The organism is Pseudarthrobacter sp. H2 (assembly GCF_050157045.1).
Classification (GTDB): Bacteria; Actinomycetota; Actinomycetes; order Actinomycetales; family Micrococcaceae; genus Arthrobacter.
Genome location: NZ_CP189594.1, coordinates 3,750,202 through 3,864,410, shown reverse-complemented (window position 1 = coordinate 3,864,410; position 114,209 = coordinate 3,750,202). Strand labels below are relative to the sequence as shown.

Annotated in this window: 93 protein-coding genes, 1 tRNA gene, 2 pseudogenes and 1 riboswitch (1 of these 97 running past the window's edge); of the genes and pseudogenes, 31 read left to right on the top strand and 65 right to left on the bottom strand. The window is 67.8% G+C overall.

All coding sequences use genetic code 11. The features are described from left to right. From ACQCSZ_RS17875 to ACQCSZ_RS17860, 4 genes are all read right to left on the bottom strand, one after another. A protein-coding gene (locus ACQCSZ_RS17875) for an ABC transporter ATP-binding protein (RefSeq protein WP_427005028.1) crosses the window boundary here: on the bottom strand, nt 1-1,084 show its 5' portion. 92 nt of this gene lie to the left of the window's left edge; only the first 1,084 of its 1,176 coding nucleotides appear in the window; it begins with the start codon at nt 1,082-1,084; the stop codon falls past the left edge of the window. Continuing rightward, the gene (locus tag ACQCSZ_RS17870; RefSeq protein WP_427005027.1) at nt 1,081-2,673 is read right to left on the bottom strand and encodes an ABC transporter permease; all 1,593 of its coding nucleotides are present in this window, start codon (nt 2,671-2,673) and stop codon (nt 1,081-1,083) included. Before ACQCSZ_RS17870 ends, ACQCSZ_RS17875 begins: the two co-directional genes overlap by 4 nt. Nucleotides 2,674-2,678: 5 nt before the next feature. Further along, nucleotides 2,679-3,734 carry an iron ABC transporter substrate-binding protein gene (locus tag ACQCSZ_RS17865; RefSeq protein ID WP_427005026.1) on the bottom strand — a complete coding sequence of 352 codons (1,056 nt, stop codon included), beginning with the start codon at nt 3,732-3,734 and terminating at the stop codon, nt 2,679-2,681. Nucleotides 3,735-3,901: 167 nt separating this feature from the next. Beyond that, nucleotides 3,902-5,143 (bottom strand): glycoside hydrolase family 76 protein, encoded by a 1,242-nt coding sequence (locus ACQCSZ_RS17860; protein ID WP_427005025.1) that lies wholly within the window; start codon nt 5,141-5,143, stop codon nt 3,902-3,904. Between the two features lie 171 nt (nt 5,144-5,314). On the opposite strand from ACQCSZ_RS17860, the gene ACQCSZ_RS17855 reads away from it, so the two are divergent. Further along, complete coding sequence (locus ACQCSZ_RS17855) at nt 5,315-6,184, top strand: SDR family NAD(P)-dependent oxidoreductase (RefSeq protein ID WP_427005024.1); 870 nt, start codon at nt 5,315-5,317, stop codon at nt 6,182-6,184. Between the two features lie 35 nt (nt 6,185-6,219). Further along, nucleotides 6,220-7,413, top strand: coding sequence for an acyl-CoA dehydrogenase family protein (locus tag ACQCSZ_RS17850; RefSeq protein WP_427005023.1), 1,194 nt, complete (start codon nt 6,220-6,222; stop codon nt 7,411-7,413). Nucleotides 7,414-7,588: 175 nt separating this feature from the next. Here ACQCSZ_RS17850 and ACQCSZ_RS17845 read toward each other — a convergent pair whose 3' ends face one another. After that, a complete protein-coding gene (locus tag ACQCSZ_RS17845) occupies nt 7,589-8,428 on the bottom strand; it encodes a DUF1684 domain-containing protein (protein ID WP_427005022.1) in 840 nt (279 codons plus the stop codon). A gap of 76 nt (nt 8,429-8,504) precedes the next feature. After that, nucleotides 8,505-9,164: a TetR/AcrR family transcriptional regulator gene (locus ACQCSZ_RS17840; protein WP_427005021.1), complete on the bottom strand. Its 660-nt coding sequence runs from the start codon at nt 9,162-9,164 to the stop codon at nt 8,505-8,507. Between the two features lie 209 nt (nt 9,165-9,373). Here ACQCSZ_RS17840 and ACQCSZ_RS17835 point away from each other — a divergent pair, with 209 nt between their 5' ends. The 3 genes from ACQCSZ_RS17835 to ACQCSZ_RS17825 all read left to right on the top strand — a co-directional run bounded on the left by ACQCSZ_RS17835 (nt 9,374) and on the right by ACQCSZ_RS17825 (nt 13,355). Further along, entirely contained in the window at nt 9,374-10,039 is a 666-nt protein-coding gene (locus ACQCSZ_RS17835; protein WP_427005020.1) for an NADPH-dependent F420 reductase, read from the top strand. A 161-nt stretch (nt 10,040-10,200) separates the two neighbouring features. Continuing rightward, nucleotides 10,201-13,014 carry a phosphoenolpyruvate carboxylase gene (gene ppc / locus ACQCSZ_RS17830; RefSeq protein ID WP_427005019.1) on the top strand — a complete coding sequence of 938 codons (2,814 nt, stop codon included), beginning with the start codon at nt 10,201-10,203 and terminating at the stop codon, nt 13,012-13,014. 35 nt (nt 13,015-13,049) lie between these two features. Beyond that, nucleotides 13,050-13,355, top strand: a complete 306-nt coding sequence (locus tag ACQCSZ_RS17825) for a hypothetical protein (protein WP_427005018.1) — start codon at nt 13,050-13,052, stop codon at nt 13,353-13,355. A 1-nt stretch (nt 13,356) separates the two neighbouring features. Here ACQCSZ_RS17825 and ACQCSZ_RS17820 read toward each other — a convergent pair whose 3' ends face one another. The 5 genes from ACQCSZ_RS17820 to ACQCSZ_RS17800 form a co-directional block, all read right to left on the bottom strand. After that, a complete protein-coding gene (locus ACQCSZ_RS17820) occupies nt 13,357-14,004 on the bottom strand; it encodes a DedA family protein (protein ID WP_427005017.1) in 648 nt (215 codons plus the stop codon). A gap of 55 nt (nt 14,005-14,059) precedes the next feature. Beyond that, on the bottom strand, nt 14,060-15,019 hold the full coding sequence (locus tag ACQCSZ_RS17815; protein ID WP_427008376.1) for an RluA family pseudouridine synthase: 960 nt from the start codon (nt 15,017-15,019) through the stop codon (nt 14,060-14,062). A gap of 111 nt (nt 15,020-15,130) precedes the next feature. Beyond that, nucleotides 15,131-16,093, bottom strand: coding sequence for an IS3 family transposase (locus ACQCSZ_RS17810; RefSeq protein WP_427005016.1), 963 nt, complete (start codon nt 16,091-16,093; stop codon nt 15,131-15,133). Between the two features lie 2 nt (nt 16,094-16,095). Further along, nucleotides 16,096-16,518: a hypothetical protein gene (locus ACQCSZ_RS17805; protein WP_427005015.1), complete on the bottom strand. Its 423-nt coding sequence runs from the start codon at nt 16,516-16,518 to the stop codon at nt 16,096-16,098. 132 nt (nt 16,519-16,650) lie between these two features. Beyond that, nucleotides 16,651-17,226: a TetR/AcrR family transcriptional regulator gene (locus ACQCSZ_RS17800; RefSeq protein ID WP_427005014.1), complete on the bottom strand. Its 576-nt coding sequence runs from the start codon at nt 17,224-17,226 to the stop codon at nt 16,651-16,653. A gap of 63 nt (nt 17,227-17,289) precedes the next feature. On the opposite strand from ACQCSZ_RS17800, the gene ACQCSZ_RS17795 reads away from it, so the two are divergent. Next, entirely contained in the window at nt 17,290-17,757 is a 468-nt protein-coding gene (locus tag ACQCSZ_RS17795; protein WP_427005013.1) for a DUF4188 domain-containing protein, read from the top strand. A gap of 78 nt (nt 17,758-17,835) precedes the next feature. Here ACQCSZ_RS17795 and ACQCSZ_RS17790 read toward each other — a convergent pair whose 3' ends face one another. After that, a complete protein-coding gene (locus tag ACQCSZ_RS17790) occupies nt 17,836-19,299 on the bottom strand; it encodes a PLP-dependent aminotransferase family protein (protein WP_427005012.1) in 1,464 nt (487 codons plus the stop codon). Nucleotides 19,300-19,360: 61 nt separating this feature from the next. Here ACQCSZ_RS17790 and ACQCSZ_RS17785 point away from each other — a divergent pair, with 61 nt between their 5' ends. After that, nucleotides 19,361-19,996 carry a YczE/YyaS/YitT family protein gene (locus ACQCSZ_RS17785; RefSeq protein ID WP_427005011.1) on the top strand — a complete coding sequence of 212 codons (636 nt, stop codon included), beginning with the start codon at nt 19,361-19,363 and terminating at the stop codon, nt 19,994-19,996. Nucleotides 19,997-20,202: 206 nt separating this feature from the next. Here the strand turns inward: ACQCSZ_RS17785 and ACQCSZ_RS17780 are convergent, their stop codons facing one another. Continuing rightward, nucleotides 20,203-21,225: an acetylxylan esterase gene (locus ACQCSZ_RS17780; protein WP_427008375.1), complete on the bottom strand. Its 1,023-nt coding sequence runs from the start codon at nt 21,223-21,225 to the stop codon at nt 20,203-20,205. A 234-nt stretch (nt 21,226-21,459) separates the two neighbouring features. On the opposite strand from ACQCSZ_RS17780, the gene ACQCSZ_RS17775 reads away from it, so the two are divergent. Both ACQCSZ_RS17775 and ACQCSZ_RS17770 read left to right on the top strand, forming a co-directional pair. Beyond that, nucleotides 21,460-22,191 carry a FadR/GntR family transcriptional regulator gene (locus tag ACQCSZ_RS17775; protein ID WP_427005010.1) on the top strand — a complete coding sequence of 244 codons (732 nt, stop codon included), beginning with the start codon at nt 21,460-21,462 and terminating at the stop codon, nt 22,189-22,191. A gap of 68 nt (nt 22,192-22,259) precedes the next feature. Then, entirely contained in the window at nt 22,260-23,036 is a 777-nt protein-coding gene (locus ACQCSZ_RS17770) for a glucosamine-6-phosphate deaminase (protein WP_427005009.1), read from the top strand. A gap of 1 nt (nt 23,037) precedes the next feature. Here ACQCSZ_RS17770 and ACQCSZ_RS17765 read toward each other — a convergent pair whose 3' ends face one another. The 8 genes from ACQCSZ_RS17765 to ACQCSZ_RS17730 form a co-directional block, all read right to left on the bottom strand. Continuing rightward, nucleotides 23,038-24,297 carry an N-acetylglucosamine-6-phosphate deacetylase gene (locus ACQCSZ_RS17765; RefSeq protein ID WP_427005008.1) on the bottom strand — a complete coding sequence of 420 codons (1,260 nt, stop codon included), beginning with the start codon at nt 24,295-24,297 and terminating at the stop codon, nt 23,038-23,040. 49 nt (nt 24,298-24,346) lie between these two features. Beyond that, nucleotides 24,347-25,033 (bottom strand): N-acetylmannosamine-6-phosphate 2-epimerase, encoded by a 687-nt coding sequence (locus ACQCSZ_RS17760; protein ID WP_427005007.1) that lies wholly within the window; start codon nt 25,031-25,033, stop codon nt 24,347-24,349. Between the two features lie 72 nt (nt 25,034-25,105). Next, nucleotides 25,106-26,044, bottom strand: a complete 939-nt coding sequence (locus tag ACQCSZ_RS17755; RefSeq protein WP_427005006.1) for an ROK family protein — start codon at nt 26,042-26,044, stop codon at nt 25,106-25,108. Nucleotides 26,045-26,582: 538 nt separating this feature from the next. Beyond that, entirely contained in the window at nt 26,583-27,500 is a 918-nt protein-coding gene (locus ACQCSZ_RS17750; protein ID WP_427005005.1) for a dihydrodipicolinate synthase family protein, read from the bottom strand. Nucleotides 27,501-27,550: 50 nt separating this feature from the next. Further along, nucleotides 27,551-28,357: an ATP-binding cassette domain-containing protein gene (locus ACQCSZ_RS17745; protein ID WP_427005004.1), complete on the bottom strand. Its 807-nt coding sequence runs from the start codon at nt 28,355-28,357 to the stop codon at nt 27,551-27,553. Further along, nucleotides 28,354-30,477: a dipeptide/oligopeptide/nickel ABC transporter permease/ATP-binding protein gene (locus ACQCSZ_RS17740; protein WP_427005003.1), complete on the bottom strand. Its 2,124-nt coding sequence runs from the start codon at nt 30,475-30,477 to the stop codon at nt 28,354-28,356. The genes ACQCSZ_RS17745 and ACQCSZ_RS17740 overlap by 4 nt, the downstream gene beginning before the upstream one ends. A 3-nt stretch (nt 30,478-30,480) precedes the next feature. After that, on the bottom strand, nt 30,481-31,437 hold the full coding sequence (locus ACQCSZ_RS17735) for an ABC transporter permease (RefSeq protein WP_427005002.1): 957 nt from the start codon (nt 31,435-31,437) through the stop codon (nt 30,481-30,483). Between the two features lie 24 nt (nt 31,438-31,461). After that, the gene (locus ACQCSZ_RS17730) at nt 31,462-33,105 is read right to left on the bottom strand and encodes an ABC transporter substrate-binding protein (protein WP_427005001.1); all 1,644 of its coding nucleotides are present in this window, start codon (nt 33,103-33,105) and stop codon (nt 31,462-31,464) included. Nucleotides 33,106-33,329: 224 nt separating this feature from the next. Between ACQCSZ_RS17730 and ACQCSZ_RS17725 the strand changes: the two genes are divergently transcribed. After that, nucleotides 33,330-34,271 carry a DUF4862 family protein gene (locus ACQCSZ_RS17725; protein WP_427005000.1) on the top strand — a complete coding sequence of 314 codons (942 nt, stop codon included), beginning with the start codon at nt 33,330-33,332 and terminating at the stop codon, nt 34,269-34,271. Here ACQCSZ_RS17725 and ACQCSZ_RS17720 read toward each other — a convergent pair. The 4 genes from ACQCSZ_RS17720 to ACQCSZ_RS17705 form a co-directional block, all read right to left on the bottom strand. Continuing rightward, nucleotides 34,244-35,956: a sialidase family protein gene (locus ACQCSZ_RS17720; RefSeq protein ID WP_427004999.1), complete on the bottom strand. Its 1,713-nt coding sequence runs from the start codon at nt 35,954-35,956 to the stop codon at nt 34,244-34,246. The genes ACQCSZ_RS17725 and ACQCSZ_RS17720 overlap by 28 nt on opposite strands. 98 nt (nt 35,957-36,054) lie before the next feature. Continuing rightward, nucleotides 36,055-36,966: a DNA-formamidopyrimidine glycosylase family protein gene (locus ACQCSZ_RS17715; RefSeq protein ID WP_427004998.1), complete on the bottom strand. Its 912-nt coding sequence runs from the start codon at nt 36,964-36,966 to the stop codon at nt 36,055-36,057. Then, the gene (locus ACQCSZ_RS17710; RefSeq protein WP_427004997.1) at nt 36,959-42,001 is read right to left on the bottom strand and encodes an ATP-dependent helicase; all 5,043 of its coding nucleotides are present in this window, start codon (nt 41,999-42,001) and stop codon (nt 36,959-36,961) included. The genes ACQCSZ_RS17715 and ACQCSZ_RS17710 overlap by 8 nt, the downstream gene beginning before the upstream one ends. A 136-nt stretch (nt 42,002-42,137) precedes the next feature. After that, entirely contained in the window at nt 42,138-42,791 is a 654-nt protein-coding gene (locus tag ACQCSZ_RS17705) for a DUF4232 domain-containing protein (protein ID WP_427004996.1), read from the bottom strand. A 212-nt stretch (nt 42,792-43,003) separates the two neighbouring features. Here ACQCSZ_RS17705 and ACQCSZ_RS17700 point away from each other — a divergent pair, with 212 nt between their 5' ends. Together ACQCSZ_RS17700 and ACQCSZ_RS17695 are read left to right on the top strand one after the other, a co-directional pair. Then, nucleotides 43,004-43,615, top strand: a complete 612-nt coding sequence (locus tag ACQCSZ_RS17700) for a hypothetical protein (protein WP_427004995.1) — start codon at nt 43,004-43,006, stop codon at nt 43,613-43,615. A gap of 115 nt (nt 43,616-43,730) precedes the next feature. Next, nucleotides 43,731-44,480 (top strand): YcnI family protein, encoded by a 750-nt coding sequence (locus ACQCSZ_RS17695; RefSeq protein ID WP_427004994.1) that lies wholly within the window; start codon nt 43,731-43,733, stop codon nt 44,478-44,480. A gap of 382 nt (nt 44,481-44,862) precedes the next feature. Here ACQCSZ_RS17695 and ACQCSZ_RS17690 read toward each other — a convergent pair whose 3' ends face one another. From ACQCSZ_RS17690 to ACQCSZ_RS17675, 4 genes are all read right to left on the bottom strand, one after another. Next, on the bottom strand, nt 44,863-45,984 hold the full coding sequence (locus ACQCSZ_RS17690) for an IS110 family transposase (RefSeq protein ID WP_427004993.1): 1,122 nt from the start codon (nt 45,982-45,984) through the stop codon (nt 44,863-44,865). 392 nt (nt 45,985-46,376) lie between these two features. After that, complete coding sequence (locus tag ACQCSZ_RS17685) at nt 46,377-46,514, bottom strand: hypothetical protein (RefSeq protein ID WP_427004992.1); 138 nt, start codon at nt 46,512-46,514, stop codon at nt 46,377-46,379. Further along, complete coding sequence (locus ACQCSZ_RS17680) at nt 46,511-46,744, bottom strand: hypothetical protein (protein ID WP_427004991.1); 234 nt, start codon at nt 46,742-46,744, stop codon at nt 46,511-46,513. Before ACQCSZ_RS17680 ends, ACQCSZ_RS17685 begins: the two co-directional genes overlap by 4 nt. Nucleotides 46,745-46,952: 208 nt before the next feature. Beyond that, nucleotides 46,953-47,165: a hypothetical protein gene (locus ACQCSZ_RS17675; RefSeq protein ID WP_427004990.1), complete on the bottom strand. Its 213-nt coding sequence runs from the start codon at nt 47,163-47,165 to the stop codon at nt 46,953-46,955. Nucleotides 47,166-47,337: 172 nt separating this feature from the next. On the opposite strand from ACQCSZ_RS17675, the gene ACQCSZ_RS17670 reads away from it, so the two are divergent. After that, complete coding sequence (locus tag ACQCSZ_RS17670; RefSeq protein WP_427004989.1) at nt 47,338-48,492, top strand: AI-2E family transporter; 1,155 nt, start codon at nt 47,338-47,340, stop codon at nt 48,490-48,492. 45 nt (nt 48,493-48,537) lie between these two features. On the opposite strand, the gene ACQCSZ_RS17665 is transcribed toward ACQCSZ_RS17670, so the two are convergent. From ACQCSZ_RS17665 to ACQCSZ_RS17655, 3 genes are all read right to left on the bottom strand, one after another. Continuing rightward, entirely contained in the window at nt 48,538-48,954 is a 417-nt protein-coding gene (locus tag ACQCSZ_RS17665; protein WP_427004988.1) for a DUF1003 domain-containing protein, read from the bottom strand. 58 nt (nt 48,955-49,012) lie between these two features. After that, the gene (ppsA, locus tag ACQCSZ_RS17660) at nt 49,013-51,400 is read right to left on the bottom strand and encodes a phosphoenolpyruvate synthase (protein ID WP_427004987.1); all 2,388 of its coding nucleotides are present in this window, start codon (nt 51,398-51,400) and stop codon (nt 49,013-49,015) included. A 152-nt stretch (nt 51,401-51,552) separates the two neighbouring features. Then, nucleotides 51,553-52,371 carry a pyruvate, water dikinase regulatory protein gene (locus ACQCSZ_RS17655; protein ID WP_427004986.1) on the bottom strand — a complete coding sequence of 273 codons (819 nt, stop codon included), beginning with the start codon at nt 52,369-52,371 and terminating at the stop codon, nt 51,553-51,555. Between the two features lie 164 nt (nt 52,372-52,535). On the opposite strand from ACQCSZ_RS17655, the gene ACQCSZ_RS17650 reads away from it, so the two are divergent. After that, a complete protein-coding gene (locus tag ACQCSZ_RS17650; RefSeq protein WP_427004985.1) occupies nt 52,536-52,796 on the top strand; it encodes a hypothetical protein in 261 nt (86 codons plus the stop codon). Nucleotides 52,797-53,550: 754 nt separating this feature from the next. Here the strand turns inward: ACQCSZ_RS17650 and ACQCSZ_RS17645 are convergent. The 6 genes from ACQCSZ_RS17645 to ACQCSZ_RS17620 form a co-directional block, all read right to left on the bottom strand. Next, entirely contained in the window at nt 53,551-55,128 is a 1,578-nt protein-coding gene (locus ACQCSZ_RS17645; protein ID WP_427004984.1) for an esterase/lipase family protein, read from the bottom strand. A 342-nt stretch (nt 55,129-55,470) separates the two neighbouring features. Beyond that, complete coding sequence (locus ACQCSZ_RS17640; RefSeq protein ID WP_427004983.1) at nt 55,471-57,183, bottom strand: amidohydrolase; 1,713 nt, start codon at nt 57,181-57,183, stop codon at nt 55,471-55,473. A gap of 33 nt (nt 57,184-57,216) precedes the next feature. Beyond that, on the bottom strand, nt 57,217-58,815 hold the full coding sequence (locus ACQCSZ_RS17635) for a 5-guanidino-2-oxopentanoate decarboxylase (RefSeq protein ID WP_427004982.1): 1,599 nt from the start codon (nt 58,813-58,815) through the stop codon (nt 57,217-57,219). 137 nt (nt 58,816-58,952) lie between these two features. Then, nucleotides 58,953-59,729 (bottom strand): amino acid ABC transporter ATP-binding protein, encoded by a 777-nt coding sequence (locus tag ACQCSZ_RS17630; protein WP_427004981.1) that lies wholly within the window; start codon nt 59,727-59,729, stop codon nt 58,953-58,955. Then, a complete protein-coding gene (locus ACQCSZ_RS17625) occupies nt 59,726-60,454 on the bottom strand; it encodes an amino acid ABC transporter permease (protein WP_427004980.1) in 729 nt (242 codons plus the stop codon). The genes ACQCSZ_RS17630 and ACQCSZ_RS17625 overlap by 4 nt, the downstream gene beginning before the upstream one ends. 30 nt (nt 60,455-60,484) lie before the next feature. Next, the gene (locus ACQCSZ_RS17620) at nt 60,485-61,339 is read right to left on the bottom strand and encodes a transporter substrate-binding domain-containing protein (RefSeq protein WP_427004979.1); all 855 of its coding nucleotides are present in this window, start codon (nt 61,337-61,339) and stop codon (nt 60,485-60,487) included. Nucleotides 61,340-61,586: 247 nt separating this feature from the next. On the opposite strand from ACQCSZ_RS17620, the gene ACQCSZ_RS17615 reads away from it, so the two are divergent. Continuing rightward, the gene (locus ACQCSZ_RS17615) at nt 61,587-62,528 is read left to right on the top strand and encodes an Lrp/AsnC family transcriptional regulator (protein WP_427004978.1); all 942 of its coding nucleotides are present in this window, start codon (nt 61,587-61,589) and stop codon (nt 62,526-62,528) included. 147 nt (nt 62,529-62,675) lie between these two features. Then, entirely contained in the window at nt 62,676-63,011 is a 336-nt protein-coding gene (locus ACQCSZ_RS17610) for a hypothetical protein (RefSeq protein ID WP_427004977.1), read from the top strand. A gap of 108 nt (nt 63,012-63,119) precedes the next feature. On the opposite strand, the gene ACQCSZ_RS17605 is transcribed toward ACQCSZ_RS17610, so the two are convergent. Beyond that, a tRNA-Ser gene (locus tag ACQCSZ_RS17605) sits at nt 63,120-63,206 on the bottom strand. Between the two features lie 151 nt (nt 63,207-63,357). On the opposite strand from ACQCSZ_RS17605, the gene ACQCSZ_RS17600 reads away from it, so the two are divergent. Genes ACQCSZ_RS17600 through ACQCSZ_RS17585 form a run of 4 tightly spaced genes read left to right on the top strand, consistent with a single transcriptional unit; the run spans nt 63,358 to nt 67,221 of the window. After that, nucleotides 63,358-64,380, top strand: a complete 1,023-nt coding sequence (locus ACQCSZ_RS17600; RefSeq protein ID WP_427008374.1) for a dehydrogenase — start codon at nt 63,358-63,360, stop codon at nt 64,378-64,380. Between the two features lie 4 nt (nt 64,381-64,384). Continuing rightward, on the top strand, nt 64,385-64,783 hold the full coding sequence (locus ACQCSZ_RS17595) for a 6-pyruvoyl trahydropterin synthase family protein (protein ID WP_211878867.1): 399 nt from the start codon (nt 64,385-64,387) through the stop codon (nt 64,781-64,783). 7 nt (nt 64,784-64,790) lie between these two features. After that, nucleotides 64,791-65,915 (top strand): glycosyltransferase, encoded by a 1,125-nt coding sequence (locus ACQCSZ_RS17590; RefSeq protein WP_427004976.1) that lies wholly within the window; start codon nt 64,791-64,793, stop codon nt 65,913-65,915. Between the two features lie 4 nt (nt 65,916-65,919). After that, nucleotides 65,920-67,221: a DNA glycosylase AlkZ-like family protein gene (locus tag ACQCSZ_RS17585; RefSeq protein ID WP_427004975.1), complete on the top strand. Its 1,302-nt coding sequence runs from the start codon at nt 65,920-65,922 to the stop codon at nt 67,219-67,221. 23 nt (nt 67,222-67,244) lie between these two features. Here ACQCSZ_RS17585 and ACQCSZ_RS17580 read toward each other — a convergent pair whose 3' ends face one another. Beyond that, nucleotides 67,245-67,763 carry a nucleoside deaminase gene (locus ACQCSZ_RS17580; protein ID WP_427004974.1) on the bottom strand — a complete coding sequence of 173 codons (519 nt, stop codon included), beginning with the start codon at nt 67,761-67,763 and terminating at the stop codon, nt 67,245-67,247. 61 nt (nt 67,764-67,824) lie between these two features. Between ACQCSZ_RS17580 and ACQCSZ_RS17575 the strand changes: the two genes are divergently transcribed. The 3 genes from ACQCSZ_RS17575 to ACQCSZ_RS17565 all read left to right on the top strand — a co-directional run bounded on the left by ACQCSZ_RS17575 (nt 67,825) and on the right by ACQCSZ_RS17565 (nt 69,853). Next, a complete protein-coding gene (locus ACQCSZ_RS17575) occupies nt 67,825-68,709 on the top strand; it encodes a phosphatase PAP2 family protein (RefSeq protein WP_427004973.1) in 885 nt (294 codons plus the stop codon). A 12-nt stretch (nt 68,710-68,721) separates the two neighbouring features. Next, nucleotides 68,722-69,357 (top strand): uracil phosphoribosyltransferase, encoded by a 636-nt coding sequence (gene upp / locus ACQCSZ_RS17570; protein WP_211878875.1) that lies wholly within the window; start codon nt 68,722-68,724, stop codon nt 69,355-69,357. A 118-nt stretch (nt 69,358-69,475) separates the two neighbouring features. Continuing rightward, the gene (locus ACQCSZ_RS17565) at nt 69,476-69,853 is read left to right on the top strand and encodes a glyoxalase superfamily protein (protein ID WP_427004972.1); all 378 of its coding nucleotides are present in this window, start codon (nt 69,476-69,478) and stop codon (nt 69,851-69,853) included. A 28-nt stretch (nt 69,854-69,881) separates the two neighbouring features. On the opposite strand, the gene ACQCSZ_RS17560 is transcribed toward ACQCSZ_RS17565, so the two are convergent. From ACQCSZ_RS17560 to ACQCSZ_RS17550, 3 genes are read right to left on the bottom strand one after another with little or no spacing between them, the layout of a single operon-like run. Further along, nucleotides 69,882-71,870, bottom strand: a complete 1,989-nt coding sequence (locus tag ACQCSZ_RS17560) for an ArnT family glycosyltransferase (RefSeq protein ID WP_427004971.1) — start codon at nt 71,868-71,870, stop codon at nt 69,882-69,884. Between the two features lie 6 nt (nt 71,871-71,876). Continuing rightward, on the bottom strand, nt 71,877-73,895 hold the full coding sequence (locus ACQCSZ_RS17555) for a glycosyltransferase family 39 protein (RefSeq protein WP_427004970.1): 2,019 nt from the start codon (nt 73,893-73,895) through the stop codon (nt 71,877-71,879). Further along, nucleotides 73,896-75,341 carry a glycosyltransferase gene (locus tag ACQCSZ_RS17550; RefSeq protein ID WP_427004969.1) on the bottom strand — a complete coding sequence of 482 codons (1,446 nt, stop codon included), beginning with the start codon at nt 75,339-75,341 and terminating at the stop codon, nt 73,896-73,898. Nucleotides 75,342-75,681: 340 nt separating this feature from the next. On the opposite strand from ACQCSZ_RS17550, the pseudogene ACQCSZ_RS17545 reads away from it, so the two are divergent. Next, nucleotides 75,682-77,411 (top strand): annotated as a pseudogene (locus ACQCSZ_RS17545) (IS1634 family transposase). Between the two features lie 77 nt (nt 77,412-77,488). Here ACQCSZ_RS17545 and ACQCSZ_RS17540 read toward each other — a convergent pair. The 5 genes from ACQCSZ_RS17540 to ACQCSZ_RS17520 all read right to left on the bottom strand — a co-directional run bounded on the left by ACQCSZ_RS17540 (nt 77,489) and on the right by ACQCSZ_RS17520 (nt 83,550). Next, the gene (locus ACQCSZ_RS17540) at nt 77,489-78,694 is read right to left on the bottom strand and encodes an IS30 family transposase (protein ID WP_427008246.1); all 1,206 of its coding nucleotides are present in this window, start codon (nt 78,692-78,694) and stop codon (nt 77,489-77,491) included. A 736-nt stretch (nt 78,695-79,430) separates the two neighbouring features. After that, nucleotides 79,431-79,901, bottom strand: coding sequence for a hypothetical protein (locus ACQCSZ_RS17535; RefSeq protein ID WP_427004968.1), 471 nt, complete (start codon nt 79,899-79,901; stop codon nt 79,431-79,433). Nucleotides 79,902-80,075: 174 nt separating this feature from the next. Continuing rightward, nucleotides 80,076-80,897: a hypothetical protein gene (locus tag ACQCSZ_RS17530; RefSeq protein ID WP_427004967.1), complete on the bottom strand. Its 822-nt coding sequence runs from the start codon at nt 80,895-80,897 to the stop codon at nt 80,076-80,078. Next, nucleotides 80,896-81,053: riboswitch (cyclic di-AMP (ydaO/yuaA leader) on the bottom strand. It overlaps the preceding gene by 2 nt. A 145-nt stretch (nt 81,054-81,198) precedes the next feature. Further along, nucleotides 81,199-82,806 (bottom strand): HAMP domain-containing sensor histidine kinase, encoded by a 1,608-nt coding sequence (locus ACQCSZ_RS17525; protein WP_427004966.1) that lies wholly within the window; start codon nt 82,804-82,806, stop codon nt 81,199-81,201. A 3-nt stretch (nt 82,807-82,809) separates the two neighbouring features. Beyond that, nucleotides 82,810-83,550, bottom strand: a complete 741-nt coding sequence (locus ACQCSZ_RS17520) for a response regulator transcription factor (RefSeq protein ID WP_427004965.1) — start codon at nt 83,548-83,550, stop codon at nt 82,810-82,812. A gap of 243 nt (nt 83,551-83,793) precedes the next feature. Here ACQCSZ_RS17520 and ACQCSZ_RS17515 point away from each other — a divergent pair, with 243 nt between their 5' ends. Together ACQCSZ_RS17515 and ACQCSZ_RS17510 are read left to right on the top strand one after the other, a co-directional pair. Further along, on the top strand, nt 83,794-84,585 hold the full coding sequence (locus ACQCSZ_RS17515; RefSeq protein WP_427004964.1) for a hypothetical protein: 792 nt from the start codon (nt 83,794-83,796) through the stop codon (nt 84,583-84,585). Between the two features lie 614 nt (nt 84,586-85,199). Then, nucleotides 85,200-86,060: a winged helix-turn-helix domain-containing protein gene (locus tag ACQCSZ_RS17510; protein WP_427004963.1), complete on the top strand. Its 861-nt coding sequence runs from the start codon at nt 85,200-85,202 to the stop codon at nt 86,058-86,060. A 182-nt stretch (nt 86,061-86,242) separates the two neighbouring features. On the opposite strand, the pseudogene ACQCSZ_RS17505 reads toward ACQCSZ_RS17510, so the two are convergent. From ACQCSZ_RS17505 to ACQCSZ_RS17460, 10 genes and pseudogenes are all read right to left on the bottom strand, one after another. Further along, a pseudogene (locus tag ACQCSZ_RS17505) lies at nt 86,243-87,630 on the bottom strand (IS1182 family transposase). 398 nt (nt 87,631-88,028) lie between these two features. Beyond that, entirely contained in the window at nt 88,029-89,513 is a 1,485-nt protein-coding gene (locus ACQCSZ_RS17500) for an NAD-dependent succinate-semialdehyde dehydrogenase (RefSeq protein ID WP_427004962.1), read from the bottom strand. Nucleotides 89,514-89,720: 207 nt separating this feature from the next. Further along, a complete protein-coding gene (locus ACQCSZ_RS17495) occupies nt 89,721-91,406 on the bottom strand; it encodes a thiamine pyrophosphate-dependent enzyme (protein WP_427004961.1) in 1,686 nt (561 codons plus the stop codon). Nucleotides 91,407-91,757: 351 nt separating this feature from the next. Next, complete coding sequence (locus ACQCSZ_RS17490) at nt 91,758-91,985, bottom strand: hypothetical protein (protein WP_427004960.1); 228 nt, start codon at nt 91,983-91,985, stop codon at nt 91,758-91,760. 124 nt (nt 91,986-92,109) lie between these two features. Beyond that, nucleotides 92,110-93,438: an MFS transporter gene (locus ACQCSZ_RS17485; protein WP_427004959.1), complete on the bottom strand. Its 1,329-nt coding sequence runs from the start codon at nt 93,436-93,438 to the stop codon at nt 92,110-92,112. Nucleotides 93,439-93,537: 99 nt separating this feature from the next. Then, entirely contained in the window at nt 93,538-93,918 is a 381-nt protein-coding gene (locus ACQCSZ_RS17480) for a RidA family protein (RefSeq protein ID WP_427004958.1), read from the bottom strand. Continuing rightward, nucleotides 93,915-94,655, bottom strand: coding sequence for a hypothetical protein (locus ACQCSZ_RS17475; protein WP_427004957.1), 741 nt, complete (start codon nt 94,653-94,655; stop codon nt 93,915-93,917). The genes ACQCSZ_RS17480 and ACQCSZ_RS17475 overlap by 4 nt, the downstream gene beginning before the upstream one ends. Then, on the bottom strand, nt 94,648-95,640 hold the full coding sequence (locus tag ACQCSZ_RS17470) for a membrane dipeptidase (protein WP_427004956.1): 993 nt from the start codon (nt 95,638-95,640) through the stop codon (nt 94,648-94,650). The genes ACQCSZ_RS17475 and ACQCSZ_RS17470 overlap by 8 nt, the downstream gene beginning before the upstream one ends. Next, on the bottom strand, nt 95,637-97,355 hold the full coding sequence (locus ACQCSZ_RS17465; RefSeq protein ID WP_427004955.1) for a hypothetical protein: 1,719 nt from the start codon (nt 97,353-97,355) through the stop codon (nt 95,637-95,639). The genes ACQCSZ_RS17470 and ACQCSZ_RS17465 overlap by 4 nt, the downstream gene beginning before the upstream one ends. A gap of 2 nt (nt 97,356-97,357) precedes the next feature. After that, nucleotides 97,358-98,809 (bottom strand): aldehyde dehydrogenase family protein, encoded by a 1,452-nt coding sequence (locus ACQCSZ_RS17460; protein ID WP_427004954.1) that lies wholly within the window; start codon nt 98,807-98,809, stop codon nt 97,358-97,360. Between the two features lie 128 nt (nt 98,810-98,937). On the opposite strand from ACQCSZ_RS17460, the gene ACQCSZ_RS17455 reads away from it, so the two are divergent. Further along, nucleotides 98,938-99,837 (top strand): LysR family transcriptional regulator, encoded by a 900-nt coding sequence (locus ACQCSZ_RS17455; protein ID WP_427004953.1) that lies wholly within the window; start codon nt 98,938-98,940, stop codon nt 99,835-99,837. 456 nt (nt 99,838-100,293) lie between these two features. Here ACQCSZ_RS17455 and ACQCSZ_RS17450 read toward each other — a convergent pair whose 3' ends face one another. Both ACQCSZ_RS17450 and ACQCSZ_RS17445 read right to left on the bottom strand, forming a co-directional pair. Beyond that, on the bottom strand, nt 100,294-101,598 hold the full coding sequence (locus ACQCSZ_RS17450) for a M24 family metallopeptidase (RefSeq protein ID WP_427004952.1): 1,305 nt from the start codon (nt 101,596-101,598) through the stop codon (nt 100,294-100,296). Continuing rightward, entirely contained in the window at nt 101,595-103,043 is a 1,449-nt protein-coding gene (locus tag ACQCSZ_RS17445; RefSeq protein ID WP_427008373.1) for an MFS transporter, read from the bottom strand. Before ACQCSZ_RS17445 ends, ACQCSZ_RS17450 begins: the two co-directional genes overlap by 4 nt. Nucleotides 103,044-103,385: 342 nt before the next feature. Between ACQCSZ_RS17445 and ACQCSZ_RS17440 the strand changes: the two genes are divergently transcribed. The 4 genes from ACQCSZ_RS17440 to ACQCSZ_RS17425 are packed head-to-tail and all read left to right on the top strand — an operon-like array spanning nt 103,386 to nt 107,195. Continuing rightward, nucleotides 103,386-104,522, top strand: coding sequence for a diaminopropionate ammonia-lyase (locus ACQCSZ_RS17440; RefSeq protein ID WP_427004951.1), 1,137 nt, complete (start codon nt 103,386-103,388; stop codon nt 104,520-104,522). Continuing rightward, on the top strand, nt 104,519-105,718 hold the full coding sequence (locus tag ACQCSZ_RS17435) for an ArgE/DapE family deacylase (RefSeq protein WP_427004950.1): 1,200 nt from the start codon (nt 104,519-104,521) through the stop codon (nt 105,716-105,718). Before ACQCSZ_RS17440 ends, ACQCSZ_RS17435 begins: the two co-directional genes overlap by 4 nt. 21 nt (nt 105,719-105,739) lie before the next feature. Then, complete coding sequence (locus ACQCSZ_RS17430; RefSeq protein ID WP_427004949.1) at nt 105,740-106,222, top strand: RidA family protein; 483 nt, start codon at nt 105,740-105,742, stop codon at nt 106,220-106,222. Between the two features lie 43 nt (nt 106,223-106,265). After that, on the top strand, nt 106,266-107,195 hold the full coding sequence (locus tag ACQCSZ_RS17425; RefSeq protein WP_427004948.1) for a LysR family transcriptional regulator: 930 nt from the start codon (nt 106,266-106,268) through the stop codon (nt 107,193-107,195). Nucleotides 107,196-108,090: 895 nt separating this feature from the next. On the opposite strand, the gene ACQCSZ_RS17420 is transcribed toward ACQCSZ_RS17425, so the two are convergent. The 5 genes from ACQCSZ_RS17420 to ACQCSZ_RS17400 all read right to left on the bottom strand — a co-directional run bounded on the left by ACQCSZ_RS17420 (nt 108,091) and on the right by ACQCSZ_RS17400 (nt 114,180). Then, entirely contained in the window at nt 108,091-108,258 is a 168-nt protein-coding gene (locus tag ACQCSZ_RS17420) for a hypothetical protein (protein ID WP_427004947.1), read from the bottom strand. A 640-nt stretch (nt 108,259-108,898) separates the two neighbouring features. Beyond that, a complete protein-coding gene (locus ACQCSZ_RS17415) occupies nt 108,899-110,407 on the bottom strand; it encodes an NAD-dependent succinate-semialdehyde dehydrogenase (protein WP_427004946.1) in 1,509 nt (502 codons plus the stop codon). Nucleotides 110,408-110,558: 151 nt separating this feature from the next. After that, a complete protein-coding gene (locus tag ACQCSZ_RS17410) occupies nt 110,559-111,458 on the bottom strand; it encodes an alpha/beta hydrolase (protein ID WP_427004945.1) in 900 nt (299 codons plus the stop codon). A gap of 50 nt (nt 111,459-111,508) precedes the next feature. Then, entirely contained in the window at nt 111,509-112,996 is a 1,488-nt protein-coding gene (locus tag ACQCSZ_RS17405) for a flavin-containing monooxygenase (RefSeq protein WP_427004944.1), read from the bottom strand. A gap of 32 nt (nt 112,997-113,028) precedes the next feature. Next, nucleotides 113,029-114,180: an alcohol dehydrogenase catalytic domain-containing protein gene (locus ACQCSZ_RS17400; protein WP_427004943.1), complete on the bottom strand. Its 1,152-nt coding sequence runs from the start codon at nt 114,178-114,180 to the stop codon at nt 113,029-113,031. Nucleotides 114,181-114,209: the final 29 nt, after the last annotated feature.

Genomic DNA, 114,209 nt, shown 5'->3' with positions numbered 1-114,209 from the left:
TCCAGTGCCGGATGGTGATGACCTCGCCGCCGCCGGGGTAGCGGTGGTCGGCCACGGCACCCTCGGCGAGGACCGGCGGAACGTTGAGCTTGAGCCGCACCGTGGTCTCCGGACCGAAGTAGTCGGTGTCCACGACCGTGCCGCGGATGGGTCCGTCCTCGGCGATCCGGATCTGCTCGGGACGCAGCATCAGCTGGACCCGGCCCTGGGAGGGTGGCCGGCGCACCGGGATGCCGCCCAGCGAGCAGGTGGCCAGGGAGCCTTCCATCCAGGCGTCGAGGATGACGGCGTCGCCCAGGAACTCCGCGGTGGCTCGGTCCGCCGGGCGCGTGTAGACGATGAAGGGGTTGCCGATCTGCGCGAGTTTCCCGTCCCGCATGACGGCGACCTGGTCGGCGAAGGACAAGGCCTCACCCTGGTCGTGCGTCACCAGGATCGTGGTCACGCCGGCGTCTTTCAGTACCTTGCCGACGGCCCGCCGGGTGGCCACGCGGAGGCCTGCGTCGAGGGCGGAGAAGGGTTCATCCAGCAGCATGAGTTCGGGCTCGCGGGCCAGGGCGCGGGCCAGGGCTACGCGCTGCTGCTGGCCGCCGGAGAGCTCATGCGGACGCCGTTTGGCCATGGCCGGGTCCAGGGAGACCATGTCCAGCAGTTCGCTGACGCGGGCCTTGATGCCCCGGTGCCTGCCCGGGAGGCTTGAGGCGTCGAGTCCGAAGGAGACGTTCTGGCCGACGGTCAGGTGCGGGAACAGGGCCCCGTCCTGCGCCACGTAGCCGACGTGGCGCTTGTGCGCGGGGACCCAGGCGCCGTCGCCCGCCACCTTGTTCCCGTTGAGGCAAATGCCGCCGGTGTCGGGGTGCTCGAAGCCGGCAATCAGCCGCAGCAGCGTGGTCTTGCCGGAGCCGGACGGTCCGACGATCGCCGTCGTTCCGCCCTGGGCCACCGAAAGGTTGACGCCCTTGAGCACGGCCTGGGAGCCGAAGTTCTTGGTGACCGCCTCGATCTCCAGGTGGTTGTTGGTGCTGGTGGCCACGGACGCGGCGATCCGGGGCTCCGGGAGCCGCGAAGGGGAATAATCGGTCACTGTCCCGCTGCTTTCTTGGACTGCTGGAAAAGGAGGTAGGTCATCGGTGCCGAGATCAGGATCATCAGCAGGGCGTACGGGGCGGCGCCGGCGTAGTCGATCGCGCTGCTCTTGCTCCAGAACTCGGTGGCGAGGGTCCGGGTCCCGTTGGGGGAGAGCAGCAGGGTCGCCGTGAGCTCGTTGACGATTCCGAGGAACACCAGCGCCGCCCCGCCCGCAGCGGCGGGGGCCGTGAGGCGCAGCGTCACCCGGATGAAGGACATCAGGGGAGGCTTGCCGAGCACCTGGGCGGCCTCATCGAGCTCCTTGGGCGCCTGGGACAGGCCGGAACGGATATTGACCAGCGCCCGCGGCAGGAACAGCAGCACGTAGGCCGCGATCAGGAGCCCGGAGGTCTGGTATATGCCGGGCACCAGCCGGATGCTCACGGTCACGAAGGCCAGGCCCACCACGATCCCCGGCATGGAGCTGGTGACATAGTTGGACAGTTCCAGGGCCTTGCTGAACCAGCTGGGATGCCGCACGGCCAGGTACGCCATCGGGAATGCGATCACGGTCGTGGCCGCGGCCCCGCCCAGGCCGTAGCCGAGGGTCTGCAGGAGTGCCGGCAGGAATTCATCCGCGGCCCAGATCCCCGGGCCGCCGGCAATGATCCAGCGCAGCACGAAGGACAGCGGAAGCCCGAAGGCCAGCGCGGTGAGGGCCAGCAGGAACAGCTGGGCGGGGAGCTGGTAGGCGTGCAGCGGCAGCCGCAGGGCGCGGCCCTGGGCGCCGGAGCCCACCCTGGCGTAGCGGGCGCTGCCGCGGCTGCGGACTTCCACGAGCAGCAGGATGAGGCAGATGAAGACGAGCACGCTGGCCAGCATGTTCCCGGCCGTCCCGTTAAAAGTGGACCGGTACTGCACCATGATCGCGGTGGTGAAGGTGTCGAAGCGGATCATCGCGAAGGCGCCGTACTCGGCCAGCAGGTGCAGGGATACCAGCAGGGCGCCGCCTGTCATGGCAATGCGCAGCTGGGGCAGCACCACGCGGAAGAAGGCACGCCAGGCACCGAGCCCGAGGGATGCGGCGGACTGCTCTATGGCCGGGTCCAGCCGGCTGAGCGTTGCGGCTGCCGGGATATACACGAGCGGGAAGTAGGACAGGGTGGCGATCAGGACGCCGGAGCCGAGACCCGCGAGGGAGGGCACCGCGGAAACCCAGGCGTAGCTGTTGACGAAGGCCGGGATGGCCAAGGGGGCGGCGAGGAGCACGGCCCACCATTTGTGGCCCTTGAGGTGGGTGCGCTCCACGAGCCAGGCGCCGCCCACGCCGAGCACGAGGCAGAGCGGTACGGTGACCACCACCAGCAGCACCGTGTTCAGCAGGAGTTCGCCGACGCGCGGCCGGAAGATCAGGGCGACGGCGGTGTCCCAGCCGGTGGCGGCCGTCATGACGCCGACGTAGCCCAGCGGGATCAGCGAGAACAAGGCGATCAGGACCGCCAGGATCGCGACAACAGAAACGCCGAAAGGCGGGCGGGGGCGCTTGCCCCTGCCCGCCGTCGTCGTGCCCCCTGAAGTTCCGGGAGACGCCAGCTTGGTTGTCACTATGGTTACAGCAGTCCTGCCTTGGTCATCAGCTCGGTGACCTTGGCGGAGTTGAGCTTGGCAGGATCGACGGTGGGCGCCTGAAGCTCCTTCAACGGTACGAGCTTGTCATTCGCCGGGACGTCGGAAGCGATGGCGTACTCGTAGGAGGTGCCCTTCTGGAGGACCTCCTGGCCCGTCTTGCCGGTAAGGAACTTAAGGAAGGCCTGGGCCGCCGCCGCGTTCTTGGAGGACTTCAGGACGCCGCCGCCGGAGAGGGACACGAAGGCGCCCGGATCCTGGTTCTTGAAGTAGAACTGACCGATGTTCTTGGAGTTCTCGCCGGTCTTCGCCTGGTCACCGAAGTAGTAGTAGTGGTAGATCAGTGCGGTGTCCACTTCACCGGCGTTGACGGCTTTCATCGCGGAGCTGTTGCCGTTGTAGGTCTTGGCGTTGTCTTTCATGCTCTTGAGCCACTCGTCGGTGGCGGCTTCGCCCTTGAGCTCGAGCAGCGCGGAAACGATGGCCTGGAAGTCGGCGCCTGTCGGGGCAGCAGCCCACTTGCCCTTCCACTCCGGCTTGGCCAGGTCCAGCAGGGATTTGGGCAGCTTGTCCTCAGTGAGCTTGGACTTGTTGTAGACCAACACCGTGGAGCGGGCGGCGATGCCGGTCCACTTGTTCGTGGAGGGACGGTAGGCGGCCGGGACCTGGTCAACCGTGGCCTTGTCGACGTCCGCGAAGAGCCCGGCGTTCTCGACCTGTGCCATGGCAGGGGAGTTCTCCGTGAGGAAGACGTCGGCCGGCGACGCGGCGCCTTCCTGGATGATCTGGTTCGCCATTTCGGGGTCTTCGCCGTTACGGACGGTGACCTTGATGCCGGTCTCCTTGGTGAAGGCATCAACCCAATCCTGGGTCAGTTCCTCGTGCTGGGCGTTGTAGACCGTGATTTCGCCGGATGCCTTGGAACCGGCGGAGGCGGAGCCGGTGGCTGCGGGGGTGGCGGAGGAGCCACAGGCTGCCAGGCCGAGTGCGGCGGTGGCGGCGAGGGCGATGCCGGCCAGCGCGTTGGTGCGGATCTTCATGGGGCTACTTTCTGCAAGGAAGAGGTCTCTGGTTCCCTAGCCCCCCGTGAGCGGGGAAGTTAGGGCATGCTCACTAGGCAAAACTGTAGGTTAGCCAAACCTAAGCAACCAAGCCGATCGCCTCTTAAGTGATCAGGATCACATCAATTACGAAACTATTGCGTGACCTAATTCCCCGCTGTGGTAGCGGCCACAGTCCCGGCAATGGCCGCGGCCGCCTCCAGCACCATCCAGGCCTGGAGCTGGGTGGACAGTTCGACGGCGGCGCCCGGCGGATAGCTGCGGCGCGCCGGCAGCTCGGGACGGCTGGAGAACACCACGCCGCCGCCAGCGCGGGCGCTACGGCGGCTGCCGGCGCGGGCGCCGCGGCGGGCGAGCGGATCCTTGGCCGGAAGGATGCGGCGGCCTTCCCAGAAGGCCTCTGCGGTGTCCGTCACGAGCCGGGCGGCCGCGGCCCGGGTCCCGGCCGGCAGCCGCTCGTCCACGGCCGCGAGCGCCAGATACCGGACGAGGATCCCGGTGAAGAGGCCGCCGTCGCCCGTTCCCTCACAGCGCAGCACCGTAGCGCAGTGCCCCGCCGGCGGGGCCGCCAGGGTGAGGCTGCGCGCCACCGCTGCGACGAGGGAGGAGGCCCGCTCGAGGTTTGCCGCGCCGCCGACTTCCAGCAGGGCGCCGAGGACGGGGCCCTGGTTGTAGGTGTAGATGGCGCTTTCCAGCAGCACCTCCCCGGTGCTGACGATCCGCAGCCCGTCCCGGTACATGCCCTGGTCCGGGTCAAAGAGCCGGGCATCGAGCCAGTCCAGCAGGGCCTGGGCCTTGGCCGCGTGGCCGGTCCGGGCGTAGTAGAGCGCGATGGGGGCGGTGGCGGGCGTGTTCTTGAAATCCCGCTTCTTGCTCCAGAATGTCCCGCCGCCCAGATCGTCGGTGGCGGCGGCGTCGAACTGCCGGGTCAGGCTCTGCAGGACCCGGGCGTTGCGTCGGCTGCCCGGCTGCCCGGCGTCCTCGGCAAGTTTCTCCAGCCGCAGGGTGGCGAGGGCCAGCCAGGCCATGTCGTCGTAGTAGCTGTTGACGACCGTCAGGAAGTTGCGCAGCCGGATGCCGGCGAGCAGCCGGGAAGCCAGCTTCCCGGCTCCCGGCCGGTTCTTCCCGTCGAATTTGGCTCCTGGGCGGACCTCGCCGCGACGCTCCCGCCGCGCGGCGTCGACGAGGCAGTCCAGGTAGTGCGCCTGCCACCAGTAGTGCCAGGGCCGGGCCAGGTTCTTCAACCGGCTGGAGGGCCGGGTGGTCGCGGCGATGTGGGTCCCCGGCAGGAAGAACAGCCGCTGCCCGAAAAGCCTGGTCACCGCGCGGGCTGCCTCGTCGGCGCGGAAGGACCAGTCCGGGTTGGTGGCGGCGTCCGCGGGCGTCATGGCTCCAGCCTAGTGGCGGGGCGCATCCGGAGCGGGATCTTTGGGAAGGTGCGGGACGCCCGCATTTCAGTTAACATTCACTAACTTATGTTCCCTGCCGCCGGGGCCTTCCGCCGTGTCTCACGGCGGGCATTCCACGGCAGGGTTCCGGTTCCACATCAAGGAGGATGCATGGACATCAAGGGTACTGTTGCGCTGGTTACCGGCGGGGCCTCGGGGCTGGGGGCGGCAACGGCGAGGCGGCTGTTCGACGCCGGCGCGTCCGTCGTGCTGCTGGACCTGCCGGGCTCGGCGGGGGAGGCGTTCGCCGCCGGGCTGAATGCCCGGGGGAAGGTGGGCATCGACGCCCCGGAAGCGGGAAACCCCCCGGAAGCCGGAAAACCGGCGAAAGCCGGGAACCCGGCGGAAACAGGCCGGCGGGCAGTCTTTGTCCCGGCCGACGTCACCGACGAGGCGCAGGTGCAGGCCGCCGTCGACGCCGCCGTCGCCCTGGGCCCGCTGCGGATCGTGGTGAACTGCGCCGGGATCGGCACCCCCGGCAAGGTGCTGGGCCGCGACGGCGTGCTGCCGCTGGAAAACTTCAACCGCGTCATCCAGATCAACCTCGTGGGCACCTTCAACGTGATCCGCCTGGCCGCCGCCGCCATGGCGGCCACCGAGCCTGCCGTGACGGAGCTGGGCGGTCCGGAGCGCGGCGTCATCATCAACACCGCCTCCGTCGCCGCCTTCGACGGCCAGATCGGCCAGCCCGCCTACGCCGCCTCCAAGGGCGCCGTGGCCGCCATGACGCTGCCGATCGCCCGTGAACTGGCGCGCTCGTTGATCCGGGTGGTCACCATCGCGCCGGGGATCTTCGAGACCCCGATGATGGCCGGCCTGCCGCAGGAGGCGCAGGACTCCCTCGGCCACCAGGTGCCGCACCCGTCCCGGCTCGGCCGCCCCGCAGAGTACGCGAACCTCGCGGCGCACATCGCCGACAACGCGATGCTCAACGGCGAGACCATCCGCCTCGACGGCGCCATCCGGATGGGCCCGAAGTGACCGTTCCGGCTGGCTCCCCGGCGGCTTCCACGGCCTTGACCGCTTCAGTGGCGGGGCTGCCCGCGGCCGACTTCTTCGACTTCGAATCCCTGCTCGGCGCGGCGGAGCGGGAGAAGCTGGCGGATCTTCGCCGGTTTCTGGCCCGCGAAGTCGCCCCGTACGCCGGGGACTGGTGGAACAAGGCCGAATTCCCGGCGCACATCCTGCCCAAGCTGGCGGCGCTCGAGCTGAGCGCCCCGGCCCGGCGCGGTTACACCGACCTGTTCGCCGGGCTCGTCATCGCCGAAATGACCCGCGTGGACACCTCGCTGGCCACGTTCTTCCTGGTCCACCACGGCCTTTTTGTGGAGTCGCTCCACGGTTTCGGCTCGGCGGAGCAGAAGGCGCGCCTGCTCGAGGACGCCGCGAGCCTCCGGACCACCGGCGCCTTCGCGCTCACCGAGCCGGAGCACGGCTCCGACGTCGCCGGCGGCATGGAAACCCGGGCCCGGCGGGTCTCCGGGGGAGCGGCCGACGGCGGGGACCACTGGGTGCTCAACGGCGCCAAGCGCTGGATCGGCAACGGGACGTTCTGCGACTACCTGCTGGTCTGGGCCCGGGACGAGGACGACGGCGGCATCCGCGGCTTCATCGTCGACGCGACCCTGCCCGGGGTAGGCCGGAGCAGGATCGAGAACAAGATCGCGCTGCGCACGGTGCAGAACGCGGACATCGTCTTCCGTGATGTCCGGGTGGCGGAGGCGGACCGCTTAGCCGGGATCAACAGCTTTGAGGACACCAACGAGCTGCTGCGCGGCTCCCGGATCATGGTCGCGTGGCAGGGGGTCGGCCAGCAGCTGGCCGCGTTCGACGTCGCCCGGCAGTACGCCGTCGAACGCCGGCAGTTCGGGCGGCCGCTGGCGAAGTTCCAGCTGGTCCAGCAGCAGCTCGTGACCATGCTCGGCAACGCCGTGGCGAGCATGGGGATGATGGTCCGGATCGCGCAGCTGCAGGAGCGGGGCACCGCGGACATGGCGCAGGTGTCCCTTGCGAAGTCCTATGTCAGCGCCAGGATGCGGGAAACCGTGGCGATGGGCCGGTCGCTGCTGGGCGGCAACGGGATTGTCACCGACTACCGGATGGCCAAGATCTTCGCCGACGCCGAGGCGATCTACACCTACGAGGGCTCGTACGAGATCAACACGCTGATCGTGGGCCGGGCGGTCACCGGGGTCTCCGCGATCGTGTAGCCGGCGGGCGGCCCGCCCCGCCCCCATCGCCGCCCTCGCCCCCATCCCGCCCCGCCCGAACCCCCCCGGCCGAACGGACACTTGGCGCCCCGAATCCACGGGATTGTGGGCCTCAAATGTCCGTTCGGGCTTCCGTTCCGGGCAGGCAGGCAGGCGGGCGCAGCCGGGGCAGGCCTCAGGGGAAGGGCCGCTTTTCGCCGGCCTCGATCCGGTAGTCCAGGCTGTTGTTCTTCACCGGCATGGGGCAGGTGCCGTAGGGGGTGAAGGCGCTGGGGTAGTTGATGGCCCGGTTGAAGTCCAGGACCACCGTGTTGTCCGGGCGTGGCCTGGTCGTGGACACCTTCCGCCACTCGTCGGTTGAATCGCCGTTGGTCTCGTCGTGGAACGTCACCGTCAGGGCGCCGAGCCTCTCCGCTTCGGCATGGAGGTGGAATTCGTGTTCCGTGCCCGGCAGCCGGAATACCAGCTCGCCGACGGAGCGGTGGATCCCGTCCACCAGCGGGTTGGCGGTGCCGATGGGGACGTCCACCGGCTCCGGATACGGCACGAACCTGGCCTCGACCGCCAGCTCCGGCCGGAAGCCGAAGGTGGGCACGCCGTCGAATCCGGTGAGCACGGGCGACTGCGAGTCCCGGGTGCGGATGGCGTACCGGTCGGCCCGCATGGCCAGCTCGACGACGACCTGCCGGCCGTCCCCGCCGCCGTACTGCACCCACATCAGCGATTCCTCATCCGCTAGCGCCGCACTGATGGTGCCGTCGACGGGTTCACCGGTCTCCATCAGCGTCAGCCCGTCGACCGCCGCGGCGGTGAGGAACGCCGTCGTGCCGTCCGTGGACCACAGCCCCGGTGCGGGCTCTGCGGCGGCCGGCCGGTCCTCCAGCCACTGGAACGACGTTAGGGTCAGCCAGCCGTGCTCCGCGGCCAGGGCGGTGTTGCGGCTGTCGCGGAAGCGCTGCCAGCGGGCCTGCTGGGCCTCGATTTGTGCGTCGGCGGCGGTTTTCACGGTGTCCATGGGTTCCTTCCTTGCGGTGGCCAAGTAACTCGCAGTTGTTGTCGTTCTGGCGCCGCAAAACGGCAACAACTGCGAGTTACTTGGGGGAGCGGCGCCCGTCTGCGTCGGGGCAGATTTCGGGTGTTTCGGCGGGGCGGCCGAGGCTGGCGGCCACCAGCTGGGCCGCGGTGGAGCGTGCGACGGCGGCCGCCGCCGGGTCGGCGTCGAGGACGCCGCTGGCGAGTCCGCCGTCGAGCAGCAGGGTCAGGCTGCGGGCCAGCCGGTCCGGATCGGGTGCGCCCGCCCGGGCCGCCAGGCCCCCGATCCACGCTAGGATGTGCTGTTTGTGGGTCACGGTCCGCCCGTGCACGCGGGTGCCGGACGCGGACTCGGCGGCGGCATTGATGAAGGCGCAGCCGCGGTAGCCGTCGCGCCGGCAGGCCGTTTCCAGGGCGTCGAACAGGCCCACCAGCTGGGCGGCGGGGTCCGTGCCGGCCGCTTCCGCGGCGGCATGGAGCTGTCCGGCCCAGACGCCGTCGACCTTCTCCAGATAGGCGAGGATCAGGTCATCCTTGGCCGGAAAGTACTTGTAGAACGTGGCCTTCGCGACGCCGGATTCGGCGATGATCGTGTCGATGCCGGCCGCGCGGAGCCCCCGGGCGTAGAAGAGCCGGAAGGCGGCGGACAGGATCTTTGCCCTGGCCTGGCCCGCGGCGGTGCGGACAGCCTGCGGTGCGGCGGCGGCTGGCGGCGTCATGGCTCCATGGTACACAGACAAGTCTGTCTATGCTTGCCGTCGACAGGGGTGCCTGATACGGTCGGGCTCATCAGTAGACGAAGTTGTCTACCCCTGATTTGAAGTGACCCTGAATCGAATCGACCCTGAATCGAATCGACCCTGAATCGAATCGACCCTGAATTGCATCGACCTGAAGCCGAGGCGGGGACGCCGTGAAAATAGCTGTGATGGGCACCGGACCTGCCGGCCGGACGGTCGCCGTTGCCCTGGCGAAACTGGGGCACGACGTCGTGATCGGGACCCGGGACCCGCGATCCACACTGGCGCGGCAGGAGCCGAACGCCATGGGTCTCCCGCCGTTTGCAAGCTGGCATGCCGAACACGGCGGGATCGGCCTCGCCGCGTACGCCGAAGCCGCCGCGGCGGCCGGGATCATCGTCAACCTCACCAACGGTCAGGGATCCATCGAAGCCCTCACCGCGGCCGGTGCCGAAAACCTGGCCGGCAAGATCCTGGTGGACATCGCCAACGCCCTCGACCCCTCGCGCGGATTTCCCCCGTCGCTGAACCCGGTCAACACGGACAGCCTGGGCGAACAGATCCAGCGGGCCTTTCCCGAGGCAAAGGTGGTCAAGACGCTGAACAACATGCCGGCCACCCTGATTGCTGACCCCGGGCGGGCCGGCGGGGGAGAGCACACCGTGTTTGTCTCGGGCGACGACGCCGGCGCCAAGCTGGAGGTGACGTCCCTCCTCCACAGCCTCGGCCATGAGGATGTGATTGACCTTGGCGACATCAGCACCGCCCGCGGCCCCGAAATGATGATGGCCGTCTGGCTTCGGCTCTGGACCGCACTGGGGACGGCGGACTTCAACTTCAAGATCGTCCGGTAGGCGTCCGCGGCATGGGAGCCGGGTCCAATGGCCGGACACTATTTGAGACGGATTCCCGCCCTGCCCGCGAGCCGGGTAACATCCCATAGGAACACGTAACCGGGCTCACAGTATCCAGCGCAGTGTACGAGCCACGTCGAACCCTCGAAAGACAGGTTTCCATGGCTGCCACTGCAATGAATCCCGGCACTGATCTCGCCTCCGAACTGCGCGCCGACGTCCGCCGGGTCTCCACCCTCCTCGGCGAATCCCTGGTCCGCCAGCACGGCCCGGAACTCCTGGACCTTGTGGAGCAGGTGCGCCTGCTGACCAAGGAATCGAAGGAGGCGGCCCGGGGCGGCGCCGACGCCACCGGTCCGTGGAGCTCGTACGACGTCGTCGCCCAGGTCCGCGAACTGCTCGGCTCCCTGCCGCTGGAGCAGGCCACCGATCTGGTCCGCGCCTTCGCGTTCTACTTCCACCTGGCCAACGCCGCCGAGCAGGTCCACCGGGTCCGCGGGCTGCGCTCGCGCCCGGAAAAGGACGGCTGGCTCGCCAGGGCGGTCACGGACATCGCCGGGAAGGCCGGCACGTCCGTGCTGCAGGAAGTCGTGAACGAGCTGGACGTCCGGCCCATCTTCACCGCGCACCCCACCGAGGCCTCGCGCCGCTCCGTGCTGGACAAGGTCCGCCGGCTCTCCGACATCCTGGCCGAATCCACCGCGGAAGGCACCTCGGGGCGCCGTCGCCAGGACCGTCAGCTCGCCGAGGTGATCGACCAGATGTGGCAGACGGACGAGCTCCGCCAGGTCAGGCCCACCCCGGTGGACGAGGCCCGGAACGCCATCTACTACCTCACCGGAATCCTCACCGACGCGATGCCGGAGATGCTCTCGGACCTGTCAGAGCTGCTCGCCGAGCACGGAGTCACCCTCCCCGCCGGGAAGGCCCCGATCCGGTTCGGCTCCTGGATCGGCGGCGACCGGGACGGCAACCCGAACGTCACCCCGGCCGTCACGCACGACGTCCTGCAGCTCCAGAACCAGCACGCCGTGCGGATCAGCATCGGCCTGATCGACGGACTCATCTCCATCCTGTCCAACTCGACGGCGCTCGCCGCGGCGGACCAGGAGCTGCTGGACTCGATCGACGTCGACCTGGCGAACCTGCCGGGTCTGGACCCCAGGGTCCTTGAACTGAACGCGCAGGAGCCGTACCGGCTCAAGCTCACCTGCATCAAGGCCAAGCTGCTGAACACCAGACGGCGCGTGGGGGCCGGATCCCCGCACGAGCCCGGCCGCGACTACGCCGCCACCGCGGAGCTCCTGGCCGAGCTGGGCCTGCTGGAACGGTCCCTGCGGAACCACCATGCGGCGCTCGCGGCCGACGGCGCCCTGGCCCGGGTCCGCCGCGCCGTCGCCTCCTTCGGGCTGCACCTGGCCACCTTGGACATCCGCGAACATGCGGACCACCACCATGACGCCGTCGGCCAGCTGATGGACCGCCTGGGCGGCCCCGGCGTCCGCTACGCGGAACTGAGCCGGGCCGAGCGCCTCGAGGTGCTCGGATCCGAGCTCGCCTCCCGCCGGCCGCTGTCCGGCCACCCGATCAAGCTCGACGGCGTCGCGGACGGCACGTACGACGTCTTCCGGGAGATCCGGCGCGCCCTGCGCACCTACGGCCCCGACGTGATCGAGACCTATATCGTGTCCATGACCCGCGGCGCGGACGATGTCCTGGCCGCTGCCGTGCTGGCCCGCGAGGCCGGGCTGGTGAACCTCTTCGGCGAGGGGCCCTACGCCAGGATCGGCTTCGCGCCGCTGCTGGAGACGGTGGAGGAGCTGCGCGCCTCGGCCGAAATCGTGGACCGGCTGCTCTCCGACCCGTCCTACCGGGAGCTGGTCCGGCTGCGCGGCGACGTGCAGGAAATCATGCTGGGCTACTCGGACTCCAACAAGGAATCCGGGGTGATGACCAGCCAGTGGGAAATCTACAAAACCCAGCGCAAGCTGCGGGATGTGGCGGCGAAGCACGGCGTCCGGGTGCGGCTTTTCCACGGCCGCGGCGGCTCCGTGGGCCGTGGCGGCGGACCGACCTACGACGCGATCATGGCCCAGCCGAACGGCGTGCTGGAAGGTGAAATCAAGTTCACGGAGCAGGGCGAGGTCATCTCGGACAAGTATTCGCTGCCCGAACTGGCCCGGGAGAACCTGGAACTCTCGCTCGCGGCGGTCATGCAGGGTTCCGCGCTGCACCGCACACCGCGTACCTCCGAAGACCAGCGGGTGCGTTACGGTGACGTCATGGAGACCGTCTCCGACGCGGCGTTCGCCCGCTACCGGACGCTGATCGACCATCCGGACCTGCCCGCCTACTTCATGGCGTCGACCCCGGTGGAGCAGCTCGGCTCGCTGAACATCGGTTCGCGGCCGTCCAAGCGGCCGGATTCCGGCTCCGGGCTCGACGGCCTGCGTGCCATCCCGTGGGTGTTCGGCTGGACCCAGTCACGGCAGATCGTCCCCGGCTGGTTCGGCGTCGGCTCCGGGCTCAAGGCCGCACGCGAAGCCGGCCACTCGGCCCAGCTGGTGGAGATGATGGACGGCTGGCACTTCTTCCGCTCGGTGCTCTCCAATGTGGAGATGACGCTGGCGAAGACGGACATGGACGTTGCCGGCTACTACGTCTCCACCCTGGTCCCGGAGGAGCTGCACCATCTGTTCGGCACCATCCGGGCCGAATACGAGCTCACCGTCGCCGAGATCCAGAACCTCACCGGCGAGCACCTGCTGCTCGATGCCCAGCCGACCCTGAAGCGCTCGCTGGAGATCCGGGACCAGTACCTGGACCCGATCAGCTACCTGCAGGTGGAGCTGCTGCGCCGCATACGGGCCGAAGCCGCCGCGGGCATCTCCGGCGCGGAGATCGACGAACGCCTCCAGCGCGCCATGCTCATCACCGTCAACGGGGTCGCCGCCGGCCTGCGCAACACGGGCTGACGTCCCGCCGGCCTCCGCGCGGCTAGGGTTGATCCATGCCGTCGTTCCAGACCAGACTGAAAATCACCGGGCTCAAGCCGGGCAACCCTCCGGAGGCCGTGATGGCCGCGGCCGTGGAGGCGCTTCAGACGCGCCACCACGTTGAATCGAATCAGCTGGAGCTGGCCGGCGGGGTTCCCCAGCTGAACCTGCGCTTCCTGGTCGAGCCCACCTCCTACGGCGGCGAGAACAGCCAGGCGCGGGAAGCGGCAGCGATGGTGCGCGACGCCGTCGAACGCGTTGCGGTGACCGGAAACCTCACTGTCCTCCGCCGCAGTCGCGGCCGCTGGGCGCCCGTCTGACTCAGAAGTCCAGTTCCTCGTCCGGGTCACCGGCGAGATCACCGGCGGGTTCAACGACGGGGGAGCGGCCGCCCCGGCGGCGCGTCACGATCACGCCCACGACGGCGCCGATCACCAGCCCTGCGGCGACGCCGATCAGCGAGCTCGCCCAGAACGGCAGCCCCGTGGCGGAGCCGGTGAAATAGCCCAGGGCCACGGACCAGACCGCCCACAGCGTCCCCCCGAGGGCGGCGCAGAGGCTGAAGCCGCGGGTGGAGACATTGGCGATGCCTGCCGCTGCCGTGGTCGCGAGCCGTCCCCCGGGGATGAAGCGGACCCCGATGATCGCCCCGTAGGTGGAGGACCGGCCGGCCCGCCCGATGGCCCGGTGGACCGCGGCGTGGAACGCCCGGCCCCATTTCCAGCGATCGAGCACATGGCTCAGGCGCCGCTTGAAGAGCTGGAAAACCAGGAGATCGCCGAGCCAGGACGCCAGCGCGGCGAGCACCACCACCAGGAAAGCGTTGGCACGCCCCTCCGCGGACAGCGCGCCGCCGGTGATGACCAGCATCTCGGAGGGGACCGGCGGGAAAATGGCGTCGCCGAGGACTACGGGCATGATCCAGAAGTAGATCGCCTCGCCCCAGCTGTCCGCGTTGCCCAAGTCCATGCGCACAAGGTACCGCACTTCGGGCTGTTCCCGGCCGCCGGCGGTCCGTGACGGGCTAGCGTGCCTCGCTGAGCTCCAGCCGGCTGCGGTACTCCACCGGGCTGCCGGTGATGGGATCGACGAAGCGGATCCCGCGGGCCAGCAGCTGCAGCGGCCTGGCGTAGTCGTCCGGGGCCTTGTCCAGCAGCTCGGGATAAAACGCGTCGTTGACGATCCCCAGACCCAGCGACGCCATGTGCACGCGGAGCTGGTGGGTCTTGCCCGAGTGCGGTTCCAGCCGGTACAGCGCGCGGGCGTTTTCGCCGCCGGCAGCCGCGCCGGGAGCGGCACCGGCGCCGCCGTCGAGCTCTTCCAGCAGCTCGATGCGGGTTTCCGTGTTGGGCTCGCCGTCGATCACCTCGGCGAGGAGGTAGCTGCGGGACTTGGTCATGCGGTTGCGCACCACCACGGGAAAGTCGACGGCGGGATGGCCGGGTGCGGGCCGGGCCGCGGCCACGCACTCGTATTCCTTCCGGACCTGGCGCTTCTCGAAGAGCACCTGGTACCTGCCGCGGGTCTCGGGATTGGTGGAGAGCAGCAGGATTCCGGCGGTCATGCGGTCCAGCCGGTGCATCGGGATCAGGTCCGGCAGATCCAGCTGGTTCCGGAGCCGGACCAGGGCGGACTCCTGGATGTAGGTGCCGCCTGGAGTGGTGGGCAGGAAGTGCGGCTTGTCGACGACGAGGAGGTGCTCATCCTGGTGCAGGATGTTCAGTTCCACCGGGATCCGGGTCTCCGGCGGCAGGGTGCGGTAGTACCAGATGAAGGTGTGGTGCTGCAGCGGGGTGCCGCGGTCCAGCGGGATGCCGGCCTCGCCGACGATCTCCCCGGCGTCGAACCGGTCCTCGATGCCCTGGGGGTCGATGTGGCCCCAGCGGTGCATCATGTAGTCCAGGGCGGTCCCCCACGGACCCTCCGCGGGCAGGCGCAGGCGGGTCGCGTTCACGCCGTCGCGCACGGGGAGGGGGGATTGCATCACCGGTCCATTCTACTTTGCGCCTCTGCCGACACGGTTTCTGGCTGACGACGCTCAAAATACCTGGCGAGGAGGGGATTCGGAATTTGTCAACCTGGTTGAGACAGTTCGTTAGTTGGCTGCTTGTCGTTTTTGGGGGTTGTTGATCCAGCTTTCGGTGTGGACCGTGTGTGCCCGGGGGCGTTGGTGGTGCCGGTGCGGGTGGGCTGCCCAGGCGGCGTCCAGGGCTGCCTGGCGGCGTTTTTGGAACACGGGCCAGGTGCCGTCGTGGACGGATTCCGGGGTGTAGTAGCCGATCCCGGAATGGCGGTGCTCGGTGTTGTAGGCGTTGATGAAGCCGGTGGTCCACTCCCGGGCGTGCTCTATGTCGGTGAACTGCCGCGGGTAGTCAAGGTCGTACTTCATGGTCTTGAATTGCGCTTCCGAGAACGGGTTGTCGTTGGAGACCCGGGGCCTGGAATGGGATTGGATGATCCCGAGTCCGGCCAGGTACTCACTCATGCCGGTGCTGGTCATGACCGAGCCCCGGTCCGCGTGCAGGACCTCCGGTTTCGCCTGCTCCCGGGCCAGGGCACCGGTGATCATGTCGATGGCTTCCAGCGTCCCCTCGCCGGGCTCCAGCCGCCATCCCACGACGTAGCGGCTGAAGACGTCCAGGATGACGTACAGGCGGAAGTTGCGGCCGCGGTCCACGGACCGCAGGACGGTGATGTCCCAGGACCACACCTGGTTCGGGCGGGACGCGCACAGCTCCGGGATCACCGCTGGTTTGTGGGTGGCCATGACCCGGCGGTCGCCATTGAGTTTCCTCGCCCTCGCCACCCGGTGCCAGGACGATTCGGAGGCAATATAGACGCCCTGGTCCAAGGCCCGGTAGAACACCTGGGAAACGCTCAGATCCGCGTATTGCTCATCGGTCAGGAACGCCTCGATACGGGCACGTTCCTGACCGGTGAGAGTCGCCGGCTGCGCGCGTTCTTTCTGCGGGACCGGCGCCGCCTTGCCCGCCGGCGGGGTGCGGCGACGGTACCAGGTAGGCCGGGAAACACCCATCAGCCGGCACGCGGCCGACACGGTCAATCCGTCGGCGACGAGGCCTGCGACTGCTTCTTCCCGGATAGCGTCTGCAGCGGGGCCGGCTCCGCGCTCTCGGCAAGTTTCTCCAAGAGCGCGTGCGCTTTTCCCGCGGACTCCAACGCCGCCTTCAGGATCTCCTGATCCGCCTGCGCCTTCGCCAGTTCCCGGCGCAACCGCACGATCTCGGCGCTCTGCCGCTTCGGTGTCATCCCGCCATCACGCGAAGACCGCTTACCCGTCGGAGTCGCAGCAAACCCATCATGATCCCGGGCGTAAGCCCAGGTCCCGACTGCATGCGCCGAAACCCGATACTCACGCAACACCGCACCCTTTTGACCATGCGGGGCAGCCTCGTACTTCTCAAGGATCGAAAGCTTCTCCTCCAGGGTCCGGAACGGAACTTTCCCAGTCGATTTCGTCATATCCAACCTATCTATCTATCGCCAAGACAATTTGTCTCACAACAGGCTGACAGAGAGGGGATTCGGTGCGCGTCAGGTATTTTGCGCGTCACAGGGAATTCTGCGCGTCAGGCGATGGCGGCAGCGGGCGTGTCAGGCGGCCCAGCCGCGGGCCAAAGCGTCCAGGGCCGAGGAGTAGACGGACTCCCAGTCGGTTTCGGGTGAGCCAAGCTGCGCCAGTTCCAGGCTCACGAGCCCGTGGACCTGACCCCAGATGGCCGTGGCCACGATGTCCACGCTGGCCTGCCGCATGGTGCCGGCGGTCTGGGCGGAAGCCACGGCCTCGATCAAGGGGGTCATGGCTGCTGCTGCCGTGTCGGGGCTGGGACCGCAGTCCACATACGCGGCCAGGGCACCACCGAACATCAGCCGATACAGGGCCTGGTGCTCCAGTGCCCAGGCTCTGTAGGCCACGCCCAGTGCGTGCAGCCCGCCGGCCGCCGCGGCCAGTTGGGATTCGTGGAACGAGCGAAACCCGTCATCTACCACGGCGGTAAGCAGCTGCGACTTTCCCCCGAAGAGCGAGTAGACGGCCGTGGTCGAAGTCTGCGCAGCGGCTGCGACATCCCTCATGGTGACCCGCGCCGGGCCTTCACGGTCGACGAGCTCGGCGGTGACGGCCAGTAGTTCCTGCCTCAGTGACTCGTTATGCACGATAGGTCTTGCCATGTGGTCCATTGTTTCATAACCTTGTTTCATAACATTGTTACGAAATCCAGCCAAGGAGCCGTCATGGCGCAGGAGATCTTCCCGGGACGCTTTACCGCCGATCCGGAGCGGGAATCGGTGACAGTATTCCTCATCGGCATGCGTGCCAACCGGTGGTGGAAGGTAGGGGCCGTCGCCGGCGTGGCCGCGGCGATGCCCAGGATGCTCCGGCACCTTGCCAGCACCCCGACGTCGGGGATGCTGGGTTTCGAGCAGTGGTTCGGGCGCACCACGGTCCTGCTCAGCTATTGGGAGAGCCCTGAGCGTCTCCGAAAATTCGCTGCCGACAGGGACTCTCCCCACCTGGAGCCCTGGCGGCGTTTCATGAAGGAGCTGTCAGGACGCGGGGACGTGGGCGTCTGGCATGAGACGTACCAGGTGCCGGCCAGCGGGATTCAGGCCGTGTACAACGGCATGCCGCTCTTTGGCCTGGCCAGGGCCACGACGCACGTCCCCATCGGTCCCGGGAGCAACACGGCGAAACCCAAGTAGCTCGCAGTTGTTGTCGTTTTGGGCGCTCAAAACGACAACAACTGCGAGCTACTTGGGCCCCGCAATTGAACCCGGGCATCAGGCGATCGCGGCGGTTGGTGATTCCTTCAGTGTCCGGCGCAGCTGCGGGGCCGCATCCAGCTTGTCCTGGGCTGCGCGCAGGGCCAGCACGGCAGTTTCCAGCCGGTCCGGAGGCAGCGTGTAGGGCACGCGCAGGTAGTGTTCGAACGCTCCGCCCACTCCGAAGCGTGGTCCGGCCGCGAGCCGTACACCGAAGTCCGGGGCGATCACCGTCAGGGCCGTGCTCACCGGAGCCGGCAGCCGGCACCACACCGTCAGCCCGCCGCCGGGATGTTCCGTCTGCCACTGCGGAAGATGTCGGCCCAGCAGGCCCAGCAGTGCAGAGCGGTTCTCCCGGAGCATGGCGAGCCTCGCCGGGAGCGGCTCCGCCAGGGCACCGACGAGATGGGCCGCGGCCAGCTGCTCGACGACGGGTCCGCCCAGATCCATGGTGGTGCGGGCGGCCGCGAAACGCCTGATCAGTCCTTCCCCCGCACGGATCCAGCCCGTCCGCAGACCGGCCCAGTGGGACTTGCTCAGTGACCCGATGGAGACCACCGCGGAACTGAACGATGCCAGCGGTGCCGCCGTCCCGCCGTCGAGGTTCAGCTCCCGCAGCGTCTCATCCGCTACGAGAACAGTTCCCGAGGATGCCGCGGCGCGGACCAGCCGGCGGCGCTGGGCGTCGGGCATCAGCCGGCCGGTGGGGTTGTGGAAGTCCGGCACCACGTAGGCCATCCTGGGGCGGTGCTGCATCAGGGCGGCCTCGACGGCGTCCAGGTCCCATCCCGTGGCGGGTGCCGGCGGCAGTGCCACGGGGACCGGCCGGCAGCCCGCGGACCGGATGGCGTCGAGCGCGTTCGGGTAGGTGGGGTGGTCCACGAGCACCTTGTCCTGGCGACCGGCGAGTGTGCGCAGGACGATATTCAGCGCATGCTGGGCTCCGGACGTCACCAGGATCTGCGCCGCCGTGGTGGGCACGCCGGCCGATGTGTACCGTGCGGCAATCGCCTCGCGGAGGGCCGGGACGCCGAGGGAATCGTAGCCAAAACCGGGCAGCAGCGCGGGGAGTTCGGTCAGGGCGGCGGCGAACGCGCGGTGCACCACTTCGCCGCTGGCCGGCAGCGAGGCGTAGGCAAGGTCGATGACGCCGGCCGGGGCGGCGAGGCCGGGGGCGCCCGCCGCGATGGCGCTGTTCCCGAAGACATGCCCGGGCAGGCAGGTGCGGCCGCGGCTGCCCTGGCCGCTGCTGAGGAAACCCTGCTCCCGCAGGCTGGCGTAGGCTGCGGTGACCGTGGTGCGGCTGACCCCCAGGGTTCCGGACAGCGCCCGTTCGCTCGGCAGCGCCGTGTCCAGCGGGACGCGGCCGTCCAGGACCAGGAGGCGCACGACGTCGGCAAGCTCGCGGTAGGCGGGGGCGGCACCGGGGTTCCACCCGCCCAGCAGGCGGGCAAGGGAACTGGGGTTCAGTGAGCCGGACATAAGGCCAGTATCTCAAACTGGCTATGGATTACAAGGCCAGTTCTCCGGGAGGATGGACTCCATGATGACCCGCAGACTCCTCCAGCTCCTTGTCGGCCTCGCCATGTACGGCGTTTCCCTGGCGATGTTCATCCGGGCCGGACTGGGCCTGGATCCCTGGGACGTCTTCCACCAGGGGGTGGCGGGCAAGGCCGGCCTGAGCATCGGGACCGTGGTGGTGATCGTCAGCTTCCTGGTATTGCTGCTCTGGATCCCGCTCCGGCAGTGGCCCGGCGTCGGGACGCTCTGCAACGCCGTGCTGGTGGGGGTCTTCGCGGACGCCGGCCTGGCCCTGATCCCGGAGTTCTCCCACCTCGGCGGCCAGATCGGCATGCTCGCCGGGGCCGTGGTCCTGAACGGGATCGCCTCGGCCTGCTACATCGGCGCCCGCCTGGGGCCCGGCGCCCGCGACGGCCTGATGACCGGACTCGCCCGGCGCACGGGCTGGTCCGTCCGGACATCCCGGACCGGCATCGAGGTGGCGGTGCTCGGGGCAGGCTGGCTGCTGGGCGGTTCCATCGGCGTGGGCACGGTGGTCTACGCCGTTGCCATCGGGCCGCTGGTGCAGCTCCTGCTGCCGCGGTTCATGGTGCCGGAGGAGACCGCGCCCCAGCCCGTGACTCCGGACGCGGCCGGGACGGCGGCCGTGTCACCGTGAAGAATGCCCAGCGATGACGCTGATCGGTCCCAGCGATGCGCAGAATACCTGGCGCAGCCCCGATTCGGGTAGCGCCAGGCATTTTGCGTGGCGCAGGAATGATCCCGCGTCGCCGACCGCGCCGAGTGCCGGATCACTCCGAACTGCCCGGCGGCGAAAGCGACGGCGTTGCCAACAAGAGGGTCCTCCGCACCCGGTATCCGCCCCTAACAGGCCAGGAGATCAGCCACGTATCGAAGCTGGCTGACCCAGTGGTGTTCCTGCCCGCCCTCGTGGTTGTTGAACCGGTAGACCTCCATCGCCTTGGCAGGGACAGCCCCTGGGGTGGCTGCTGCGCCCGCCCCATAGGCGTTGTATGCGGCAAAGACCGTTGAAGGCGGGCAGACATCGTCCATTTGCGCCACCGAGAACAGTGCGGGCGCCGTGGCACGCCGGCCCAGGTGGACGCCATCAAAATAGTTCAGGACAGCCAGCATGGGCTCGTAGCGGTCCCGGTGGCGGGCGAGGAAGCCCGCAATTTCCGTGTACGGGCCGCGCGGGGCGATGTCGATGGCGCGAGGAAAGTCCTGCAGGAACGGCACGTCCGCCATGGTGGCGAGAATGCCGTCCAGGCGTCCCGCCGCCAACCCGGCGGCCGCGATGGCCAAACCGCCCCCCTGGCTCAGGCCGACCAGCAGCACCTTCGCGGCATCCACCTCGGAATGACCCTGCGCAGCCTCGATGGCCCGGAAGGCGTCGACGTAGACGCGGCGGTAGTAGTAGTCCTCCCTGGAGGAAATGCCGCGCGTCGTCAGCCCGGCGTAGGAGACCTCTCCGGCCGACGGATGCGGATCCGCGGTCTGGCCCAGAATGCCGCCGTATCCCTGGCCCCGGGTGTCCATAATGAAGTGCGCATACCCTGCCTGCGCCCATTTGGTGTCCTGCTGGACCAGTCCGCGACCACCCGAATAGCCGATGTACTGCACGACAACGGGCAATGCGCGGCCGGTGTCCCGGTTCGCCGGCAGATGCAACCAGCCCTTGATCCGGGCCCCGCCAAAGCCCGCGAAGGAAACGTCAAAACTTTCAATGACACTCAGGTGGTTCTCGACCGGCGCATAGACGGCGTCGAGCGGGAACTCCCGGGCATCGGCAGTGGTCTGGTCCCAGAACGCGTCGAAGTCTTCCGGCTCGACAGCGGACGAGGTGTATGTGCGCAGCTGGTCCAAGGGCATGTCAAAGAGGGGCATGGAGGTCTCCGGGATGGGTGGCGTACGTTCCACACGTGATCCTACGTCCCATCTCACGATTCCGACACCCGTTCCCTTGCGGGACCCCTGCGCTTCATGCCACCTCTGGGCGGTGGTTTCTGCCGGGAGCAGCTTATTGTCAACAAATGCGAAAAAGGACAAAGGACGTCCCATCTCCGCTAGGATGTAGGGGACAAGTAGCCGCGTCCAGAAGCGCGGCCGAAGGAGAATGACGTGACAGTAGCACCGCAGGCGGTGTCGTCGGCCCGGTACAGCGCGCAAATCAGGTCCCATGCCCTCCAGACCAGAATCATGGACCTGATTCTCGAGCAGGGGCTGGACGTCGGCGACGCCCTCCCGACCGAAAGTGAGCTCTCCGCCGTCCTGGGAGTGGGCCGGAATACCGTCCGTGAATCCCTGAAAGTACTGCAGGCGCTGGGCGTGATCGAAATCCGGCATGGCTTCGGAACCTTCGTGGCCCCCAACAACTTCAGCGCCCTGACCGATGGGCTGGCCTTCCGCGGGCGGCTTTCGCTGCGGCACCAGGGCGAGGAAGCCATGGAGCTCATCGACGTGCGGCAGGCCCTGGAATCGGGTCTCATCGGTTCCGCCATCGATCTCGTGACGGCTGAGCAGCTCGGCGACCTCCGCCTCATCATGGAAGCGATGCAGGAAGCCGCCGCGGCGGGCGGGCCGCTGGCCGAGCTCGACGCCGAATTCCACCGCAGGCTCTATGCGCCCCTGAACAACGAGCTGCTGATGAACCTCATGGATGTCTTCTGGAAGGTGTACCGGCAGATCCACCAGGCCCTCGGCGCGGGTCCCGTAAACCTCGGCCAGCAGGTCCGGGACCACTGGGAGATCTACGAGGCAGTCGCGGACAAGGACAAGACCCTGGCCGCGGAGCGCCTTCAGCGGCACTTCGACGGCATCCGCCAAAGACTCAAGGACGTCGCGGCCAGATAGGCCACCCGTTGCCCCCTCCGCCGCCGGCTCCACGCGGAACCAACCCGTCCCAGAAAGTGCCTGTTGCCATGGAATTCTTCGTCGTACCCGACGCCGCCACTACCGGCGCAATCACTGCCGGCATCCTGGCCGCCGTCATCCGCAGCAAGCCGGAGGCCGTCCTCGGCCTGGCGACCGGTGGTTCCCCGCTCCCTGTCTACGCCGCCTTGGCTGCCCACCGGCTGGACATGTCCGGTATCCGGGGCTTCGCGCTGGATGAGTACGTGGGGCTGCCGGCAGGCCATCCGCAGAGCTATGACGAAGTGATCCGCCGGGAAGTCACCGAGCGCCTGCACCTGGACCCGGCGAAGGTCTCCGTGCCCGCCGGCGGCGCAGCCGATCCCGGGCGCGCGGCCGCGGACTACGATGCCGCGATCGCCCGGGCCGGTGGGATCGACGTGCAGATCCTCGGGATCGGACACAACGGGCACGTGGCGTTCAACGAACCCGGCTCCGCCCTGGACTCCCGCACCCGGGTCCAAGCCCTCACGGACCGCACGCGCCAGGCCAACGCCCGCTACTTCAGCTCCCCGGACGACGTGCCGGGCCGGTGCATCACCCAGGGTCTGGGCACCATCCTCGAAGCCCGCCAGCTGCTGCTGGTGGTGAGCGGGGCGGACAAGGCCGACATCCTCCACGCGGCGCTCAGCGGGCCGGTCACGACGGACTGCCCGGCCTCCGTTCTGCAGCTGCACCCCCACGTGACCGTCGTCGCCGATGAGGCGGCGGCGGCACGGCTCGGGTCCGCCCTGATCGCCGCCGGAACCGCCCCCGCCACGGTGCGCACGGGAGCCGTCGGCGCCTGAGTCAGGCCGCGGGCCGGCCGAGCATCCGGCCGGCCCGCAGCACGGTGACCAGGCCGAAGCCGCGGTCCACGGCAACGACGTCGGCGCGCATCCCCACCCGCAGGCTCCCGAGCTCGGCCGCCAGGCCGAGCAGCTGCGCCGGAACCGCCGTCGCAGCCTTCACCGCGTCGGCGGGGCTCACTCCCGCCTGGACGGTCCGGCGGACCACCTCCAGCAAGGTGGCCGTGCCGCCGGCGAGGGCGCCGTTGCTTCGCAGGGTGGCGACGCCGTCGCGCACCACGACGGCGGAGGGGCCGAGTTCGTAGTCGCCGTCCGGCAGCCCGGTTGCCGCCATGGAATCGGTCACCAGCACGACATTGTCTGCCCCGACGAGGTCGAACACCATCCGCACGGTCTCGGGGTCCAGATGGACGCCGTCGCCGATGAGTTCCACGGCCACGGTGCCGGCGCGGGCCAGCCGGAGGCACGCCGCAACGGGGCCGGGGCTCCGGTGGTGCAGCGGCGGCATCCCGTTGAACAGATGCGTCACCGTCGGCCGGGGACCGGGCCCGGATCCCTGCCCTGCCCGGTAGGCGGCGGCCATGAGCCCGGCCGCTTCCGTCAGGGAGCGGGCCGTCAGTGCGGCGCCGGCGTCGGTGTGGCCCAGGGACGGCACGGCCCCGTGCTCCGCGAGGATCGCAACGATCTCGCTGGCCAGGGCAAGCTCCGGGGCGTACGTCATCGTCCTCAGCGTTCCGCCGGCCGCCCGCAGCAGCTCCCGGAGCAGCTCGGGATCGGGGTCCCGCAGCCAGCGGGGGTTCTGCGCGCCGCAGCGCGCGTGGGACAGGAAGGGGCCCTCCGAGTGGATGCCCGCGATCAGCCGTTCGTCCGCGAGGGGCTTCAATACCGCCAGCGAGTCCAGCAGGTCCTGGCTCGAGGCGGTCACCAGGCTGGCCAGCAGCGTGGTGGTGCCGCTGCGGTGCAGGAAGTCGACGGCGGCCCGGCAGGCCTGGCTGTCCCCGGTGGGGAAGTCCCCGCCGGCCGCGCCATGGCAGTGCAGGTCGACCAGGCCGGGCAGGATCGAGCCCCCGGCCGGAAGGCCGATCTCCTCGGCGTGGGGGAAGTCCGCGGCCCTGAAACCGGTGCGTGGCCCGGCGTAGGCGATCCGTCCGTCCGCCACGGCCACCACGGAGTCTGGCTGTGCGTGACCGTCCGAGATCAGCGTCCCGGACAGGAAGTACGCCGCAGGGGTGGCGGCTTCGCGGGGGTCCGGGCTGTGCATGGTTTTTTCCTTTGCGGGTGGCGGCTTACCGGGTGGCGTCAAGCAGGTTTCAGGAGCGCAGCGCCGCCGCGAACCAGCCGGTGATGGTGGCCGGGTGCGTGATGGCGGTGCCGACGACGACGGCGAACGCGCCGGCGTCGAGCGCCGCCTGCGCCTGCCCCGGCGTGTGGATGCGGCCTTCGGCGATCAGCGGTTTCCCCAGGCCGGCGGAGGCGATCTGGCCGAGAAGTTCAAGGTCGGGGCCGTCGGTCTTGACGCGTTCCCCGGTGTAGCCGGCCAGGGTGGTGCCGATCAGGTCAGCGCCGGCCTCCACCGCGGCGGCTGCGTCGTCGTAGGATCCGCAGTCGGCCATGACCAGGGCGTGGGACTCCGCATGGATGCCGGCCACCGTCTGGGCCAGGCTCAGCCCGTCCGGCCGCCGCCGGCGGGTGCCGTCGAGCGCCACCACATGCGCGCCGGCGTTGGCCACCGCCAGGGCATGGCGGAGCGTGGGGGTGATGAAGACGCCGTCGTGCCCGTCCTTCCAAAGACCGATCACGGGAACTTCGACGGCGGCGCGGGTGTGCTGCACGTCCGCCAGGCCCTGGACGCGGATCGCGGCGGCTCCGCCGATGACCGCCGACGCCGCCACCTGCGCCGTGGTGCGCGGATCCCGCATCGGTTCGCCGGGATACGCCTGGCACGAAACGATCAGTTGGGAGCGGAGGGACTCGAGGCCCGCGGGTGTCAGGATCATGGGGTTCCTAGGTAGTTGTAGGGCAGTGGCAGTGGCAGTGCTGACGCGTGGACGCGAGTCGTCGGCAGGTAGTCATTCCAGCACGAGTTTGGCGGCGCCGACGATGGCCGCGGAGTTGCCGAGCCCGGCGCGGAGCACCGGCACCCCGACCAGCGGGTCCAGCAATTCCTTGCGGAGCGCGGCTCTCAGGGGCCTCCACCAGGGATCCCCGGCGTCGGCGAGCCCACCGGAAAGGACGACGACGGCGGGGTCCAGGATGTTGATCAGGCCAGCGAGTGCCTGGCCCGCTGCCTGGGCGCCGGCGTTGATCGCCAGGCGTGCGTCGGCGTTGCCCTCCTTCGCGAGGGCGAAGACCGCGCGCGTGTCGGCGGCCTCGGGCGAACCGCCCAGACGGCGGTATGCCGCGTGAATGGCCGGACCTGAAGCGACTGCCTCCACATGGCCGGCACCACCGCACACGCAGGGCAGCGGCGTCCCGTCGTGATAGGCATACGGCGAGGCGAAGTGCCCCACATGGCCGCCGACGTAGCGGTGCCCGAGCACCGGCCTGCCGTCCAGCACCAGGCTTCCGCCAACGCCCGTGCCGAACGCCACCAGGAGCGAGCTTGCGGTGCCGGCCGCTGCACCGCGCCAGGCCTCGCCCAGGGCATGGGCATGGACATCGTTGACGGCCCGGACAGCCTCCGGGGCAAGCCCCAGCCGCCGGGCCAGCCCCGCGGTCAGCGCCGTGCCCGCCCAGCCACGGATGGCATCGGTAGCCGAGACCACAACCCCGCGCCCGGCATCGATCACCCCGGCGGATCCGATGCCCACCCCGCTGATGGGCATGCCCTCCGCGGCGGCCCGCTCCCGGAGCCCCGAAACCAGGGCCGCGGTAGCGTCCAGGATCGCTTCGCCGCCGGCCCGGTTGAGAGTCGGAACGGTCTCCGAGAACTCCAGCTCGCCGGCATCGGAGACCACCCCGGCCGCCGTCTTGGTCCCGCCAAGATCAACCCCGATAACGTGCGCCATGTTCGTCCTTCTGGTCTGTCTGCTGCGGTTCTGCTGTGGTCCGGTTAGTTGAGGTTGGGGCTGCGACGGATCGCAGTCTTGCCGGCGCTTGGACACCTCCCGCCGCGACGCTCCGGTCGCTGGGCGACCTTCGCATCACTCTGGTCGGCGATGCGCGCCTACACAAGACCACGATCCGCCGCATTCGCCGTCAGCTTACGTTCCGGTTCTGGATTCAGACGACGGCGACTTTCTCGCCGAGGCGGCTGCCGAAAGACGCTGAGGCGACATGGTCACCACAGCGATTGACGCCGGACTCTTGCTCACGCTCCGCTTTGGTGAGTCAGTCGCCCGAGGCGCGGGACCGGTGTTTCGTGTAGGCGCGCATCGCCGACCAGAGCGTCGCAAGGTCGCTCAGCGACCGAACGGCGCGTCGGGAGGTGTCTAAGCGCCGGCGAAACGCCGGATCCGCGCCGACCCGACCACAAAGTGACGCGACCCGACCACAGCGCACCGGAACCTAGGTGATTTGGTGGCCGGGCCGGCGTCGTTGGTGGGCTTAGACCAGGCCGTTGCGTTCCAGGATGACTTTGATCGCGGTGGTCTCGTCTTCGTTCAGGGACAGCATGGGCGTGCTCATGGTGTTGGATTCGATGATGCCCATGACCTGCAGGGCGGTCTTGAACGCGCCGAGGCCGGCGGCTCCGCCGGAGACGCGGCCGTTGGGGGTGTAGACGATCTCGAAGAGGTCCGCCAGGCGGTCCTGTTCGGCGGCGGCCTTGGCCCAGTCGCCGGCCACCGCGGCGTCGACGATGTTGCGGTAGCCGCGCGGGTCCACGTTGCCCAGGCCCGGGACGACGCCCTGGGCCCCGCCGAGGAGGGCGCCGTCGACGACGACCTCGTGGCCGGTGAAGATGTCGAAGTCCGGGATGTCCCGCGCAGCCAGCAGCAGCTGGCGGAAGGCCACGTCGTCGCCCGAGGAGTCCTTGACGCCGGCGATCACGCCTTCCCGGCCGAGCCGGACCAGCAGCTCGGTGGGCAGCTTGAAGTGGGTGCGGACGGGGACGTCGTAGGCGAAGATCGGTGTGCCCACGGCGTCGTGGATGGCGCGGAAGTGGGTTTCCGTTTCCTCCGCGTTGCCGATCGCGTAGTACATGGACGTGACGACGATGGCGTCGGCGCCGAGGTCGATGACCTTCTTGGCCTCTTCGATCACGCGGTTCGTGGTTTGTTCGTTGGCGCCGACGATCAGCGGCACGGCCCGTGCGTTCGCTTCGGCGATGGTGCTGACGACGAGCCCGCGCTCGGCGTTCGTCAGGTAGGGGACCTCCGCGGAGGAGCCGAGGACGAAGAGCCCGGACACGCCGCCGTCGAGCAGGTGCCGGGTGAGGTTCTTCAGCGAATCGGTGTCGATGCTGCCGTCCGCGTGGCGGGGCGTGACGAGGGGCGGGATGACGCCCTGGAATCGGGTGGACACAGGAAACTCCAATGATGGGTGGGTGAAGGGGACGGGTTGGGAGGAAAAAATCAGGGATGCAGCAGGCTGGGCGCGGCGCCGAGGAGCTTCTTGGTGTAGTCGTTGGAAGGATGGTCGAAGACCTGGGCGGCGGGTCCTTCCTCCACGATTTCGCCGAAGTACATGACGCAGATCCGGTCCGAGACGTAGCGGACCGTCTGGATGTCGTGGGAGATGAACACCATGCCCAGGTTCAGCCGGGTCTTGAGGTCCGAGAGCAGGTTCAGCACCTGCGCGCGGACCGAGACGTCCAGGGCCGACGTCGGCTCGTCCGCGACGATGATGTCCGGATCCAGCGCCAGGGCGCGGGCAATCGCCACGCGCTGGCGCTGGCCGCCGGACACCTGCGACGGCGTGACCTCGGCTGCCGACTGCGGCAGCCCGACGAGGGAGAGCAGCTCCTTGACCGTGGCGGCGCGGGAGGCTGCCGTCCCGATCCCGTGGATCCGCAGCGGGTCGGTGAGGATGTCCTGGATGGTCATCCGCGGGTTCAGCGCCGTGGCCGGGTCCTGGAAGACCACCGACACGGACCGGCCGAATTCCTTGCGCAGGGCCGCGTTGCGTTTGATCGCGGGCCTGCCGCGGAACAGGACTTCGCCTGAGGTGGGCGTCTGCAGGCCCACCAGGACGGAGGCCAGGGTGGACTTTCCGCAGCCGGATTCGCCCACGATCCCGACGGTCTCGCCCCGGCTGATGGTGAAGTCGACTCCGTTAACGGCCTTGACGATGTTGGGACGGAAGAAGCCGCCGGTCCGGGCCCGGTGGTGGACCTTGACGTTCTTCAGTTCGATCACGGGGGCAGCGGTTGAGGTGCTCACTTGGTGTCCTCCTTCAGATGGCTGGCCCAGTAGTGATCGGAATCGTCGCCCGGGCTTCCCACCGGGGTCAGCACGAGGTGCTGGTCCGGGTCGGCGTCGGGCCGCAGCGAGCGGGCGGCGAACCGGTCCCCGGCGGCGAAGTCCCGGGGGGAGGGCACGGTGCCCGGGATCTGGTGCAGGCGCACGGCGTCGGCCTCGATCGAGAGGACGGCACCCAGCAGCCCGCGGGTGTATTCGTGCCGCGGGTCCTGCAGCAGCGCCGAAGCCTGCGCCGATTCCACCACCTGCCCGGCGTACATCACGGTGATGCGGTGCGCGAGCGATGCCACGAGGGCAAGGTCGTGGCTGACGAACACCATGGCGAAGCCCAGCTGCCCGCGCAGTTCGTTGAGGAGTTCCACCACCTGGTGCTGCACGGTGACGTCCAGGGCGGTGGTGGGCTCGTCCGCCACCACGATCCGGGGTGAGCGGGAGAGTGCCATGGCGATGAGCACGCGCTGGCGCTGGCCGCCGGAGAGCTCGTGCGGGTAGCTGGCCAGGGTGCGGACGGGATCGAGCTTGACCATTTCGAGCAGCTCGGTCGGGGTCTTCCGGCCTCCGCGGCGGGTCAGCTGCTCCAGCTGGTCCTTGATCTTCATCGACGGGTTGAGGGAGCTCAGGGCGTCCTGGTAGACCATGGCGATCTGCTGGCCGCGGAGTCCCTGGTACGCTTTGGCGCTGCTGTTGCCCGTGGCCGGGTCCAGCAGTTCCTTGCCGTCAAAGGTGATGGAGCCGGAGATCCTGGCGGTCTTGGGCAGGAGGCCCATGATGGCCAGCGAGGTGATGGACTTGCCGCAGCCGGATTCGCCCACGAGCCCCATCGTTTCGCCTTCGCGGACAGTGAAGGAGACGTTGTCCACGATCGCGATGTCGCCGAAGCGGCCGGGGAAGCAGATGGAAAGGTTCTTGACCTCCAGCACCGTCCGGGCGCCGGCCGGGACCTGGGGGAGCCGGTCGGTGCGGGTGGCCTCGACGGCGGCCAGCAGCCTCAGCTCCGCATCCAGCAGCTCAAACGGGCCGGCCGGGCCGGCCGCTGGGTCCGGCCGGAGCCCGCCGGCCTCTTCCGGGTACGAATTGCCGGGAGCGGCTCGGACGCCGGCGAGCTCATGCTGTTCGACCACGGAGCTTTGGGCCACGGACGTCCCGATCTCGGTGTCGATGCCGACGGCGGCTGCTGCGCCAGCAACAACAGCCGCGGAGCCGTCGTCGTCCTTCACGGCGGGAGCCCGGCGGAGCTTCGGGTTCACCATGGCGTCGGTGAGGCCCTCGGCCAGGATGTTCAGGGCGAGCACGGTCAGCAGGATGGTGAGGCCAGCGAAGGTGGTGGCCCACCAGCCGCCGGAGAGCACCAGGTTGCGGCCGTAGGAGATCACGTTGCCCCAGGACGGTGCGGGGTCCTGGACGCCGGCGCCCAGGAAGGACAGCGACGCCTCCAGGATGATGGCATCGGCGACCATGACCGTGGCGAACACCAGCACCGGGGCGGCGGTGTTGCGCACGATGTGCTGGAGCAGGATGTAGAAGCGGCCGGCGCCGATCACCCGCTCGGCGCGGACGTAGTCCTCGCCGTACTGGGCGAGCACATTGGCGCGGACCACGCGTGCCAGCTGCGGGGTGTAGATGATCGCGATCGCGACGATGATGGTGGGCACCGAGTTGCCGAAGGCCGCGAGCAGGACCGCCGCCAGGGCGATCCCCGGGAACGCCATCAGGATGTCCATGAGCCGCATGATCAGCTCGTTCACCGTTTTGCTGGAGGTCGCGGCGAGGGAGCCCAGGAGGGCCCCGGCTGCGACGGCCAGCGCCACGGCGCCCAGGCCGATCATCAGCGAGGACTGCGAGCCGTAGAGCAGCCGGGAGAAGATGTCGCGGCCCAGCCGGTCGGTGCCGAACAGGTGCTCGCCGCCCGGGGCGGTGGCCGGAATGAACGACTCCAGCGGGTCATGCGGGGCGATGAGGGGCGCGAAGATGGCGGCACCGATGATGACCACCAGGAAGACGAGGGCGGACCGGGAGCTCCAGGGCAGCGCCTTGAAGCGGATTCCCGGGGCGCTCAGGCGTCCAGCGAGTTTGCTGCGCATGGGTCAGACCGTCCTGATTCGGGGGTTGATGAGCAGGTAGAGAAGGTCGACGGCGATGTTCACCAGCACGAAGGTGACGGAGATGGTCAGGACCACGCCCTGGACGAGGTTGACGTCCAGGTTGGTGATCCCGTTGAGGATCAGCTGGCCCATGCCCGGCAGCGCAAAGATCATTTCGATCACGACGGCGCCGCCGAGCAGGTATCCGATCCGCAGGCCCAGCACGGTGACCGGGGTGACCAGGGCGTTGCGGAGCACGTTCTTGGAGACGACTTCCCGGTAGGGGACGCCGTTGCCGATCGCCGTGCGGACGTAGTCGCGGTCCAGTTCCTCCACCATGGACGTGCGGACCACCCGGATCAGCGAAGCCGAGACCGGGATGCCCAGGGCCAGGGCGGGCAGGACCATGGAGTTCAGCCACCCGCCGAAACCGGATTCCGGCGTCGCGATGCCGCCCGAGGGGAACATGGGGCTGGCGCCCAGCGCGAACCACTGGATGAGCAGGATGCCGAGCCAGAAGGACGGGGTCGCGACGGCGGCGATCGAGAAGATCCGGACCAGCTGGTCCTGCCACTTGTCCCGGTAGAGCGCCCCCAGGACCCCGAAGGCCAGTGACAGGACAATCGCGATCAGCACGCCCAGGAAGGTGAGCTGAATGGTCAGCGGGAAGGCCGATCCGATCATCGCCGCCACCGACTTCGCCGGCGGCGTGGTGACGCCGAGGTCCAGCTGGAGCAGCCTGCCCAGGAAGCGGAAGTACTGCAGGACCAGCGGATCGTTCAGTCCGTTGCTCTGGCGGTACTGTTCCTTGGCTTCCTCGCTGGCGCCGTCCCCGAGGGCGCTGCTGGCCTGGTCGCCAGGCGCGGCCTGCAGGACGAGGAATACCAGCAGGGTGATGCCCAGGATCATGAGGGGCAGTGCTGCGAGCCGGCGGCCCAGCAGCCGCAATATCGTGACCAATCTAGTTCTCCGGTCTTGTCCGGCCTAGGCCGTGCGGCCGACGCCGATGAAGGAAACCCCGGTGGTGGGCAGCGGCTTGAACCCGCTGAGCTTCTTGGCATCCCAGGCACTCGGGAGCTGGCGGTGGAAGATCGGGTAGAGCGGGAGCTCCTCGGACACGAGGTCCACGATGTCGCCGGTGAGCTTCTTGGCGTCGGCCTGGGTGGACTGGCCGGCCTTGGCCATCAGTTCCACGAGCCGGGCGCGCTCCGGGGTGTCGGCCCAGTATGCGCGGCCCTTCATCCAGGTGTCGCCGGCGTAGAACCAGCTCAGCAGCAGGTCGGCGTCGTTGCCGAAGACGGAAGGGTCGCCGGGGGCTGCGACGACGGAGAAATCGGCCTTCCCGACGCGGTCGCTGTACAAGGCGCCGGACTGGAGGTTCTTCAGCGTCACCTTGACGCCCGGGATCTTGTTCCAGGACTCCAGCATCAGCGGGGCTACGTCCTTGACCCAGGCGGTGTCGGTGGTCAGGAGCTCGAATTCCAGGCTCGTGATGCCGGCTTCCTTCAGCAGGTCCTCGGCTTTCTTGGGGTCGTAGCCGTAGACGTTTTTGGCCTTGACGTAGTCCGGGTGGCCTTCCTGGAAGTAGGAGCTGGCCGCCTTGGCGTTGCCGAACAGGGCCTTCTTGATGATGGAATCCTTGTCCAGGCCATAGTGCAGGGCCTGGCGGACTTTCTTGTTGTCGAACGGGGCCTTGGCGCAGTTGAACATCAGGAAGAGCATGCCGAAGGACTGGACGGATTCGACCGTGGCCTTGGACTTCAGCCCGTCGATGTCCAGGTACGGGACGTCCTCGATGGCCTGCACACGGCCGGACTGCATGGCGGTGACCCGGGCGGCGGCGTCGGAGAGCAGCAGCCAGGTCATTCCCTTGGCGAGGGCGGGCATCGGTCCGTTGTAGTCGGCGTTCGCCTCGAACACGATCTTGTCGTCCTTGACGGCGGAGATCAGCTTGTACGGGCCGGTGCCGACGGGCTTGGCATCGAATGCCTTGAGTTGATCGGAGCCGAGCGGGAAGTTCGTGAGCGCCTTGGGCACGATCTTGACGACGGAGATGCGCGGCGCAAAGCCGGGGAAGGCGTAGTTCAGCGAGAACTCGACGGTCTTCGCGTCGACAGCCTTGACGTCCTTGATGAACGGGATGAACTGGGAGAAGAGTGACTTGTTGGCCGGTTCCATGACGCGGGTGAAGGAGAACACGACGTCCTCGGCCATGAGCGGGGTGCCGTTGTGGAACTTGGCCCCGTCGCGGAGTGTCACCTGGTAGGTGGTGTCGTTGACCTTCTTGGGGTCGGCTGCGGCCAGGGCGTTGTAGGGCTGGCGGGTCGCCGGGTGCAGCTCCACGAGGCCTTCAAAGACATGCAGGTTGGCTGCCTGGGGAGTGGCCCCGGAGGAGGACAGGGGATCAAAACCGGTGGAAAGAGCGTAGGAAATGCCGGCCTCGATGATGAGGTCCTTGTTGATCGGGGCCGTGTTCGTGGCCGCCCCCGTGGTGGTGGGGGCAGGAGCACCGCAGGCTGCCAGGGAGGCGGTGAACGCCGCCGCGGCGCCCATGGCGCCCGTCAGCTTGAGGAAGCTCCGGCGGCTGGCGTCGTTGGCCAGTGGCAGGTTCTTGAGGGTCTTGCTCATATGATGCCTCACCATTCCAGTAAATTTATCGGATGTAGGACGTCCGATGCTCGTAGGGAAACTGTAAGGGGCGTCACAGCCCCTCGTCAAGCGGAAACAGTGCCGGCCCCGAAACGGAGATTCAGCACAACATCGGATATCCTATGTCTGGCCGCGGCGGTGCGGCCCAGCAGCCGGCGGCCCGCCGGCGCAGTCCCGTTGCGTGAAGCAAAAAGGAGATCCGGATGTCGCTGATCGTCGGCGCCTATCCCGCCCAAAACCCGGGAGCCGTGCAGCAGCCGTTCTTCGAGGAGCTGGCCGGAATCTCCTCGATCCGCGGACTCGAACTTCTCTACCGGGCTTCCGGCGGCGACCTCTGGCCGGCCGGGGCCCCCGACGCCTGGTCAGCTGTCGTGACGGCAATTCCGGGAACCATGCAGCGCCTGGGACTGGACGGGAATTTCGGCCTTGCCTCGACGGACTCCGGCGGACGAAGGTCCGCAGTGGACTTCGTTGCAGGCATCAAGGACTACGTGGCCGCCCTCACCGATGCGGGCCACCCGGTCGAAGCCGTCGAACTCCACTCCGCACCGCCTCATCACGCCTCCGGAGCCGCATTCGGGGAATCACTGGCAGAAATACTGGGCTGGGACTGGCACGGCACGACGATCGTCATCGAACACTGCGACGCGCCTCGCGTCGGGCGGGCTCCGGAAAAGGGGTTCCTGCGATTCGAGGAGGAAATCCGGGTCGTGCGCTCCCTCCGCGAGCAGGGACTGCATGACATCGGGGTCCTCGTGAACTGGGCCAGGTCAGTCATCGAAACCGGCGAAAGCCGGACTGCGGCAGAGCACATCAGGTATGCCCGCGAAGCCGGCGTTCTCACCGGTCTCATGTTCTCCGGCTGTTCGCCTGAAACGACAGAGTTCGGTTACCCGTGGATAGATGCCCACCTCCCGGCGGTCGAGGTCCAGGGAGCCCCGGCAAGCTCCCTGCTCAACGCCGGAGAGATCGCCCGATGCCTCGACGAAGCCGGGGAATTGCCCATCACGGGCTTCAAGATCGGCCTCCCGCAGGACGCGGTCGCTCCCGCCGACAGGGTCGCCCGCCTGCGGCAGATGTGCAATGTGATCACCGAAGGATTTTCGGCCGGGACTGGTCAGCGGCCGGAATTCTCCCCGACGTGAACCGCGCCCGTCGCCATGTCGAACTGGAATGTCCGTCCGAGGCGCACGTCGAGTCCTTCGTATTTTCCTTCCACGGTGAAGGTGAGTTTGAGGGTGCCCCGGGCCACGTTGTCGTCCGCGACGGTGTAGGTGGGCGTGAAGTAGAGGGCGTCCTCGCCGGGCAGGAGATCGGCGGGTGGGAACGCCCCGGCGCCCGGTCCGGACAGCAGGACAGCCGTCGCCGCCCCGGAGCCTTCATTTCGAACCCGTCCCGTGAAGGCCAGGATGTCGCCCGCCTTGTAGCCAGGGACAATCGGGCCGTAGTTCAGATCCTGCGCCTCCCGGCTTCCGATCACCTGCGCCATGTCCGCTGAATAGCCCTGGCCGATCTCCTTCCAGGTGTGGACCCCCCAGTCGCCCCCCTCCGCAGAGATGACGTGGAACTCCCCGGCGTTCCGCCAGACGCGGGGCCTGCCGGGCGTGATGGAGCGCAGTTCCATGTGGAACACCAGGCCGGGGGCGGCCCCCGGTGGGGCAACGTCCCCGGCGGTCGCGAGCTGGTCTGCAAGCTGCCTAGCGGGGACGGAAATGAAGACAATTTCCCGGTACCCCTGCCGCTCATAGAGAACCCCGATATTGCCGTCCGGCAGCCGTGCTGCTGTCGAATACCCCGAACTCCCCGGGCACAGGAGCAGCTTGGCCGGCCACGTCGCCCCGTTGTCGGGGGAAAGGCTGAGGACCGTGTTGCGGCGCAGCGAGGTGTCATGGTTGTTGCTGGCCAGGAGCCACGAGTCTGTGGATTCGGAGGCCAGGGAAGTCAACGTCGGCAGGCCGTCAAAGCGCGCCAGGGACCCGTTGTCGCTCGGGTCGGGCAGGTCCTCGACAGCAAGCAGCGGGCTCCAGCTGTGTCCGCCGTCCTCCGACACAGCCGCCAGGCGGCGGGGGGCGGCCCGGCTGTGCAGGAGAAGCCGGCCGTCCGAGAGGGCGGCGACTTTGTTCTCGTTGGGGCCGGCGCCGTCCGGTCCGGCACCGATGAGTTCCCCGAGCACCCAGTTCTCGCCGTGGTCATCGCTGTATGCGGAGGCTGCCATGATCTCTCCGGCGGCCAGGACGACAAACTGCTGTACCAGCCTGCCCCGGAGCGGTCCCGTATGGATTTGAACGCCCTGTCCGGCCGCAGCGAAAATCCCCGTGATGTCCGGGGCGCCGGCGCCGATTGTGGCCGGGCGGCCCTTCAGCTGGCCGGTTATCCGCCGGTGGCGCCAGGTCAGCCCGTCGTCATCGGAGAAGCTGATGTCGCAGTGCTGGACATCGTCATCATCCGGACGGGCGCCCGCGGAGGCTTCGAAGAAACCGGCGCGCGTCCCCGCGGCATGGAAGATGAAGATCCGCCCGGTTTCGGCGTCAACCAGCAGGCTCGGGTCACCATAGCCGTTGAGCCCGACGCCGGTGCGGACCACCTGCTGGCTGTCCCAGGTCCGGCCGCTGTCGGTACTGCGGCGCAGCAGGAGATCGATCGGGCTGGGAAGATCATCAAGGTTGGGACGGCCATCGTAGGCGGCCAGCACGGTGCCCTGCATGGACACCGCCAAGGCGGGGATCCGGTACTGGCGGTATCCGCCGACGCCGCGGACGGCGAGCACGTGTTCGACGTCGGGATCCACGAGGGGGAGGGCCGCCGCGCCGGCGAAGAGGTGGGATGTCATATGTACATGGTAAGGGCGGTGGGGCGTCACGGTCAGGACGGTCCATTATTCGGCCAGGATCCGGCGGAATAACGCCCGCTCCAGGTTGGCCTGCCACGCTAGGGCGTTCCCGTGAGCAGCGGTTGGCAGCTCGGGCAGAAGTAGATGTCCCGTTCCTCGACGACGGCGAGGGCGGACGGCCGGGCACCGGCACCGGCACCGGCGGCGGCACCTGCACCGGTAACAGTCTTGGCGAGGACCCCGCGGCGCACCGGGGTGCCGCACTTCAGGCACGGCTGGTGCTCGCGGCGGTAGACCCAGTAGCCGGGGCGCCCGGCCGTCCGGCCCACGGGAAGGCCCACCGGCATGCCCCGCGCGTTTGGCACCGTGGTCCGCCGGCCGGGCCCCAGATTGGCTTCCAGGAGGACTTTGGCGTCGGTGATGAGGGCGGGCAGGTCAGCCACCGCGGACACCGGAGAGGCCGGATGGATGCCGGAGAGGAAGCAGGCCTCGCAGCGGTAGATGTTGCCGATCCCGGCCAGGTTCCGCTGGTCCAGGAGCGCGACGCCGATCGGGACCCCGGGCGCCGCACGGATCCGCCGTTCGGCCTCGGCCGGATCCCAGTCCGGTCCCAGCAGGTCCGGGCCCAGGTGCCCCACGACGGAGTCCTCCTCCGCGGTCCTGATGACCTCCAGGATGCCGAGGGAAAACCCGACGGCGTCTGCCGCCGCGGTGCGCAGCACGCACCGGGCGGTGAACCCGGGTTTGCGCCACCGGCCTCCCGGCGGGTAGACCTGCCAGGCCCCCTCCATTTTCAGGTGCGAGTGGACGGTCAGGCGGTCTTCCGGCCCCGGACCCTGCAGCCTCATGAGCAGGTGCTTGCCGCGCGGGACCACCTCGTTCACGGTCCAGCCGTCCAGCTTGAGGGTCGCGAAGCGGGGCACCCGGAAGTCGGAGGAGATCAGTTGCCGGCCGGCCAGCGCGGCGTGAAGCTGCGCGGCCGCGCGGAAGACGGAGTCGCCCTCAGGCACGGATCCTCAGTCCCTTCGGGGTGGAGTAGGCGCCGGCCTGGGCCAGGGCGGCGGCGACGGGAGTGTCCAGGAGGCCGTGGCCGTTGACTTTTTCCATGATCAGCTTGTCCACCGCGCCGCGTTTCACCACCCCCACCAGGGCCGCGCCGGCCGCGGACAGGATCCCGGTGTCCTCGCTGAACGCCAGCAGGGTCTTGCCGCCGCGCTCCACGTAGAGGACCAGGGCGCCGTCGACGAGCACCACGAGGGCCCCGGCCTTCCGGCCGGGCCGGTGCCCGGTGCCGGCCTCGGCGTTGAGGGCAGGCCACGGCAGGGCCGCGCCGTAGGCGTTGGCCGGGTCCGTAGCGGCGAGGGCCAGCGCGACCGGCTCGGGTTTGGACAGTTGGGTGTCCTCGGCGAAGGACCGCAGCCGGTCCACGGTGGCCGGCACGGCAAACTGGGCGGCGCCGAGGTGTTCGATGAAATAACCCCGCCGGCACCGGCCGGCTTCCTCCAGCCGGGCGAGCACCTTGTACATCAGCCCGAAGCCGCCCAGGATGTTCTCCGCCATGACCGATCCGCGGGTGACCACGCCGTACCGGTCCAGCAGCAGTTCGGCGGTGGCCCGGGCATGGATGGTGGCGTCGAGCTCCGGGGCGGGCAGCGCGGACCAGCGGCCCGCGGCGAGCGGCGGAGTGGGGGCGGTGCCGGTGACGGAACCGTAGCGGCCGCCGGTGAGCCCCGGTGAGCCCAGTAACCCGGTCCCGTGGGCGCGTCCCAGCCGGCTCAGCCGCGGTGCCCGGGCCCGCGGCGCGCGGGCGACCTGCCGGTGGGCGGTGTGGCCGCCGGCGATCAGGGCGCGCACCGGGGCGAAGGTGTCCCCGGTGATCCGGCCCGCCCAGGCCAGGTCCCAGAGCGCGGCGACCACGTCCTGGTCGCCCACCACCGAGTCCATGCCGCCGGCGATGTCGGTCAGCTGGCGGAAGAAATAGCCGCCGCCGTTGTTGCGCAGGTGGTCCAGGAGGCGCTGCTGCGCGTCGCCGGGGACGAAGTCCACGGCCGGGTTCAGCGTCAGTTCGGCCGAATCGGCAAGGTGCAGGCTCACCCAGCCGTCGTTGCCCGGCAGCGGGCCCGCGCCGGACCAGAGGACCTCGCCGGCCGCCATGAGCTCGTCCAGCATGGCGGGCTGGTAGTCGGTGATCCGGCTCGCCAGGACCAGCGGCTCCCAGGCAGAGGCGGGGACGGGAACGCCGGAGAGCTGGTCGACGGCCGTGATGATGCCGTCCAGCCCGCGCAGCGCCGGCTGCCCCTGGCGGCTGCCGGGGATGCGGACGTTCTGCCAGGCCGGAAGAAAACGGCCGTACGCGGCAGTGTCCACGGGCTCGACCTCTGCCCGCAGCGCGGCGAGGGAACGGCGGCGGAGCTTGCGCAGGACCTCGGCGTCGCACCACTCGCTGACACTTGCCGGAGGCAGAACGACCGGCAGAACGACAGCCGGGGCGGCGGGCGCCGGCACGCCCGTGTCTGCTGTGCCCGGCGTCCCGCCGGCTGTCTCGCCTGCCGTCCCATCCGGGGGAGAGGCGTGGGGACGGAACTCGCCTTCCACCACGCGTCCGTCCGCGGCGAGCCGCTTCAGCGCGGTGCCGACGACGGCGACGCCGAGTCCCAGCCGGGCGGCGGCTTCGGCGGACGTGAAGGGCCCGTGGGTGCGGGCATAGCGCGAGACGAGGTCGCCCAGCGGATCCGCGACAGGCTCGATGAAGGCCAGCGGCACGCCCATCGGCAACGGGACGCCGAGGGCGTCGCGCAGCCGGGCGGCGTCCTCCACCGCGGCGTAGCGCTCGGCGCCGCCGACGTTGACCTTGATGGCGCGGCGGGCGCGCTGGAGGGCCGCGAGGTGGATGGTTGCGTTGGCTAGGGTCGCGACGGTTTCGACAGGCTCAACCACCGATAAAGGCTCAAGCCGGGCCGCGACTTCCCCGGGCGTGAGCGGGCCCAGCAGCCGCAGCAGGTCCGCGACGCCTTCCAGGCCGCGCACCTTCCGGTCCGGTGCCAGGCGCTGCAGCTCGCGTTCGGTGGCGTCGATGACCGCGGCGTCGAGCAGTTCCCGCAGCTCCACCCGGCCCAGCAGCTCGTTGAGCAGGGTCGAATCCAGGGCGAGCGCGGCGGCCCGGCGCTCGGCGAGCGGGGAATCGCCCTCGTAGAGGAACTGCGCGACGTAGCCGAACAGCAGGGACTTGGAAAACGGCGACGGCTGCTGCGTGGTGGTCTCCACGATCCGCAACTCGCGGCGCTCGATGGAGGCCGCGATGTCCTTCAGGGCCGGAAGATCGTAGACATCCTGCAGGCATTCGCGGACGGTTTCCAGCACGATCGGGAACGTGGGGTATTTCCGGGCGACGTCCAGCAGCTGGGCCGAGCGCTGCCGCTGCTGCCACAGCGGCTGCCGCTTCCCGGGAGTCTGCCGTGGCAGCAGCAGGGCACGCGCGGCGCACTCACGGAAACGGGAGGCGAACAGGGCGCTGCCGCCGACCTCCGCCGTCACGATCTGCTCCAGCTCCTCGGGGTCGAAGAGGAAGAGCTCGGCGCCGGGAGGTTCGTCCTCCATCATGGGGACCCGCAGCACGATCCCGTCGTCGGCGGCCATGGCGGAGCCGTCCATCCCGTAGCGCTGGTGCAGCCGCTGCCCGACGGCCAGGGCCCAGGGTGCGTGGACCGGCATGCCGAAGGGGCTGTGCAGCACCACCCGCCAGTCGCCGAGTTCGTCATGGAACCGCTCCACCACGAGGGTGGTGTCACAGGGGACCACCTCGGTGGCCAGCTTCTGTTCGGCCAGGTACTGGATCAGGTTGTTCGCCGCGAAGCCGTCCAGGCCGCTGGCCCTGCAGCGTTCGGTGGCGGGCCCGACGTCGGACGCCGACAGTTCGCGCACGAACGCGCCCAGCGCCCGGCCCAGGTCCACCGGCCGGCCGAGGGAATCGCCCTTCCAGAAGGGGAGCTTGCCGGGCTGGCCGAAGGCGGGGGAGACCAGGACGCGGTCGTGGGTGATGTCCTCGATCTTCCAGCTGGTCGCGCCGAGGGCAAAGATGTCGCCCACACGGGATTCGTAGACCATTTCCTCGTCGAGTTCGCCGACGCGGCGCCCGCCCTTGGCCGCCGCCGCGGCCGGGCTCGCCGCCCTGCCGTCCGCGGCTGCACCGCCGGCGGAGCCCGGGGAGCCGGTGCCCTCCGCCTCGGTGCCGATGATGTAGACGCCGAACAGCCCGCGGTCCGGGATGGTTCCGCCGGACGTGACGGCCAGCCGCTGCGCGCCCGGGCGGCCCTCGATGGTCCCGGCGTTGCGGTCCCAGATGATCCGGGGCCGCAGTTCCGCGAATTCGTCCGAGGGGTAGCGGCCCGCCAGCAGGTCCAGGGTCGCCTCGAAGGCGGAACGGGGCAGCGAAGCGAAGGGTGCCGACCGCCGGAGCGTGGAGAACCATTCCTCCACATCGATGGCGCCCAGGGCGGCGGCGGCGACGGTCTGCTGGGCCAGGATGTCCAGCGGGTTGGCCGGGACGCTGAGCCGCTCGATCTTCCCGCCGAGCATCCGTTCCACCGTGATGGCCGTGTGCACGAGGTCCGCGCGGTGCTTCGGGAACAGGACGCCCTGGGAGATCTCGCCGACCTGGTGCCCGGCGCGCCCCACCCGCTGCAGCCCGCTCGCCACCGACGGCGGGGACTCCACCTGCACCACGAGGTCCACGGCGCCCATGTCGATGCCGAGTTCCAGGGAGGACGTGGCCACCACGCAGCGCAGCCGGCCGGACTTCAGGTCGTCCTCGATCAGGGCTCGCTGGTCCTTGGACACCGACCCGTGGTGGGCCCGGGCCAGCACCGGATCGGCGCCGGCGGTGCTGCCGGCCTGCGCCATCATGTGCGCCGGCGTGGCCGTCGACGTTGGCAGCGGCCCGCCGCCCGGCACCGCGGCCCCGCCCGGCGGTGCGCCTGCCGGGGAGGCAGACTCCACGGCATCCCAGCCGCCGCCCGCGGCCACGAGCTGGCGCCCGGCATAGATCTCGTTGAGCCGGGCGGTCAGCCGTTCGGCGAGCCGGCGGGAATTGGCGAACACGATGGTGGACTGGTTGGCCAGCACCAGATCCACGATCTTCTCCTCCACATGCGGCCAGATGGACGCCTGCGGCTGCAGCCCGGACGCCGGGCCGGAGTCGAACGCCGCGGCCGCGCCCTGAAGATCGGACATGTCCTCCACCGGGACGGAGACTGTCAGGTCCCAGTTCTTCCGCGACGGCGGGGCGACGATCTCCACCGGTGCCGAGCCGGCCAGGAACTGCGCCACGAGCTCCCTGGGCTCCACGGTGGCCGAGAGGCCGATCCGCTGGGCGGGTTTGGGCAGCAGGGCATCGAGGCGTTCCAGCGATACCGCCAGGTGCGCACCCCGCTTCGTGCCAGCCACGGCGTGGACCTCGTCGACGATGATGGTGTCCACCTCGCTGAGGGTCTCCCGCGCCTTGGAGGTCAGCATCAGGAACAGGGACTCGGGGGTGGTGATGAGGATGTCCGGCGGGTGGCTGAGCAGCGAGCGGCGGTCCGACGCCGGGGTGTCCCCGGAGCGGACCCCGACGGTGATCAGCGGCGCGGGCAGCCCGAGGCGCTTGGCGGTCTGCGTGATGCCGATCAGGGGGGCACGGAGGTTGCGTTCGACGTCGACGCCCAGCGCCTTGAGCGGGGAAATGTACAGCACCCGGGTATTCCGCCTGGGTGCCTTCCGCCGCGTGCCCTTCAGCGCCGCCGCGTCCAGGCCGGGCAGTTCCTGGGGCTCGGCGGGGGCAGCGGCCAGCAGCCGGTCCAGTGCCCAGAGGAAGGCCGCGAGCGTCTTGCCGGAGCCGGTGGGGGCGACGACGAGGGCATGCGATCCGGAGGAGATGGCGTTCCAGGCGCCGTCCTGGGCCGGGGTGGGCTCGGCAAAGGCACCCAGGAACCAGTCCCGGGTCGGCCGGCTGAACCGGTCCATGGCGCCGGCCGCACGTGCTCCGGCGGCGAGCTCGCGCCCCTTCATTCCTCCATCATGCCTTACGGCACCGACAGTATCCGGCGGCCCGTTTCCGGGGTCCAGCCCGGGGCCCGGCCCGGCGCCCGGCCGTACCGTCAGCCCGGCAGCGCGCCCGGCTCAGCGTAGCTCCGGCGCACCGCCGCTACTTGGCCTGGAAGGCCTCGATGATCAGCAGGTTGATGCCGGCGTTGCTGCAGGCGTCCCGGGGCTGGGCGAGGAACAGCGAGGCGGTGTCCTCGGGCGGGTAGATCCTGAGGCCGGCGGCCGGGACCCGGGTGCAGTCCGTGTAGTTGGCGGCCTGGGTGTAGCGCAGCGTTGCGGTGCCCGCCTGGCCCGGGGCGAGCAAGACGTCGGTGACCGGGATCGACTCGTCCCGGGTTGCGGGCGCACCGATTGGCTCGCCGTTGGCGTCCGCGGTGAGGGAGACTCCCGCGTACCCCTTCAGCAGGCAGGGCCCGGTGCCGGAGTTCGTCAGGATCAGCTGCTGGTAGACGCTGCCGGCCGCGCCGCCGCCGGTGGAATCGGTGCTGGCCGTCAAGCCTGCGGCCTTGCAGAGCGCCGGGCCGGACTGGGTGGTCGGCTGGGCGCCCGGCGGGGTGGACGCCGGCGACGGCGGCGCCGAGGCGGACTCAGCCGGGGAAGCGCCGGAGCTGTTCGACGCGCTTGCCGTGGGTGCCGCCGGTCCGGTGGTGGACTGGGTCTGCGCCGCGCCAGCTCCGCAGCCGCTGAGCAGGAGCGCTGCCGCGGCAGCCGCCGTCGTAAGTACCAGGATGTTCTTGGTTCGCTGAGGCCTCATGGCTCAACTTTCATGCCCGCCGTTGCCTTAGTCAACGATGCCACGACCGCGGGTCCTGATTGATGACCGGATTGTGATTTCCGGGCCCCGGTCCAGCCGCAGGACCGGGCGGCCCGGCGTCACGGACGCCGCCCCAAGGCGTTTCCAAGGTCGCTGGGCCGTAGAATCGGCAGTACCTCCCGCTTTGAACCTCCACCCGGAAAGGACCGCCGATGACGACGCGTGCTTCTTTCCGGGTGTTCCGCAGCAGCCTGATCGGATCCCTCATCCTCGGCCTCGCGGCCAGCGGACACCTGGCCGGCGGCGGACGGTTGCCGGACCCGGCGGTCCTGGCCGCGCTCTGTGCCGTGGCGATCGTCCCGGTGGCCGCGCTGACGCGCTTCCAGCTGTCCTTCCCTGTCCTTGCCGGGCTGATCGGGGCCGGGCAGGCGTGGCTTCACTGGTCGTTCACTGCGCTGTCCGCCGGAAAACCCATGGTTCCGGCCCAGATGGTCCAGAGCCATACCGGGCACGTTGCCTCGGCCGTGCCCGCCGAGGTGTTCAGTTCCGCCATGACGGCTTCTTCGGCCGGAGCCGACGGCCTCATGTTCGCCGCGCACGCCGCCGCGACCCTGGGTACGGCGGTGTTGCTGGCCCGCGGAGAACAGGCACTCTCGGCGCTGGCCGTCTGGTTGCGCCCCTTGGTGCGGCTTCCCGAACCTGTCACGATCGTACCGGTGCGCGTCCCCGCACCCGCCCCGGCGCCCGTCATTCTTCCCCTGGACCGTCTTGGCCGCCGTCTGCCGACCCGGCGCGGCCCTCCGGCATTCGTGCCCGCCGCCTGAGACGGTCCCTTTCGCACACGGATGAGGGACCGCAGGCAGTGAGGCGCTGCTCTTACCGGACGGACACTGCGCCGGCCGGCCCCCCACCCGTTTCCTTTTGTGAAGGCACCATGCCATGAAGACCTCCCTTCGCCGTACCCTCAAGACCGCCGCCGCAGCCACGATGACCGCCGGCCTGCTCGCCGCCGGCGCCGCAGCAGCGTCCGCCCACGTCCATGTCGAGCCGGATGACACGGCGGCCGGCGGCTACACGCACGTGACCTTCAATGTCCCCAACGAATCCCCGACGGCCAAGACCAGCAGGCTCGAGGTGACCCTGCCCACGGACACCCCGTTCACGTCCGTCTCGGTCAAACCCATCGAGGGCTGGAAGGCCGAGGTCACCACCAGCAGCCTGCCCCAGCCGGTCACCATCGCGGGGGCCACGGTGACCAAGGCGGCCAGCTCCGTCGTCTGGACAGCCGACGCGGCCCACCAGATCGGGCAGAACGAATACCAGGCGTTCTCGCTCTCCGTCGGAGTCCTGCCGGACGCCGGGACAACGGTGACGCTGCCCACGGCCCAGACCTACACCGACGGGTCCGTGGTGAAGTGGGACGAGAAGACCGTTGAGGGCCAGGCCGAGCCCGGGCACCCGGCACCCTCGTTCGTGACCACGGCCAAGGATGCCGCGGCCACGGCCGTCACTGCCGCATCCCCGGCCCCGGCCACCCCGGCGGCCACCCCGGCGGCGGCCCCGGCCCCGGCGGCGGCGTCCTCCACCGGCGGTGAGACCGCCGGCTGGTTCGGACTGGCCGCAGGGTTGATCGGCCTGGCCGCCGGCGTGACCGCCCTGGCCCGCACCCGCCACGCCAAGGTCAGCTGACCCGTCGCCGGCCGGGCCCACATTGCCCGCGCCGAGACTGCCCGCGCCGGAAGATCCGGTGCGGGCAGTGTCGGGCCGCCTGGCAACTGATATGTGGGAAGGTTTGTCAAGGGGCAGTGGTGAGCGGCTCCCAACTTCTTTGGTGGGGGCCGCTGGTTGGGGTGCCGTCCGGGTGTGGCGGTCGTGCTGGCGAGTCTTGTATTCGACTGCAGTGTCAGGCTGATATGCGCGGGTTGGGTTACCGCATGACGATTGTTCGGCTGGGACGTATCGCTGTCTAAAATCGAGCGTCAACGGTGGCCCGTGTGCTCATAGTCGCGTCTCGATTTGGCCCCAAAGTGCTGCCACGTCACGCCCGCCACGCATCCGGAGGGCACGTTCTTTACGCCGCTTTCATGCGGCCCCCCTGCCCGTGTTCGCCTTGCTGGAGGGGCGCGGCCAGGGACCAGCACCAGCCGGCGAGTTCCCTGGCGATCGCGGTGTTGGCCGTGACGGACCTTTTCTTGCGGGCATCGAACACTTCCCACTTGTGGTGGAGCCGGTGGTTGCCTTCCAGGGCCCGGATCCGGGTGGCCGGGGCGACGAGGTCCAGCTGGCGCAGCAGCCGTTCCCCGGGCCGGGAGTAGGGGCGCCGGTGCTGCCAGGCAGCCTCGATGAGGAGTTTGCGGGCGTATTTGCTGCCGGCTTTCGTGATCGGTCCCTGGTGCCGGGATTGGCCCGAGGACTGCTGACTGGGCACCAGCCCCAGGTAGGAACCGATCGACGAGCCGGTGAACCGGGTCCAGTCGCCGATTTCCACGGCGAGCCCGAACCCGGTCGTGACCTGGATGCCGCGCAGGCACATCAACGCGTCGATCACCGGGGTGTACCGGCAGTCCTTGGCGACCGCCGCGACGCGCTGGTCGATGCGTTTCAGGTGCGCTGCCAGCAGTTCGGCCTGCTCCACGTCGGCTTCGTAGGTGAATTGGAGTACCGGGGAGTCGAAGTGCTGCCGGTGTAGCCAGGCCCCGTGCTCCTTCGTCCATTTGGTCTTCTCCGGGTACCTGATTCCGTGGCGGAGCAGGATCGCGTTGACATGCTGGCGGGCATGGGCGAGGTCCTTCGCGGCCGTGGCCCGCAGCCGGGACAAGTCCCGCAGGTCCTCCTGCTCCCGCGTCGGGACCTGCACTTGCGTGACTTGGCCCAGGGCGAGCATTTCCGCCAAAAGCCGGGCGTCCCGCTTGTCCGTTTTAATCTTGTCTCCCGGTGCCCGCAGCAGCTTTGAGGACGCCGCCACCACGCAGTCAACGCCGGCCTCCCGCAGGAACCGGGCCAGGACATACCCGGTCGGGCCCGACTCGTACACGGCCTTCACCGGCGGCTCGAAGCGGCGGACCCAATCCAAAACGACCGCCGGGTCCGAATCCATCTGCATCCGGACCAGTTCCCCGGTATCCGGGACCAGCGCGCAGCCGACAACAGACGCCGCGTGAACATCCAACCCAATAAACGTATGCTGAAACATAACCGGGACCTCCCAAAACTCACATGTGGCACTACCAATGCAACTCTCCGAGGGCCTCCGGGGCCAGGAGGTTGTTCACTGGCAATCCACGGACGCTGTGAAACAGAAGGTCCCGGCCCCTCGCCAACGGTGACCGCAGCCCCTGCCCGTCCGGATACAAGGCCATCCCCGCCGGGCCATAGGCCCCGCGGCGCCACCTCCGGGACGACGGAAACCCGCCAGCATCAAGCCGGCGCCGCGGGACCGCCCGGCGACAATGGCCGCCCCGGACGGGGCAGGAAACCCAACCACCCCCACCTCATATCGTCTAAAGCGGTTGGCGTTCCGTGGCTTGCAGCGCCTTGGCCCGACCAGCCTGGGTCCGGTGATCCGAACGCCCCGTGTGGCGGACGTTAGTCCGTTTCCGGTCCTGAGCAGTAGTGGCAGTCGTCCGGGCAGGATCCGCCCGCGGCAGGCCAGAAGTCCGGGCCGGCCAGTGTTTCGCCCGGGTCTTTCTCGGCCGTGCGTTCCGGCGCGCTAGCGGCGCTCATTCGCTGCCTCCGGCGTCGAGGGCGGCCAATTCGTATCCGTCGGTGACGTGGAACAGCTGCCGGTTGCCCCGGTCCGACATGACCCACACGACGGCGCCGTCGGCGGTCCGGTTGTCCACCCGGCCGGTGTGCTCGAGGTGGCCATTTCGACGGAGCTGGACGCTGTCACCGATCTGGACGTCGTCCCAGTGGGCTGAGCCGCTGGTGGCCCGGTTCTTCTGCAAAGTCACGATGATTCCTGGAGGTCACTGGTGGGAAACGCTTCTGTGACTTAGCTAACCGCAGGCGGAGGACGCGGCTCAATGGGTTAATTGACGGAGACGCAGCGAGTTTGTTGTGCAGTCGTCCAGTGGGGTTCCCGCCGTCAACCGGCCCGGCGCAGCAGGTCGCGGAACGTCGGTGCCGGACCACGGCGCCGGATGACGGGATTTTTCGGGTCTAAGCGATCAGTGCATGGAGGTCGACGCCGAAGAAGGCCACCAGCGGCCAGAGCAGGATCGCTGCAAGCCCTTCCAGGATGTTGCCGGGGATGTTCCAGGCCACCAAGTATCCATGGGTGGCGGCGACCAGCAGGCCGATCGCCAGATAGGCCAGCCCTATGAAACCAATTCCGCGTCCGCCCATTCGGCGCCTGCCAAATCCGCGCATCATCGCTTCTCTCCCATGATGGGTGGGAGCTAAAGTCTATTCCGCACCCGCCTCTTTGGATATGGGCGGCCTCAGCCGGACTCGGGGTCCTCGAGCGCGTGATCGCCCACGAAAGGACGACGACGTGAACAATGGAACTGAAGGATCACACGACCCGGCCCGAAAGAGGGAAGCCATGCCTGAAACTGCAGGCGGCACCGCGGCGTCCAGCCACGATGCATTGAACGAAACTGCTGATAAGCCGCGCACCGGCCTCCCGGCCATCTGGTCCGGAGCCTTGGGGAGGGCGAGCATCCGTTCCGTCCAGATCCTGCTGGTGGCGGCCCTGGCCTGGATGATCCTCTGGGGACTGACGAGGGTCCCGCTGGTCATCATTCCGGTCACCATCGCCCTGATCCTGGCTTCCGCCATCTCACCCCTCGTACGCTGGCTGACGGGCCACGCGTGGCCGCGGGCCCTGGCGGTGCTGGCGTCTTTCGTCGCTATCCTCGCCGTGTTCGGCGGCGTCGTCACCGGCGTCGTATTCCTGATCCGGTCCCAGTGGCAGGAGCTATCCCTCCGCGCCCTGGCCGGCGTGGACCAGCTTCACGCCTTCCTGAACAACGGGCCCATCCCGGTCAGTGACGTGCAGATCAACGCCACCCGCGACTCCATCAGGACCTTCTTCACCAGCAGCGCCTTCGGCACCGAGGCCCTCACCGGGCTGCGCGTCGCCGGCGAAATCGGCGCCGGGACGGTCTTACTGGCAGTGATCCTGTTCTTCTTCCTCAAGGACGGCGAAAAGATCCGCGACTTCCTGTTCGGGTTCCTTCCCGCCGACCATCGGGCCAAGGCACACCTGGCCGCGCTGCGCAGCACAGCCGTCCTGGGTGGCTACCTGCGCGGAACGGCCATCGTCGCAGCCATCGACGGGCTGGTCGTCGGCCTCTCCCTGCTGATCCTCCAGGTGCCCCTCGCGCTGCCGCTGGGCGTGTTCGTCTTCATCGGCGGATTCATCCCGATCGTCGGGGCGACGGCGGCTGGAACCCTTGCGGTCGCCGTCGCGCTGATCTCCAGCGGGCCCGTGACGGCACTGATCGTCTTTGCCGTTGTGGTCGGAACGAACCAGCTCGAGCACCATTTCCTCCAACCCGTCCTGATGGGCCGGGTGCTGCGCATCCACGGACTGGCGATCCTGCTGGCACTGGCCGCCGGAACCACGCTGGCGGGCATCATCGGAGCCCTCCTGGCGGTGCCGCTGACCGCCATGGGATGGACCGTGATCAAGACCTGGTCCGGCCGGGATGCCCCGGGCGCAGATCTTGTCGACACGGCGCCTGACGCGGCCTGACCAGGGCCGGAGCCGAGGCGCGGGGCCGGAGCGGGCGCCGGCGCCCTAACCCACGGCCTTCGCGGTCGCGAGTTCCCGTAGCTCCTTCAGGATTTCCAGCTGCTGGCTGTTGATGGCCATCAGAAGCTCAATCTCTTCCTTCGCCTTCACATTCGTGTCGTAGTCGTGCTGGGCCATCGCCGCCGCGATGGCGTCCTGCCGTTTGGCGGCGATGAGCAGGATGGCGCCCTGAAGCCCGGCCAGCATGGAGAGCAGGAGGTTCAGGAGTATGTAGGGATACGGGTCCCAGGCATTCGTCGCCAGGGCCCACGTATTGATGGCCGCCCAGATCATCATGAAGCCGATGAACCCGCCCACGAAGGGCCAGCTTCCCATCCCGTTGCGCATGATGTCGGCGGCGCGCTGGCCCTTGGTCAGCGAGGCTTTGTGCTGGTCGTGCCAGGTCTTCTGTTGATCGGTCATGACCCAGACTAACCGCGGGACAGGGTCAGCCCTGTCCCGCGGCATCATCAGCGGATTTTCAACTTGCGGACTCGGCCGCGCCGGCGAGGCGCAGCCAGGTGTCCACCACGGTGTCGGGGTTCAGCGAGACGGAGTCGATGCCTTCGCCGACCAGCCACTCGGCGAAGTCCGCATGGTCGCTGGGGCCCTGGCCGCAGATGCCCACGTACTTGCCCCGCTCCTTGCAGGCCTTGATGGCCATGCTCAGGAGCTTCTTGACTGCGGGGTTGCGTTCGTCAAAGCTGCCGGCGACGATCGCGGAGTCCCGGTCGAGGCCGAGGGTCAGCTGGGTCATGTCATTGGAGCCGATGGAGAAACCGTCGAAGTAGTCCAGGAACTCGTCGGCCAGCAGCGCGTTGGAGGGCAGTTCGCACATCATGATGACCTCCAGGCCGTTCTCGCCGCGGCGCAGTCCGTTCTCCGCGAGCAGGTCGATGACGCCGCGGGCCTCGTCCAGGGTGCGCACGAAGGGGATCATCAGTTTGACGTTGGTCAGCCCCATCTCGTTGCGGACGTAGGACAGGGCCTCGCACTCGAGGTCGAAGCAGTCCCGGAAGGACGGCTCGAGGTACCGGGAGGCGCCGCGGAAGCCGATCATCGGGTTCTCTTCGTGCGGCTCGTAGGCGGGGCCGCCGAGCAGGTTGGCGTACTCGTTGGACTTGAAGTCGGACATCCGCACGATCACCGGCTGCGGCGCGAACGCCGCGGCGATGGTGGCCACGCCTTCGGCCAGGCGCTTGATGTAGAAGTCGCGCGGGCTGTCGTAGGCGGCAATCAGCTCCCGGATTTCCGCGGCCACGTCCGCCGGCTGCTCGTCCAGGTTCAGGAGCGCCTTGGGGTGGATGCCGATCTGGCGGTTGATGATGAACTCCAGCCGGGCCAGGCCCACGCCGTGGTTGGGCAGCTGCGCGAACGTGAAGGCCTGCTCCGGGGTGCCGACGTTCATCATGACCTTGACCGGGGCCTCGGGCAGCTGCGTGATCTCGGTTTCCTCGACGCTGAAGTCCAGCAGCCCCTCGTAGATCAGGCCGGTCTCGCCTTCGGCGCAGGAGACGGTCACTTCGAGGCCGTCGGACAGGGTGTCGGTGACGTCGCCGGTGCCGACGACGGCGGGAATCCCCAGTTCGCGGGCGATGATCGCCGCGTGGCAGGTCCGGCCGCCGCGGTTGGTGACGATGGCCGAGGCCCGCTTCATGATCGGTTCCCAGTCCGGGTCGGTCATGTCCGCGACGAGGACGTCGCCGGTTTTGAAGGCGGCCATCTGGTCGATGGAGGTGAGGATACGGACGCGGCCGGCGCCGATCCGCTGCCCGATGGCGCGGCCCTCGGCGAGTACCTTGCCGGTCTCGTGCAGCCGGAAGCGGGTCCGCTGGCCGGCGGGCCGGCGGGACTGCACGGTCTCGGGGCGCGCCTGCAGGATGTACAGGCCGCCGTCGATCCCGTCCTTGCCCCATTCGATGTCCATCGGGCGCCCGTAGTGGGTCTCGATGGCGAGGGCGTGGCGGGCGAGCTGCTCGACGTCGTCGTCCGTGAGGCTGAAGCGGTTCCGCAAGGAAGCCTCGACCGGAACGAAGTCAATGGTGTGCCCGATTTCACGGTTGCTCGTGTAGGTCATCTGGAGCGCCTTCTCGCCCAGCCCGCGCTTGAGGATCGCGGGGCGGCCGGCCAGCAGCGCCGGCTTGTACACGTAGAACTCATCAGGGTTGACGGCGCCCTGGACGACGGCCTCGCCGAGGCCGTAGGAGGAGGTGACGAAGACGGCGTCGTTGAAGCCGGATTCGGTGTCCATGGTGAACATGACGCCGGAAGCCCCGACGTCGGACCGCACCATGCGCTGGATTCCGGCCGAGAGCGCCACTTCCGCGTGCTCGAATTTGTGGTGCACCCGGTACGCGATGGCGCGGTCGTTGTACAGGGACGCGAACACGTCCTTGATGGCCACCAGGATGTTGTCGATCCCGCGGACGTTCAGGAACGTTTCCTGCTGCCCGGCGAAGGAGGCATCGGGAAGGTCTTCCGCGGTGGCGCTGGAACGGACGGCCCAGGAGAGGTCCGCGGAGCCCCCGTGCTTGTCCACGAGCTTCTGGTAGGCGTCACGGACCTGCGCTTCGAACCCGGGCAGGAACGGCGTCTCGCGGATCAGGGTACGGATCTCCTGGCCCGCTGCGGCCAGCGCCGTCACGTCGTCGGTGTCCAGGCCGATCAGCCTGCCGACAATCTTCTGGTCCAGGCCCGAGTCGGCCAGGAAACTGCGGTAGGCGTCGGCAGTGGTGGCGAAGCCGTCCGGCACCTGGACTCCGGCGGAGGTCAGGTTCTGCACCATCTCGCCGAGCGAGGCGTTCTTGCCGCCGACCCGGTCCAGGTCCTTGAGTCCGAGTTCTGAGAACCACAGGATGTCTGTCGTCATTTGTTACTGCTCCTTTGCAGAGGATGGCATGCAGGGGCGCGCCCCGCGTGCGGCGATCACCGCTTGGTGGGCACAAGTCCTGTCCACAGTTTCACGTCTGCACCCGTCTTTCCAACATGACGTGCACCACACCGCGCTTGTGAAACTTTTCCCTAATGTTTGAGGTCCATCCGCTGCAGGATGGTGGCAGCCATTTCCTCCACGGACACACTGGCCGAATTCAGGTACGGAATCCCATGGGACACGTACAGGCGCTCGGCGCTGCGCAGCTCAAAACCGCACTGCCGCAGCGACGCGTAGGGCGAGCCGCGGCGGCGCTCGGTGCGGACCTGGCTCAGGCGCAGGGGATTGGTGGTGAGGCCGAAGCATTTCTCCACAAACGGCCGCAGCGGCTTGGGGAGCCCCTCCCGTTCAAAGTCCTCGTCCACCAGCGGGAAGTTCGCCGCGAAGATGCCGTGCTGCAGCGCCAGATACATGGTGGTGGGTGTTTTGCCGCACCGGGACGGTGCCACCAGGATGACCTGGGCCTTTTCCAGGGCGCGCAGGCTCTGGCCGTCGTCGTGCTCCATCGCGTATTCGACGGCGGCCATCCGGGACTGGTAGCGCGCAGCGTTGCCGAGGCCGTGCGCCCGGCCCGGTTCGCCGCTGGCCGGGGTGCCAAAGGCGCTCTCCAGCTGCCCCACGTGCGTCCCGATCAGGTCGACGATGATTCCCGTGCACGTGGCCAGGGTGCGGCGGATGTCACCGCCGACGGCCGTGGAAAAGACGATCGGCTGCAGGCCGCGGGCGGCCCGCCGGTCAATGATGTTCACGACGGCCTGCGCCTGGTCGACGGTGGTGATGAAGGGGATGGTGATGCGGTCGAAATCGTTCGCGGGGAACTGCGTCAGCAAGGTGTTGCCGAGCGTTTCGGCGGTGATGCCCGTACTGTCCGAGAGGAAGTAGACCGGGCGCGGATCGTCATTGGTCATGAACGCATTGTGCACCAACGCGGGCCGCATCCTCCAAGTAGGCACCATTGATTTCTCCCTGTCGCTCCGGTGGAGGCAGTGGTACGTTCAACGCGATGAGGACATGCTCCGGCGGATCCTCCTCAATCCAGCTCCTGATGCAACTTCAGAAAGCAGAGGCAACCATGACAACAGTGATGATCTTCCACGAGGTCGACGATGTTCAGCACTGGCTCGGCTCACCAAAACGCGAAGAAGTCTTCGGGCCTCTGGGCATCACGGTCCGAACATTCGTAGACCCGGCGAAGACCAACCGTGTCGGTTTGATCGTCGACGTCCCCGACATGGATACCTTCCAACAGATGATGGAGTCCGATGTTGCGGCCGAGGCCATGAAATACGACGGCGTCCGCCCGGAAACAATTGTGACGCTTGTCGAATCCTAGACGCACCGGCCAGCGGGCGTTAGGAAAACGTTAAGACATCACCAGGAACGCGCACGGCTACCCTGACTCAGGGTAACTTTCATGGTGCGTCGTCCCTGCAGAGTCCCCCAATGATGCAGGGGCGGCGCCTCTCAACGCGACGGACGCCATGGGGCGACAATGGAACTTGCGTCACGGACAGTTCAATGCAGGTTCCCTCATCAGCGGTAGTCAACAGCTTGGTATCCCGGGAGCCCTGCAATCATGAGGACGAAGGCCGCCGCGGAAGTGACGGCTTTGGGGACGATTTCGGACGCGCGGACAGTCATGGCGTTGATTTCAAGGTATTGGAATCACGAGCCCCATCAGCGAATACGGATCCGGGTGGCGATGAACCGAGTAGTTGTGGGGTATCCGGATCAGGCCCAGCGGGAGGTGACCAAGGCCCGATGCAGGTTGACATGCTGGCCCGGACCGTGTCAGGTCCGGGCCAGCACGAGTTTCCCAGAGCTCTGTTATACGACGCCGCGAAGTGCGTCAGTGGATTTCTGGTCGATGGTCCCAGCTTCATCAACAACAACACCGTAGTGTTACCCCTCGCAGTGCAAGGATCCCCGAAAACGCTATCCACGGATGAAGGGCCCCGCACTCAACAAGACCGGGCGCGGATCGTCATTGGTCATGAACGCATTGTGCACCAACGCGGGCCCTGCGTTCGAATGCCGGGGCGGCGGGGCGGTCGTGAAGCGGAACTTTGCGCCGGGCGGTTGCCGGATCAGGCCGGAACGGGCCGGGGAGTAACAGTCAACTGGATGCGGGCAGTTGCCCCGAGCAATCTGCGGGCCACGTCCGGCACTGGAATCTCACCGCGCCACCGGCGGGGAGTCCCGTCCCGGTCCGTGACCCTATCTGCCTCCTGCGGTTGCCACTCCCTGACCGCCGTCGGGACTGTGCTGGTCCAGGCGGCCCAAACGTGGGCAGACGCGGTGGCATCGCCCGGCTCGACGTCCACGAGCAGGGCATCCTGCCAGTCCTCCGTCTGCTCCAGATGGTCGAAGAGCAAGAACCGGCCGGCATCCTCCCGGATCGACAGCAACCTTAACTTGACGGCGTACCTAAGCGTCGGAACGGGTTCCAGGCCGTTCATGGGCCGGGGCGCCTTGGACGACAGGAAAGTCGTAAACAACGGGGTGGGCGTGTCGATGGAGTCCCGCCCCTGTTTTCGTTCCACCAGGACGGGGCAGTAATGGGCAGCGCTCTGTTCATGCATCAATACAGGCAGGCCCCTGATGGCGAGTCCCACATCCAGTTGAAATTCCATCTGGGCGGATGAGTCCCTGCCGGCGTCGAGGCCCACGAACTGGACTGCGATCTCCAGGTCCCCGAAAAGGAAACGCTGCAGGTTTTGGTACCCCTCCTCGGAATTGACAATGCCGTATCGCCCGCTGTGGCTGCGATGAACGACAGCGCGGTGGGCGTTGCGCACCGCCGCATTCTCGATTTGGACCAGTCCGTCGCTTCGCGCTCCGACGGCTTTGGAGGACAAACCGTGGGCCACGCCATAGTCCTCGGGGTTCGACCCGACCAGACAGAACAACCGGTCCACAGGAAAACCGTCGTCCGGCATCGCGGTACCGGTGAAGCCGGCCGGAGCTGTGGCGTTCGATCCGACCCCTGGCGTGAGGTATTCATACATGCGGTCCGGACCGAACACATCGGATCCGAGGAAGCCTGTCAGGTCACGGACACGCTCTGGGATCCCGAAGCCGACCGCGAACAGGATGCCGCCGTGAGGGGTTGCATAGGTGAAGAATCGGGCCACGTACTCAGCGCCAGCGGCAGGATTGATGGTTCCGTCGTCGGCGGCGGTGCTTTCAGGAATTATCCGTTGGATTGCCGCACGGCAGATAAGCCCGCCCATGGAATGTGCCACCAGGAATACCTTCGGCGCTCCGGTCTTCAAGAGCACTAGCTTGATCATCATGAACAGATCGCGGGCAGCTCCCTCCAAAGAGAAGTCGGCCGGTCTCTCCCCGAAGGTGGAGGCTGACTCGTCATAGAAACGATGGATCCATATGGTGGCAGAGTCGACCGACCCTGCCCGGGCCTGGTGCAGGAAGGCTCTCTGGTCTCCATAGACTGGAACCTGGTACGCATGGTCCGTCACCAGGCGAAGCATCGGTGATTCAAACTGGAGGAACTGCGGACGCCCCGAACGGTTCGCGCGGACGTGGACCGAACCCTGGCTGAAGCCGTAGAAGGGATCATCGACCGCAACGTCTTTTTCTGCCCCGCTTCCGGCATAGCCCCGGACATAGATGATCGGCAGCCGGCCATCGTTTCCGTAGGTCATCGAAGGGGCCCCTCTGAACGTCGATTTTTCCTTCACACCGTTACCGCGGACGCCGGTTGAATGAACCGGGATGTACCGGACTGCCTGTACCCTGCCAGGTCCGAACCTGGCGGGGCACAGGCCCAAGTTTGCTCCGAGGCAGCCAATGTATCAAGGTCCCGGCCGCATCCTGCGCGGGCCTTCTGGAAGGGCCAGCGCCGGGCTCACGGCGCGGGCACAATCGGCACGTCCCGGAACTTCCCGGTGGTCACTTCCGTGACCACCGCCTCCTGGTTGGATGTAGTCAACTGAAAAGCCACTGCCAGGGAATCATTCGCCGTCACGCGCAGCGAGACCGCGTCCTCAGGACGAGGCGCCGAGGCTCAACGCGGCCCTCGGCGATGTCTCGGCGTAGGCTCGGGCGCCGTCGACCCAGGTCTCCAGGACGGCGATCCTGGAGATGTCCCCCGCCGCCACGGCCAGTGGGTCGGCGCTGAGCACCACAAAGTCCGCGCGCTTGCCGGGGGAGATGCTGCCCAGCTCGTCCTCGCGGCCCAGGGCCCGGGCGCCGTTGATCGTGTGGGCGGCCAGGGCCTCTTCCGCCGTGATCCGCAGATTTTCCGCCCCCAGCCGGTGGCCCTGCCGGGTCACCCGCGTCACCGCCGCCTGGATGGCCTCGAGCGGCTTGGGCTCGGCCACGGGCGCGTCGGAGCTGAGCGTGACCGGCACGCCGGCCGCCACAAACTCGCCAAGCGGGTTGAAGCGTTCGCCGGGGGTGCCGATCGCCGCGGTCACGCCTTCGCCCCAGTTGAAGTAGTGCTGCGGCTGGTTGACGGGGTAGACGCCCAGCTCCTTCATCCGCACAATCTGCTCCGGGCTGGGCAGGCCGCAATGCTCGATCCGGTGCCGGGCGTCCGAATCGGGGGAGGCAGCCTGCGCGGCCTCGATCGCATCCAGAACCATGCCGATCGCGGTGGGGGACTGCGCATGCGTGGCCGTCTGTAGGCCCACCGAATGCGCCCGCATGATGAGTCCGCTGTAGTCGCTCGGCTCATGGTAGAGCTGGCCCGTGCGGCACGGGTCACCCACATAGCCGTCGGGGAAATACGCCGTCCAGCCGCCAAGAGTCCCGTCGGCGTAGAATTTGATGCCGCCCACGGCCAGGTGGGAGTTGCCGAAGGCGCCCTGGATGCCGATCTCGATGGCCTGCTCGAGCAGGTGGGACAGCAGGTACATGCTGACCCGGGTCTTGAGCTCGTTCCGGGCGGACAGACGCAGGTACATGTCCAGCTCGCGCCGGGTCACCTGGCAGTCGCCGATACTCGTGACGCCGCCCTGCAGGAACTTCTCCTGGGCCGCGCGCAGCTGGCGCAGGTGCTCCTCGGGCTCGTCCTCGAGGTGGAAGTTCGGGCCGTGGTGGCCCACCTTGACGCCGTTGATACCCGTCAAAATGTTGCAGGCCGCGTCCGAGAGCTCACCCGTGAGCTCGCCGTCGGCGTCCCGGAAGAACTCGCCGCCCGCGGGGTTGGGGGTGTCCCTGTCCACGCCATGCAGGGCGAGCGTGTAGTTGTTCACGACGCCGCCGTGCCCGCTGGCGTTCATGAGATAGACCTCGCGGTCCGTGGCGACCTGGTCCAGTTCCTCCTTGCGCGGGTGCCGGCCCTCCGCCAGGTTCCTGTGCTCGTAGCCGTAGCCGCGCACGGGGGTGGTGCCGGGCAGACGCTCAGCGGCCTCGCGGAGCAGAGCCACGATCTCGGGGATCGTGGCCGCCTTCGCCGGTCCGCAGTCCACCCAGCTCATCATCTGCCCGTACATGAGCGGGTGGGCGTGCGGGTCGATGAAGCCCGGAACCACCACCTTGCCCGCCAGGCTCACTACGGCGGGTTCGGCCGGGCACCGCCGGCGGGCCTGGGCGCGGCATTCGGCCTCGGTGCCGACCGCAGCCACATGCGAGCCGTGGACCAGGAACGCCTCGGCGCGGCCCAGCTGCGGGTCCAGGGTGTGGACCGTGGCGCCCGTGAAAATGGTGCTGACGGCATCCAGCGGGGATGCTTCCAGATGGTGAAGCTTGCGCATGTTGTTGACCTCGCTTTGCAGGGGTGGCTGAGGCTAGCGGCGGATGCCGGCCGGCATGTCGGGGGCGGTGGCGACGATGACGCTGACGCCGTCGTGCCCGTAACTTTCCTTCAGGGCCCGGCCGAAGGCCTCGGGGTCCTCGACCCGCGAGGAGCGGGCGCCGAAACCCTCGGCGATCTTGACGTGGTCGACGGCGGTGACGTCCGTGTCGATCCGGGTCGCGTTGGCGCGGTCGAAGGAGTCCCGGATTTCGCCGTAGCCGGCGTTGTCCCACAGGACCACGGTCAGCTGGGACCTGCGGTCCACGGCGCTGGCCAGTTCAGTCAGCGTGAAGAGGGAGCCGCCGTCGCCTGCGATGGCGAGCACGTACTTGTCGGGTGCCGCGATCCGGGCGCCGACGGCCATCGGGATGGCCGCACCCAGGGTGCCCAGCCCGTAGCTGGCGATCCAGGTGCCGGGAGTGGAATGCGGCAGGTACTGCTGGGCCGTGTAGGCCAGCTGGGTGGAGTCCAGCACGGTGATCGTGTCCGGCGGCGTCTCCTCGGCCAGGGCGTCCAGCCAGGGCATGTGCACCCGGGAGGCGTCGACCCATTCGATCGCCGAGCGCATGGCGGCTGCCCGCGCGGCGCCGTCGTGGGCGGCGGGCGGCAGGTCCGCCGTCGCGTCGAGCAGCGCGGCCAGCACGGTCTCGGCGCGCCCGGCCAGTCCCGCCGCGGCGGCGAAGGGGACGTTGAGCTGGGCGGGGTCCACGTCGATGCGGATGATGCGGCCCCCGATGCGGACGGGGCTGCCCGTGTAGATGGTCTCGGTCTCGGAGAATTCGGTGCCGATCGCGACGACGACGTCGGCCGCGTGCAGTTCCGCCTGCGTCCCGGAGAAGGGCAGCTGGTTGGAGGCGGAGAGCGGGTGGTCCGCGGGGATGATGCCTTTGGCGTTGGTGGTGGCGATGACAGGGGCGTCGAAGCGTTCGGCCAGCCGGATCAGTTGCTCGGAGGCGAGCAGGGCGCCGCCGCCGGCGAGGATGACGGGCCGCGAGGCCGTGCGCAGCAGCTCGGCGGCCTCGCGAAGCTGCGCCGTGGTCCAGCCCTGCGCCGGAGCGGGCAGGGACACCGGCTCGATCGTCCCGACCTCCTTGTCGAGGATGTCAATGGGGATCGCGATGTGCGCCGGGCGCGGCCGCCCGGTCCGGAAGCCCTGCCAGATTTCGGCCAGCACCTGGGCGTACTGCTCCGGATCCGTCACGGTCACGGAGGGGGACGTCAGCTTGCCCACGAGCCCGGCCTGGTCCGGGATGTCATGCAGCGGGCCGCGGTTCCGGCCCAGCAGTGCCGTCTCGGTCGTGGAGGCGAGGACCAGCATCGGCACGGAATCGTGCCAGGCCTGGGCCATGGGGGTCAGCGCGTTCAGCACACCGGGGCCGGAGATGAGCAGGCAGACGCCGGGCTTGCCGCTGACGCGGGCGTAGCCGTCCGCCATGAAACCGGACCCCTGCTCGTGCCGGGCCGGGATGGAGCGGATTCCGGTCTCGTCGAGTCCGCGGTACAACTCGATCGTATGGACCCCGGGGATCCCGAAGACCGTGTCGACGTCGTAGTGCTCGAGGAGTTTGACTGCTGCCTGGCCGAATTTCATGTCGCCTTCTCCGCGTTCAGTTCAGTGGTGGTTCCGGGGCGTGTTTGCATGCGCTGAAGCTGCCTGGGAGCCCTGTGGGGCATGGCGGCGTGAACAGTTCGCACCCCTGGCTGCCGGCGGGACGCCGTCCGGGATGGCTAGTGGACGTGGCTGAGGAACTTCTTGGTCCGCTCGTGTTGCGGGTTGCCGAAGAACTGTTCCGGGGCGGACTGCTCGATGATGTAGCCGCCGTCGAACATGACCACCTCGGAGGCCACACGCTGGGCGAACTTGACCTCGTGCGTGACCACGACCATCGTCATGCCTTCGCGGGCCAGGCTCTCCATGACCTCCAGGACCTCGCCCACCAGTTCGGGGTCCAGGGCCGAGGTCGGCTCGTCGAAGAGCAGGACCTTCGGGTTCATGACCAGGGCCCGGGCGATCGCCACGCGCTGCTGCTGTCCGCCGGAGAGCTCCGAGGGGAAGGCGTGCGCCCGATCGGCGAGGCCCACGCGGGCCAGCATCTCGTGCGCGATCGTTTCGGCTTCCTTCTTGTGCGTCTTGCGGACGGTGGTCATGCCGACCATGACGTTATGCAGCGCGTTCAGGTGCGGAAACAGGTTGAACTTCTGGAACACCATGCCGATGTCGACGCGTTGGTGCGCCATGGCGCGTTCGGAGAGCGGCACAAAATCGCCTCTGCGTTCCGCCACCCCGATGCGCTTGGACTCCAGGTAGATCTCGCCGTCGTCGGCGGTCTCGAGCAGGGCCATCAGACGGAGCATGGTGGACTTGCCGGAGCCCGAGGGGCCCAGAACCGCCTTGACCTGGCCGCGCTGGATCTCGAAATCGACGCCCTTAAGGACAGGATTGTGGCCGTAGCTTTTCTGCAGGTTCTTGACCCGCAGGATCGGCTGACCTGCAGCTTCACTCACAATATGACCTCTTCCTTCTCCGGGCGTGTCCGGATGACCTTGGCCGCCTTGGTGGTCCACCGGAATTTCCGCTCGAAGTAGCTCTGCAGGATCATCAGGATCGAGACGATGACGAGGTAGTAGATGATGGCGGCCGCGTAGTACTCGGCGTAGCGGAATGTCACCGAGACGCCCACTTGCGCCGTAGTGAGCAGTTCCCGCAGCGAGATGACACTGGCCAGGGACGTGTACTTGACCAGGCCGATGAACTCGTTGCCCGTCGGCGGGATCGCGATGCGGGTGGCCTGGGGAATGATGACCTTGAGCATGACCTGGGCCGGCGTCATGCCCAGTGCGCGGGCGGCCAGGGGCTGTCCCTCATCGACGCTCAGCAGCGCCGAGCGAAGGATTTCCGCCATGTATGCGCCCTCCACAACGGACAGTGCGATGAGGGCCGCCAGGAAGGGTGTGTACCAGCTTTCCGTCAGGGCCGGAATGAGCTGCGGGCCCGCATTCCAGACGATCAGCAGCACCAGCAGGGTGGGAATTGCCCGGAAGAACCAGACATAGGAGCCGGAGATGCCCCGGGCCGTCTTGTTCTTGCTGATGCGGCCCACCGCGAGGGCGAAGCCGATCAGGATGGCCAGGATCTGGGAGAGCGCGGCCAGGCCCAGGGCGATGCCGGCGCCCTGCACGTACTCCAGGGAGAAGAGTTGCGCCCAGAAGATGGCCGGATCAAATTGCATGGCGTCCCACCATCGACGTTGCCATTCGGCCTAGCCCTTGACCAGTTTGTCTGGGTTGAGGCCGTACTTCTTGGCGAGCTCGGCAAGCGTCCCCTTGCTGATGAGCGCCTTGACGGCCTTGGCCACCGGCTCGCTGAGCGGGCCGCCCTTGATCGTGAAGACACCGAACGTCGTGTCGGTCGGGAAGATCCCCTCCACGGGGGCCAGCGCGCCGTTGCTCTTGGCCACGATGTCCGCTATCGCGACGTCGGTTTCCACCAGGGCGTCGGCCTTGCCATTGGTGACGGCCAGGACCGTCTCGGTGACCTTGGGGTATTCGGCGACGTTGATGTTGCCCTTGCCGCCCTGCACGCACTTCTCGCCCAGCGCCCGGACGGTGGCGGCGTTGGCCCCGCCGTTCTGGGCCGCGACGGTCTTGCCGCAGAGGTCGTCTGCAACCTTGATGCTGTCCTTGTTCTTGGCGGCGACGATGATGCCGGGGCCGGTGTTGAGGTACTTGGCGCCGTCGGCAACCTGCAGGCGGGGCTCGCTCGTGTAGAGGCCGGACCACATGACGTCGCAGCGTTTGGCCTGCAGGGCGGGCATGAGACCGTCGAAGGCGGCCTGCTGGAAGGTCGGGGTGAGGCCCCAGTAGGACGCGAGGGCGCGGGCGCCGTCGGCGTCGAAGCCGATGATGTCTCCGCTGGTTCCGTTGCTGAAGTACTCCAGCGGGGCGTATTCGGGGTCGATGCAGATCTTCAGCTGGCCGGCGGTGATGAGCCCGCTCGGCGCGGCCTCGACCGCGGCAGCCGTCGAGGCGGTGCTGGCGGGACTGGATCCGCCTCCGCAGGCGGAGAGGGACAGCGCGAGGATTGCTGTGCCGAGGAGGCTGGCAGTTTTCTTCAAGGCCATCTCACTTTCGATTTCGTGGTGCAGATCACACCGGGAGGGGATGAGATGACCGTAGTCCCAAGCACTGGCCGTGGCAAGCAATCGAATTGTTACATTGCCGACTTGGTGATTCTTTTGCTGGGACGCCCGACATAAATGTGACTCTTGAGCCTGAATTTCTCGGTTGCTTCTCGTTTTTCGTCAGTTCGAGCGAGATAAGATTCTTCAAGGTTGTTCCGCTCGCGGTTCCGAAGGGTACGCCATGGTCGACATCGACGAACAGATCTTCTCCCTGCTGCAGGACGACGGGCGTGCCAGTTACTCCGCCATGGCCCAAAAAATCGGGGTATCGCGGGCCGCGATCACGGCCCGGGTCGATGCGCTCATGGCGGATGGATCACTTCGCGTCGTCTCCGCAACCCACCCCGACTTCCTGGGCCTTCACTCCATCTCGCACGTGTCGATCCAGACAGACGGACCCTCGGACCCTGTCGTTGAGGCGCTTTCCTCCTGGCCGGCCGTTGTGCTGGTGTTGGGGGTGGGCGGCATCCACAACCTCGTGGTCGAAATCCGGCTCCCCAACCAGGTGGACCTCTATGCCACGATCGGGCGGATCCGCTCCCTGCCCGGGGTCTTGACCGTGAACACCCTGGTCTATGTGGACGTGGTCAGGGGCATCTTCATGCCGCGGCATGCGCTGCCGGAGAACGTGAGGGTCGACGACGCCGATCTGCAACTGATGCGCCGGCTCGAGCAGGACGGCCGCATGAGCTACAAGGATCTGGCTCCGCTCCTGGGGCTTTCTCCCAGCGCGGTGCGGAACCGGGTCAACTACCTGCTCGACAACCACGTGATCCGCATCGGGGCCGCGCACAACCGGCGGGGCCGAACCCGCAACGTCGCGACGGGGCTGGGCGTGAACCTGCGGGGCGACGGGGCCTCCGTGGTTGATGTCATGGCCACCCTGCCGGGCATCGAGTTCCTGGCCCGCACGATCGGCCGGTTCGATCTGGTCGCCACGCTGGCCGCTGACTCAGCGGCGACCCTCCGGCATCTCATCGACCGGCTCAGGGAGGTTGACGATGTGGTCAAGATCGAGTCCTGGATGCATCTTGAGGTCTTCAAGGAGAAGTACGAATGGCCCGTCCCTGACGCAGCCAGGCCCTTCCCGCCCCCGTCGAACGGCGCCGGCCGGCGCCCCTGAGCCGCCCACCGCCAAGGATGGGGATATCGAAGCCCGGGAATATTTTGGTGCTATGCCGGAGGTACGAACATGAGAGAGGGGGTGTATCGGGCCCCTGTTCGTCGTAGACTTCGGCCATAGGCGTGGTGTCGATACATAGGGGAAAGCATGGCTTACAGCGGAACTGGCAACGAGAAAGCTGTGCTCGCGAGCGACTTGAATCGGGGTCACATCGGGCACACAATCAGCTTCGAGCCTGATGAATTCACAGTCGTCTTCGGCCGCATCAGTGCCATCGCACGCAAGGAAGGCGGAGTGACCATCGCCTTGGACGGTGTCGTCGGCACAGGAGGGTTCCAGGCCAACTACAGCTTGCCGCCGACCCAGAACGTCTACGTGCAGCCGGACATGCTGACCAACACGGAATCGACTATCAAGGATTTGTTCGGCAAGGTTCAGGACAACCTGCGCGGCCATAAGGGCGACACGTCGTCAGAGCAGTAGCGCGTCCGGCCTCGGCTCGGTCGGGATGCTGCCGCGCAAAGGCCATTTAGGCAAAGCAAAGGCCCTGCTTCCCTTGTAAACAAAGGGAAGCAGGGCCTTTCTGTTCCGCGGTGACGGTGGGATTTGAACCCACGTTGGCTTTGACACCAAACAACATTTCGAGTGTTGCACCTTCGGCCGCTCGGACACGTCACCAACCTGTATAGGGTACCGGAGCATGGCCCCCATCCCCAAAACGGCCCCGAAACACCCGCTCCCGGCGACCCGCCCTGAGCGGACCCGGCGGCCCTCCCGGGCCCGCGCCCCCTTCCCGCGCACCGTCATGGGCGCTAGATTCATCAGCAAGATGATCATTCCCGGAGAGCCCACCGCAGCAACCGCCTATTGGACCGTCGGCCCCGAAAAGGGCGAGCTCCGGCGCGAGGACCTGCCCGCCCCCGGACCGGGCGAGGCCCTCGTGCGGACCCTCTACTCCGGCATCAGCAAGGGCACCGAACTCGTGGTGTACAACGCCCGCGTGCCGGCATGCGTGGCCGGGGAAATGGCCGCGCCGCACCAGGAGGGCACCTTCCCCTCGCCCGTGAAATTCGGCTACCTCTCCGTCGGCATCGTGGAGGAGGGCCCGGGGGACTGGCCCGGCAAGACGGTCTTCTGCCTGTACCCGCACCAGGACCGCTACATCGTCCCGGTGGAGTCCCTCACCGTGGTCCCCGACGACGTCCCGGCCCGCCGCGCCGTGCTCACCGGCACCGTCGAAACCGCCGTCAACGGGCTCTGGGAAGCCGGCCCGCGGCTGGGCGACCGCGTCGCCGTGATCGGCGCCGGACTCGTCGGCGGCATGGTGGCCAAGCTCCTGGGCGCCTTTCCGCTGGCCCGCCTCCAGCTGGTCGACGTCGACCCGGCCAAGCGCGCGTTCGCCGAGGCTCTCGGCGTCGAGTTCTGCCACCCCGACGACGCCCTGCCGGACTGCGACATCGTGATCCACTGCTCCGCCTCGCAGGAGGGCCTCGAGCGGAGCCTGCAGCTGGCCGGTGATGAGGGCGACGTGATCGAGATGTCCTGGTACGCGGACCGCAAGGTCACCCTGCCGCTGGGGGAGGACTTCCACGCCCGCCGGCTCTCCGTCCGCGCCAGCCAGGTGGGGGTGGTGGCCCGGGCCCGCCGGCACCGCCGCACCGCCGCGGACCGGCTCAGGCTCGCCGTGGCCCTGCTGAACGATCCCGTGTTCGACGTCTTCCTCACCGGGGCCTCCCCGTTCGACGAGCTGCCCGGCGTCGTCCAGCAGCTGTCCGACGGCGCGCTGGGCGCGCTCTGCCACGTCATTGAATACCCCGTCATCGAATACCCATCGACCGAAACCACGAGGTAAGACCGTGTTCAGCCTGACTGTCCGCAGCCATTTCATGATCGCCCACAGCCTGCCCGGTGAGGTGTTCGGCCCAGCCCAGGGCCTGCACGGGGCGACCTTCGTCGCGGAGGTGTCCTTCCGCCGTCGTGCGCTCAATGACGACTCGATTGTCCTGGACATCGGCGAGGCCGGGAAGGTGCTGGAGTCGGTCCTGGCGGGGCTGAACTACAAGAACCTCGACGAGCACCCCGATTTCGCCGGCAAACTGAGCACCACCGAGGCCCTGGCCCGGTACATCGCCGACGCCGTGGCGGCGCAGATCCGCCCCGGCCCGGACGGAGGCGGGCTGGCGGGCCTGGACGTCACCCTGCGCGAGACACCGGACGCCTGGGCCGGCTACTCGCTCGATTTCGACGCCAGCTAGGAACCCGGTGAAGCCGCCCGGCCCCCGCATCCGCCTGGTGGTGCCCGGCAACGTGCGCCACAACTCCGGCGGCAACGTCTACAACGCCGCCCTGGCCCGGGAGCTGGCCGCCGCCGGCGCCGACGTGGAGACCTGCCCGCTCGACGGCGGCTGGCCGGTCGGCAGCGCCGGGGACCGGCGGCGGCTGGCAGCCCTGCTGCGTGCCCCCGCCGGCGGGGAGGACCAGATAGGGGACCAGACGGGGGAGGAGATAGTCCTCGTGGACGGGCTGCTCGCCTGCGGGGCGCCGGACGCGCTGGAAAGGGCCGCGGCCGCCGGCCGGCCAGTCTGGATCCTGCTGCACATGCCCCTGGGCCCGCATCCGGAGCTGGAACGCCGTGCCCTGCACGCCGCGGCCGGGGTCATATGCACCAGCAGCTCCGCCGCGGCAGCCATCCGGGCGAGGCATGGGTTCGACCTGGCCAAGGTGGCGTTGCCGGGCACCGACGCCGCCCCGCGGGCCGCGGGCTCGCAGCCCCCGCACCTCATCGCCGCCGCCGCTTTGCTGCCGAACAAGGACCAGTCGCTGCTGATCGCCGCGCTCGCCCGGCTCACCGAACTGCCCTGGACCGCCTCCCTCCCCGGCTCCGACACTGCAGACCCCGGCTACGCCGCCCGGCTCCGGGACACCGTGGAGCGCCTGGGGCTGCGGCACCGCATCATCATTCCCGGCGAGCTGCGCGGCGCCGCGTTGGACGCCGAATGGGCTGCGGCCGACCTCAGCCTGCTCGTCTCCCGCGCCGAGACCTACGGACTGGTGGTCACCGAATCGCTCGCCCGCGGCATCCCGGTGGTGGTGCGCGAGGGCACGGGCGCCGTCGAGGCGCTCGCCGCCGGCGGGGAAACAGAACCCGTGCCGGGCACCCCCGTCGCCCTCGCGGCAGACCCGGCCCCGCTGGCCGACGTGCTGCGCCGCTGGCTCACCGATCCCGGGCTCCAGGCGCGCTGGCGGGACGCCGCCGTGGCCGCGCGGGACCGGCTGCCCGGCTGGGACGCCACGGCCCGGGCGGTGCTGGCGGTCCTCGGGGCGGACGTGCCGGACGGCAGGCCTGGCCGGGTTCGTTCCGCTGGCGGGCAAGCTGTTGGAGAATGAGCGCATGACAATCGAGGAGCCCATGACAATCGAGCCGATGATGTCCGAGGTGCCTCCCGCCGGGACCCTCACGCCCGGGCGGCTGCGCGCCTGGGCCTGGCACAAACAGGGCCTGGACGGCTCGCTGGCGGGCCGCACCGCGGAGCAGGTCTTTGCCCGGGCCGGCTGGGCGCGGTCCGTGGGCGGCGCGAATCCCTATCTCACGCTCTTCGCCCGTGCCGGCATCCGCCGCGAACAGGTTGACGCCGACGTCCTCGCCCACCGCATCCTCGAACTCCCCACCGCCCGCGGCTGCACCTACGTCCTGGGCCGTGACGACTTCGCCTGGGCGCTGCAGCTGGGCAAGGATGCCGAGGAGGCGTTCCGGGTGCTCGGCCGGTTGGGCGTGGACCGCAGCGAAATCACGCTGCTCGAGGATCAGGTCCTGCACACCCTCGCCGAAGCTTCCGCGCCGCTGGATCCCAAGCAGCTCAAGGAGGAGCTGGGCGATTCCGTGCGCAGCCTCGGCGAGGAAGGCAAGAAGAAGGGTGCGGTCACCACGCTTCCCACCGCCCTCGGGATCCTGCAGGCGCAGGGCAGGATCCGCCGCGTCCCCGTCAACGGGCGCCTTGACCAGCAGCGCTACGCGTACGAGCTGTGGGGCCTGCCGCCGGGCCCCCTCGACGACGACGGGGCGCGCACCGAGCTGATCCGCCGCTACCTGGGCTGGACCGGCGGCGCCACCCTCAAACAGTCCCAGTGGTTCACCGGATTCACCGTGGCGCAGAGCAAGGCGGCGCTGGCCGCCGTCGGCGCCGTGCAGGTGCCCACCGGGGTGACCACTGAGGTGACCACCGCCGCCGGGGGCGGGGCGCTGTGGATGCTGCCCGACGACGTCGAGCGCCTCGCCGCCTTCGAGGAACCCGCCGGGGAGCAGATCCAGCTGCTCGCCGGGACGGATTCACTGATGCTGCTGCGGCGCAACGCGGCGGACCTGCTGGCCGAGGACGGCCCTGAAGGGGCCGGCCCTGAAAGGGACAAAATCGCCGAGCAGGCCCTCGGCTCGCTGGCGCTGCAGGCCGATCTCCCGGACCACCCCATCCTGGACCGTGGCCGGATCATCGGGCTCTGGCAGTACGATCCGGGCAAGGAACGGATCGTTTCCCGGGTCTTCCGCAACCGGACGCCGGCGGTGGACCGGCGGATCGCCGAGGTCCAGGCCTGGATCAGGGAGGACCTCGGCGACTTCCGCGCCTACAGCCTGGATTCACCGGCCTCCCGGCAGCAGCGGATCGACGGCCTGGCCGCGTCCGCCGGCGCCAACTAGACCGGCGGGTGGACCGACATGGCTCAACCGGTGCGGTGTCCGGCGAAGAAGCCCCGCAGCAGCGCCGCGCACTCCGGCTCCCGGACCCCCGCATACACTTCCACCCAGTGGTTGAGCCGGCGCTCGCGGAGAATGTCGAACACGGAACCGGCGGCCCCGGCCTTCTCATCCCACGCGCCGAACACCACCCGCGGGATCCGGGCCAGCACCACCGCGCCGGCGCACATGGCACAGGGCTCCAGCGTGACCACCAGGGTGCAGTCCGCCAGCCGCCATCCGCTAGGCCGCGGGGCGCCTGCGGATTCCCCGGCCGCCGCCCGCAGCTCCCGCAGCCGCGCCGCGGCCTCGCGGATGGCCACCATCTCCGCGTGCGCCGTCGGGTCCCCGAGCGCTTCGCGTTCGTTCCGTCCGGAGCCGAGCACGCCGCCGTCGGGCCCGATCACGACGGCGCCGATCGGCACATCCGCGGTGGCAAGCGCCCGGCGCGCCTCGGACAGGGCAAGGCCCATCCAGGCGGCATGGCGGGGCTCCGGGGCGGTCATTGCTCAATGATAGTTTCGTGGAAAGGGAAGCCGTGACAAGCCGAGGAGCCGGGAGGCAGCCGTGAGGACAGTGCCGGAGCACTTGACCCACCACTGGGGCCGCTGGGTGGTCCCGTACGCGGCCCTGTGGATCACCCTGCTGGTGGGCGGCGTGGTCGTGGTGGTCCTGGCACTGCTGGGCGCCGAGGTGTACGACAACGTGGTGGACGACGTCGGACTGGCGAGCCTGGACAAACCCACGCTGGCCTTCGCCGAACAGCTGCGGAGCCCTGCACTGGACTCCGCCGTGACGGCGTTCACCAATATCGGCGGCGGGATCGGCATGCCCATCCTGGCCACCATCCTGACCGCGTGGCTGACCTTCCTCACCCGCACGTGGCGGGCAATGATCCTGATCGGCGGCGCCGCGGCTTTCTCGGTGACGGCCACCACCCTGGGCAAGAAGCTCGTCGGGCGCACCCGGCCGGACCACGCCGACGCCGTCCCGCCCTACGAGACCTCGCCGTCCTTCCCCAGCGGCCATACGCTCAACACCACAGTGGTGATCGGCGTGGTGGTGTACCTGGCCTGCCTGCAGGTGAAACGGACCATCGCCCGGGTCGGACTGATCACCGCGGGTGTGATCTTCATCGTGGCCATGGGCCTGAGCCGCGTCTACCTGGGCCACCACTGGATGACCGACGTGATCGTCGGCTGGCTGCTGGGGCTGGCCTGGGTGGGGATCGTGATCCTTGCGCACAGGCTCTTCCACGTGATCCTGCACCGCGAACATGCGGGCCCGGCGCCGACGTTTGACCGTCCCCTCCGGAAAACCGCCGGCGCTGCGCACCGCGGCACTGGCGGCGCACCGGACGGCGGCGCTGCGGACGGCGGCGCTGCGGACGGCGGCGCTGCGGACGGCGCCGCTGCGCGCCGCCCCACGGGAGGGCCGCCGTCGGCCGGATGATAGTTTTGACGCATGCGCATCCTCGTTGTGGACCACCCGCTGGTCGCCCATAAGCTCACCGTTCTGCGGGACAAAAACACCCCGTCCCCGGTCTTCCGCCAGCTCACCGAGGAGCTCGTTACGCTCCTCGCCTACGAGGCCACCCGCGAGGTCCGCACCGAACCGGTCAGCATCGAGACGCCGGTCGCCACCACCATCGGCACCGCCTTCACCAAGCCCACCCCGCTGGTGGTTCCGATCCTCCGCGCCGGGCTCGGCATGCTCGAGGGCATGACCAAGCTGGTCCCCACCGCCGAGGTCGGCTTCCTGGGCATGGCCCGCGATGAAGAGACCCTGGACATCATCACCTACGCCGAACGCCTCCCCGAGAACCTCACGGACCGCCAGATCTTCGTCCTGGACCCCATGCTGGCCACCGGCGGGACACTGCGCGAGGCCATCAAGTTCCTCTTCAAGCGCGGCGCCTCCGACGTCACCTGTATCTGCCTGCTGGCCGCCCCCGAGGGCCTGGCCAAGCTGGAGGAGGAACTCGCCGACGCCAACGTGACCATCGTGCTGGCCTCCATCGACGAGAAGCTCAACGAGAAGTCCTACATCGTGCCGGGCCTCGGCGACGCCGGGGACCGGCTCTACGGCGTGGCCGGGTAGATTCCCGCCAGGGCCGGTTTGCTGCCGGATCATTCCGGGCGCCGAGGCCTGGCCTCCCTGGCTGGTCTGGGCTCCGGGCCCCTTCCGGATCGTCCTGTCCACGGCTAGCCTGTGCACCATGGACTGGAAACTTGAACTCGTCTTCGTCCCGGTATCCGATGTGGACCGCGCCAAGGACTTCTATGTCAACAAGGTGGGCTTCAACGCCGACTACGACGAGCGGCCCATGGACGGCATCCGCTTCGTCCAGCTGACCCCGCCCGGCTCCGGCTGTTCGATTGCCATCGGGGAGGGCCTCAACGATGCTCCTCCCGGCACCGCCCCCAGCCTTCAGCTCGTGGTCAGCGACATCCAGGCCGCGCACAAACAGCTCAAGGACGCCGGCGTGGAGGTCAGCGACGTCGACGTCCAGGACTGGGGACACTTCGTCTATTTCGCTGATCCCGACGGCAACAAATGGGCGGTGCAGTACATCCCCAACCGGCCCAACGGCTAGGCGCGCACCGCCGGACGCCGCCCCTGCCTCAGGGTCCCAGCTCGTACACGGTGGTGCCGCCCACGGTCTGCGCGGTGAAATTCGCCTGCACCCACGCCCCGATCCGGGCCGCCGCGTCCGATCCGGTTCCGCCCTGCATCATCCGCCCCGCGATGAAGTAGTGGATCCTCCCCCCGGCCACGAACTGCCGGAACTGCTCCAGCGTCGGGGCAGGATCGGTGCCGTTGAACCCGCCGACGGCCATCACCGGGAGCTCGGCCGCCAGCTGGTATCCGGCGGCGTTGTTGGATCCGACGACGGCGGCAGCCCAGGTGTAGTTCGCCGCGTTCGTCTTCAGCGCGGTGACCAGGGCGGACGACGGCGTGCTGGCGCCCAGCAGGCCACCCATGCCGCCTCCGCCCGCGCCCGGCCCACGGACTGGGCCCGCCGCGCTGGCGTTGCCGTTGACGTTGGTGTTGGTGTTGGTGTTGCCGCCAGGGTTGCCCTGCCCGGCGAACGCCGGCGGCATTCCGGCCCCGCCCCTGCCCGCGGCGGCCGGTCCCGCACTGACGATCGCGCCGCTGTGGGCCGTTGCCGCGGTGGCCAGCGAGTACGCCAGCGGGCCCGCGAGCGCGGCGGCGACGGCGAGTGCCGCCGTCGTCCGCGTGAGGATGCCGGACGCCGCGAGCCGGGGGACCACGGCGCCGGCCAGCACCAGGACGCCGCCGGCGATCGCCCCGAGAAGCACCACCCAGCGCAGCCACGGCAGGAACGCCGCGGTGCGGCCCAGCAGTTCCGACGCCAGGAGGCCCGCGGCCAGGAGTGCTCCGGCGAGGACCGCGGCGGCCACCGGCCGGGCGCGCCGCTGCCAGAGCAGGATGCCGCCCAGGCCCGCGAGTCCTGCGATCCCGGGGGCCAGGGCCACCATGTAATACGGGTGGATGATGCCTGCCATGAGGCTGAACGTCAGGCCTGTGACCACCACCCAGGAGCCCCAGACGATCACGGAGGCCCGCACGGCGTCGGTGCGCGGGGCCCGCCGTCCGAGCCACAACAGGCCAGCGCCGAGCAGCAGCGCGGACGGCAGCAGCCACGCGACCTGGCCGCCGAACTCGCTGTTGAAGAGCCGGAAAAGCCCGGGCGTGCCCCAGCCGTTGCCGCCGCCGACGCTTCCGGTCTCCGCGCCGTTCAGCCGCCCCAGGCCGTTGTAGCCGAGCGTCAGTTCCAGGATGGAGTTGTTCTGCGAGCCGCCGATATACGGCCGGGAGTCCGCGGGGAAAAGCTCGACGGCGGCCAGCCACCACCCCGCCGAGACGGCCAGCGCCGCGCCGGCGGCCAGGAGGTGCAGGAGGCGCCTGCCGGGACCGGCCGGGCCGGCAACCAGGTAGGCCACCGCGAAGCCCGGGACCACCAGCAGGACCTGCAGCTGCTTCGCCAGGAACCCGAAGCCCAGGAGCACCCCGGCCAGCAGGAGCCAGCGCAGGGCAGCTTTCGCGGCGGTGGCGTCCTGGATGGAACGGAGCACGGCATACGCGGCCGCGGTCATGAGCAGCACCAGCAGGGCGTCCGGGTTGTTGAAGCGGAACATGAGCACGGCCACCGGGGTCAGGGCCATGACCCCGCCGGCCAGGAGCCCGGCCCGGTGGGCCAGCCCGGCGTCCGCGGTGGCCGGTGCGGCGGCCCGGCGCACGGCGAGGTAGACCAGCCAGACCGTCGCGACCCCCATCAGCGCCTGCGGCACGAGGATGCTCCAGGAATTGAGCCCGAACAGCCTGACGGACAGGCCCATCACCCAGAGCGAGGCCGGGGGTTTGTCCACCGTGATGGCGTTGGCGGCGTCGGAGGAGCCGAAAAACCAGGCCGTCCAGTCCTGCGATCCCGCCTGGGCCGCGGCGGAGTAGAAGGCGTTGGCCCAGCCGGAGGCGCCGAGGTTCCACAGGTACAGGGCGCCGGTGGCCAGCAGCAGCACTGCCAGTTCCAGCCGCGGGACGCGCCTCTGCCAATCCGCGGAGGACAGGTGCCGCAGGGTGTCGGTCATGGCGGCCTACGCGCCGAGCCTGTAGACGGTGGAGCCGCCCACGGTCTCGGCCTGGAAGTTCGCCGCGACCCAGTCTGCCACCTCGGAGTTGCCGCCGCGGCCGCCGCCCATGCCGCCGCCGGAGACGAAGTAGCCGATCTCGCCGCGGTCCACCATCCCCTGGAACTGGGCCAGGGTGGGGTAGGGATCCCCGCCGTTCCAGCCGCCGAGCGCGATCACGCTGGTGCCCGAGGCGAGTTCCAGGTTCGCGGCCTGGGTGGCGCCGGAGACGATGGCGGACCATTTCGTCCCGGCGGACCGGAGCAGCGCGGTCAGCTCGGCCGAGGCGCTTTCGCCGCCCATGCCGCCGGGCGTACCGCCGGTACCGCCGGGCACGCCGCCCGGGCCCGCACCGCCGGGCGCGCCGCCGAGGCGGCCGGCTGTCCGGGTCCCGCCCATCGCCGAGGCTGTAGGTCCTGAAGTGGGGATGGAACCGGAGTGCGGCTGCGCCGCCGTCGCCAGCGTCCAGGCGGCGGTCCCCAGGCCGCCGGCCAGCGCCGACAGGGTCACGACGCCGGCCGCGGCTGCCGTGCGGAACCGGGCCGGGAGGCCCGGGAGGCTGTCGGCCCGCAGCAGCAGGGCCACGGCAGCCAGGAGGCCCACGCCCACGGCGACCACCCGGAGCCCGGGCAGCCAGGCGGGGTCGCGGCCCAGGAGCACGGCGGACCAGGCCGAGCCGGCCAGCACGGTGGCGGCCAGGACGATCCGTGCCGGCAGGTAGGCCCGTCCCCGCCACAGTTCCACCGAGCCGATGCCCACCAGGGCTGCGACCGCCGGAGCCAGGGCCACGGCGTAATACGGGTGCACGGTGCCGCTCATGAAGCTGAAGATCAGCGCGGTGACCGCCAGCCAGCCGCCCCACAGCAGGAGGGCCGCGCGGGTCGTCGAGGTCCGCGCCTCGCGCCGGGTGAACCACAGCCCGGCGCCGAACAGGATCAGGGCCGCGGGCAGCAGCCAGGACACCTCGCCGCCGAAACTGGTGCCGAACATGCGCGTGATCCCTGCTGCTCCGCCGAAGCCGGCGTTGCCGCCGCCGCCGGGCATGCCGCCGCCGCCGGAACCGGTGATCCGGCCCAGGCCGTTGTAGCCGAAGGTGAGCTCCAGGAAGCTGTTGTTTTCGGAGCCGGCCATGTAGGGGCGGGCCGACGCCGGGGTCAGCTGGAACACGGCGATGTAGCTCCCGGCGACGACGGCGATCCCGGCGGCCGCGCCCAGCAGGTGCAGCAGGCGCCGGCCCAGCGTGGCGGGGGCGGCCCACAGGTACGCCAGCGCCAGCCCGGGCACGATCAGGAATCCCTGCAGCATCTTGGCCAGGAAGGCCAGCCCGATCACGGCGCCGGCCGCGGCCAGCCATTTCCAGCCGGCCTTCTCGATGGCGCGGGTGGTGAGGTAGGCGGCCAGCACCAGGCACAGGGTCAGCAGGGCGTCCGGGTTGTTGAAGCGGAACATGAGCGCCGCCACCGGCGTCAGCGCCAGGGCGCCGCCGGCCAGCAGGCCTGCCGCCGGGCCGGACACGCGCCTGACCGACAGGTAGAGGAGGCCGACGGCGGCGACCCCCATGAGCGCCTGTGGAATGAGCATGCTCAGCGCCGAGAATCCGAAGATCCGCCCCGCCAGCGCCGGGATCCACAACGCGGCCGGGGGCTTGTCCACGGTGATCGCGTTGCCTGCATCGAGGGAGCCGAACAGCAGGGCGGTCCAGTCCTTGGTGCCGGCCTGGATGGCCGCCGCGTAGAACGAGTTGGCGTAGCCGGTGGCTTCCAGGTTCCACAGGTACAGCAACGCCGTGAGGGCCAGCAGCAGGGCTGCCGAGGGCCGGACCCAGCGCGGCTGCGCGCCGAACAGCAGCCGCTCACGCCGGCTGGGCCGGGCAGGCTGGGCCGGGTGGGCCGGGGCGGGGGACGGGGCCTGCGATTGGGGTGCGACAGGGGAGCCTGCCGGTGCTCCGGCGGCCGGCCCGGCGGGGGTGCTGGTCGTGGCGGTCATTTACTGGGCCGTTTCTGTGCGGGAGCGGGAAGCGCCGGTGCTGCTGGCGGCGGTGCTGCCGGCGGTACTGCGGACGGCCGAGGCCGTGCGGGGGCCGCGGGTGCCGCGGGGGCGGAACACCACGAGCCGGAAGAGCAGGAATTTCACCGCGGTCGCGGCCAGGTTCGCGGCGGTCACGGTGACGATCTCCAGCCAGGGGCCCGGCGGGCTGCCCGGGCTGCCGTGCACGATGGCGAGGGCGCCGGCGGTGAGCGCCAGGCCGATGGTGAATACCAGCAGCCCCTCGAAGTGGTGGCGGCCCGCCTGGTGGCGCCCCTGGATGCCGAACGTGAAGCGCCGGTTGGCGGCGGTATTGGCCACCGCCGTGGTCAGCAGCGCGAGGAAGTTGGCGAGCTGGGGGTCCATCAGGCCGCGGCACAACAGGAAGATCACGAGGTACGCCAGGGTGGACGCGACCCCGATGCTGCCGAAGCGGACCAGTTGCCCGAACAGGCTTCCGCCGGAGCTTTGTTCCTGGGCCCGGGAGGCGGCCGGAAGGGGGCCGCGGGCGAGCGCGGCGCGCAGTTCCGGGACGGGGATGCGGCCCGAGACGAGGTCGCGGCTCAGCCGCGCCATGCCGCGCAGGTCGGCCACCGCCGTCTGGACGATGTCGACGCTGGAATCGGGGTCGTCGGTCCAGTCCACCGGCACCTCGTGGACGCGCAGCCCGCACTTTTCGGCCAGCACCAGCAGCTCGGTGTCGAAGAACCAGGCATTGTCCAGCGTGTGCGGGAGGAGCTGCCGCGCGACGTCGGCACGGATGGCTTTGAACCCGCACTGGGCATCGCTGAAGTGGGCGCCCATGAACGAGTGCAGCAGGAAGTTGTAGCTGCGGGAGATGAATTCGCGCTTGGGACCCCGCACGACGCGGGAACTGCGCGTCAGCCGCGTCCCGACGGCGAGGTCCGAGTGCCCGGAAATCAGCGGGGCAAGCAGAGGCGCCAGCGCCGCCAGATCCGTGGATAGGTCCACGTCCATGTAGGCCAGGACAGGCGAGGGCGAGGCAAGCCAGACCTGCCGCAGCGCGTTTCCGCGGCCCTTTTCGGCCAGATGGACCACCGTCACCTCGCGGAGTTCCCGCGCCACGCGCTCTGCCGTCTTCAGCGTCCCGTCGGTGCTGGCGTTGTCCGCCACGGTGATCCGGAAGGCATGGGGGAAGGAGGCCAGCAGATGGGAATGCAGCCGGCGCAGGCACGCTTCCAGGTCCCGCTCCTCGTTGTAGACCGGGATGGTCACATCCAGCACGGGGACGGCGGTGCGCGTATTGACGGGGGAACGCCGGGGTCCCGGCCCGGCGATAAGCACTGCGGCGGGGCCGGCGGGCGTGGCCGGTCCGGCGTCGAGGGCCGGCCCGCCTGCCGCTCCGGACAACGGCAGGGTTCCTGCGGCCTGGTCTGTGAACGTCATGCCTCAACTTTGCCGCCGGCCCTTATGAGGGCTCTAGCGCCAAACTGTGGACAAGCTGTGCAAGTGCAAGTGCAAGTGCAAGTGCAAGTGGAAGTGCAGGTCCGGCGGAGGCCTCCGTATGCTGGCTTCTGAAGGCAGGAAAGCTGCGGCGGTGCGCCATCCTTAAACGGAAGTTACGTGGGTCTCTCGCCCGGATTCGTTGAGTTTCCGGGCGGGGGGCCCGTTTTATACGGTTTCGCGTAGTCAGAATAGTTGTCGTGTCTTTCCCGAATGTGAGGGAAAAGCACTCTAAAATGTTGTTATGATGAAGCGAGGCGGCGCGGTTCATGTAGTCAGAGTTGTGAAGTCCCATACGGACAAGCATGGCCAGGAGCGCGTATACCGGTCGGCGTACCTGCGCCGGACCTACCGCGAGGGCGGGAAGGTCCGCAACGAAACGGTCGCGAACCTTTCGGCCCTGCCCGGGCATGTGGTCGACTTCATCGACGCCGGGCTCAAGGGCCGGCACCTGGTGCCCGCGGACGCCGTGGCCACCATCACCCGGTCCCTGCCGCACGGCCACGTCGCCGCGGTCTTCGCCCAGGCCAAAGCCCTCGGCATTCCCGCTCTGCTCGGCCCGGCCTGCGGGCAGCGGGACCTGGCCCTGGCCCTGGTGATCGCCCGGGTCTGCAGACCCGGTTCGAAGCTGGCGACCACCCGCTGGTGGGCCGACACAACCCTCGCCGAAGACCTCGGAGTCGCCGGCGCCACGACCGATGAGGTCTACGCCGCGATGGACTGGCTCGCAGGCCGGCAGGAAACCATCGAGAAGGCGCTGGCGAAAAGGCATCTGTCCCCGGAGGCCAACCCGGACCGGCTCGCGTTGTTCGACCTGTCCTCGTCCTGGGTCACCGGGCACAAGTGCCCGCTCGCGGCCCGCGGCTACTCCCGCGACGGGAAGAAGAAGGTCTGGAGCAGATCGAGTACGGTCTGCTCACCGACCCCGAGGGCCGGCCGGTCTCGGTGCGTGTCGTGCCCGGGAACACCGCGGACCCGGCCGCGTTCGAGGCCCTCGCCAAGGACTTCAAAACCCGCTACGGCCTGGCGGACATGGTGATGGTCGGAGACCGCGGCATGATCACCTCCGCCCGGATCGAACAGCTCAAGGAACTCGGCGGACTGGGCTGGGTCACCGCGCTGCGCGCCCCCGCCATCCAGGCCCTGGCCGCCGACGACGGGCCCCTGCAGATGAGCCTGTTCGACGAGCAGGACCTGGCCGAGATCGCCCACCCGGACTACCCGGGCGAACGCCTCATCGCCTGCCGCAACCCGCTCCTGGCCGCCGAACGGGCCCGCAAACGCACCGCACTGCTCGCAGCCACCGACACGGAGCTGGCCAAAATCACCGCCGCCGCCGAAGCCGGGCGGCTCAAAGACGCCGGGAAGATCGGCGTGCGCGCCGGCAAGGTCGTCGGCAGATACAAGATGGAAAAGCACTACACCCTGACCATCGGCGACACCTCGTTCGCGTACGCCCGCAACGAGGAACAAATCGCCGCCGAGGCGGCCCTGGACGGAATCTACATCATCCGCACCACCATCCAGGACACCCACATGGACGCCGGACAAGTCGTCGCGACCTACAAGTCCCTGGCCAACGTCGAACGCGACTTCCGCTCCATCAAGGCCATCGACCTGGACCTGCGCCCGATCCACCACCACACCGAAACCCGGGTCCGCGCCCACGTATTCATCTGCATGCTCGCCGCCTACCTCACCTGGCACCTCCGCCGGGCCTGGGCACCCCTGACGTTCACCGACGAAAACCGCCCCGAACCGGAGAACCCCGTCGCCCCCGCAAAACGATCGGCCGCAGCGCAGACCAAAGCAAGCCGGCGCACCACCCCAGACGGACACCCCGCCCACAGCTTCCGGTCCCTGCTGGACCACCTGGGAACCCTGACCCGCAACGAGATCCGCTACGGCGCCGAGGAGACCGCGCCCCTGATCCCCACCCTGGCCGTGCCCACCCCCATCCAACACAAGGCCTTCGACCTGATCGGCCAAAGCTTCCCGCTGACCCTGAAGTAGACAGAAGGAGGAACCCCGGAAACAGCGGAATCCCCGCCAACGGCGAATTCTGGGGATCGTTGCAACACCTGTGGTGGTTAGGTGGTTACCAGTAGATCACGAAGGCGCTCGGCGGGGGTATCCCAGTCGAGCGTTTTGCGTGGGCGGGCGTTGAGTTCCTGGGCGACGTGTTCGAGGTCTTCGGGCCCGTAGGCGTTCAGGTCGGTTCCCTTGGGGAAGTACTGGCGCAGCAGCCCGTTGGTGTTCTCGTTGGACCCGCGCTGCCAGGGGCTTCCCGGATCGCAGAAGTAGACATCCATGTCCGTGGCGATGCCAAAGGCCTTGTGCAGGGCCATCTCCGCGCCCTGGTCCCAAGTGAGCGAGCCGCGCAGGTGTGCAGGCAGGTCGCTCATGGTCTCGATGAGCCCGTCACGCACGGATTCGGCGTTGTGGTCGGTGGGCAGGTGCACCAGCATCACGTACCGTGTGGTGCGTTCCACGAGAGTCGCGATCGCCGACTGGTTGTAGGCGCCGGTGATCAAATCCCCCTCCCAGTGGCCCGGGACCGCACGGTCTTCGACCTCGGGCGGGCGTTCGGAAATATTGATCATCGGGTCCCGGAAGCGGCTGGTGCGTTCCTCCGGGTTCTTGTGGGCCTTGCGGCGGGTGCGCCCGGTGCGCAGGGCGTCCTTGACCTCGCGCTTGAGCCCGCCACGGGCCTGGAGATAGAGGGCCTGGTAGATCGTTTCGTGGCTCACGCGCATCTGCTCGTCATCGGGGAAATCCTTGATCAGCAAGTGGGAGATCTGTTCGGGCGAGCACCGGGTGAGCAGCTTGCCCTTCACGAAATCCCGCAGCCGCCGGTTGCCGCTCAGCTTACTGGTTTTGGGCCGCGACCGGCGCGCCACGGCGGCCCGCTGGGCGCCGTAGGGCTGGTAGCCGAGCACCGGGTGGCTGTTGCGGGAAACCTCGCGGCTGATCGAGGACGGGGAGCGCCCCAGGGCCGCTGCCACGGCCCTGATGGAGGAGCCCTGGGACTTCATGTCCCGGATCCTCTCGCGGTCCCGCAGCGACAGGTACCGGGGATCGATCACCTTCTCCAGTGCCGTTTGGGGAATCGAAACATTCGTTGTTCCGCCGGTGGCCTCGGGAGGCGCAATCGCAGTAGTCACCTCCCGTTTATAGTCGACGGCAGCGGGCTCAGGGTAAACAAGTTTCCCCTTGGCCTGGACTATGCCGTTATCCCACATGAAGGCCGTTTTACGGTCAACACCGACGGCCGCTGTTGCTTCACGCCGGCCCACCCCGGCTGCGCGCAGGCGGAAGAACTCCTCGCGTTTTCCCACCGTCACGCGGACACTGCGGATGCCGGCGGCCTTGGCCCAGTTATGACACGTATCTTTGCTCAGGCCGAGCTGCCTGGCCGCTTCGGTGACGCTGCCGACACTATCCAGGACAGTGAAGAATTCGGCTTTCTGGGCCTGCGAGTATTTCCGGTTGGGCCCCTTGATCTTCCTTGCCCGTTTAGGCAATGCTCCGGTCTCGTGGACCCAGGCGTAGCAGGCGGCGGTGCTCAGCCCCAGCTCTGAAGCCGCAGCCGAGACGTTCCCGAGGCGGTCCAGGAGCGTGAAGAACTCGTCCTTCTGAGCCTGCGTATACTCCCGGCGGGGTTCCGAACCCTTCACACCCGACTTGAGGTGGATCCCTGCTTGCCGGACCCACTTGCGGCACGTTGCCGCCTTGAATCCGAGCTCTCTGGCCGCCGCGGCGGCACACTCCAGCCGCTCCAGCACAGCGAAGAATTCATCCTTCTCGGCCTGCGAGTACCGCCTGTAGGTGTTCTTCTGTGACGGCGTGGGCGGAGGACCCGATTTTCCCTTTAAAGAAGATTCTTGATTTGAAGACGGCAAGGTCGTTGCAACTCCCGAAAATCTGGGGTGTTGCAACGACCGCTAGAACTGAAGAACGCGGGGATTCCGCACGTCATGCCAGACGTAACTTCGGCTTAAAGGAAGTGCACCGCCGCCGCGGTCTACTTCGTCAGGGCGCGAGCAGCGGGCAGATGTTGGTTGCAGTGCCCGATCCGGAGAATCTTCTCAACTCCGTGAAATCCAGGTTGAGGGCATAGTTGACGTTGCCGGTCGTCAGGTAAAGGCCGTCAGGGGAGGGGAGGAGGAGCAGGTTCCTTCCCGTGGAAGTGACTTCGATCCTGTCGCTCAGGAATTCATAGCGGCTGACGCCGGTGATGACGTAATTGAGAGTCTTGCCGTTGGCCGTCAGTGTTATCTTCAGGCCCGGTGACGTGCTGATGACTATGCCGTTGGGCTTCGTGATGTTCTTGACCTTACCGGTGAGCTGTATGTCGACGGGAAAGCCGCAATTGGTCAAGGTCCCCGAAGCCGGAACAGGTGGCGTCGGCGGGCCCTTCCCTTCCGGTGGCGCCGCAGCGGCCGGGCTGGCTCCTGCGAGGGCCGCAGCAACAAGAGCCGTCGAAATTACCCATTTTTTCATGTTGTGCTCCCTAGATTTTTTGTGCCCGGAGTGGGCGCGCCGCGTGGAAGACGATTGAAGGCGGCGGTGCCCCAGCTTCCCTCCAGGACCTTGCAAAAACCTTGGAAGCGAAAACCCGAGGCCCCGGATCACGGGGATCCGGGGCCTCGGGTTGAGCGGCTGGCTGTTGCCGGCTTAGTACCAGTTGTGGGCGTAGTGGAAGTTCAGCGCGCCGCAGGGGGAGCCGTAGCGGTCCTTGACGTAGTCCAGGCCCCAGTTGATCTGGGTCCGGTAGTTCGTCATATAGTCAGCGCCGGCGCTCGCCATCTTTTCGGCCGGCAGGGACTGGACCACACCGTAGGCGCCGCTGCTGGCGTTGGTGGCGGTGGTCTTCCAGTCGGACTCCTTGGTCCAGAGCTTCGTCAGGCACTGCATCTCGCCGGCGGCCCAGCCGTAGGCGGGGAGCTGGGCGGCGGCGTAGGCCTGCGCCCCGGCGGGGTCATCGACGGCAACAGGGGGTGCGGGAGCCGGGGCCACTGCGGGAGCCGGGGCCACTGCGGGAGCCGGAGCAGGAGCCGGAGCCGGGGCCGCCGCCGGTTCTGGTGCAGGGGCCGCCGCTGGAACCGGTGCCGGTGCCGGCGTTTCCGCGGGCTTCACTTCGGAGGACTGGGGAGCGATGCTGCCTCCGGCTGCGGTGGCAGGCTGCGCCGCGATCTGGGCCTTCTCGAAGTTGAGCTTCGGCAGCGGATTTGCGGCCGTGGGGGACGCCTCGGAGGCCAGAGTGCCGGCGTTCGGGGCGGCGGTGTCGGAGGCCTGGACGGCAGCGCTGACTCCGACCAGCACCACGCAGGCGGCCGCGGTGACGACGGCAGCGCGGCGGCCGGTGGAGCCGATTCCGGCGGCAAAACGGGACAGTGCTGAAGCGGGCCGGGCCGGTTCGGCGCGGTGGCGCGAGTGGGTGGAACGGGATTTGGGTAAGGCGCCCTCGGGGCGCGTTTGTACCTTGGATTCAGTCATAATCGCCTCTCAACGCCGGCGGAGTTAGCTGTCGGGTTCGGATGGGAAGTCCGGCCGCACGGAATTTCACGTGTCGGCTTCACCCCAAGGGCGCATGCGTGCAAAATGCCCGGGACCTGGGTTCCCCACCTCTGCCTGGTCCAGCGGAATCCGGGAAGCGGCAGAGTTTGGCGTCCGTCCGGATATGCGGCCCCAATGGCGGCCGCACCCTAAAAACGGTACAGGAGCCGGGAGCTTAAGTCACATTTTGATAACAGGAACCACGACGGCGGTGCGTCGGCTTGCGCCCGCCGCGCTTTCGTTAACCGCCTGGCGGGGCCGGCGGAAAGCGCACGGCGAACTCCGTGCGGCCCGGCCGGGAGGTGACCTCGACGGTACCTCCGTGGGCCTCCGCGATCGACTGCACGATGGACAGCCCCAGCCCGCTGGTCCCCTCGGCGGTGGGCGAGACCGCGGTGGCAGGGGGCCCGCCGGCAGGCATCGCGGCCGTCTTCCCCGGCGCCCCGGCCGTGATGGCCGCCTCCGCCCTGGCGGGTGCCGCCGTCGTGACCGCCGGGTTCTTCCGCGCCGCGTCTGCCCGCGCGAAGCGGGCAAAGACCCGGCCGATGAACTCGGGCGCGATCCCGCTGCCGTTGTCCATCACCGTCAGCACGGCGCTGCCGTCCGCCGAACGCATCACGCCGGTGACCACCGTGGTCCCGGGCGTGGTGTGCTTGCGCGCATTCGAGAGCAGGTTGGCCAGCACCTGGTGGAGCTGGGTCGCATCGCCGCGCACCACCACCGGTTCTTCCGGGAGCTCCAGTTGCCAGACACGGTCCGGGGCCATGACCTTCTCGTCGCTGACGCTCTCGATCGCCAGCTGCGTGAGGTCGACGTCGCTGAGCTTCAGCGGCTGGCCCTCGTCCAGCCGCGCCAGCAGCAGCAGATCCTCCACCAGGGTGGTCATCCGCACGGACTGGCTCTGCACCCGCGCGAGGGATCTTTCCCCGTCCGGCGTGAAATGCTCGGTCATCCGCATCAGCTCGGTGTAGCCGCGGATGGCGGTCAGCGGGGTGCGCAGCTCGTGCGAGGCGTCGGCCACGAACTGGCGCACCTTCATCTCGCTGACCTGCCGCGCCTCGAGCGCGTTGGAGACGTTCTCCAGCATCTGGTTCAGCGCGTAGCCCACGCTGCCCACTTCCGTTCCGGGATGGGCGGCCGACGCCGGGACCCGCACCGCGAGTGCCACCTCGCCGGCGTCGAGCGGGAGGCGGGACACCTTGGTGGCCACCTCGGACAGCTGCTCAAGCGGTTTCATGGTCCGCCGGATCAGCGCGGTCCCGGCGAGGCCGATCAGCACGAGGCCGCCGGCGGAGACCACCACCATGGTCCAGACCAGTGAGGTCAGGGTGTTCTGCTTGTCGGCCAGCGGCAGCCCGGTGACGATCACGTCACCGTAGGGTGCCTGCACGGCGGTCAGCCGGTAGGCGCCGGCGGAGAGAGTGCGGTCCACGGGGATGCCGTTGGGCGTCAGGGCGAGGAGGGCATGGCCGTCGTCGGGGGACAGGCCCTTCCGGGTGGCGTCCTCGGCAAGGAAACCGGCGCTGCTGACCGCGCCGCCCAGGATCCGGGCGTTGAGGGTGCCGATGCCCTGGCCCCGCGCCTCGAGGGGATCCGGCCGGCCGACCCCGGTGTTTCCCGGGGCCGGACGGCCGAATTCCCGCGCGCGGCCGGAGGCCTGGTCAAGCTGGGTGTCGAGCTGACGGGTGAGGAAGAGGTCCATGGAGGCATAGCTGAACAGTCCGACAGCGCCGCAGATGGCCACGAGCAGGGCCATCGCAACGAGGACCAGACGGGTGCGCAGATGCCAGGTGGAGGGGTTGCGCCAGTCTCGGCCCGGGGGGCGGCTGGCGCCGGAGAGGGTGGGCACCGGCTACTCTGCCGGCTTCAGGACATACCCGGCCCCGCGCACCGTATGGATCATGGGCGTGTGGTTGGCGTCGACCTTCTTGCGCAGGTAGGAGATGTACAGCTCGACGATGTTGGCCTGTCCGCCGAAGTCATAGTCCCAGACCCGGTCCAGGATCTGGGCCTTGCTGATGACGCGCTTGGGGTTCTCCATGAGGTAGCGCAGCAGTTCGAACTGCGTGGCCGTGAGGTGCAGTTCCGCGCCGGCCCGCGTGACTTCCCGGGTGTCGACGTTGAGGACGAGGTCCCCGACGACGAGTTCCGCGGTGTCCATGGCGGCGACACCGGAGCGCTGCACCAGCCGGTGCAGGCGCAGCAGTACTTCCTCCATGCTGAACGGCTTGGTGACGTAGTCATCCCCGCCGGCGGCCAGGCCGGTGATCTTGTCCTGCACGGCGTCCTTGGCGGTCAGGAACAGGGCGGGCACCTCCGGCGCGAAGGCGCGGATCCTGCCCAGCAGCTCCACGCCGTCGAACCCGGGAAGCATGACGTCGAGCACCAGCACGTCCGGGCGGAACTCCTTGGCAAGCTTGACCGCCTCGGGACCGTCGGCGGCGACGGCCACGGACCAGCCTGCCATCCGCAGGCCCATGCTCATGAGCTCGGACAGGCTGGGCTCGTCGTCCACGACCAGCGCGCGGATGGGCGAGCCGTCCGGATGCGTGAGCTGGGGAAGGTTGTTGGTCATGGAGTGTGAAGTGGCCATGGGACAACTCTCTGTTCTGGGCGTTAGGTGCGGCTTTGCGGATCCTGTGCGGCGCCTGTGAATCCCAGCGTAGCGAGCTGGGTGCATCCGCGGGCATCTGCTGAGCCGGCAGCCGGTGCACCGGCGGCCTTTCGCGGCGGCCGGCAGGTCACAGCCACGGCTGGTGAGCCGCACAGCGCAGGCACAGGATTGCCCAGCACCCTGATGGGGACCTCGATTCCGTCCCCATTGAAGGAGAACGCCATGAGCGGACAGCAGCCCGGGCCCGTGCCGGAAACCACCCCGGACGGCGCCGCGGCGCCCGGGTGGGGTGCGCCCGGTTCGGGTGCCCCCGGTTCGGGTGCCCCCGGTTGGGGCGCACCGCCGCAGGATTTGGCCGGGCCGGCCCAGGGCCGGGGCGCGGCGGGGGTACCTCGACGGGGAAGTCCGACCGCGAAACCCTGGACCCTCAAGCGCGGCCTCGTCGTCGCCGGTGCCGCCGTGGTGCTCGCGGCCGGTGCCGGATTCGGGGTCTACGCCCTGACGTCCAATTCGGCGGCGGCCGATGGAACGGCAGCCGCCGGAACGGCACCCGTCGGCCCCGGCGGCCAGGGCTTCGCCCCGGGCGGCACCGGCGGGCAGGGCTTCGCCCCGGGCGGCACCGGCGGCCAGGGCGGCGCCGGTAACTTCGCGCCCGGCGGCGTAGGCGGGGGGCTTACCGCTGCCGTGCACGCCGAGTACGTCGTCCTGCAGGGCGGCGCCTACGTCGCCAAGGCCGAACAGCTCGGCACCGTGACCGAGATCAGCCAGGGTTCCGTCACCGTGAAGAGCAGCGACGGCTTCACGCGCAGCTACCCGCTGGGCGCCGATGTGGTCGTGGGCAGGCAGCAACAAAGGCGTCAGCAAGGCGGAGGCAGTACCGGCAGCCAGCTGGGCGTGGCGGACATCGTCGCCGGGGCGTCGGTGCGGATCGTGGCCGTCAAGAACGGTGCTGACTACGCAGCTGAGTCGGTGGTGGTGGCGGCAACGGCGGCTGCCACCGGCCAGACCAACTGAGCCAGCTGAGCCTGAGGAACTGAGCCAACTAATCCTGACGAACTGAGCCTTAACGGGCCCGGACCGGAGAAAACATCCCCCGCAGTCCGCAGCCCGAAGCCAGGCCCGGGCCGGACAGCGCGGCCACTCCGTGGACGGTGGACAGAGGTTGCGCGGGCAGGACAGTTTCGCCGGGTTACATTACAGTGAAGGATTCCGGAGACAACGGGGTCATCGCCGAACAATGTTCGACGATGGTCCCGATCGACCTCCTAAAGGCATTAAATATGTCTTATTTCATCGTCCATACGGAATTGTGACTTGCACTACATTTCGGCATTCTGTCTCAGGATGTGGAACCTGCGGCCCTTTGTTACTTGCAAGTTCCCATTGTTACGATGCACACTTCAATTGTGAACAAGAACTCAACAGCACCTGCACCCGCAGCTTCCTGGATCAGCACACCCGCTGTAACCGAGATGCGCTGTTGTCGAATGCACGCCTAACTTTTACACCCCAAAGGTTTCTAGGCATTCGCCCCCAGCCCAGCGTCGGGCGCCCCTCCCCAGTTTTCATTGCGGGGAAAGACAGCATTCGAGCCGCGATGACGGCCATTCACATTGAGGTAAGCATTCATGTCAGTTGCATCTGGATACGTCCACATCTCCGTCCGTAATGCCGGCAAGGCCGGCCAGGCCTCCGGCATCCGCCAGGGCTTCGGCGGCGGCGCGGCCTTCACTCCCGCCGGCTCTGGCAACAGCTTCCCGGCGCCCGGCTACGCCGCCCAGGGCTACAACCCCAACTCGTACGGCCAGTTGCGCGCCGTTCCCGCCGCGCCGGCCACGGCGCCCGCCCCCGTGATTGCCCCCGGTGCCGCCGGCGCAGACCGTCCGGCTGCGGCCGACAACGTTGCCCGCGGCTTCGTGCTGTACATGGGCATCGACGAAGATACTGCGGCGGCTGCCGGCACTTCCATTGCCAAGCTCGCCCAGGAGATCCGCGCCTACGCACAGTCCCTCGTCTCCGGCGCCGAAAGCTACGCCGCCGTCGCCGTGGCACCGGCCAGCGCCCCGGGTTCCGCACTCGACGTCGTCCGCTCCACCTTCGGTGACCCGACAGCCGGCCCCCGCCAGCGTACGGAGACAGCACGCCCGCAGCCGCAGGACGCGCGCCCCTCCGGCGTGCTGATCGACCTCGCCCGCCGTGAGGTACACCTCGACGGCGAATCCCTGAACCTCACGTTCAAGGAATTCGAGCTCCTGAACTACCTCGTCGAAAACGGCACCCGCACCGTGGGCCGTGACGAACTGCTCGAAGGGCTCTGGCGCAACGCCGAAGAGGTGCCGAACGAGCGCACCATCGACGTCCACATCCGCCGCCTGCGCTCCAAGCTCGGACGCCTGGCCAACACCGTGCGGACCGTGCGCGGCCAGGGCTACCGGTTCTACGAGCACCCCGAGGTCGTCGTCTGGGCCGCTCCGGAATACTCCATCTAGGTGCGTCGGTAGTGGTTTGACGGTTCCGCAGGTTTGCGCCGTGATGGCCGGAGGCCGGTCTCCTTTTCCTGGAAAGGGGGCCGGCCTCTTGGCATTTTGGTGGATGGAAGCCTGGAAGGCTCCTACGGGGTGTAGCGGGGGTGATGCAGGTTCGGTTCCGGGACACCGTCCCCCGGCGGTGTTCAGGCAGTGGCGGTGCGGTAACTGAAGAGTTTGAGCAGGTTGTGGCAGCCGGCCATCAGCTTCCATTCCCCGGATGCCTTCTCCAGCCCGCGCAACAGGACATGCTTGCCTTGCCGTGTGTTGATCTGTCCGAATACCGGTTCGACGATGGCTTTGCGCCGGGCGTAGACCGCTTTGCCCTTCTTCGTTTTCAGTTTCCGGGCCATCCGATCGGCCGGGGTCGCGTCCGCCGGGATCCTGCCCCTGGGCGATTCCGGGACGGGACGCCCGTGTTTCATCCGCCTTGTGGAGATGAAGAATTCGGTGCCGCCACCGGCTTCAAGGTCCCTGACGTGTTCCAGGTTCGCCGCCGAGCAGTACCCGGCGTCGGCGCTCCACTTCCCGGGCATGGCTTCCAGGGTGTCCTGCACGTTCTGAACCATCGGGACCAGTTGCTGCACGTCCACCGCGGTGTTGTTCAGTTCGGTGGCAACGATGACCTGGTGATCTTTATCAACGACGCCCTGGCCGTTGTAGCAGTAGTGGTAGGAACCGTCCGCGGTCTTCATGATCCTCGCGTCGGGGTCCGTGAAGTTGCGCTGGGCCGTGGGCTTGGGCACCGCCGCGGCAGCGGCGGCATCGCCCTTGCCGGAGACATCCCCGTCGTCGTCCCCGCGGGCCCGGGCCTTCTCCTGGGCCTCACGGCGCGCCTTGTCCGCGGCTTCAGCCTCGATGGACGCCCGGGCGGTCTTCATCGCCTCGGCGCGCCGGGCCCGGTTGGCCAGTTCGGCCGGGAGTTCATCGCCGCGTTTGCCCGGCCCGAAACGGGCGTCCTCGGCCGCGTCCACGGTCTTGGCCTCCGCCATCAGGTCGCTGATCTCATCGGCCAGGACCTTCTGCTTCTCCGTCAACCGGGCATAGCTCATGGCCTTGTGCCGGGAGGCGTTGGCACGCACCTTCGTCCCGTCCAGTGCGACATGGCCCAGCGAGACCATGCCCGCGGCCCGGCACAGCTCCAGCGCCTGGAGGAACACGTTGGCCAGCGCCGCGAGGTGGCGTTCGCGGAACCGTCCGATCGAGCGGAAATCCGGGGCCTGCTGGGCACACAACCAACGGAACGCGACCACATCCGTGCACGCCCGCTCCAGCTCCCGCGAGGACCGCACCCCCACGCAATACCCGTAAAGCACGATCCGCAGCATCAACCGCGGATCATACGGCGGCTGGCCCTTGGCCTTGGCATAGGAAGCATAAAACCGGGTCAGATCCAGTTCCCGTCCACAAGCTCGCCAATGAACCGGGCCAGATGACCCTGCGGCAACCACTCCTCCAGCGACGGCGGGACCAGCATCACCGCATCAGGCTCAAACGACTTGAAGCGTTTGTTGACCCCGCCATTGGCATCCATCGGCACATCGGTGGGCTGCTCGACACGCTCCACGAGCGACTCGTCAAACAAACCATCCTGCGCGGAAGAACCGGTATCCATGCCCCTAATCCTCCCAGCCACCCCTATCGTGACCCGGTTAATCCGCCGGCGTTTTAAAAACCGGCACCCTCACTACTGACGCACCTAGCTGTTCTGACCTGTCCGCGGCCTGGTGCGCGGTTCGAATGGCCGACTCAACCGGGGAGGCCGGAGTTGCTCTTCGTATGCGAGGTCTTCCAGTAGCTTAGGTTCGTGTCCGAGGGGGCGTAATGGAGTAGGCCTGAACCAGGGCCTCCTACGTTGCGGGAGAGGGAGGCCCTGGTGGCTTTTTTGGCACCAGGGATCAGGTGCCACGACGGAGTGAAAGCGTCGGGGCGCTATCGGCCGGCGTAGGGGTCGGCGATGCCGATGTACTGGGTGTACAGGTATTCCTCGATACCTTCGAGACCGCCTTCGCGGCCCAGGCCGGACTGCTTGACGCCGCCGAAGGGGGCGGCGGCGTTGGAGATGACGCCGGCGTTCAGGCCGAGCATGCCGGTCTCGAGGCGTTCGCCCATCCGGATGCCGCGGTTCAGGTCGCGGGTGAAGACGTAGGCCACGAGCCCGTATTCGGTGTTGTTGGCGAGCCGGACGGCCTCGTCCTCGGTGTCGAAGGTGATGATCGGGGCGACGGGGCCGAAGATTTCCTCGGAGAGGATCCGGGTGCCCTCGGTGACGCCGGTGAGGATGGTGGGCTGGTAGAAGTAGCCCGGGCCATCCACCGGGCCGCCGCCGGCTACAGCCACGGCGCCGGCTGCGACGGCGTCGGTGACGAGTTCGTGGACCTTGTCCCGGCTCTTGGCATCGATCAGCGGGCCGACCTTGGACTCGGCCTCAGTGCCCCGGGCGGTGGTCATGTCCGCCATCTTCGCGGCAAATTTCTGTGCGAACTCGTCCGCGACGGACTCGTGCACGATGAAGCGGTTCGCCGCGGTGCAGGCCTCGCCCATGTTCCGCAGCTTCGCCAGCATCGCCCCCGCGACGGCGGCATCGACGTCGGCGTCCTCGAACACCACGAACGGGGCGTTCCCGCCAAGCTCCATCGAGGTCCGTAGGACCGTTTCGGAGGCATCCGAGAGCAGGCGGCGGCCCACCTCGGTGGAGCCGGTGAAGGAGAGCTTGCGCAGGCGCTGGTCCTTGATCAGCGGCCCGGTGGTGGCGCCGGCGGTGGAGGTGGGGATGACGTTCAGGACGCCGGCGGGCAGGCCGGCTTCCATCATCACCGCGGCGAACAGCTGGGAGGTCAGCGGGGTCAGGTTCGCGGACTTGAGCACCATGGTGCAGCCGGCCGCGACGGCGGGGGCGATCTTGCGGGTGGCCATCGCCAGCGGGAAGTTCCACGGCGTGATCAGCAGGCACGGGCCCACCGGCTTCTTCGTCACCAGCAGCCGGGACTTCCCGTCCGGGGAGACCGAGTAGCGGCCAAAGGCGCGGACTGCTTCCTCGGAGAACCAGCGCAGGAACTCGGCACCGTAGGTGACCTCGCCGCGCGCCTCGGCCAGCGGCTTGCCCATCTCCAGGGTCATCAGCAGCCCAAAGTCCTCGGCCCGCTCGGTGACCAGTTCAAAGGCGCGGCGCAGGATCTCCCCGCGCTCCCGGGCCGGGACCTTGGCCCAGGACTCCTGCGCGGCAGCGGCCGCGTCCAGGGCCGCCCTGCCGTCCTCGGGACCGGCGTCGGCGATGCTGAGCAGCACCTTGCCCGTGGCCGGGTCCTCGACGTCGAAGGTCTTCCCGGACGCGGCCGGACGCCACTCGCCGTTGATCAGCAGCCCCGTCGGGACCGAGGCCAGCAGGGCATTTTCTTCGTCAGGTGAGACGGACATTCGTTTTCCATTCGTCGGGTGAATCTGGGGGCTACGGTCGGCGCGCTGTTTGGCGGGCCGTATCAAGTCGACCCGAGGCTGGTGATTTCTGGGGGATTAAGGACACTCGCCGGGATGCTGAACGAGACGGCGGGACGGAGGCCTTTGCCGGCTGCTGTCGATGTCCCGGCGGCGCGTGAGGTGGGTGTGGCTGATGGAAGTGTTCGTTTAGTAGGCCTTGACTCGTTGTTCGACGACGAGGTGGATGAGTGCGAATACCTTGTCCTCTTCGATGGCCGTCAGTGCCGTCGTGATGGCTGCGGGGATGTCCTGGTCTCTGTCGACCTTGATGCCGTAGCCGCCAAACGCTGTGGCCATCAGGGAAAAGTCCGGGTTTTTGAGCTGCGTGCCGGAGACCCGGTCCGGATAGTGGCGTTCCTGGTGGGTGCGGATGGTCCCGTATTCCTGGTTGTCCATGACGATGACCAGGGGTGTGGCGCCGTACTGTGCGGCGGTGGCGAGTTCCTGGCCGTTCATGAGGAATTCGCCGTCGCCGGCGATGGTCACCACGCGGCGGCCGGGGTGGGCCAGGGACGCTGCGATGGCTGAAGGGATGGAGTAGCCCATGGAGCCGTTCCGGGCGCTGATCATCGAGGCGTAGCCCCGGGTGGGGAAGTATCGGTGGGCCCAGTTGGTATGTTCGCCGGCGCCGAAGGTGACGATCGCGTCGTTGGGCAGTGTGGGGACGAGGTTGGCCATGAGGGTGTCCATCCGGGCCGGTCCCGTGCCCGGGGCGGATGGCGGGAGTGCGGCGAAGGATTCCTGTTCGGCGCGCATTCGGGCGGTCCAGGTCTTCCATTCGGGCTTGACCACGGGCTCGATCCTGGCCAGGTCCCGGACGAAGCCGTCCGGTTTGGCGAGGATCTGCCGTGAGACGGGTCCGGAGCGTCCGCGGAGGGAGGGGTCGATGGTGACGAGGAAGTTCTTTTTCTTCCAGTCCTGGCGGCAGAGGAAGCCGTCGGTGATGACGTCGCCGGGGACCGTGCCGACGAAGATGAGAAGGTCGGTCTCTTCCAGCAGATCGTAGGTCGGGCGGGGGCGGCCGTAGCCGATTGGTCCGACGTAGGAGGGGGAATCGAACGGGACGGTTCCCTGCGTGCGCCATTCCGCCGCGGCCGGGATGTGGTGCTTTTCCAGCCACCGGGTGAGCTGGTCCGCGCCGTCCTGGGTCCAGTCGTTCCCGCCGGTCACGAATAAAGGCTTGCGGGAGCGGGCGAGGGCGGCGGCGAGTGCTTCGGAGTCCGCGGTTGTCATTCCCCCGGTGGCGACGGGGATGGGTGGGTGCAGTTCCGGGTCGATCTGCTCGCGGATGACGTCTTCCGGCAGGCCCACCACCACGGGCCCGGGGCGTCCGCTCATCGCGGCGAAGAATGCTTCTGCCACGATTTCGGAGGCGCGCTCAGGGTGGTCGAGGACCATCACGCGTTTGGCGCCGGTGTCGAACCAGGCCCTGATGTCGAATTCCTGGAAGGCCTCGCGGTCCCGGTGCGCGAAGGGAATGAGGCCGACGAAGAGCACCATTGGAGTGGAGTCCTGCCAGGCCGTGTGCAGTCCGACGTGGGCGTTGGCGGCACCGGGCCCCCGGGTCACCATGGCGATGCCTGGCAGCTGGTTCAGCTTTCCATCCGCTTCCGCCATGTAGCTGGCGCCGCCTTCGTGACGGCAGACGATGGTTTCGATCGAAGAGGTGTGCAGTCCGTCCAGGACGTCGAGATAGCTCTCCCCGGGGACTACGTGGGCGCGCCGGACTCCGTGCGCGACGAGGGAGTCGACAATGACGTGACCTGCGGATTTCAGTGCGGGGGCGCCCCCGGAAGCAGGGACCTGCAGTGGTGCGATGGCGGTCTGGGTCATCGTCCGCCGTCTTTCGGGTCGAGGGGCCCGGCTGGCACGTCCTGATGACTGCCGGCGCGTCGGGCGTGGCCGGCTCTCGGATGGTCGGTGTCGCCGGCTGACTTCATTGATGTTTCCTTGTCTGCGTTGTGCTGGTTCATTTGGCTGCTGCGCAGCGGTACTGCTGCCTGGTTGTGTCGGGGCGCGGATTTCGACGCGGAACTGATTTCCAGGACGAAGGGATGGTGTAGCCGGCGGATGGACCGGTCCCGTGGCGTCGTGGACGAGTAAACGGTCTGCAGCCGGGACAACGTGTAGCTTCCCAGTGGCGGATCGGCTTTCCCTTGTGGGTCGGTTTCCCGGGGGCGTTGCCTACCCGGAGGCCTTGCCGAGCCGTCGTTCCTCGCGTGTTTGGCCGTACGGCACGTCGGGGTGAAGGGTGACGGTGAAGTCGTTATAGGCGTGCTGGGTGACCAGGATCCCGTGACGGCCCACTGCCATGGCTTGTGTGATGGCCGTGTCGACGGCGGCGGTCAGGTTGGTTTGGATGGCGTCGGGGTCTTCGCCGCTGACGTTCAGGGTCAGGGTGGTCGGGCGCATGGTTCCTGCTTTCTTCCGGTTGCGGCGGCGGATGCAGTGGGGGTCGCCTCGCGCGTTGGCGGGAGCGGCATGGCCTCGGAAGGACAGCCGCTCCCGCTGCGGTTGGTGGTGGCGAAGGGTGGTGTCAGGCGTGGAGGGCGGCTGCTTGTTCGAGGTTCTGGCCTTTGGTTTCGGGGGCCATGAAGAAGCTGACGGCTGCGCCGAGCAGTGCGATGCCGGCGGCGATCCACATGGTGCCGGAGAGCCCGAGGTGGGTCAGGGCCAGCGGGGTGGCGAAGGTGCCGATGGCGGCGCCGATGCGGCTGGTGCCGGTGCAGAGACCGACGGCGGTTGCCCGGACTTTGGTGGGGAAGAGCTCGTTGGGGTAGATCCATTCCAGGATCGAGGGGCCGCCGTTGAAGATGGCGTAGAAGGCGAAGGCCAGGGCGATCAGGCCCAGGGGTGCGGTGGGGAAGAGGGCCAGGAACAGCAGGCCGACGCCGGAGAGGATGAAGCCCCAGATCAGGACGGGCCGGCGGCCGAACTTGTCCACGACGAGGAGGGCGGCGACGTTGCCGACGAGGAAGAACAGGTTGATCAGGCCGTAGCCGATGTTGGCTTCGTCGCCGGACTGGAGGTTGAACAGGGCCAGGATCTGGGGTCCGAAGGCGTAGATGGAGAACAGGGTGACGATGGTGCAGGTCCAGAAGATGGAGATGAAGATGACCCGGTGCAGGTAGCCGCCGGTCAGGACCAGTTTGAAGGCTTTTTTGGTGCTGAGTTTGGCCGCGTTGGGGTCGTGGGCGGTGATGCCGTCCAGGGTGGCGCCCGCGCCGATGGTCTTTTTCAGGATGTCCAGGGCTTCCTGGTGGCGGCCTTTGCCGACGAGCCAGTGGGGGGATTCGGGGATGGTGGCCCGGGCGATGAGGATCAGGACGGCGGGCACGGCGGAGGAGAGCAGCATCCAGCGCCATCCGTCTTCGAAGGAAAGGAGCCAGTAGCCGACGAAGGCGGCGACGGTGGCGCCGACGAACCACATGGCGTTCAGCCCGCCGAGGAGCCGGGCACGCCAGGTGGCGGGGACGAATTCGGCGACCAGGGCGGTCGCGATGGGGTAGTCGGCTCCGACGGCGATGCCGATGAGCAGCCGCAGGACGAACAGCTGCCAGGGTTCCTGGACGAAGAACTGGGCGATGGAGAACACGATGATGGCCATGAGGTCGATCGTGTACATGAGTTTGCGCCCGATTTTGTCGGTGATGTTGCCGAAGATCAGGCCGCCGAGGAAGACACCGATCAGGGCGGAGGCGCCGATCAGGCCGTTCCACCAGTCATTCATCTGCCAGGCCGGGATGATCTGCACCAGGGCGATGCCGATGATGGCCAGGATGTATCCGTCGAGGAACGGGCCCCCTGAGCTGAAAAGGGTGAGGCGTTTGTGGAAGGAGTTCAGCGGCGCTGAATCGATGGTCATTTGAGACGCAGGTGCTGGTGCGTGGGAAAGCATGGTGATTCCGATCTGGGATGAGGGAAAACGACGTTGGTAACCCAACAGATCCGTGGCCGTGGTCGGTCAGGCTGTTACGGCTGCGACCGCATCGATCTCGATGCGTTTTTCGCCTCTGAACCGGGCCACCTGCACGGTGGTCCGGGGAGGCAGGGGGTGGCCGCTGAGCCTGGTGAGGTAGGCGGCGTTGTAGTCATCAAATTCGTCAAGGTCGGCCAGGAAGACCGTGAGCTTGAGCAGGTCGGACAGGGTTGACCCGGCCTGTTCCAGGGCGGCTTCGAGGTTGTCGAAGGCCTGGGTGACCTGGTCCGCGATGTCGGCCGGGACGGTGCCGTCGTCCCGGGCCGGTATCTGCCCGCACAGGTAGATGATGCCGCCGGTTGCTGCGGAGGCGGAGTAGGGCCGCGGTTTACCGTCGGTGAACTGGGTCCGGGTGATCGCGCTCATGCGTCCGGCACTAGGTACTTCCGGGACATCTGGTACATGCTCTGCCATTCTTTCTCCCGCATTTTCAGCGCTTTGGGCGCGATGTTGGTTGTTTCCGGATCTGTGTTGACCGGTTCGGGCAGGACCATGACGACGGTGCTGTCCGCGTTGGTTTGGGGCAGGAGGGCCGTGACTGCTTCCGACGCCAGGGTCTGCGTGGCCGAAAGCACCCCGTCCTGGACGGTGAGGTAGTCGGTGGCGTCTTCGTCATCCGGTGCCGTCCCGGCGTGGGCCGTGGCGATGATGATCCGGCGGTGCAGGGAAGCGGTATGCCTGAGCAGCAGGTCGTTCCAGAGAAGTCCCGGGATGCGGGCCTCCGAGGTGCGGGTCACGGATACCTCGCCGGCCGGGGCGTCTGCGGCGAGGTCGAGGAGTTGGAGTGCGGTCCGCAGGGGCGGCTGTCCGGCGGAGTCAAGCTCGCGCAGGGTGCCTCCCGCCCAGGACGCGTCCCTGGCGGCTGCCGGCCGGAGGGGTGTCGTCCAGTCCGCGTCCAGGAGTTGTTCGAGGAGGCGGAGGCCGGCGTGTTCTTCGGCTTCGGCGCGGAGGACTGCGAGGGCTCCTTCCTGGGCTTCGAGGGGGTCGGCGCCGGCGGCGCAGAGGGCACGGAAGGCCGCTTCTTTGATTTCGCGGGGCTGGACGTCGATGGTGCGGTCCGTCAGCTGGCGATCGGGGGCGTCTCCGGTGGTGGTGTCAGACATGCGCGTGTTCCTTTGTGGTGTCCATGACGTGGGTGAACAGCCGGGCCCAGTTGCCGCCCATTACGGCGGCGATGGTGTGGTCCGTGAGGCCTGCGGCTGCGAGGCCGTCGGTGAGCCGGGGGAAGTCCTGGGGGCCGGTGAACCAGTCCGGCCACAGGGGCCAGGTGGGAGTGTTCTGTGGGTCGGTGGGTTGCCAGCGGCCGTTGCGGAGCCAGCCGACGAATTCCTGGTCCCAGCCGCGGGTGCAGTCGCTGCCGATACCGACGCTGCCGGGACCATACTGGTCCACCATGCGCGCCACCATGGTGCAGAAGCTTTCGATGGTGACGTGTTCACCGCCGCTGACGGTGGGGTAGAGGCAGCAGCCGATGACGCCGCCGCGGTCCACGAGGGGCTGGATGACGTCGTGGGGTTTGTTCCGCGGGGTGTCAAAGAACCAGAGCGGGTTGGAGTGGGTGACGGAGACCGGCACCGAGGACGCTTCGATGGCGTCGCGGCTGGTCCGGTATCCGACGTGGGAGAGGTCGATGAGCATGCCGACCCGGTTCATCTCTTCCACTATCACCCGCCCGTAGCGGGTCAGGCCGGCATCGTCGGCTTCGAAGCAGCCGCTGCCGATCAGATTCTGGTTGTTGTAGGTCAGCTGGGCGATCCGGACGCCGAGCCGGTGGAAGAGCTCAACGTAACGGTAGTCGTCTTCAAACGGGCTGCCGTTCTGGAACCCCAGGAACACGGCGATCCTGTTTTGCTGCTTCGCGGCGTCGATGTCTGCCCCGGTGGCGGCGAGGAACACCAGGTCCGGGTTGTGGTTGACGAGGTCCAGCCACTGACCGACGGACCGGAGGGTGTCCGCGGCGTTTTCCCAGACAGCGCAGGTCGCGTTGACCGCGCTGACGCCGCCGGTACGCAGTTCCTCCAGGACGGGGCGGCTCCAGTTGCTGATCTGCAGCCCGTCCACGACGGTCAGCTGCTCGTGCAGGCTCATTGTTCCGGCCCCTTCGGCGCCGTCGGGAAGAGCCAGTCGTCCTCGTCCGTCCCGTGGTTGATATCCACCGCGCGGGGGGCCCCGCTGAACAACGTCACGCGCAGCCAGTCCGTGGACTGTGGACTGAAGTTGTTCATCCCGTAACTGGCCAGCTGGAAGCGCTGGGTACTCAGGGGCAGGAACTCGGTGTCGATGAGGTTGTCCTGCAGCTCCCCGTAGAGGTAAGGCCGGGTCTGCTGGACCCGGGCCGCGGCGAAGCGGTGGCCGGGGTGTGCCAGGAGGAAGTCTGCGATGCTGCGGTGGGCCGGGAACCGCTCGAGGTCCGCGGCGAGGGCGTTGATGCGGCGGGCGATGTCTGTGCAGTGCTCGGCGGCACCTTCGGGCCGGGTGGCGCGCAGTGCACGGCGGGGTTCTTCGTTGGCTGCGGAGGAGAACCAGTAATAGCCCGTCCGCTCCGGATCGGTGAAGTCGTAGCCGCGGGCCCAGGCGTAGTTGGTCTCCAGCAGCTGCCTCAGTTCCCAGCAGGGCATGGCCGGCTCGAACGGCGCGGCGCCGTCAACTCTGAGCAGGGACTCGGCGTCCTCGTCGAAGTCGGTACGCAGTTCAATGACGATGGAGGCAAAGATCCCCCGGGCCTCCGGGCTGAGGCTTGCGGCCTTCTCGTGGAGGCGTGCCAGGACCGGCGCGGGTTCCGTCGCGGAGGCCGTGTGGGTCTGCAGCTCGCTCAGGAGTTGCTGCAGCTGGGGCCGGATCGCGTCGGTGGGCAGGAACGGGGCGGTGTGGAGGGCGTGTTTTTCTTCAAGGTGGCGGTCAGCCTTGAGAAGGAGTTCCGCGACGCGGGCAAGGTCGGGATGCCCGGGGGCGTAGTCCCGGCCGAGGCCGGCGGCGAGGGGAGTTTCCCGCAGCCGGCACCAGGCGTCCAGGTAGTCCGGGTGGTTGATCACGAACGGGACCATGCCCAGCCCGGTGGCGTTGCCCAGTCCCAGGTATTTGCCCCACTCCGGGTCCAGGGGGACCGCGGTGGTGCCGGCCGCCGTGGCTTTGGCGCGGGCGACGTGTTCCACCATGTCCATGCTCAGTTCACGCAGCAGCCAGGCGGTGAGCATCTGGGACCGGTAGGGGACGGCAAGCGGGTGGCCGGCGGGGATGTCCGTGAATTCCTTGAGCCCGAATTTTCCGTTGCCGTAGAACGCGGTGCTGCGGATCAGATACGGGCTGGGGCCGATGGCGTCGACGTCGGGCTGGGACCCGGCGGCCAGGCAGTCGCTGACGTAGTCAAAGAAGCGTGCGCTGCGGTTCGCCCGGGTCAGGATGATGGTGTCCGGGTCGACACGGCCGCGTTCCTGGACGGGGACATTGAGCCGCAGTTCGGCTTCGCGCTCCGGTGTGAGGTCTCCTTCGATGAGTGCCGCGGTAACGTCCCAGGCGTCGGCGATGACCCGGTCGGTGCGTTCGCTTTCCTGAAGGGTGCGGCAGAAAGCGATGAAGGTCAGCTGCCGGCCTTCGGCGTCCACGGTGTAGACGGCGGTGCCCCGGGCATCGGCGTCGAGCTCCAGGCGGGTCCTGGCCACGGACCACTGCCGGGCTGCGGCGCGCCGGAGCATCGTGCGGGCAAAGCTGTGCCGGGTGGCCCAGGCGCCGTTCATGTCGGCGCCGGAGAGCACGTCCTCCGGGGCACGGAGCCCGTGTGCGGTCCGTTCGTCCTGAAGTGTCATGATCATGCCTTCCCGGGTGCCAGGCGGAGGTAAGCGGTTTTTTCGTGGGTGAAGAAGGCCGCGGCGACAGCACTGTTTTGTTCCCGGGGACCGGCGAAGGTTGAATCCTTCATCCCGCCGAAGGGGGCATGGATTTCGGAACCGGTCGAGGGAGCATTGACCTTCACGAGACCGGCGTCCAGATACGTGACGCACTGCCGGGCGGCGCGCTCATCGCTGGTGAACACCGCGGCCGTGAGGCCGAAGTCGGTGTTGTTCGCCAACGCAATGGCTTCATCGAGGGTGGCTGCGCGGAGAATGGTGACCACAGGGCCGAAGACCTCTTCGCGGCAGATCGTCATCGACGCCGGCCCGGTCAGCACGGTGGGCCGGACGTAGTGCCCGTCCGTGGCGGGAGCAGGGGCCTGGGCGAGGATTTCCCCGCCTTCGGTGAGGGCCGTCTCGATCGCGGCATTGATCTCGTCGCGGGCGGAGGCGGACACGACGGGGCCGATCTGCACCGACGGGTCAGTGCCCGGGCCCAGGACAAGTGCGGTGACCTTCTCCTTGACCCTGGCCAGGAACGCCTCGTGCCCGTCGCCGACGAGGATGATCCGCCGGGTGGCCGTGCACTTCTGGCCGGTGGACCCCATCGCGGCGTTGACGGCGCTGGACGCGGCCAGTTCGACGTCGGCATCGGGCAGGACCAGGGTCGCGTTGTGTCCGCCCAACTCCATCTGCAGTTTCGCGCCGCGTCCACAGACAATCCCGCGGATGTGGTGGCCCACCGGAACAGATCCGGTAAAGGTCACGCCCGCCACCGACGGATGGGACACGAGTTCGGAGCCCAGCGGGCCCGGGCCAAGGAGCAGGTTGGCGACGCCGGCCGGCACACCGGCGGCGGCCAGGATGTCCATCAGCAGGACCGACACTCCGGGGGTGTTGCTGGCGGACTTCCAGACCACGGTGTTGCCGTGCAGCAGTGCCGGTGCGATCTTCCACGCCGGGATCTGCAGCGGGAAATTCCACGGCGTGATCACACCGACGATCCCCAGCGGGCGCCGCACGGTCAGGATCCGCTCCTCGGGGTGGCTGGAAGGGTATTCGGTGCCGACAGGGTTCCTGGCAGAGCCTGCGTGGTACTCGAACGTGTCGGCGGACGCGTCGACCTCCATCCTGGACTCCGCCAGGGTCTTGCCGTGCTCGGCCGTCATGACGCGGGCTATCTCCTCGGCCCGTTCCCGGATCAGTGCCGCCGCCGCCGACAGAATCCGGCCCCGGGCCAGAATCCCCAGCCTGTCCCATGCCGGTGCGGCGTCAGCAGCCGCCTGGATCGCCTGCGCCAGCTCCGCGGAACCGGCCTGGTGATACGTTGTGACCGCTTCCTCCGGCGCCGAGGGGTTGAACCGGGACGTCGTGTCCCCGGTCCCTTCAACCCAACTACCGTTGATAAAGCTGCTGGCGGGCTTGGTCATGACGGGCATTCTCGAACCTCTTAGTGTTTGTTGATCTGTGACTGTCCTCACGATCAACGGTAAACCCGAAACCCGGCCCAAAGAAGTATCTATTTGACTCCCATCAATACTCACTTAGTCTTGTTCGTATGAACCTTCGTCGCCTGGAGCTTTTCGTCGCAGTGGCCGAAGAACTGCACTTCAACCGAGCCGCCGAGCGGCTGCACATGGCCCAGCCGCCCCTGAGCCAGCAGATCCGCAAACTCGAAGAGGAATGCAAGACCCAGCTGTTCGTGCGCAACTCCCGCAACGTGCAGCTCACCGCCGACGGCGAACTGCTCCTGAAGCACGCCCGTAAAGTCCTCAGCCAGTACGGCGCCATGACCGCGGCCCTCCGGCAGGCCCGCGACGGCGAAATCGGCAAGCTACGTCTCGGCTTCGTCTCCTCGGCGGCCATTTCGGCACTTCCACCCGTGGTTCGGGAACTCCGGTCCCACTGGCCCGGCATCGACCTCGAACTCCGCGAGGAAACCACCGACGCCCAGATCGACCTCATTACCGCCGGAGCCCTCGATGCCGGAATCGCCCGGGAAGTCCGGACCGTGCCGGGCCTCAGCGCGACACTCCTGCAAAACGAACGCCTCGTCGTTGCCGTCCCGGCAGACCACCCCCTGGCACCCCGCACCTCGGTGGGGCTTGCAGAACTGAAGGGGGAGAGGTTCATTGCCTTCCCGCGGGACCGGATCTCGCGGCTTTTCGACCACATCGCTGCACTGCTTCACGCCGCCGACGTCGACTTCGACCTCGCCCAGCAAGCCGTCCAGTTCCCCACCATCCTCGGGCTCGTCGCCGCCCACCTGGGCATCGCAGTCGTCCCGGAATCCCTCCGCGCCTTCGCCATCCCCGGCCTTGCCTACCTCGACATCCAGGACGCCAGCGCCATCTCCCGCGTCAGCCTGATCTACAACAACGACATGACCGATTCACCCCTCATCGCCAAAGTCAGGGAAGCGTGCCGGCAAACAATGGGAGCCCCGGGGCCCGGCTAACAGATTGCCGCGTCGCCGCCCGCAGTCAGCATCACTCAAACGCCCGGATGGGCGGGAGACCGGCCCCGATAGTACAGGCAGGGTTCATCAGGCGTGATCGCCATCAAAGCGCTGCCCGACGAGTTGAGTTTCCCGTTCGGCGTCCCCGATTCCGGACCCGGCCTCGGCCCGGTCCGCCGGCAACGGGGTGCTCTGCTCAATTGGCAGACGTGCCTTCCAGGGCGATCCGCACAACGGGCCTCCAGATTTCCGGGCCGGATCAATACCGTCGCGGCAGAAATCCGCCTCAAATAGAGTAGGTAGCGTCACCCCGAGACAGAAATCCGGTCAAGCGTTCAGTGCGGTCCGCAATGCGCCAGGAGCCAGGCAGCGCCATCGGGGGGATTTCTTCCGGATAAGGATACGGGCCAGCGTGTTGAGGTTGACTTCCCGCAGTGGTGGAAGTCTGATGGCGCCTCAGCGGATCTCCGGGAGGTCCGCAGATGCCCGTCGGGACAGGAGTTCGGCGCCGCCCTCGCGGATCACGAGGTTTTCTTCGTGCACCATGCTGCGGCCCGGTCCAAGCCACAACCCGGGCTCGAGTGTGAGGACCATCCCCGGGACCAGTACCGTGTGGTCCTCCGCAGTGTGGGACGGCCATTCGGTCAGCTGCATGCCCAGGCCGTGGCCCAGACGCCCCACGTTGCCGCAGGCATAACCGTCGTCCATGATTACGGTCTGCATCGCCCGGAAAAGGTCGGCACTGCTCGCCCCGGGGCGTGCCACATTGAATGCGGCGTCGGTGGCGCGGAACAGGGTGTCATAGCCGCGCCGGGCGTCGTCATCGGCGGCACCTATGGCGTAGTTCCGGTCGAAATCACAGAAGTATCCGTCGTACACGGCTCCGGTATCAAGCATCAGAACGTCCCCGCTGCAGAGTGGACGGTTGTCCGGTGGGGAAATGACATTGTCGTACCCGCCGGGATCCGAAGCGCCGACGAGGTACGGAACATCGTCGGCGCCCAGGGTCAGCAGCTCGATTTTGAACGCACGGAAGGCCTCTGACAGAGGCTGGCCAGCCGACACGATCTCCGGCACGCGGTCGAAGGCGTCCGAGGCAATCCGGCAAATGTGTGCGATCTTTTCGATTTCGGTTTCGGACTTGACCATCCGCAGATTCTTGATCACATCGGTGGCGTCAACAAACTCGATGCCGGGCGCGAGGGATATGAGCTGGACGTAATCCTTCAGCGGCATGCGGAGGGTGGTTTCCGGACCCATGGGGACTCCGACACGACTTTTGGAGCCCAGGACGCTGTGCAGGGTATCCGCGAGCAACGACACGCCCTCGTCCTCGGGCCGGGGTGATGTCCAGGTGCGGATGTCTTTGATCCATGTCGTCGCCAGCAGCGGGGCGCCGATTTCCGGGATTACAGCGATGGGTTTGCCCTCACGGGGCACTATCAGGAACCACGGCCGTGTTGGGCTCTGCCAGAACTGGGTGAAAAATCCGGTGAAGTAGCGGAATTCGGGCTCAGTGGTCAGGAACAGGGCATCCACTCCGGCCATGGCCATGAGACGTTGCGCCCGGGCCAGCCTGGACGCAAATTCGTCGTCGTCGAAACCGCGGCGCGGAGCGGCCGGCCCCCGGTCTCCTGCCGGTCCAGTGTCGGGTGTGTTACTTGTGCGCTTTGTCGGGTGACTGGCGAAATTCACGGCGGGTGACTCCTTGGTGCGGGCGGCGGTGCCCGGTTTGGTGGGGGTGTTCAGCTTGAAATTCAAGCGACAGGACGAAACGTCGACCGTCGGTTTTCGGCGTCCCTGCGGTTTACGTCAACATACTTGAGTTTGGGGAAGCCGATCGATGCCGGGTCGCCGGGCAATTCTTCGCCGCGTAGTGTCGCCTGTGCAGTTTCCCGCATGCAAAGGATGCTGATGAAACCGATCACTCCGGCAATCGCCATGTACCAGCCAGGAATCAGTTGGTTCCCGGTGGTTTCGATGAGCTGGTTGGCCACCGTCTGGGACGGCCCGGCGAAGAATGCCGTGGAAAAGTTGTAGCCGATCGCGAAACCGCTGTAGCGCACGGCGGTGGGGAATAGGGCCGGGAGGGTGGAGGATACCGCTGCGGTCAGGATCACCAGCAGCAGGCCCAGCACGGCAAGGCCGAGGAATTGCAGGAAGGGATTCGGCAGTCCCAGCAGCATGACGGCCGGAACGGAGAATACCGCGTAGCCGGTGGCGGCGAACAGGAGCAGCGGCTTGCGGCCGACCCGGTCCGACAAGGCTCCCACGGGCGGGATGGCGAGCAGCATCAGGGCCATCATTCCGACCAGCATCCAGTTGCCCTGGGCGGTGCCGTGTCCAAGCTGGCTGCTGAGATAAGTGGGCATGTAACCCAGGACCATGTAGAAGGCCACGTTGAGCAGGACCACAAAACCGGAGAGGACCAGGATCTGCCTCCAGTGGTTCTTCAGTACCTGGCGCACCGGCGCCTTAACGCTTTCCTTGTGTGCGGCGGCCTCCGCGAAGACCGGGGCCTCGTCGAGCCGGGTCCGGATCCACAACGCAATGATGCCCAGTGGAATGGTCACCAGGAACGGGAGTCGCCACCACCCCTCCAGCATCCCTTGTTCGCCGACGATGCTGACGAGGCCGGTGCACAGAATGCCCGCGAGAATGAATCCGACGGTGGTTCCGAATTCCAGGAAGGAGCCGAAGAAACCGCGACGGCGGTCCGGAGCCGATTCCGCCATGTAGACCGCAGCGCCGCCGTACTCTCCGCCGGCAGAGAAGCCCTGAAGCAGCCGGCAGATCAGGAGCAGGACGGGTGCCAGAACCCCGACGGTGTCCGTCGTGGGCAGCAAACCAATGCAGCCCGAGGCCAGCGTCATCAGGATCACGGTGAGAACCATGACCTTCTGTCGGCCTACCTTGTCGCCCAGCGGACCCAGGATTATGCCGCCGAGCGGTCGGACGAGGAAGGATAATGCCAGAGTGGCCAGCGTCAGCGTAACGCCCACCCCGCCGTCGCCGGCCTTTGAACCAAAGAAATTTGTTGCCATGTAAATAGTGAGGTAGCCATAAACGGCGTAGTCGTACCATTCAACGGCGTTCCCCAGCGCGGAGCCGGTGATGGAACGCCGGAGCGTTTGCTTGGCCTCCGGGCTCTCGGGCTCAGACCCCGGCGCCATGAGTAACGGGGTCTTGCCAACTAGCGGCTGCATACTGGTCACAGGCTCTGTCCTTCGAGGTGATGATGTTCAGGAAAACATCCGAATTTGGTGCGCACTGTCCGGGAGCGGAAATCCGTCGTACCGGGCCGAACGACGCTTCTGACGATCATTTTCGCCGCTCCCAAGGGGAATGTGGCGACAATCACGTGTGGGCTGGGTTCCATCATGACGGCCCGTTGTCAAAAGTAAAAGCGGATTTTCGTGGCCTTTAACATCCACAAAAACAGGACGTTTCACAGAATGACGAATGACGGCCTAATTGAAGTAAAAGTAAAAGTAATCCCGCATTAATCATCGCTTTTGCTTTAGCCTCAAGTGTCGGAACATGGTGGCATGCCTTCACTAGACACCGCCTACTGGTACGCCAATCCCGCCGCCCGGACCTGGCAGACCGCAGCCCCGGACTCCGCAGAGTCCTTCCACCGCACGCTGACCGGCTATGCGCCCACCCCGCTGACCGAACTGCCCAGTCTGGCAGCCGAGCTCGGGGTACGCCGGGTATTCCTGAAAGATGAGTCAAACCGGCTCGGGCTGCCCGCGTTCAAGATTCTCGGCGCGTCCTGGGCCGTGTGTCGGGCCCTGAGTGCGCGTTACGGGTTGGATGCCGAGACGATGACCGTTCCTGCGCTCCGGGATTACATCATGGCCGGAATTACGGCCCGCGAACGGCCCGTGCTGGTCACTGCCACCGATGGAAATCACGGGCGCGCCGTATCGCGTATGGCCGCACTGCTCGGGCTCCAGGCCAGGATCTACGTTCCCAATGGCCTCAGCCCGGCCGCGGTCGACGCCATCCGGGGCGAAGGTGCAGACCTGCACCACGTCGACGCAATCTACGACGACGTCGTCGCCGCCGCCGCCGCGTCAACGGAAGGCTGCAGCTGCGATCTGCTGATCCAGGACACCTCGTGGGCCGGTTACACCGACGTCCCGCGCTGGATCGTTGACGGCTACGCGACGCTCTTTGACGAAATTGACGCGGCTCTGGCTCAGTCCGGTTACGCCGGGGCCGACCTGGTGGCCTGCCCGGTCGGCGTCGGTTCCCTGGCGCACGCACTGGTGGATCACTACCGGACACCCGGCAACGGCGCACCGTCGCTGCTGAGCGTGGAGCCGGAAACTGCTGCCTGCGTCGCCCAGTCGCTGCTCGCCGGCCATCCTGTCGTCGTCGACACGTCCTACCCGTCCATCATGTCGGGGTTGAATTGCGGGACGCCCTCCGAGATGGGATGGCCCACCCTGCTGGCAGGGATCGACGCAGCGGTCAGTGTCACCGAAGAAAATTGCCGCCAGGCGGTCATGGACTTGACCGATCTTGGCCAGGATGCGGGCCCCTGCGGGGCCGCGTCCCTGGCCGGAGCGCGGGCCGCCCTCTCCAGCCCGGAACGGCGCCAGCTGCTGGGCATCGATCAGGACTCTGTGATCGTCCTGGTCAGCACCGAAGGCCTGGCCGCCAACCCGCTCCGATGAAAGACTCATTCCCCATTGAAACCAGCAAAAACATACTGCCCGCAGCCATGCACGACGTCCTGGAGGACCCGGTAGTGCTCCTGCAGGACCTCGTCCGGATAAATTCCGTCAACCCGGACCTGGTTCCCGGTGCAGCCGGAGAGACAGGCCTTGCGGACTTCACCGCCGTCTGGCTTCAGAAGCGGGGTTTCACCGTGACCCGGCTCGAAGCCGTGTCCGGGCGACCCTCCATCGTTGCCGTCGCGGCCGGCACGGGCGAAGGCAAGAGCCTGATGTTCAATGGCCACCTCGATACCGTCACCCTCGCCGGCTATGATGGGGACCCCCTTGAGCCCCGCCTGGAGGACGGCCGCATGTTCGGCCGCGGCACGTTCGATATGAAGGCCGGCATCGCCGCGATGATGGTCGCTGCCGCTGCCGCCGCATCACGGCCGCATGCGGGGGACATCATCGTGGCCCTCGTCGCGGACGAGGAGTTCGCCAGCGCCGGCACCGAGGAGGTCCTCCGGCATTTCACGGCCGACGCCGCCATCGTCTCCGAACCCACGCACGAGGACATCGTCATCGCCCACCGGGGATTCGTGTGGTTCGACGTCACCATCCACGGCACCGCCGCCCACGGCTCCCGCCCTGATCTGGGAATCGATGCCATCGCCAAGGCCGGGAGATTCCTCACCGGCCTCGAGGAGCTCAGTAAGTCGCTGCTTAGCGGGCCCGGCCACGCGGTGTTGGGGACCGGAAGCATCCATGCCTCGCTCGTCCGCGGCGGTGAGGAGCTTTCCAGCTACCCCGCGGCCTGCACCGTCTCGCTCGAACGACGCACGGTCCCCGGGGAGAACGCCGCAACGGTGGAGACCGAGCTGCGGCACATCCTCGATGCCATCGCCGCCGCCGACCCCGACTTCAGCTACACGCTGACCACGGGTCTGGAACGCCACGCATTCGAAGTCCCCTCCGACGCACCGATCGTCCGTGCTGTAGCAGCCGCCGCGGAGGCCGTCATGGGGCAGGCCGCCACCGTCCGTGGCGAAGCGTTCTGGACCGATGCTTCCCTCATGCTCGACGCCGGGATCCCCGGGCTCCTCTTCGGCGTTGACGGCGGCGGAGCCCACGCCGCCACCGAATGGGTCGACCTCAACTCGCTGAAAAGGGTCAGCCAAATCCTGGCCGCCACCGCCACCGACTTCTGCCGCTAACCACACCTCTGAAGGACAAAAATGACTGCCCAGACCACCTCCCTGTCCCACCGGGCCCTCCGGGTGCGACTCGCCGAACTCGGGTTGGAACTCCCCGAAGTTCCCGGCGCCGTCGCCGCGTACGTGCCCGCCGTCCGGGCCGGAAGCACTGTCTACACCTCCGGGCAGCTGCCCCTCCGGGAGGGCGTCATGGCTGCTGTGGGCAAGGTCGGATCCGAAGTCTCCGTCGAGACGGCGGCCGGCCTGGCCAGGACCTGCGTTCTGAACGCGCTGGCCGCCGCAGGCGCACTCGGCGACCTGGACGAGGCGAGAATCCTCAAGGTCACGGGTTTTGTCGCCTCGGCCGCGGGTTTCAATGGCCAGCCGACGGTGGTCAACGGTGCCAGCGAGCTGCTGCTGGAGCTGTTCGGTACCCGCGGGGAGCACGCCCGATCCGCAGTCGGGGTGGCCGAACTGCCCATGGATGCCCCCGTCGAAGTGGAGATTATCGTAGAGTTTCCCTGACCGGCGCATCACGCACCGAATCGATGCGGCAAAGGGGACAGATGTGCTGAACGTCGTCCGGCTCAAAGTCTTGTTGGAGCTTCACCACCGCAAGACCCTTTCAGCCGTGGCCGCCGCGTTGTCCTACAGCACGTCAGCGGTGTCGCAGCAGGTCCGGCTGTTGGAAAAGGAAATCGGCGTCCCCCTCGTCGAGCCCTCCGGGCGCCGTCTGCAGCTGACCCCCCAAGGCCTGATCCTCGTCGCCCACGCCGAGCAGATCCTCGACTTACTTGAACGGGCAGAGGCCGACGTCTCTACCTCCATGTCCCAGCCCCGTGGCGTGGTCAAGGTCGCGGCCTTCCAGTCCGCGGCGCTCACGATCATTCCCGACGCCCTGAACGAACTGCGCCGTCTTCACCCGCAGCTGACCGTCGAGTTCAAGCAGGGTGAACCGGAAGCCACCCTGCCTTCTCTGGCCTCCTCCGAATACGATCTTGTAATCGCTGAGTCGTTCCCCGGGCTGCCCCTGCCGTCGCTGCCTGGCCTCTCGGTCACCACGATCATGGACGATCCGTTGTGGCTCGTCATGGACGCGACTATTGCCGATGGCCTGGACCCGGGGAAGGACCTGATCGCGCAACTCTCGGACGCCCGCTGGGCGGTGGAGCCCGCAGAGTCCGCTTCCCTGACCTGGCTAACCAACCAGTGCCGGAAGGCAGGGTTCGAGCCGAAGGTCATCTGCTCCTCTGAAGACGTTTCGGTTCACCTGCGGTTTGTCGACGCCGGGCTGGCCGTCGCCGTGCTTCCCGGACTCGCCCTTGTTGGTGCGTCGACAAACGTTCGCCGGTTTCCCACAGCCGCGGGCATGCAAAGCCGTCAAATCCTTCTCGTAGCCAGAGAAGCTTCCAGCACCCGCCCTGCCACAGCAGCCGTCGCCGCCGCCCTTCACCGGGCCGCCGCGGCCTATGCAACCGGTAGAACCAGCGAAAAATAACATCGGAGCGGGGAACGTTAACTGCGCGTTGCCGCGGCACCGCAGTCGGGACCCCGAATATGCACGTACCGGCTTCCAAGCGGTGTCGCTTTTCAGGCCATGGGACTGACATGCAACAGGATTCGCTTGCCCCGCCCCTTCGGTCCGCGTCGGAATGGACGAGTGGCCTGCCGCACGAGGGCTCTTGTCGGGGGAGGGGGAGGGCAGTAAACGTGAACTGAAATATTGTCCTGTCATTCCTGCCCGGCTTTTGGATGGGCTCACGGTTCAGCTCGTTTGCTCCGAGGCCGGCGAGGGGATCGTGGAAGATGCTTTCAGACTCCACCAACGCTTGCCTTCTGTTTCAGGGATCGGACTAGTAGTCGTACTCTCAAATCTTGTGGGGCCGAGGGAATGAGGCCTCTCAGCAGGTCGGGGCCGCAACTTGGCAACATGAGCTCTGGCTGAGGGCGCTAAATCGAACACAATGGTCCAGAGGATGTGTTTTCCACCTAGTCGTGGCATGGTTTCCCCTTGCTCCAGGTAGCGAAATGGCGCGGGGTCACCGTCCGGCCTCCACCAGCCACTTATTGGTGCAAGGTCACCGGTTGTCGCAGTGGGGCACACGTCCTGGTGCCGTTGCAATTGCTGTTCATTGGCTGACGTCATGGTCCTTTGATGTTCCTAAGCATGAGGTCGTCGTTGAAGGACGCCTATAGTCCTAAGACCCCATATCCGTGGATCCTGAGGCACTTAAACCAGGTCCTCCCGGTTGCGAGAGTAGGAGGACCTGGTGGTTCAAGTGATCCTGTGGGGGACGGGGGTCCAGTTTGTCCCTGCGGGATGACGTCGCGCTGTAATTCGTCGGGACAATCGGCAGGTCCCGCATTTTCTGGAGCTGGTGATCTCCAGGCCGTTAGGTTCCGCTTACAGCCAGCTGTCGCGCTACATGCTGGCTGCCTGGCAGGCAGGTGAAGAACGGGGGCTGGACGACGGGTGCGAATGGGACGATGAGCCAGTGGCCGCCGTACAACTCCACGTACGAATCGGAAGGGCACTTCGCGTAGGCTTCTTCGCGCGTCATCTCGTTCTCCTTTTTCACTGTGTTAAGTAGTTCGCTGAGCGGTAAACGGTGGATCGGTGCTCACCTCACCCCTATAGGCGCTTGGCTCCGGCCCTGCAGTTGGCGGGTACCGGCGCATCTCCGGATTTCAGTCCGTTTCCGGCCCGTTGCAGTAGTGGCAGCCTTCTTCGCAGCCGTCCTGCGGTTCGACACTGCTGGAAACCTGGAGGGCTGGTTTTGGACGCGGTTGGCTGCATTCGGCAGAGTGCGGCGCGTTGATCGTATGAAGGGCCGCACTGTTAGAAACGAAATCATTGCTGTTGCACCTGCATATGCGTGTGAGCATGGCTGCGTTCGTCCCCAGGGGGGAGGATGCAGTCCGATTCCAGGGCGTGGTGCTTGCCGGACCGAGGGGCGGGCGGGCCACTCCTCGGTCCGGGCCGCTGGGAACTACTTCAGGGGAGCGGGCACCTGTCCGTGACCGGGCTGCGTTTGCACGTTCCCTCCCCTGAGCTTGCTGATGAAGATTGCTTTTCATCAAGATTCCTTTGAGTTTGACGATCAGGGAGATCGCTCATGGCCGAGGGGAGTTAAGTGTTGCCGCTCCGGGAAGTGCGCGGCCGTAAAAGCTGGCTTTCCCGCTGACAAGGGGCGTGTTCAGTTACCGGCCGGCGTAGGGGTCGGCCATGCCGATGTACTGGGTGGTGGTGTACTCGGCGATGCCCTCGGAGCCGCCTTCGCGGCCGAGGCCTGACTGTTTGACTCCGCCGAAGGGTGCGGCGGCGTTGGAGATGATGCCGGCGTTGAAGCCGACCATGCCGAATTCGATTTGCTCGGCTACGCGCAGGAGCTTGTTAAAGTCGCGGCTGTAGACGTAGGAGGCCAAGCCGTATTCGCTGGAGTTGGCCAGGCGGATGGCTTCTTCCTCGGTCGAGAAGGTCGTGACCGGAGCGACGGGTCCGAAGATTTCCTGGCGGAGGATCTCGGCATCGTTGGGAACGTTGCTCAGCACGGTGGGCTGGTAGAAGTAGCCGGCCCCGGCTACTGGCGAGCCTCCGGTGATGGCGGTGGCTCCGGCGTCAACGGCGGCGCTGACCAGTGCGTGTACATCGTCGCGGGCACCGGCATCGATCAGGGGGCCCACCTGGGTGGTGGGTTCGGTGCCGCGGCCGGTGGCCAGGGCACCCATGGCTGCGGCGAACTTCCGGGTGAATTCCTGTGCGACGGATTCCTGCACGAGGAAGCGGTTGGCCGCGGTGCAGGCTTCGCCCATGTTCCGCATTTTGGCTGCCATTGCTCCTTCGACGGCCTTGTCCAGGTCCGCATCTTCAAACACTATGAAGGGTGCGTTGCCGCCGAGTTCCATTGAGGTGCGCAGGACGTTCTGCGCCGCGTCGGCCATCAGCCGTTTGCCGACAAGGGTGGACCCGGTGAAGGAGATCTTCCGGAGCCGGGAGTCGGCCAGCAGCGGTCCGGAGATGCCGGAGGCGCTGGAGGAGGACACTACGTTGAGGACACCGGCGGGAAGGCCGGCCTCAATCATGGTCTGTGCAAAAAGCTGGGAGGTCAGCGGGGTCAGCTTGGCCGGCTTCAGGACCATGGTGCACCCTGCCGCGATGGCAGGGGCTACCTTGCGGGTGGCCATGGCGAGCGGGAAGTTCCAAGGCGTGATGAGCAGGCACGGCCCCACCGGCTTGTGCTGGACCAGAATCTTGTTCTTGCCCTCCGGGGTGGTGAGGTAGCGGCCGTAATCCCGGACCGTCTCCTCCGAGAACCAACGGAGGAACTCCGCCCCGTAAGTGACTTCCCCACGGGATTCGGCCAGCGGCTTACCCATTTCCAAAGTCATCAGCAGCGCGAAGTCCTCGGCACGCTCGGTCACCAGATCGAAGGCCCGGCGCAGGATCTCGGCGCGCTCCCGCGGTGCAGTTCGTGCCCAGGAGGCCTGGACGGCGTTGGCCGCATCGAGTGCGGCGACGGCATCCTCACTCGTGGCGGAGGCCAAGGTAGCGAGCACCTCCCCAGTGGCGGGGTCATGGACATCGAATGTGCCGCCGTCGGACGCGTCCCGCCACCGACCTCCGATCAACAATCCGGTGGGGACAGAGGCAAGGAGGTCGGCCTCACGCTGGCGTGAGACAGCAGTCGGATCAACGAGGGCAGTAGTCATGAAGATTCCTAAAGAACGTAAGTGACGGTGATGATCCGCCATTAGGGTGGCGGGCTATCACCGTCCTTTGATTGATCAGCTCGACGGGCTCAAGCGCCGGAAGCGCAACTGGCCACATCGGTCCTGTGATGGGGGACGTACTCCATCTCAGTTAGATAGTGCGGTCCCTGATAAAGGCAGCGACTTGGTCGACTGCTTGTTCTCCACGGGGAATACGTCCCGCGGAGGTGAACAATCCGTGGGCGTACCCGGGGAGGTGCTGGTACTGGACCTCCGTGCCCGCCCGGGCCAGGGCGGCGGCGTAGTTTGCCCCCTCGTCAACCAGCGGGTCGTTGTCCACAGTGATCACGTAGGTGGGTGGCAGCCCTGCGGGGAGCTGAGCCATGGAGGGACTGATACCCGGTGCAGAGCGGTCTACGCCCTCCGGCAGGTAGTGGTCAGCGAACCAGGCGATGGTGTCAGCAACCAGAGGGAACCCATCGGTGATGCGTTCGTAGGAGGGTGATGACATAGTCAGATCCACCATGGGGTACATGAGGACCTGGGCCACTACAGTCAGGGGATCCGTCGTCGTGGCGTTCTCATTGGCCAGGACTGCGGCCAGTTGCCCTCCCGCGCTGTCACCGACGAGCACAGCTTCGGTTACGTCCAAGCCGTGCTCGTTGCTGGCAGAAAACAACCAGTGCATCGCCATGCGGCTGTCATCAATCGCAGCCGGGTAGGGGTGCTCCGGGGCAAGCCGGTAGTCCACAGCAATGACCGGCAGGCTGGTGAGGGAGGCCAGCCGACGGCACAGCCCGTCATGAGTTGAGAGGCTGCCCATGACCCACCCCCCGCCGTGGAAAAACAGCACGGCGGGGGTGGGGCCTCCGATGGAGCGGGGGTCATAGACCCGCACCTTGAATCCATCCAGGCTGAAGTCTGTGACCGACGCCAGCGGATCACCGCTCAGACCGTTGGCAGCGCAACCGTTCTCGTAGAGCTCGCGCACCTGCTTCACGGAGTAGGAGTGAAACGGGCGCCCACCGGCGGAGCGGAATTTCTGCAGCACCTCTGCAGCGTCCGGTGCTATGGGCCTCCCGCTGAACCGGTCGGTTCTGGTCACTTTTCGGATCCCGATTCGGCCAGCTGCAGGTAATCCTCGAGCTGGAGGTCGTGGGTGTGGGACCGGTATTCTTCGACGGTTCCGGACCAGTTGTTGATGACGCGGCCGTCCTCGTTCTTGTACCAGGAGGAGCATTCGGAGGAGAACGCGGACTTCTGGAGTTCTTCCTGAACGTGTGCGTTGAACTTCTCGACTACCGCCCGGTCCACCTCCAGGAACCTTGATTCATCGGCTGCGATGTACTGCACAGCCTGTGCGATATAGCGGTGCTGGGCCTCCAGCATGGACACAACCGAGTTGTGGTTGAGGTTGGTGTTGGGCCCGTAAACCAGGAAGAGGTTGGGGAAGTTATCGACGGTGATGCCCAGATATGCTTCCGGCGCATTGCCCCACCGCTCGTCCAAACCGATCCCATCACGTCCTGAAACACGCATGGATCCCATGAAGGCGTGGCTCTTGAACCCGGTGGCGTAGATGATGACATCAAACTCGTGCTCGACACCGTCAGCCGTGCGGAGGCCACGGGGAGTGAACTCCGTGATTGCCTCTGTCACGAGTTCGACGTTCTCGCGGGTCAGGGCCGGGTAGAAATCATCGCTCCGCAGGATGCGCTTGCAGCCGAAGTCATAGTCGGGGGTGAGCTTGACCCGCAGCTCAGGGTCGGACACTTGGGTCTCGAGGTGCTGGCGGGCGAGCTCGACTCCTTCCTCGGAAGCTGCGGTGTGACGGCGGGTGCGTTCGAATCCGGCTTCGCGGAATTCGTGGATTTCCTGGCGCAGCTGACGGTAGGTGTCCGGGTTTTCCTGGAAGCGGGCGCTCTCTTCCTCCGTGAAGATGTACTGGTCACGGGGGAGGATGTAGTTGGCTGAGCGCTGGAATACGGTCAAGTTCGATGCGATCTTGGCGACCTCGGGCACGTACTGAACCGCAGTTGCGGCGGACCCGATGGACGCGACGCGCTTGCCGGTCAGGTCAAGGTCGTGCCGCCACTGGGAGGAATGGAACACCACGCCTTCGAATGTTTCGGTACCGGGGAAGTCGGGGATGTTCGGTTCGTTCAACTGGCCCCAGGCAGCCACCACGGAACGGGTCAGGAACTCCGAGCCATCGGCAGTGTGCACGGTCCAAAGGCGGAGGTCCTGGTCCCATTCAGTCGCAGTGATGTTCTGGCCGAAGTGGATGTGCTTGCCGAGTCCGAATTCCTCAACCATGGAACGCAGGTAGCCCTGGAGTTCCTCCTGGCCGGCAAACATCCGAGAAACCTTGAGGTTCAGGAAGTAGCTGTAGCAGTAGACAAGCGCCTGCGTGTCGCATGCGGCGCCGGGATAGGTGTTCTCGCGCCATACGCCTCCCACATCGTTGCCGCGCTCGAGAATCAGGAAGTCATCGATGCCTTCCTGGACGAACTGGGCTCCCTGGCCTAGGCCGCCGAAGCCGGCGCCGATGATGATCGCGCTGTAAATGTGGTCATTTGTGGAGGTCATGATGTTCTCTCTTCGGAGCTGGAATGTGGGTGTCAGGAAAAGGTAATGATTTGACGCAGTGCGTGGCCGCCGTCGAGCGTGTCCATGGCGCGGTTGATCTCTTCTAGCGGGATGGTGTCTGAAACCAGGCCTTCAACGGCCAGCTGGCCGGATCGCCAGAGCTGTTCGTAGATCGGGATGTCGTGTTCCGGAACCGCCGAGCCGAGGTAGCTGCCCACAATCGACCGGGCCTCCGCTGTGAGGGTCAGCGGGTCGATGGAGACCGACTGGCCGGGCGCGGGCAGCCCGACGGTGACGGTAATGCCGCCCGGCTTTGTCAGTGCGACGGCGGCTTCCAGAGCGCGCGGGTGTCCTGCCGCTTCGATGACGGCGTCAAACTTCTCACCGCGTTCCAGGGCATCAGCAGAGGTCAAGGCGTCAGCGGCACCAAGGTTTCGGGCGGCTTCCAGTTTTGCCGGCAAGGTATCGATACCGACGACGTGCTCGACTCCGGTGGCGATGGCCGTAATGAGTGCCGCCATGCCTACTCCGCCGAGACCGACGATGGCTACCCGGGCGGAAGGTGCAGGCTTGGCGACGTTGAGGATAGCTCCTCCGCCGGTGAGCAGTGCGCATCCGAGCAAAGCGGCTACGTGCGCCGGAACGTCCGAGCCCACGGGCACCACGGAACGGCGGGAGACCACGGCATAGGTGGCGAATGCGGAGACTCCGAGGTGGTGGTGGACGGGCCGACCCTCGCGGGAAAGTCTGCGGTTGCCGCCCAGCAGAGTTCCTTCCGTATTGGAAGCACTGCCCTGCTCGCACGGCGTCTTGCCGTTGGAGTTGCATCCGGCACATTCACCGCAGCGGGGGAGGAAGGTCATGACGACGCGCTGACCCAGGGAGATGTCGTTGACACCCTCGCCCAGTTCCTCCACGATGCCGGCTGCCTCGTGGCCGAGCAGCATCGGGACCGGCCGCGGCCGGTTTCCGTTGACTACGGAAAGGTCGGAGTGGCATACGCCGGCCGCCTCGATGCGGACCAGGATCTCGCCCTTGCCCGGACCTTCGAGCTCAAGGTTTTCCACATGGATGGGACGCGTATCGGCGTAGGGCCGCTCTGCCCCAATGGCCTCAAGTACCGCCCCGCGTATGGTCCTGGTGGTCGTTGTCTTCGCGATGGAGTTAGTATCTTCGATCGTCACGATTGTCCTCTCAGTGGTGCAGTAAAGCT

Excerpts from the sequence above, each read along its gene's own strand:
- ACQCSZ_RS17865 (WP_427005026.1), bottom strand. The coding sequence starts at position 3,734 with ATGAAGATCCGCACCAACGCGCTGGCCGGCATCGCCCTCGCCGCCACC.
- ACQCSZ_RS17860 (WP_427005025.1), bottom strand. The coding sequence starts at position 5,143 with ATGACGCCCGCGGACGCCGCCACCAACCCGGACTGGTCCTTCCGCGCC.
- ACQCSZ_RS17855 (WP_427005024.1), top strand. The coding sequence starts at position 5,315 with ATGGACATCAAGGGTACTGTTGCGCTGGTTACCGGCGGGGCCTCGGGG.
- ACQCSZ_RS17845 (WP_427005022.1), bottom strand. The coding sequence starts at position 8,428 with ATGGACACCGTGAAAACCGCCGCCGACGCACAAATCGAGGCCCAGCAG.
- ACQCSZ_RS17840 (WP_427005021.1), bottom strand. The coding sequence starts at position 9,164 with ATGACGCCGCCAGCCGCCGCCGCACCGCAGGCTGTCCGCACCGCCGCG.
- ACQCSZ_RS17835 (WP_427005020.1), top strand. The coding sequence starts at position 9,374 with ATGGGCACCGGACCTGCCGGCCGGACGGTCGCCGTTGCCCTGGCGAAA.
- ppc (WP_427005019.1), top strand. The coding sequence starts at position 10,201 with ATGGCTGCCACTGCAATGAATCCCGGCACTGATCTCGCCTCCGAACTG.
- ACQCSZ_RS17825 (WP_427005018.1), top strand. The coding sequence starts at position 13,050 with ATGCCGTCGTTCCAGACCAGACTGAAAATCACCGGGCTCAAGCCGGGC.
- ACQCSZ_RS17820 (WP_427005017.1), bottom strand. The coding sequence starts at position 14,004 with ATGGACTTGGGCAACGCGGACAGCTGGGGCGAGGCGATCTACTTCTGG.
- ACQCSZ_RS17815 (WP_427008376.1), bottom strand. The coding sequence starts at position 15,019 with ATGCAATCCCCCCTCCCCGTGCGCGACGGCGTGAACGCGACCCGCCTG.
- ACQCSZ_RS17805 (WP_427005015.1), bottom strand. The coding sequence starts at position 16,518 with ATGACGAAATCGACTGGGAAAGTTCCGTTCCGGACCCTGGAGGAGAAG.
- ACQCSZ_RS17800 (WP_427005014.1), bottom strand. The coding sequence starts at position 17,226 with ATGGCAAGACCTATCGTGCATAACGAGTCACTGAGGCAGGAACTACTG.
- ACQCSZ_RS17795 (WP_427005013.1), top strand. The coding sequence starts at position 17,290 with ATGGCGCAGGAGATCTTCCCGGGACGCTTTACCGCCGATCCGGAGCGG.
- ACQCSZ_RS17790 (WP_427005012.1), bottom strand. The coding sequence starts at position 19,299 with ATGTCCGGCTCACTGAACCCCAGTTCCCTTGCCCGCCTGCTGGGCGGG.
- ACQCSZ_RS17785 (WP_427005011.1), top strand. The coding sequence starts at position 19,361 with ATGATGACCCGCAGACTCCTCCAGCTCCTTGTCGGCCTCGCCATGTAC.
- ACQCSZ_RS17780 (WP_427008375.1), bottom strand. The coding sequence starts at position 21,225 with ATGCCCCTCTTTGACATGCCCTTGGACCAGCTGCGCACATACACCTCG.
- ACQCSZ_RS17770 (WP_427005009.1), top strand. The coding sequence starts at position 22,260 with ATGGAATTCTTCGTCGTACCCGACGCCGCCACTACCGGCGCAATCACT.
- ACQCSZ_RS17765 (WP_427005008.1), bottom strand. The coding sequence starts at position 24,297 with ATGCACAGCCCGGACCCCCGCGAAGCCGCCACCCCTGCGGCGTACTTC.
- ACQCSZ_RS17760 (WP_427005007.1), bottom strand. The coding sequence starts at position 25,033 with ATGATCCTGACACCCGCGGGCCTCGAGTCCCTCCGCTCCCAACTGATC.
- ACQCSZ_RS17755 (WP_427005006.1), bottom strand. The coding sequence starts at position 26,044 with ATGGCGCACGTTATCGGGGTTGATCTTGGCGGGACCAAGACGGCGGCC.
- ACQCSZ_RS17740 (WP_427005003.1), bottom strand. The coding sequence starts at position 30,477 with ATGCGCAGCAAACTCGCTGGACGCCTGAGCGCCCCGGGAATCCGCTTC.
- ACQCSZ_RS17730 (WP_427005001.1), bottom strand. The coding sequence starts at position 33,105 with ATGAGCAAGACCCTCAAGAACCTGCCACTGGCCAACGACGCCAGCCGC.
- ACQCSZ_RS17725 (WP_427005000.1), top strand. The coding sequence starts at position 33,330 with ATGTCGCTGATCGTCGGCGCCTATCCCGCCCAAAACCCGGGAGCCGTG.
- ACQCSZ_RS17720 (WP_427004999.1), bottom strand. The coding sequence starts at position 35,956 with ATGACATCCCACCTCTTCGCCGGCGCGGCGGCCCTCCCCCTCGTGGAT.
- ACQCSZ_RS17710 (WP_427004997.1), bottom strand. The coding sequence starts at position 42,001 with ATGAAGGGGCGCGAGCTCGCCGCCGGAGCACGTGCGGCCGGCGCCATG.
- ACQCSZ_RS17705 (WP_427004996.1), bottom strand. The coding sequence starts at position 42,791 with ATGAGGCCTCAGCGAACCAAGAACATCCTGGTACTTACGACGGCGGCT.
- ACQCSZ_RS17700 (WP_427004995.1), top strand. The coding sequence starts at position 43,004 with ATGACGACGCGTGCTTCTTTCCGGGTGTTCCGCAGCAGCCTGATCGGA.
- ACQCSZ_RS17695 (WP_427004994.1), top strand. The coding sequence starts at position 43,731 with ATGAAGACCTCCCTTCGCCGTACCCTCAAGACCGCCGCCGCAGCCACG.
- ACQCSZ_RS17690 (WP_427004993.1), bottom strand. The coding sequence starts at position 45,984 with ATGTTTCAGCATACGTTTATTGGGTTGGATGTTCACGCGGCGTCTGTT.
- ACQCSZ_RS17685 (WP_427004992.1), bottom strand. The coding sequence starts at position 46,514 with ATGAGCGCCGCTAGCGCGCCGGAACGCACGGCCGAGAAAGACCCGGGC.
- ACQCSZ_RS17675 (WP_427004990.1), bottom strand. The coding sequence starts at position 47,165 with ATGATGCGCGGATTTGGCAGGCGCCGAATGGGCGGACGCGGAATTGGT.
- ACQCSZ_RS17670 (WP_427004989.1), top strand. The coding sequence starts at position 47,338 with ATGCCTGAAACTGCAGGCGGCACCGCGGCGTCCAGCCACGATGCATTG.
- ACQCSZ_RS17665 (WP_427004988.1), bottom strand. The coding sequence starts at position 48,954 with ATGACCGATCAACAGAAGACCTGGCACGACCAGCACAAAGCCTCGCTG.
- ppsA (WP_427004987.1), bottom strand. The coding sequence starts at position 51,400 with ATGACGACAGACATCCTGTGGTTCTCAGAACTCGGACTCAAGGACCTG.
- ACQCSZ_RS17655 (WP_427004986.1), bottom strand. The coding sequence starts at position 52,371 with ATGACCAATGACGATCCGCGCCCGGTCTACTTCCTCTCGGACAGTACG.
- ACQCSZ_RS17650 (WP_427004985.1), top strand. The coding sequence starts at position 52,536 with ATGACAACAGTGATGATCTTCCACGAGGTCGACGATGTTCAGCACTGG.
- ACQCSZ_RS17645 (WP_427004984.1), bottom strand. The coding sequence starts at position 55,128 with ATGACCTACGGAAACGATGGCCGGCTGCCGATCATCTATGTCCGGGGC.
- ACQCSZ_RS17640 (WP_427004983.1), bottom strand. The coding sequence starts at position 57,183 with ATGCGCAAGCTTCACCATCTGGAAGCATCCCCGCTGGATGCCGTCAGC.
- ACQCSZ_RS17635 (WP_427004982.1), bottom strand. The coding sequence starts at position 58,815 with ATGAAATTCGGCCAGGCAGCAGTCAAACTCCTCGAGCACTACGACGTC.
- ACQCSZ_RS17625 (WP_427004980.1), bottom strand. The coding sequence starts at position 60,454 with ATGCAATTTGATCCGGCCATCTTCTGGGCGCAACTCTTCTCCCTGGAG.
- ACQCSZ_RS17615 (WP_427004978.1), top strand. The coding sequence starts at position 61,587 with ATGGTCGACATCGACGAACAGATCTTCTCCCTGCTGCAGGACGACGGG.
- ACQCSZ_RS17610 (WP_427004977.1), top strand. The coding sequence starts at position 62,676 with ATGGCTTACAGCGGAACTGGCAACGAGAAAGCTGTGCTCGCGAGCGAC.
- ACQCSZ_RS17600 (WP_427008374.1), top strand. The coding sequence starts at position 63,358 with ATGATCATTCCCGGAGAGCCCACCGCAGCAACCGCCTATTGGACCGTC.
- ACQCSZ_RS17585 (WP_427004975.1), top strand. The coding sequence starts at position 65,920 with ATGACAATCGAGGAGCCCATGACAATCGAGCCGATGATGTCCGAGGTG.
- ACQCSZ_RS17580 (WP_427004974.1), bottom strand. The coding sequence starts at position 67,763 with ATGACCGCCCCGGAGCCCCGCCATGCCGCCTGGATGGGCCTTGCCCTG.
- upp (WP_211878875.1), top strand. The coding sequence starts at position 68,722 with ATGCGCATCCTCGTTGTGGACCACCCGCTGGTCGCCCATAAGCTCACC.
- ACQCSZ_RS17565 (WP_427004972.1), top strand. The coding sequence starts at position 69,476 with ATGGACTGGAAACTTGAACTCGTCTTCGTCCCGGTATCCGATGTGGAC.
- ACQCSZ_RS17560 (WP_427004971.1), bottom strand. The coding sequence starts at position 71,870 with ATGACCGACACCCTGCGGCACCTGTCCTCCGCGGATTGGCAGAGGCGC.
- ACQCSZ_RS17555 (WP_427004970.1), bottom strand. The coding sequence starts at position 73,895 with ATGACCGCCACGACCAGCACCCCCGCCGGGCCGGCCGCCGGAGCACCG.
- ACQCSZ_RS17550 (WP_427004969.1), bottom strand. The coding sequence starts at position 75,341 with ATGACGTTCACAGACCAGGCCGCAGGAACCCTGCCGTTGTCCGGAGCG.
- ACQCSZ_RS17535 (WP_427004968.1), bottom strand. The coding sequence starts at position 79,901 with ATGAAAAAATGGGTAATTTCGACGGCTCTTGTTGCTGCGGCCCTCGCA.
- ACQCSZ_RS17530 (WP_427004967.1), bottom strand. The coding sequence starts at position 80,897 with ATGACTGAATCCAAGGTACAAACGCGCCCCGAGGGCGCCTTACCCAAA.
- ACQCSZ_RS17520 (WP_427004965.1), bottom strand. The coding sequence starts at position 83,550 with ATGGCCACTTCACACTCCATGACCAACAACCTTCCCCAGCTCACGCAT.
- ACQCSZ_RS17515 (WP_427004964.1), top strand. The coding sequence starts at position 83,794 with ATGAGCGGACAGCAGCCCGGGCCCGTGCCGGAAACCACCCCGGACGGC.
- ACQCSZ_RS17510 (WP_427004963.1), top strand. The coding sequence starts at position 85,200 with ATGTCAGTTGCATCTGGATACGTCCACATCTCCGTCCGTAATGCCGGC.
- ACQCSZ_RS17500 (WP_427004962.1), bottom strand. The coding sequence starts at position 89,513 with ATGTCCGTCTCACCTGACGAAGAAAATGCCCTGCTGGCCTCGGTCCCG.
- ACQCSZ_RS17495 (WP_427004961.1), bottom strand. The coding sequence starts at position 91,406 with ATGACCCAGACCGCCATCGCACCACTGCAGGTCCCTGCTTCCGGGGGC.
- ACQCSZ_RS17490 (WP_427004960.1), bottom strand. The coding sequence starts at position 91,985 with ATGCGCCCGACCACCCTGACCCTGAACGTCAGCGGCGAAGACCCCGAC.
- ACQCSZ_RS17485 (WP_427004959.1), bottom strand. The coding sequence starts at position 93,438 with ATGACCATCGATTCAGCGCCGCTGAACTCCTTCCACAAACGCCTCACC.
- ACQCSZ_RS17480 (WP_427004958.1), bottom strand. The coding sequence starts at position 93,918 with ATGAGCGCGATCACCCGGACCCAGTTCACCGACGGTAAACCGCGGCCC.
- ACQCSZ_RS17475 (WP_427004957.1), bottom strand. The coding sequence starts at position 94,655 with ATGTCTGACACCACCACCGGAGACGCCCCCGATCGCCAGCTGACGGAC.
- ACQCSZ_RS17470 (WP_427004956.1), bottom strand. The coding sequence starts at position 95,640 with ATGAGCCTGCACGAGCAGCTGACCGTCGTGGACGGGCTGCAGATCAGC.
- ACQCSZ_RS17465 (WP_427004955.1), bottom strand. The coding sequence starts at position 97,355 with ATGACACTTCAGGACGAACGGACCGCACACGGGCTCCGTGCCCCGGAG.
- ACQCSZ_RS17460 (WP_427004954.1), bottom strand. The coding sequence starts at position 98,809 with ATGACCAAGCCCGCCAGCAGCTTTATCAACGGTAGTTGGGTTGAAGGG.
- ACQCSZ_RS17455 (WP_427004953.1), top strand. The coding sequence starts at position 98,938 with ATGAACCTTCGTCGCCTGGAGCTTTTCGTCGCAGTGGCCGAAGAACTG.
- ACQCSZ_RS17445 (WP_427008373.1), bottom strand. The coding sequence starts at position 103,043 with ATGCAGCCGCTAGTTGGCAAGACCCCGTTACTCATGGCGCCGGGGTCT.
- ACQCSZ_RS17440 (WP_427004951.1), top strand. The coding sequence starts at position 103,386 with ATGCCTTCACTAGACACCGCCTACTGGTACGCCAATCCCGCCGCCCGG.
- ACQCSZ_RS17435 (WP_427004950.1), top strand. The coding sequence starts at position 104,519 with ATGAAAGACTCATTCCCCATTGAAACCAGCAAAAACATACTGCCCGCA.
- ACQCSZ_RS17430 (WP_427004949.1), top strand. The coding sequence starts at position 105,740 with ATGACTGCCCAGACCACCTCCCTGTCCCACCGGGCCCTCCGGGTGCGA.
- ACQCSZ_RS17420 (WP_427004947.1), bottom strand. The coding sequence starts at position 108,258 with ATGACGCGCGAAGAAGCCTACGCGAAGTGCCCTTCCGATTCGTACGTG.
- ACQCSZ_RS17415 (WP_427004946.1), bottom strand. The coding sequence starts at position 110,407 with ATGACTACTGCCCTCGTTGATCCGACTGCTGTCTCACGCCAGCGTGAG.
- ACQCSZ_RS17405 (WP_427004944.1), bottom strand. The coding sequence starts at position 112,996 with ATGACCTCCACAAATGACCACATTTACAGCGCGATCATCATCGGCGCC.